Annotated in this window: 101 protein-coding genes, 2 tRNA genes and 1 pseudogene (2 of these 104 cut by a window edge); 42 read left to right on the forward strand and 62 right to left on the reverse strand. The window is 64.3% G+C overall.

Annotated features, from left to right (window positions below; all coding sequences use genetic code 11):
- From NJG22_RS05675 to glnE, 4 genes are all read right to left on the reverse strand, one after another.
- Positions 1–203 carry the beginning of a glycosyltransferase family 4 protein gene (locus tag NJG22_RS05675; protein WP_253093168.1) on the reverse strand. Its footprint begins 922 nt before the window's first position, so the window shows 203 of its 1,125 coding nt (coding positions 1–203); it begins with the start codon at positions 201–203; its stop codon lies off the left edge, out of view.
- Positions 203–1,261, reverse strand: a complete 1,059-nt coding sequence (gene waaC / locus NJG22_RS05680) for a lipopolysaccharide heptosyltransferase I (protein ID WP_253093169.1) — start codon at positions 1,259–1,261, stop codon at positions 203–205. Before waaC ends, NJG22_RS05675 begins: the two co-directional genes overlap by 1 nt.
- A complete protein-coding gene (gene waaF / locus NJG22_RS05685; RefSeq protein ID WP_253093170.1) occupies positions 1,262–2,311 on the reverse strand; it encodes a lipopolysaccharide heptosyltransferase II in 1,050 nt (349 codons plus the stop codon). It lies immediately after the preceding gene.
- A gap of 181 nt (positions 2,312–2,492) precedes the next feature.
- The gene (glnE, locus tag NJG22_RS05690; protein WP_253093171.1) at positions 2,493–5,426 is read right to left on the reverse strand and encodes a bifunctional [glutamate--ammonia ligase]-adenylyl-L-tyrosine phosphorylase/[glutamate--ammonia-ligase] adenylyltransferase; all 2,934 of its coding nucleotides are present in this window, start codon (positions 5,424–5,426) and stop codon (positions 2,493–2,495) included.
- 383 nt (positions 5,427–5,809) lie between these two features.
- Here glnE and aceE point away from each other — a divergent pair, with 383 nt between their 5' ends.
- From aceE to NJG22_RS05715, 5 genes are all read left to right on the forward strand, one after another.
- Positions 5,810–8,455 (forward strand): pyruvate dehydrogenase (acetyl-transferring), homodimeric type, encoded by a 2,646-nt coding sequence (gene aceE, locus NJG22_RS05695; protein ID WP_253093172.1) that lies wholly within the window; start codon positions 5,810–5,812, stop codon positions 8,453–8,455.
- A 13-nt stretch (positions 8,456–8,468) separates the two neighbouring features.
- Positions 8,469–10,097 (forward strand): dihydrolipoyllysine-residue acetyltransferase, encoded by a 1,629-nt coding sequence (aceF, locus tag NJG22_RS05700; RefSeq protein WP_253093173.1) that lies wholly within the window; start codon positions 8,469–8,471, stop codon positions 10,095–10,097.
- Between the two features lie 303 nt (positions 10,098–10,400).
- Complete coding sequence (locus NJG22_RS05705; protein ID WP_253093174.1) at positions 10,401–13,091, forward strand: GGDEF and EAL domain-containing protein; 2,691 nt, start codon at positions 10,401–10,403, stop codon at positions 13,089–13,091.
- Between the two features lie 179 nt (positions 13,092–13,270).
- Positions 13,271–13,939: a peptide-methionine (S)-S-oxide reductase MsrA gene (gene msrA / locus NJG22_RS05710; RefSeq protein ID WP_253093175.1), complete on the forward strand. Its 669-nt coding sequence runs from the start codon at positions 13,271–13,273 to the stop codon at positions 13,937–13,939.
- A gap of 3 nt (positions 13,940–13,942) precedes the next feature.
- Entirely contained in the window at positions 13,943–14,557 is a 615-nt protein-coding gene (locus tag NJG22_RS05715; protein WP_253093176.1) for a glutathione S-transferase, read from the forward strand.
- Between the two features lie 190 nt (positions 14,558–14,747).
- Here NJG22_RS05715 and creD read toward each other — a convergent pair whose 3' ends face one another.
- From creD to NJG22_RS05735, 4 genes are all read right to left on the reverse strand, one after another.
- Positions 14,748–16,076, reverse strand: coding sequence for a cell envelope integrity protein CreD (gene creD / locus NJG22_RS05720; protein ID WP_253093177.1), 1,329 nt, complete (start codon positions 16,074–16,076; stop codon positions 14,748–14,750).
- 120 nt (positions 16,077–16,196) lie between these two features.
- On the reverse strand, positions 16,197–17,630 hold the full coding sequence (gene creC, locus NJG22_RS05725; RefSeq protein ID WP_253093178.1) for a two-component system sensor histidine kinase CreC: 1,434 nt from the start codon (positions 17,628–17,630) through the stop codon (positions 16,197–16,199).
- Positions 17,630–18,310, reverse strand: a complete 681-nt coding sequence (gene creB / locus NJG22_RS05730; protein WP_253093179.1) for a two-component system response regulator CreB — start codon at positions 18,308–18,310, stop codon at positions 17,630–17,632. The genes creC and creB overlap by 1 nt, the downstream gene beginning before the upstream one ends.
- A gap of 108 nt (positions 18,311–18,418) precedes the next feature.
- Positions 18,419–18,919 carry an ATP-dependent zinc protease gene (locus NJG22_RS05735; RefSeq protein ID WP_253093180.1) on the reverse strand — a complete coding sequence of 167 codons (501 nt, stop codon included), beginning with the start codon at positions 18,917–18,919 and terminating at the stop codon, positions 18,419–18,421.
- Between the two features lie 182 nt (positions 18,920–19,101).
- Here NJG22_RS05735 and NJG22_RS05740 point away from each other — a divergent pair, with 182 nt between their 5' ends.
- Positions 19,102–19,989 (forward strand): acyltransferase, encoded by an 888-nt coding sequence (locus tag NJG22_RS05740; RefSeq protein WP_253093181.1) that lies wholly within the window; start codon positions 19,102–19,104, stop codon positions 19,987–19,989.
- A gap of 58 nt (positions 19,990–20,047) precedes the next feature.
- On the opposite strand, the gene NJG22_RS05745 is transcribed toward NJG22_RS05740, so the two are convergent.
- From NJG22_RS05745 to NJG22_RS05780, 8 genes are all read right to left on the reverse strand, one after another.
- Complete coding sequence (locus tag NJG22_RS05745; RefSeq protein ID WP_253093182.1) at positions 20,048–20,620, reverse strand: DUF2780 domain-containing protein; 573 nt, start codon at positions 20,618–20,620, stop codon at positions 20,048–20,050.
- Positions 20,621–20,748: 128 nt separating this feature from the next.
- Positions 20,749–21,948 (reverse strand): formaldehyde dehydrogenase, glutathione-independent, encoded by a 1,200-nt coding sequence (gene fdhA / locus NJG22_RS05750; protein ID WP_134689878.1) that lies wholly within the window; start codon positions 21,946–21,948, stop codon positions 20,749–20,751.
- A 276-nt stretch (positions 21,949–22,224) separates the two neighbouring features.
- Entirely contained in the window at positions 22,225–23,082 is an 858-nt protein-coding gene (purU, locus tag NJG22_RS05755; RefSeq protein WP_253093183.1) for a formyltetrahydrofolate deformylase, read from the reverse strand.
- A gap of 11 nt (positions 23,083–23,093) precedes the next feature.
- Positions 23,094–23,726, reverse strand: coding sequence for a sarcosine oxidase subunit gamma family protein (soxG, locus tag NJG22_RS05760; protein ID WP_253093184.1), 633 nt, complete (start codon positions 23,724–23,726; stop codon positions 23,094–23,096).
- A gap of 160 nt (positions 23,727–23,886) precedes the next feature.
- On the reverse strand, positions 23,887–26,904 hold the full coding sequence (locus NJG22_RS05765; protein ID WP_253093185.1) for a sarcosine oxidase subunit alpha: 3,018 nt from the start codon (positions 26,902–26,904) through the stop codon (positions 23,887–23,889).
- Entirely contained in the window at positions 26,901–27,236 is a 336-nt protein-coding gene (locus tag NJG22_RS05770; RefSeq protein WP_217850927.1) for a sarcosine oxidase subunit delta, read from the reverse strand. Before NJG22_RS05770 ends, NJG22_RS05765 begins: the two co-directional genes overlap by 4 nt.
- A gap of 16 nt (positions 27,237–27,252) precedes the next feature.
- Positions 27,253–28,503, reverse strand: a complete 1,251-nt coding sequence (locus tag NJG22_RS05775) for a sarcosine oxidase subunit beta family protein (protein WP_134689883.1) — start codon at positions 28,501–28,503, stop codon at positions 27,253–27,255.
- Between the two features lie 15 nt (positions 28,504–28,518).
- Positions 28,519–29,772, reverse strand: coding sequence for a serine hydroxymethyltransferase (locus NJG22_RS05780; RefSeq protein ID WP_253093186.1), 1,254 nt, complete (start codon positions 29,770–29,772; stop codon positions 28,519–28,521).
- A 292-nt stretch (positions 29,773–30,064) separates the two neighbouring features.
- Here NJG22_RS05780 and NJG22_RS05785 point away from each other — a divergent pair, with 292 nt between their 5' ends.
- The gene (locus NJG22_RS05785) at positions 30,065–31,105 is read left to right on the forward strand and encodes a low specificity L-threonine aldolase (RefSeq protein WP_253093187.1); all 1,041 of its coding nucleotides are present in this window, start codon (positions 30,065–30,067) and stop codon (positions 31,103–31,105) included.
- A gap of 119 nt (positions 31,106–31,224) precedes the next feature.
- Here the strand turns inward: NJG22_RS05785 and NJG22_RS05790 are convergent, their stop codons facing one another.
- From NJG22_RS05790 to NJG22_RS05800, 3 genes are all read right to left on the reverse strand, one after another.
- On the reverse strand, positions 31,225–33,162 hold the full coding sequence (locus NJG22_RS05790; RefSeq protein ID WP_253093188.1) for a methyl-accepting chemotaxis protein: 1,938 nt from the start codon (positions 33,160–33,162) through the stop codon (positions 31,225–31,227).
- A 224-nt stretch (positions 33,163–33,386) separates the two neighbouring features.
- The gene (locus tag NJG22_RS05795; RefSeq protein WP_134689887.1) at positions 33,387–33,689 is read right to left on the reverse strand and encodes a cell division protein ZapA; all 303 of its coding nucleotides are present in this window, start codon (positions 33,687–33,689) and stop codon (positions 33,387–33,389) included.
- Positions 33,686–33,916, reverse strand: coding sequence for a hypothetical protein (locus tag NJG22_RS05800; RefSeq protein ID WP_134689888.1), 231 nt, complete (start codon positions 33,914–33,916; stop codon positions 33,686–33,688). The genes NJG22_RS05795 and NJG22_RS05800 overlap by 4 nt, the downstream gene beginning before the upstream one ends.
- Before the next feature lie 276 nt (positions 33,917–34,192).
- Between NJG22_RS05800 and NJG22_RS05805 the strand changes: the two genes are divergently transcribed.
- Entirely contained in the window at positions 34,193–35,818 is a 1,626-nt protein-coding gene (locus NJG22_RS05805) for a methyl-accepting chemotaxis protein (RefSeq protein ID WP_253093189.1), read from the forward strand.
- Between the two features lie 122 nt (positions 35,819–35,940).
- On the opposite strand, the gene gbcB is transcribed toward NJG22_RS05805, so the two are convergent.
- Complete coding sequence (gene gbcB / locus NJG22_RS05810) at positions 35,941–37,041, reverse strand: glycine-betaine demethylase subunit GbcB (protein ID WP_253093190.1); 1,101 nt, start codon at positions 37,039–37,041, stop codon at positions 35,941–35,943.
- 298 nt (positions 37,042–37,339) lie between these two features.
- Here gbcB and gbcA point away from each other — a divergent pair, with 298 nt between their 5' ends.
- Together gbcA and NJG22_RS05820 are read left to right on the forward strand one after the other, a co-directional pair.
- A complete protein-coding gene (gene gbcA / locus NJG22_RS05815) occupies positions 37,340–38,632 on the forward strand; it encodes a glycine-betaine demethylase subunit GbcA (RefSeq protein WP_253093191.1) in 1,293 nt (430 codons plus the stop codon).
- Positions 38,633–38,851: 219 nt separating this feature from the next.
- Positions 38,852–39,307, forward strand: coding sequence for a transposase (locus tag NJG22_RS05820; protein ID WP_253093192.1), 456 nt, complete (start codon positions 38,852–38,854; stop codon positions 39,305–39,307).
- Between the two features lie 561 nt (positions 39,308–39,868).
- On the opposite strand, the gene NJG22_RS05825 is transcribed toward NJG22_RS05820, so the two are convergent.
- The 6 genes from NJG22_RS05825 to NJG22_RS05850 form a co-directional block, all read right to left on the reverse strand.
- Complete coding sequence (locus NJG22_RS05825; RefSeq protein WP_253093193.1) at positions 39,869–40,639, reverse strand: electron transfer flavoprotein subunit beta; 771 nt, start codon at positions 40,637–40,639, stop codon at positions 39,869–39,871.
- 10 nt (positions 40,640–40,649) lie between these two features.
- Positions 40,650–41,882: an electron transfer flavoprotein subunit alpha/FixB family protein gene (locus NJG22_RS05830; protein WP_253093194.1), complete on the reverse strand. Its 1,233-nt coding sequence runs from the start codon at positions 41,880–41,882 to the stop codon at positions 40,650–40,652.
- A complete protein-coding gene (gene dgcB / locus NJG22_RS05835) occupies positions 41,882–43,834 on the reverse strand; it encodes a dimethylglycine demethylation protein DgcB (RefSeq protein WP_253093195.1) in 1,953 nt (650 codons plus the stop codon). Before dgcB ends, NJG22_RS05830 begins: the two co-directional genes overlap by 1 nt.
- A 207-nt stretch (positions 43,835–44,041) precedes the next feature.
- Positions 44,042–46,102: a dimethylglycine demethylation protein DgcA gene (dgcA, locus tag NJG22_RS05840; protein WP_253093196.1), complete on the reverse strand. Its 2,061-nt coding sequence runs from the start codon at positions 46,100–46,102 to the stop codon at positions 44,042–44,044.
- 15 nt (positions 46,103–46,117) lie between these two features.
- Entirely contained in the window at positions 46,118–46,648 is a 531-nt protein-coding gene (locus NJG22_RS05845) for a DUF5943 domain-containing protein (protein WP_217850974.1), read from the reverse strand.
- A gap of 75 nt (positions 46,649–46,723) precedes the next feature.
- Positions 46,724–47,701, reverse strand: coding sequence for a dipeptidase (locus NJG22_RS05850; protein ID WP_016392223.1), 978 nt, complete (start codon positions 47,699–47,701; stop codon positions 46,724–46,726).
- A 286-nt stretch (positions 47,702–47,987) separates the two neighbouring features.
- Between NJG22_RS05850 and NJG22_RS05855 the strand changes: the two genes are divergently transcribed.
- Complete coding sequence (locus tag NJG22_RS05855; protein WP_253093197.1) at positions 47,988–48,389, forward strand: lysozyme inhibitor LprI family protein; 402 nt, start codon at positions 47,988–47,990, stop codon at positions 48,387–48,389.
- Between the two features lie 114 nt (positions 48,390–48,503).
- Here the strand turns inward: NJG22_RS05855 and NJG22_RS05860 are convergent, their stop codons facing one another.
- Positions 48,504–49,547, reverse strand: a complete 1,044-nt coding sequence (locus NJG22_RS05860) for a metallophosphoesterase (RefSeq protein ID WP_253093198.1) — start codon at positions 49,545–49,547, stop codon at positions 48,504–48,506.
- Between the two features lie 118 nt (positions 49,548–49,665).
- The gene (locus NJG22_RS05865) at positions 49,666–50,616 is read right to left on the reverse strand and encodes a GlxA family transcriptional regulator (protein WP_253093199.1); all 951 of its coding nucleotides are present in this window, start codon (positions 50,614–50,616) and stop codon (positions 49,666–49,668) included.
- Between the two features lie 157 nt (positions 50,617–50,773).
- On the opposite strand from NJG22_RS05865, the gene choX reads away from it, so the two are divergent.
- The 5 genes from choX to NJG22_RS05890 all read left to right on the forward strand — a co-directional run bounded on the left by choX (position 50,774) and on the right by NJG22_RS05890 (position 54,774).
- Positions 50,774–51,718 carry a choline ABC transporter substrate-binding protein gene (choX, locus tag NJG22_RS05870; protein ID WP_253093200.1) on the forward strand — a complete coding sequence of 315 codons (945 nt, stop codon included), beginning with the start codon at positions 50,774–50,776 and terminating at the stop codon, positions 51,716–51,718.
- Between the two features lie 89 nt (positions 51,719–51,807).
- A complete protein-coding gene (locus NJG22_RS05875) occupies positions 51,808–52,692 on the forward strand; it encodes a 3-keto-5-aminohexanoate cleavage protein (RefSeq protein ID WP_253093201.1) in 885 nt (294 codons plus the stop codon).
- A gap of 64 nt (positions 52,693–52,756) precedes the next feature.
- Complete coding sequence (locus NJG22_RS05880; RefSeq protein ID WP_253093202.1) at positions 52,757–53,722, forward strand: L-carnitine dehydrogenase; 966 nt, start codon at positions 52,757–52,759, stop codon at positions 53,720–53,722.
- Positions 53,723–53,733: 11 nt separating this feature from the next.
- A complete protein-coding gene (locus tag NJG22_RS05885) occupies positions 53,734–54,213 on the forward strand; it encodes a thioesterase family protein (protein ID WP_253093203.1) in 480 nt (159 codons plus the stop codon).
- A 303-nt stretch (positions 54,214–54,516) separates the two neighbouring features.
- On the forward strand, positions 54,517–54,774 hold the full coding sequence (locus tag NJG22_RS05890; protein ID WP_217850996.1) for a hypothetical protein: 258 nt from the start codon (positions 54,517–54,519) through the stop codon (positions 54,772–54,774).
- A 14-nt stretch (positions 54,775–54,788) separates the two neighbouring features.
- Here the strand turns inward: NJG22_RS05890 and NJG22_RS05895 are convergent, their stop codons facing one another.
- Complete coding sequence (locus tag NJG22_RS05895; protein ID WP_253093204.1) at positions 54,789–55,895, reverse strand: GlxA family transcriptional regulator; 1,107 nt, start codon at positions 55,893–55,895, stop codon at positions 54,789–54,791.
- Between the two features lie 390 nt (positions 55,896–56,285).
- Complete coding sequence (locus NJG22_RS05900) at positions 56,286–57,662, reverse strand: L-serine ammonia-lyase (protein WP_253093205.1); 1,377 nt, start codon at positions 57,660–57,662, stop codon at positions 56,286–56,288.
- 443 nt (positions 57,663–58,105) lie between these two features.
- On the opposite strand from NJG22_RS05900, the gene NJG22_RS05905 reads away from it, so the two are divergent.
- The 3 genes from NJG22_RS05905 to choV all read left to right on the forward strand — a co-directional run bounded on the left by NJG22_RS05905 (position 58,106) and on the right by choV (position 61,167).
- Positions 58,106–59,053: a choline ABC transporter substrate-binding protein gene (locus tag NJG22_RS05905; protein WP_217851001.1), complete on the forward strand. Its 948-nt coding sequence runs from the start codon at positions 58,106–58,108 to the stop codon at positions 59,051–59,053.
- A gap of 90 nt (positions 59,054–59,143) precedes the next feature.
- The gene (gene choW, locus NJG22_RS05910) at positions 59,144–59,992 is read left to right on the forward strand and encodes a choline ABC transporter permease subunit (RefSeq protein ID WP_253093267.1); all 849 of its coding nucleotides are present in this window, start codon (positions 59,144–59,146) and stop codon (positions 59,990–59,992) included.
- Positions 59,989–61,167, forward strand: coding sequence for a choline ABC transporter ATP-binding protein (choV, locus tag NJG22_RS05915; protein WP_253093206.1), 1,179 nt, complete (start codon positions 59,989–59,991; stop codon positions 61,165–61,167). Before choW ends, choV begins: the two co-directional genes overlap by 4 nt.
- Positions 61,168–61,276: 109 nt before the next feature.
- On the opposite strand, the gene hisF is transcribed toward choV, so the two are convergent.
- The 6 genes from hisF to NJG22_RS05945 form a co-directional block, all read right to left on the reverse strand.
- A complete protein-coding gene (gene hisF / locus NJG22_RS05920; RefSeq protein WP_008091498.1) occupies positions 61,277–62,047 on the reverse strand; it encodes an imidazole glycerol phosphate synthase subunit HisF in 771 nt (256 codons plus the stop codon).
- A gap of 9 nt (positions 62,048–62,056) precedes the next feature.
- On the reverse strand, positions 62,057–62,794 hold the full coding sequence (gene hisA / locus NJG22_RS05925; RefSeq protein WP_253093207.1) for a 1-(5-phosphoribosyl)-5-[(5-phosphoribosylamino)methylideneamino]imidazole-4-carboxamide isomerase: 738 nt from the start codon (positions 62,792–62,794) through the stop codon (positions 62,057–62,059).
- Between the two features lie 27 nt (positions 62,795–62,821).
- Entirely contained in the window at positions 62,822–63,082 is a 261-nt protein-coding gene (locus NJG22_RS05930) for a DUF2164 domain-containing protein (protein ID WP_253093208.1), read from the reverse strand.
- Positions 63,083–63,721, reverse strand: coding sequence for an imidazole glycerol phosphate synthase subunit HisH (gene hisH / locus NJG22_RS05935; RefSeq protein ID WP_217851012.1), 639 nt, complete (start codon positions 63,719–63,721; stop codon positions 63,083–63,085).
- Entirely contained in the window at positions 63,722–64,315 is a 594-nt protein-coding gene (gene hisB / locus NJG22_RS05940) for an imidazoleglycerol-phosphate dehydratase HisB (protein WP_084941144.1), read from the reverse strand.
- Positions 64,316–64,587: 272 nt separating this feature from the next.
- Positions 64,588–66,246, reverse strand: a complete 1,659-nt coding sequence (locus NJG22_RS05945) for an OFA family MFS transporter (RefSeq protein WP_217851014.1) — start codon at positions 66,244–66,246, stop codon at positions 64,588–64,590.
- 359 nt (positions 66,247–66,605) lie between these two features.
- On the opposite strand from NJG22_RS05945, the gene NJG22_RS05950 reads away from it, so the two are divergent.
- From NJG22_RS05950 to NJG22_RS05975, 6 genes are all read left to right on the forward strand, one after another.
- Positions 66,606–68,855 carry an AsmA family protein gene (locus NJG22_RS05950; RefSeq protein WP_253093209.1) on the forward strand — a complete coding sequence of 750 codons (2,250 nt, stop codon included), beginning with the start codon at positions 66,606–66,608 and terminating at the stop codon, positions 68,853–68,855.
- Positions 68,852–69,919 carry an A/G-specific adenine glycosylase gene (mutY, locus tag NJG22_RS05955; protein WP_253093210.1) on the forward strand — a complete coding sequence of 356 codons (1,068 nt, stop codon included), beginning with the start codon at positions 68,852–68,854 and terminating at the stop codon, positions 69,917–69,919. The genes NJG22_RS05950 and mutY overlap by 4 nt, the downstream gene beginning before the upstream one ends.
- Positions 69,916–70,188 (forward strand): oxidative damage protection protein, encoded by a 273-nt coding sequence (locus NJG22_RS05960; protein ID WP_011536185.1) that lies wholly within the window; start codon positions 69,916–69,918, stop codon positions 70,186–70,188. Before mutY ends, NJG22_RS05960 begins: the two co-directional genes overlap by 4 nt.
- Positions 70,189–70,278: 90 nt before the next feature.
- A tRNA-Phe gene (locus NJG22_RS05965) sits at positions 70,279–70,354 on the forward strand.
- Between the two features lie 187 nt (positions 70,355–70,541).
- The gene (gene ppk2 / locus NJG22_RS05970) at positions 70,542–71,552 is read left to right on the forward strand and encodes a polyphosphate kinase 2 (RefSeq protein ID WP_253093211.1); all 1,011 of its coding nucleotides are present in this window, start codon (positions 70,542–70,544) and stop codon (positions 71,550–71,552) included.
- Between the two features lie 195 nt (positions 71,553–71,747).
- On the forward strand, positions 71,748–72,191 hold the full coding sequence (locus NJG22_RS05975; protein ID WP_217851020.1) for a hypothetical protein: 444 nt from the start codon (positions 71,748–71,750) through the stop codon (positions 72,189–72,191).
- Between the two features lie 79 nt (positions 72,192–72,270).
- On the opposite strand, the gene gabP is transcribed toward NJG22_RS05975, so the two are convergent.
- Both gabP and NJG22_RS05985 read right to left on the reverse strand, forming a co-directional pair.
- Entirely contained in the window at positions 72,271–73,656 is a 1,386-nt protein-coding gene (gene gabP, locus NJG22_RS05980) for a GABA permease (protein WP_217851022.1), read from the reverse strand.
- Between the two features lie 25 nt (positions 73,657–73,681).
- The gene (locus NJG22_RS05985) at positions 73,682–74,062 is read right to left on the reverse strand and encodes a hypothetical protein (RefSeq protein ID WP_253093212.1); all 381 of its coding nucleotides are present in this window, start codon (positions 74,060–74,062) and stop codon (positions 73,682–73,684) included.
- 196 nt (positions 74,063–74,258) lie between these two features.
- On the opposite strand from NJG22_RS05985, the gene NJG22_RS05990 reads away from it, so the two are divergent.
- The 5 genes from NJG22_RS05990 to NJG22_RS06010 all read left to right on the forward strand — a co-directional run bounded on the left by NJG22_RS05990 (position 74,259) and on the right by NJG22_RS06010 (position 78,626).
- Complete coding sequence (locus NJG22_RS05990) at positions 74,259–75,032, forward strand: ABC transporter ATP-binding protein (protein WP_217851027.1); 774 nt, start codon at positions 74,259–74,261, stop codon at positions 75,030–75,032.
- A gap of 13 nt (positions 75,033–75,045) precedes the next feature.
- Positions 75,046–75,807, forward strand: coding sequence for an ABC transporter substrate-binding protein (locus NJG22_RS05995; protein WP_217851029.1), 762 nt, complete (start codon positions 75,046–75,048; stop codon positions 75,805–75,807).
- A 57-nt stretch (positions 75,808–75,864) separates the two neighbouring features.
- Entirely contained in the window at positions 75,865–76,557 is a 693-nt protein-coding gene (locus NJG22_RS06000; RefSeq protein ID WP_134689923.1) for an ABC transporter permease, read from the forward strand.
- Entirely contained in the window at positions 76,558–77,247 is a 690-nt protein-coding gene (locus NJG22_RS06005; RefSeq protein WP_134689924.1) for an ABC transporter permease, read from the forward strand.
- A gap of 143 nt (positions 77,248–77,390) precedes the next feature.
- Complete coding sequence (locus tag NJG22_RS06010; RefSeq protein WP_253093213.1) at positions 77,391–78,626, forward strand: methyltransferase; 1,236 nt, start codon at positions 77,391–77,393, stop codon at positions 78,624–78,626.
- A 213-nt stretch (positions 78,627–78,839) separates the two neighbouring features.
- Here the strand turns inward: NJG22_RS06010 and mdtI are convergent, their stop codons facing one another.
- Together mdtI and NJG22_RS06020 are read right to left on the reverse strand one after the other, a co-directional pair.
- Positions 78,840–79,157: a multidrug/spermidine efflux SMR transporter subunit MdtI gene (gene mdtI / locus NJG22_RS06015; protein WP_134689926.1), complete on the reverse strand. Its 318-nt coding sequence runs from the start codon at positions 79,155–79,157 to the stop codon at positions 78,840–78,842.
- A complete protein-coding gene (locus NJG22_RS06020; RefSeq protein WP_253093214.1) occupies positions 79,151–79,510 on the reverse strand; it encodes an SMR family transporter in 360 nt (119 codons plus the stop codon). The genes mdtI and NJG22_RS06020 overlap by 7 nt, the downstream gene beginning before the upstream one ends.
- A 523-nt stretch (positions 79,511–80,033) precedes the next feature.
- Between NJG22_RS06020 and NJG22_RS06025 the strand changes: the two genes are divergently transcribed.
- The 8 genes and pseudogenes from NJG22_RS06025 to NJG22_RS06060 all read left to right on the forward strand — a co-directional run.
- Complete coding sequence (locus NJG22_RS06025) at positions 80,034–80,612, forward strand: hypothetical protein (protein ID WP_134689928.1); 579 nt, start codon at positions 80,034–80,036, stop codon at positions 80,610–80,612.
- A gap of 9 nt (positions 80,613–80,621) precedes the next feature.
- Positions 80,622–80,828: a helix-turn-helix transcriptional regulator gene (locus NJG22_RS06030; protein ID WP_023629980.1), complete on the forward strand. Its 207-nt coding sequence runs from the start codon at positions 80,622–80,624 to the stop codon at positions 80,826–80,828.
- 18 nt (positions 80,829–80,846) lie between these two features.
- On the forward strand, positions 80,847–81,233 hold the full coding sequence (locus NJG22_RS06035; RefSeq protein ID WP_253093215.1) for a hypothetical protein: 387 nt from the start codon (positions 80,847–80,849) through the stop codon (positions 81,231–81,233).
- Between the two features lie 67 nt (positions 81,234–81,300).
- Entirely contained in the window at positions 81,301–81,507 is a 207-nt protein-coding gene (locus NJG22_RS06040) for a hypothetical protein (protein ID WP_253093268.1), read from the forward strand.
- A 98-nt stretch (positions 81,508–81,605) separates the two neighbouring features.
- A tRNA-Thr gene (locus NJG22_RS06045) sits at positions 81,606–81,681 on the forward strand.
- A gap of 163 nt (positions 81,682–81,844) precedes the next feature.
- The gene (locus tag NJG22_RS06050) at positions 81,845–83,164 is read left to right on the forward strand and encodes an integrase arm-type DNA-binding domain-containing protein (protein ID WP_253093216.1); all 1,320 of its coding nucleotides are present in this window, start codon (positions 81,845–81,847) and stop codon (positions 83,162–83,164) included.
- Positions 83,165–84,095: 931 nt separating this feature from the next.
- A complete protein-coding gene (locus tag NJG22_RS06055; RefSeq protein ID WP_253093217.1) occupies positions 84,096–85,076 on the forward strand; it encodes an integrase domain-containing protein in 981 nt (326 codons plus the stop codon).
- Positions 85,073–85,342: pseudogene (locus NJG22_RS06060) on the forward strand (hypothetical protein); the annotation flags it as partial. The gene NJG22_RS06055 and the pseudogene NJG22_RS06060, both read left to right, overlap by 4 nt.
- Positions 85,343–85,507: 165 nt before the next feature.
- On the opposite strand, the gene NJG22_RS06065 reads toward NJG22_RS06060, so the two are convergent.
- From NJG22_RS06065 to NJG22_RS24645, 5 genes are all read right to left on the reverse strand, one after another.
- The gene (locus NJG22_RS06065) at positions 85,508–86,020 is read right to left on the reverse strand and encodes an HNH endonuclease (protein WP_253093218.1); all 513 of its coding nucleotides are present in this window, start codon (positions 86,018–86,020) and stop codon (positions 85,508–85,510) included.
- A 120-nt stretch (positions 86,021–86,140) separates the two neighbouring features.
- The gene (locus tag NJG22_RS06070) at positions 86,141–86,767 is read right to left on the reverse strand and encodes a hypothetical protein (RefSeq protein ID WP_253093219.1); all 627 of its coding nucleotides are present in this window, start codon (positions 86,765–86,767) and stop codon (positions 86,141–86,143) included.
- Positions 86,764–89,007, reverse strand: coding sequence for an ATP-binding protein (locus NJG22_RS06075; protein WP_253093220.1), 2,244 nt, complete (start codon positions 89,005–89,007; stop codon positions 86,764–86,766). The genes NJG22_RS06070 and NJG22_RS06075 overlap by 4 nt, the downstream gene beginning before the upstream one ends.
- Positions 88,991–90,298, reverse strand: a complete 1,308-nt coding sequence (locus tag NJG22_RS06080) for an N-6 DNA methylase (protein ID WP_253093221.1) — start codon at positions 90,296–90,298, stop codon at positions 88,991–88,993. The genes NJG22_RS06075 and NJG22_RS06080 overlap by 17 nt, the downstream gene beginning before the upstream one ends.
- Entirely contained in the window at positions 90,295–90,534 is a 240-nt protein-coding gene (locus tag NJG22_RS24645; protein ID WP_366518787.1) for a helix-turn-helix transcriptional regulator, read from the reverse strand. The genes NJG22_RS06080 and NJG22_RS24645 overlap by 4 nt, the downstream gene beginning before the upstream one ends.
- Positions 90,535–90,963: 429 nt before the next feature.
- Between NJG22_RS24645 and nirK the strand changes: the two genes are divergently transcribed.
- Both nirK and NJG22_RS06090 read left to right on the forward strand, forming a co-directional pair.
- Positions 90,964–92,115 (forward strand): copper-containing nitrite reductase, encoded by a 1,152-nt coding sequence (gene nirK, locus NJG22_RS06085; RefSeq protein WP_253093222.1) that lies wholly within the window; start codon positions 90,964–90,966, stop codon positions 92,113–92,115.
- Positions 92,116–92,193: 78 nt separating this feature from the next.
- Entirely contained in the window at positions 92,194–92,451 is a 258-nt protein-coding gene (locus NJG22_RS06090; RefSeq protein WP_253093223.1) for a DUF3079 domain-containing protein, read from the forward strand.
- Here the strand turns inward: NJG22_RS06090 and NJG22_RS06095 are convergent.
- Positions 92,403–94,697 (reverse strand): TonB-dependent siderophore receptor, encoded by a 2,295-nt coding sequence (locus NJG22_RS06095; RefSeq protein WP_253093224.1) that lies wholly within the window; start codon positions 94,695–94,697, stop codon positions 92,403–92,405. The genes NJG22_RS06090 and NJG22_RS06095 overlap by 49 nt on opposite strands.
- A gap of 142 nt (positions 94,698–94,839) precedes the next feature.
- Between NJG22_RS06095 and NJG22_RS06100 the strand changes: the two genes are divergently transcribed.
- Positions 94,840–95,559, forward strand: coding sequence for a response regulator transcription factor (locus NJG22_RS06100; protein ID WP_217851055.1), 720 nt, complete (start codon positions 94,840–94,842; stop codon positions 95,557–95,559).
- Position 95,560: 1 nt separating this feature from the next.
- Positions 95,561–96,940, forward strand: coding sequence for an ATP-binding protein (locus NJG22_RS06105; RefSeq protein WP_253093225.1), 1,380 nt, complete (start codon positions 95,561–95,563; stop codon positions 96,938–96,940).
- On the opposite strand, the gene NJG22_RS06110 is transcribed toward NJG22_RS06105, so the two are convergent.
- From NJG22_RS06110 to tagH, 16 genes are all read right to left on the reverse strand, one after another.
- Positions 96,941–97,354 (reverse strand): type II toxin-antitoxin system HicB family antitoxin, encoded by a 414-nt coding sequence (locus tag NJG22_RS06110; protein ID WP_253093226.1) that lies wholly within the window; start codon positions 97,352–97,354, stop codon positions 96,941–96,943.
- 17 nt (positions 97,355–97,371) lie between these two features.
- Positions 97,372–97,563 (reverse strand): type II toxin-antitoxin system HicA family toxin, encoded by a 192-nt coding sequence (locus tag NJG22_RS06115; RefSeq protein WP_134693260.1) that lies wholly within the window; start codon positions 97,561–97,563, stop codon positions 97,372–97,374.
- A gap of 160 nt (positions 97,564–97,723) precedes the next feature.
- Positions 97,724–98,149 carry a hypothetical protein gene (locus NJG22_RS06120; protein WP_253093227.1) on the reverse strand — a complete coding sequence of 142 codons (426 nt, stop codon included), beginning with the start codon at positions 98,147–98,149 and terminating at the stop codon, positions 97,724–97,726.
- Positions 98,146–99,006, reverse strand: coding sequence for a type III secretion system translocon subunit SctE (gene sctE, locus NJG22_RS06125; RefSeq protein ID WP_253093269.1), 861 nt, complete (start codon positions 99,004–99,006; stop codon positions 98,146–98,148). Before sctE ends, NJG22_RS06120 begins: the two co-directional genes overlap by 4 nt.
- Positions 99,007–99,236: 230 nt before the next feature.
- Entirely contained in the window at positions 99,237–100,163 is a 927-nt protein-coding gene (tagQ, locus tag NJG22_RS06130; protein ID WP_253093228.1) for a type VI secretion system-associated lipoprotein TagQ, read from the reverse strand.
- A gap of 77 nt (positions 100,164–100,240) precedes the next feature.
- Positions 100,241–102,007, reverse strand: coding sequence for an SUMF1/EgtB/PvdO family nonheme iron enzyme (locus NJG22_RS06135; protein WP_253093229.1), 1,767 nt, complete (start codon positions 102,005–102,007; stop codon positions 100,241–100,243).
- A complete protein-coding gene (locus NJG22_RS06140) occupies positions 102,000–103,202 on the reverse strand; it encodes an FtsX-like permease family protein (RefSeq protein WP_253093230.1) in 1,203 nt (400 codons plus the stop codon). Before NJG22_RS06140 ends, NJG22_RS06135 begins: the two co-directional genes overlap by 8 nt.
- Complete coding sequence (locus tag NJG22_RS06145; protein WP_253093270.1) at positions 103,202–103,906, reverse strand: ABC transporter ATP-binding protein; 705 nt, start codon at positions 103,904–103,906, stop codon at positions 103,202–103,204. The genes NJG22_RS06140 and NJG22_RS06145 overlap by 1 nt, the downstream gene beginning before the upstream one ends.
- Positions 103,906–106,914, reverse strand: a complete 3,009-nt coding sequence (locus NJG22_RS06150) for a serine/threonine-protein kinase (protein WP_253093231.1) — start codon at positions 106,912–106,914, stop codon at positions 103,906–103,908. Before NJG22_RS06150 ends, NJG22_RS06145 begins: the two co-directional genes overlap by 1 nt.
- 7 nt (positions 106,915–106,921) lie before the next feature.
- Positions 106,922–107,641 carry a protein phosphatase 2C domain-containing protein gene (locus NJG22_RS06155; protein WP_253093232.1) on the reverse strand — a complete coding sequence of 240 codons (720 nt, stop codon included), beginning with the start codon at positions 107,639–107,641 and terminating at the stop codon, positions 106,922–106,924.
- Positions 107,638–108,294, reverse strand: coding sequence for a type VI secretion system-associated protein TagF (gene tagF / locus NJG22_RS06160; protein ID WP_253093233.1), 657 nt, complete (start codon positions 108,292–108,294; stop codon positions 107,638–107,640). The genes NJG22_RS06155 and tagF overlap by 4 nt, the downstream gene beginning before the upstream one ends.
- Positions 108,291–111,797 carry a type VI secretion system membrane subunit TssM gene (tssM, locus tag NJG22_RS06165; RefSeq protein WP_253093234.1) on the reverse strand — a complete coding sequence of 1,169 codons (3,507 nt, stop codon included), beginning with the start codon at positions 111,795–111,797 and terminating at the stop codon, positions 108,291–108,293. Before tssM ends, tagF begins: the two co-directional genes overlap by 4 nt.
- Positions 111,794–113,104: a DotU family type VI secretion system protein gene (locus tag NJG22_RS06170; protein ID WP_253093235.1), complete on the reverse strand. Its 1,311-nt coding sequence runs from the start codon at positions 113,102–113,104 to the stop codon at positions 111,794–111,796. Before NJG22_RS06170 ends, tssM begins: the two co-directional genes overlap by 4 nt.
- A 166-nt stretch (positions 113,105–113,270) precedes the next feature.
- Positions 113,271–114,605, reverse strand: a complete 1,335-nt coding sequence (tssK, locus tag NJG22_RS06175; protein ID WP_253093236.1) for a type VI secretion system baseplate subunit TssK — start codon at positions 114,603–114,605, stop codon at positions 113,271–113,273.
- A 16-nt stretch (positions 114,606–114,621) separates the two neighbouring features.
- A complete protein-coding gene (gene tssJ / locus NJG22_RS06180; RefSeq protein WP_253093237.1) occupies positions 114,622–115,119 on the reverse strand; it encodes a type VI secretion system lipoprotein TssJ in 498 nt (165 codons plus the stop codon).
- A 47-nt stretch (positions 115,120–115,166) separates the two neighbouring features.
- Positions 115,167–115,343, reverse strand: the 3' portion of a protein-coding gene (gene tagH, locus NJG22_RS06185; RefSeq protein WP_253093238.1) for a type VI secretion system-associated FHA domain protein TagH. Its footprint extends 1,194 nt past the window's final position; the window shows 177 of its 1,371 coding nt (coding positions 1,195–1,371); the start codon falls outside the window, past its right edge; the stop codon is at positions 115,167–115,169.

Below are 115,343 nucleotides of genomic sequence, written 5' to 3' on the forward strand. Positions count from 1 at the left end.
AGCTTCTCGTTACGGCGGTGGTTGAACAGCGCCTTGACCGGCGCCACCAGCACCTCGAAGCCCGGCGGGATGTCGCCTTCCCAGATCAGCGTGTACACACGGATCTGATGGCCCCGTTTCTGGCACTCGAGGGCGATGCGCATGAAATCACGCTGCAGCCCGCCAAAGGGGAAATACTTGTAGAGCACAAAAGCCAGTTGCATCAACGAACATCCTCAGCCAGCAGCAGCGCGCTCAAGCGGCCCGCCACATGCTCGGGATTCAGGCGAGTGAAGCACAGCGGCCACTCGCGTTTGAGATCGAACCGGCGCAGGTCCTCGGCGCTCGGTTTGTAGGTGCACTTCTTCTGCAGGCACGGGGCGCAGGGGAAGTCGCTCGCCTGGTGGATCTGGGCGCGTCCGTAGGCACCGGTCAAACCAGGGTTGGTGGGGCCGAACAGGGAGATGGTCGGCACATCCAGGGCGGCGGCCAGGTGGCCGAGGCCGGTGTCCACCGCCACGCAAGCCTTGGCCGCGGCGAGCACGCGGGCCACCCCTGCCAGGTTCAATTTGGGCAGCACCTGGCAGTTGCTCAAGCCCTGGGCAATACGCTCGGCACGGGCCTTCTCCGCCGGGTTGCCCCATGGCAGCAGCACCTGCAGCCGACGCCGGCCCATGCGCTCGGCCAGTTCGCGCCAGTAGGCCTCGGGCCAGTGCTTGGTGGCCCAGGTGGTGCCGTGCAGGAATACCACGTAGGGCGCCGCGGGTGGCAGCTGCAGGCGGTTCAGGTCCAGGCCGTATTGGCCCAGGCCTTCCGGCAGGTCGTAGGCCAGGGCCAGGGCGAACAGCTGGCGCACGCGCTCGACGGCATGCTGGCCGACCGCGACCGACAGCCGCCGGTCATAAAAGCGGCTGGCCAGGCCTTCACGCGCCGAATAGCGGTCCAGGCCGGCCACCGGCGCCTTCACGTAGCGGGTCAACCAGGCCGACTTGACCAGGCCCTGGGCATCGATCACCAGGTCGTACTTGCGCGCGCGCAGGCGTTGCTTGAAGGCCTTCCACTCACCGCTCTTGAGGGTCTGCCAGAGGTTCTTGCGCCAACGGCGGATCGCCACCGGGATCACCTGGTCGACCGCAGGGTGCCAGCTGGGGAGCTCGGCGAAGCCCTCTTCCACCACCCAGTCGAAACGAATGCCGGGAATGGCGTGGGCGGCGTCGGTAAGTGCCGGAAGGGTATGGATGACGTCGCCCAGCGACGATGTCTTGATGATCAGGACCCGCACTCAGTCGACCTCGGCCACGGTATCGATCAGGTTCGGCCCACCCAGGCTGTGCAGCGCGGCGATGACTTTCGCCGGCTCCAGCAGCCGCAGGCAGTTGTAGTGGCCGAACCGGCAGGTGCGCTCGAAGCACGGGCTGCACTCAATGCCGGTGCGCACCACCTCGACCTGCTCGGCCAATGGCGGGGTGAAACCCGGCGAAGTGGAGCCGTACACCGCCACCAGCGGGCGGTTGAGGGCCGCGGCCACGTGCATCAGGCCAGAGTCGTTGGAAACCACCGCGCTGGCGCAGGACATCAGGTCGATGGCCTCGGCCAGCGAGGTCTCGCCGGCCAGGTTGCTGGACTCTTCGCGCAGGCCCGGGATCAGCCGGTCGCGGATCTGCTCGCCGACCGGGTGATCGTTCTTCGAACCGAACAGCCAGACCTGCCAGCCCTGGCGGACCATGGCATCGGCCACCTCGGCGTAGTGCTCGGCGGGCCAGCGCTTGGCCTCGCCGAACTCGGCACCGGGGCACAACGCCAGCACCGGGCGGTCCAGGGCCAGGCCGAACTTGGCCAGGGCCGCGTCGCGGCTGGCGGCTTCGATGCGCAGGCTCGGCCGCGGGTATGGCTGCGCCAGCTCGGCACCCGGGGCGTAGGCCAGAGCCATGAAGCGTTCGATCATCAGCGGGTAGCGCGCCTTGTCCAGCTTGCGCACGTCGTTGAGCAGCAGGTAGCGCATCTCGCCGCGCCAGCCGGTGCGCTTGGGGATGCCGGCAAAATACGGCACCAGCGCCGACTTGAGCGAGTTGGGCAGCAGGATCGCCTGGTCGTACTGGCCGGCCAGGGACTTGCCGATGCGTCGACGGGTGGCCAGCTCCAGGGCGCCATGGCCGAGCGGGAAGCTCAAGGCCTGGCGCACTTCGGGCATGCGCTCGAGGATCGGTCGGCTCCACTCGGGGGCCAGCACATCGATCACGCAGTCGGGATGCTGTTGCTTCAGGCACTGGAACAGGGTCTGCGCCATCACCATGTCGCCGACCCAGCTGGGGCCAATGATCAGTATTCTCATGCTTTATCCAGAAACATTCGGGGAGGCTGCAGGCTGCACTACAACCTGGCCTCCCCTCTTTATATTCAGGCTATGTGGCGGACAGTGTACCACCGAGGACGGATTGCGCCCTGTTCGCCGGCAAGCCGGCTCCTACCGGGTGCGAGTGCCTCGTAGGAGCCGGCTTGCTGGCGAACGACCCTCAAGTCAGCCCTAGCTGCCCCCAGATCCGCCGCACCTCGCGACGCTCATCGACAAACTGCGCGGCATCGATCACCCCGGCCTGCTTCTGCAAGGCCTGGCGGTGGGAGGCCGAGCGGAACGCCTTGTACACCTCGCGCAGCAACACCGCGTCGGCGGCAGGCATCAGCGCGGCCTGCTCCAGCTCTTCGAGGATGCGGATGTTGTCGGTCCAGCGCAGTATCGCCGGATGCGCGTGGGACCACGCCAAAGCGGCGTATTGCACCATAAATTCGATATCGACGATACCGCCGGCATCCTGCTTGATATCGAACGGCTGGCCGGCCTCGAAGGCGTTGTCGGCGGTGCCGGCAGCGGTGCCCTTGGTCCCGAGGTTGTCGCGCATCTTGGCGCGCATCTCGCTCACTTCGGCGCGCAGCTTGTCGAGGTCGCGCGCCTGGCCCAGCACCTGCGCCCGCACGCCTTCGAAGGCCGTCGCCACCTGTGGGCAGCCCACCAGCACCCGGGCGCGCACCAGGGCCTGGTGCTCCCAGGTCCAGGCCTCGTTCTGCTGGTAGCGCGCGAAGGCGCCCAGCGAGCTGACCAGCAACCCCGAGGCCCCCGACGGACGCAGGCGCATGTCGACGTCATACAGCTGTCCGGAGTTGGTCTGGGTGGTCAGCAAATGGATGATGCGCTGGCCCAGGCGGGTGAAGAACTGCGCGCTATCGATGGGCTTGGCGCCATCGGTCTCGGCGTTCGGGTCGCCATCGTGGATGAACACCAGGTCGAGGTCGGAGCCATGGCCCAGCTCGAGGCCGCCAACCTTGCCATAACCAACGATGATGAAGCCCGGGTCGCACAGGCTGCCGTCACTGCGCTTGGGTTGGCCATGGCGCGCCACGGTCTGGCGCCAGGCCAGGGCCAGCACCTGGTCGAGAATCGCCTCGGCCAGCCAGGTCAGGTAGTCGCTGACCTTCATCAACGGCAGGTTGCCGCTGATCTCGGACGCTGCCACCCGCAGGCTGTGGGCCAGCTTGAAGTGGCGCAGGGCCTCCATTTGCTGCTCGAGGTCGTCCTCGGGGATGCGCATCAGGCGCTCGCGCAGTTCGGCGGCCAGCTCCGGGGCCAACGGCGGGCTGAACAGCCGGCCTTCGTTGAGCAGTTCGTCGAGCAGCAGCGGATAGCGGGCCATCTGTTCGGCGATCCAGGGGCTGGCGGCACACAGGGTCAGCAAGCGGCGCAAGGCCCCGGGGTTCTCGGTCAGCAGCACCAGGTAGGCCGAGCGCCGCGCCACCGCCTCGACCAGCGGCAGCACCCGCTCGAGCACCAGGTCGGGGTTGTCGTGTTCCACGGCCTGGGCCAGCAGGCGTGGAATGAAGGCATCCAGCCGCTCACGGCCGATACGCTGCATCGAGCGCAAGGTCGGGCTGAGGCGCAAGGCGTTGAGCCGGCGCAAGGCCTCGACGGGCTGGCGGAAACCGGCCTCTTCCAGCTGACGCCCGGCAGCCTCTTCATCCTGGGCCTGCTCCCACAACGGCGACCATTCGCCGCCGACCACCAGCTCGCCCTCGGCGTCGTCCTCGTCCGGGTCGGCGATCACCTGGCGGAAGTGCCAGTCGACCCGCCCGCGCCAGTGCATCAATTGCTCGTGGAAACTGTTCCAGTCGGCATAGCCCAACATGAAGGCGATGCGCGCACGGTCGCCCTCGTCGTCCGGCAGCATCTGGGTCTGGCGATCGGCGATGGCCTGGATGGCGTGCTCGGTGTAGCGCAGGAACTCATAGCCCTCGCGCAGCTCGGCCACCACCGCCGGCGGCAGGTAACCCTGCCCTTGCAGGGTGCCCAGCACCTTCAGCAGCGGCCGCTGTTGCAGGCTCAGGTCACGCCCGCCATGGATCAGCTGGAACGCCTGGGCGATGAACTCCACCTCACGGATGCCCCCGGCGCCCAGCTTGATGTTCTCGGCCATGCCCTTGCGCCGCACTTCCTGCTGGATCAGCTGCTTCATGGTGCGCAGCGCCTCGATGGCGGAGAAGTCCAGGTAACGGCGGTAGACGAACGGACGCAGCATGTCCTGCAACTGGGCACCGGCGGCCTGGTCCCCGGCCACCACCCGCGCCTTGATCATCGCGTAGCGTTCCCAGTCGCGCCCCTGGTCCTGGTAGTACTGCTCCAGGGCATTGAAGCTGAGCACCAGCGCGCCGGCCGAGCCGTAGGGGCGCAGGCGCATGTCGACGCGGAACACGAAGCCATCGACGGTGACCGGGTCGAGCGCCTTGATCAGCCGCTGGCCCAGCCGGGTGAAGAACTCCTGGTTGTCCAGCGAACGCTTCACGCCCTCGGTTTCCCCGCCTTCGGGGAAGGCGAAGATCAGGTCGATGTCCGACGACAGGTTCAGCTCCACCGCCCCCAGCTTGCCCATGCCCAGCACCACCAGCTGCTGCGGCTGGCCGCTGCGGTTGCCGATGGGCGTGCCGAACTGCTGGCAGTGGCGCGGGTACAGCCATTGATAGGCTTCGTCGATGCTGGCGTCGGCCAGGTCGGACAGGTCGCGGCAGGTCTCGGCCAGCGCCGCCTGGCGGGTCAGGTCGCGCCAGATGATGCGCACCTGCTGGCGATTGCGCTCGCGGCGCAGGTTGCGCGCCAGCTCGTCTTCACTCTGCGCGGCCTGGGCGGCGGCATGGATCCGCGCGCGCAGCTCGCCTGGGGCGAAGGCCCGGCCCATCTCGCCCGTGCCCAGCAGGTCGAACAGCATCGCCGGATCGCGCTGGGCCTGGGCCAGCACGAAATCACTGGCGGCGGCCACCTGGTCGAACTGCTGGCGCTGCTCGGCGCTCCACTGGTTGGTAGACAGGCCAGGATGGGCAGCCAGGGCGTCCGCCAGGAATTGTCGATTGCGGGCGACCAGCGGTTGGAGAGCGGCAGGCAGATCGAGCGGCAAAGGCAGGCGCATGGTCTATCCTTGATCGGCGTGAATGAGAGGGGTTGAGGGGGTCAAGCGCAGGCTGGACCACGGTTGGACTGTCGTACAAAAGTTGGAAATAGCTGAAACAGCTAAAAAATTGGCAAAAACCATCAGGATTTACCCATTAGCAACACAGCGCCAACCAACATGAACGTTTTTCCTCACAACCCAGGGTGCGACCAAACGTCGCATTTGTGTAGTTTTACTACTACCCTCGCCGTGCGAAAGCATGAAATGCGAATCCATTTGTAGTAAAACTACACCGCGCCGGATGACTGTCCGGTAATCCAAGAATTCACGACGTCTGCCCATAAGGCCAGTCGCAAACTCAGGCCATCGATTCTGGTGGCCTTTCCGCCCTGGAGCAAGCCATGCAAGACCTCGATCCAATCGAAACCCAGGAATGGCTGGATGCCCTGGAGTCGGTCCTCGACAAAGAAGGCGAAGACCGCGCTCATTACCTGATGACCCGCATGGGCGAGCTGGCCACCCGCAGTGGCTCCCAGCTGCCGTACGCAATCACCACGCCATACCGCAACACCATCCCTGTCACCCACGAAGCACGCATGCCTGGCGACCTGTTCATGGAACGCCGCATTCGCTCGATGGTGCGTTGGAACGCGCTGGCCATGGTGATGCGCACCAACCTGAAGGACTCGGACCTGGGCGGCCACATCTCCAGCTTCGCCTCCAGTGCCACCCTGTACGACATCGGCTTCAACTACTTCTTCCAGGCCCCGACCGAAGAACACGGCGGCGACCTGATCTTCTTCCAGGGCCACGCATCGCCAGGCGTCTACGCCCGCGCCTTCATGGAAGGCCGCATCAACGAAGAGCAGATGAACAACTTCCGCCAGGAAGTCGACGGCAACGGCCTGTCTTCGTACCCGCACCCATGGCTGATGCCTGACTTCTGGCAGTTCCCGACCGTGTCGATGGGCCTGGGCCCGATCCAGGCCATCTACCAGGCACGCTTCATGAAGTACCTGGAAGCGCGCGGCTTCATCCCGGCCGGCAAGCAGAAGGTCTGGTGCTTCATGGGCGACGGCGAGTGCGACGAGCCGGAATCCCTGGGCGCGATCGCCCTGGCCGGCCGCGAGAAGCTGGACAACCTGATCTTCGTCATCAACTGCAACCTGCAGCGCCTCGACGGCCCGGTTCGCGGCAACGGCAAGATCATCCAGGAACTCGAAGGCGTGTTCCGTGGCGGTGGCTGGAACGTCAACAAGGTGGTCTGGGGCCGCTTCTGGGACCCACTGCTGGCCAAGGACACCAACGGTGCCCTGCAGCGCCGCATGGACGAAGTCATCGACGGCGAGTACCAGAACTACAAGGCCAAGGACGGCGCGTACGTCCGTGAGAACTTCTTCAACACCCCAGAGCTCAAGGCCATGGTCGAAGACCTGTCCGACGACGAGATCTGGAAGCTCAACCGTGGCGGCCACGATCCGTACAAGGTCTACGCGGCCTACCACCAGGCTGTGAACCACAAGGAACAGCCGACCGTCATCCTGGCCAAGACCATCAAGGGTTACGGTACCGGTGCCGGCGAAGCCAAGAACACCGCGCACAACACCAAGAAGGTCGACGTCGAAAGCCTGCGTCACTTCCGTGACCGTTTCGACATCCCGGTCAAGGATGCCGACCTCGAGAACCTGCCGTTCTTCAAGCCCGAGGAAGGTTCCGCCGAAGCCAAGTACCTGGCCGAGCGCCGTGCCGCCCTGGGCGGTTTCGTGCCGCAGCGCCGGGCCAAGAGCTTCAGCGTGCCGACCCCGCCGCTGGAAACCCTCAAGGCGATCCTGGACGGCTCGGGCGACCGCGAAATCTCCACCACCATGGCCTTCGTGCGCATCCTGGCGCAGCTGGTCAAGGACAAGGACATCGGCCAGCGCATCGTCCCGATCATCCCGGACGAGGCCCGTACCTTCGGTATGGAAGGCATGTTCCGCCAGCTGGGCATCTACTCGTCGGTCGGCCAGCTCTACGAGCCAGTCGATAAAGACCAGGTGATGTTCTACCGCGAGGACAAGAAGGGCCAGATTCTCGAAGAGGGCATCAACGAAGCCGGCGCCATGTCGTCGTTCATCGCGGCCGGTACTTCGTACAGCTGCCACAACCAGCCGATGCTGCCGTTCTACATCTTCTACTCGATGTTCGGCTTCCAGCGCATCGGCGACCTGGCCTGGGCCGCTGGCGACAGCCGCACCCGTGGTTTCCTGATCGGCGGTACCGCCGGCCGTACCACCCTCAACGGTGAAGGCCTGCAGCACGAAGACGGTCACAGCCACATGATGGCGGGCACCATCCCGAACTGCCGCACCTACGATCCGACCTACGGCTACGAGCTGGCGGTGATCATCCAGGACGGCATGAAGAAGATGACCGAAGAGCAACAGGACATCTTCTACTACATCACCGTGATGAACGAGTCGTACCAGCAGCCAGCCATGCCGGCCGGTGTCGAGGACGGCATCATCAAGGGCATGTACCTGCTCGAGGAAGACACCCGCGAAGCCGCGCACCACGTACAGCTGATGGGCTCCGGCACCATCCTGCGCGAAGTTCGCGAAGCGGCGAAGATCCTGCGTGAAGAGTTCAACGTCGGTGCCGACGTGTGGAGCGTCACCAGCTTCAACGAACTGCGTCGCGACGGCCTGGCCGTGGAACGCGCCAACCGCCTCAAGCCTGGCCAGAAGCCTCAGAAGACCTACGTCGAAGAGTGCCTGGCCGGCCGCAAGGGCCCGGTCATCGCCTCCACCGACTACATGAAGCTGTTCGCCGAGCAGATTCGTCAGTGGGTGCCGAGCAAAGAGTTCAAGGTCCTGGGTACCGACGGTTACGGTCGCAGCGACAGCCGCAATAAGCTGCGTCACTTCTTCGAAGTCGACCGCCACTTCGTGGTGCTGGCTGCCCTGGAAGCCCTGGCTGACCGTGGCGAGATCGAACCCAAGGTTGTGGCTGACGCCATCGTCAAGTTCGGCATCGACCCGGACAAGCGCAACCCACTGGACTGCTGAGGAGTATTTTTAAGTGAGCGAACTCATTCGCGTACCTGACATCGGCAGCGGTGAAGGTGAAATCATCGAGCTGTTCGTCAAGGTCGGTGACCGTATCGAGGCTGACCAGAGCCTGCTGACCCTGGAGTCCGACAAGGCCTCCATGGAGATCCCGGCCCCCAAGGCCGGCGTGGTCAAGGAACTGAAGGTCAAGCTGGGCGACCGCCTGAAAGAAGGCGACGAGCTGCTGGTGCTGGAAGTCGAGGGCGCCGCTGCGGCGCCCGAGGCTCCGGCCGCCGCCGCTCCGGCTCCAGCTGCTGCCCCAGCGCCGGCCGCCGAAGCCGCCCCGGCGCCAGCCGCAGCCCCGGCTGCCGCCAGCGTGCAGGACATCCACGTGCCGGATATCGGCTCGTCGGGCAAGGCCAAGATCATCGAAGTGCTGGTCAAGGTCGGCGACACCGTCGAAGCCGACCAGTCGCTGATTACCCTGGAGTCCGACAAGGCCTCCATGGAAATCCCGTCGCCGGCTGCCGGCGTGGTCGAAGAAGTCCTGTGCAAGCTCGAAGACGAAGTCGGCACTGGCGACCTGATCTTCAAGCTCAAGGTTGCCGGCGCTGCGCCTGCTGCTCCGGCTCCGGCCGCTGCTGCACCGGCCAAGGCTGAGGCTGCTCCTGCCGCCGCACCTGCCGCTGCCGCCCCGGCTGCTGCCCCCGCGCCGGTCGCTACCGCCCCGGCTGCCGGCAGCAACGCCAAGGTTCACGCAGGCCCAGCCGTTCGCCAGTTGGCCCGTGAGTTCGGTGTCGACCTGGGCGCGGTTGCCGCGACCGGCCCGCACGGCCGCATCCTCAAGGAAGACGTGCAGGTCTACGTCAAGGCCATGATGCAAAAGGCCAAGGAAGCCCCGGCCGCCGGTGCTACCGGTGGCGCTGGCATCCCGCCGATCCCGGCCGTGGACTTCAGCAAGTTCGGTGAAGTGGAAGAAGTGGCCCTGACCCGCCTGATGCAGGTCGGTGCCGCCAACCTGCACCGCAGCTGGCTGAACGTGCCGCACGTGACCCAGTTCGACTCCGCCGACATCACCGAGCTGGAAGCCTTCCGCGTGGCGCAGAAGGCCGTCGCTGAAAAGGCTGGGGTCAAGCTGACCGTGCTGCCACTGCTGCTCAAGGCCTGCGCCTTCCTGCTCAAGGAACTGCCGGACTTCAACAGCTCGCTGGCGCCAAGCGGCAAGGCGATCATCCGCAAGAAGTACGTGCACATCGGCTTCGCCGTGGATACCCCGGATGGCCTGCTGGTCCCGGTAATCAAGAACGTCGACCAGAAGAGCCTGCTGCAACTGGCTGCCGAAGCCGCCGCACTGGCCGAGAAGGCACGCACCAAGAAGCTGTCGGCCGACGACATGCAGGGCGCCTGCTTCACCATCTCCAGCCTCGGCCACATTGGCGGCACCGGCTTCACGCCGATCGTCAACGCGCCTGAGGTGGCGATCCTCGGCGTGTCCAAGGCGACCATGCAACCGGTCTGGGATGGCAAGGCCTTCCAGCCCAAGCTGATGCTGCCGCTGTCGCTGTCCTACGATCACCGTGTGATCAACGGCGCCGCCGCCGCGCGCTTCACCAAGCGCCTGGGCGACGTGCTGGGCGATATCCGCACCATGCTGCTGTAAACCGCTGTTTGCCTGCCCCTCTGTCGAGGGGCAGGTACCCTTTCGAGCTGCCACGCTCGTACCTCAACCCCGTCACTTTGGCGGGGCTTTTTTTGCCCGCATCAATGCCACGACCCTGTAGGAAGCCAGCTTGCTGGCGAACAGGTGCATGATTCGCCAGCAAGCTGGCTCCTACAGATTTCATGCAACTGGCCGACAACCTGTTCACAGCATCCCCAAGGCCGCTTGCCAGCCCACGGGACATGATGCAACCTTGCCCGATAAGCCGGTTTCACGCCGCGCCCCAGTTCAAGCGAGTCTTCGATGAAAAGCCAACCCGATGCCGCCAGCCGTGTGGCGGCCGAGGTCGTCACGCAGCTCCCCGTGCCCTCGCGGCTCGGCATGCTGCGTTTCGAACGGCTCAACGAAGCCAGCTGGGCCATGCTTTACCTCGACCCTGCCTGCGAACGCCAATTCGGCCTGCCCGCCGCCGAGCTATGTGCCTTGATCGGCTCTCCCTATGCCAGCCTGATGGAGCCCGAGGCACGCTACAAGCTGCACGACGAGATCCAGCTGCAACTGAGCCAGCGCGGCTACTACCGGGTGCGCTACACCTTGCACGCCCACCCGGCACCGCTGCGCCTGCTGGAGGTCGGCGAAAGCTACAAGCAGCACAACCGCCAGTTGCTGCGCGGCTACCTGACCGTGTTCGACCAGCAGGTCGATACCCCGGACCTCGACACCCACGACCTGGAGTCGCGCAACAACCGCCTGCAACTGGCCCTGCAACTGAACCAGCGGGCCCAGCAGGAACAGCTCGAGCACCTGGAGCGGGTGCGCGCCCAGCAAGACCTGATCCTGCGCCTGGCCCGCCAGCGCTACAGCATCGGCAACTCGCTGATCGAGGCCGCCGAACTGATCACCCAGAGCGCCTGCGAGATCTACAACGTCGACTGCGCCAGCATCTGGTACCTGCACGAGCAGCGTCTGCAGCCGATCATCGCCTGGTACCGCCGCGACCAGCAGCACCGCATGCCCGAGGCGATCGACGCCAGCCAGTTCCCCGACTACCTCGAGGCGCTGCACGCCAGCCGTGCCATCGACGCCCACAACGCCAGCCACGACCCGCGCACCCGCGAGATGGCCGAATCGCTGTACGCCAGCGACGACAATGCCATGCTCGACGCCAGCATCCGCATCGACGGCCAGGTGGTCGGCGTGCTGTGCCTGGAGCAGACCGGCCGCGCCCGGGCTTGGCAGTCGGATGAGATCGCCTTCGCCGGCGAGCTGGCCGACCAGTTCGCCCAGGTGATCAACAATCACAACCGGCGCACTGCCGCCAGCGCCCTGCACCTGTTCCAACGCGCCGTGGAACAGAGCGCCAGCGCCTTCCTGCTGGTCAATCGCGACGGCGTGGTGGAGTACGTCAACCCAAGCTTCACCGCCATCACCCAGTACAGCACCGAAGAGGTCCAGGGCCACCACCTGGGCGAGCTGCCGGCGCTGGAAAACCTCAGCGAGCTGCTGTTCGATTCGCCCTCGAGCCTGGCCATGGGCAACAGCTGGCAGGGCGAGTTCAAGAGCCGGCGCAAGAACCTCGAACCCTACTGGGGCCAGCTGTCGATCTCCAAGGTGTACGGCGACAACCGCGAGCTGACCCACTACATCGGCATCTACGAGGACGTCACCCAGAGCAAGCTGGCCCAGCAGCGCATCGAGCGCCTGGCCTACACCGACAACCTGACCAACCTGGGCAATCGCCCGGCGTTCATTCGCAACCTCGACGAGCGCTTCGCCCGCGACAGCGACAGCCCGATCTGCCTGCTGCTGGTGGACATCGACAACTTCAAGCGGATCAACGACAGCCTCGGCCACCAGACCGGCGACAAGCTGCTGGTCAGCCTCGCCCGGCGCCTGCGCAACAGCCTGAGCAATGGCGGCAGCCTGGCGCGCTTTGCCAGCAACGAGTTCGCCGTGCTGCTCGACGACACCCACCTGGAGGATGGCCAGGGCGTCGCCCACCAGCTGCTGCGTACCCTCGACAAGCCGATGTTCGTCGACAACCAGCTGATCAACGTCACCGCCTCGGTAGGCCTGGCCTGCGCGCCGCTGCACGGCGCCGACCCGGCGACCCTGATGAAGAACGCCGGCCTGGCCCTGCACAAGGCCAAGGCCAACGGCAAGCACCAGGTCCAGGTGTTCACCGAGGTGCTCAACGCCGAGGCCAGCTACAAGCTGTTCGTCGAGAACAACCTGCGCCGCGCGCTGACCCAGAACGAACTGGAAGTGTTCTACCAGCCCAAGCTGTGCCTGCGCAGCGGCCGCCTGCTCGGGCTGGAGGCACTGCTGCGCTGGAACCACCCCGAGCGCGGCATGATTCGCCCCGACCAGTTCATCAGCGTGGCCGAGGAAACCGGCCTGATCATCCCCATCGGCAAGTGGGTGGTGCGCCAGGCCTGCCGCATGAGCCAGCAGCTGCGCGAGGCGGGCCTGGGCAACCTGCACGTGGCCATCAACCTGTCGCCCAAGCAGTTCTCCGACCCGGAGCTGGTCGCCTCGATCGGCACCATCCTCAAGGAGGAGGCGCTGCCGCCGCACCTGCTCGAGCTGGAGCTGACCGAAGGCCTGCTGCTGGAAGCCACCGAAGACACCCACCGCCAGCTCGACGAACTCAAGGCCCTGGGCCTGACCCTGGCCATGGACGATTTCGGCACCGGCTATTCGTCGCTGAGCTACCTGAAGAAATTCCCGATCGACATCATCAAGATCGACCGCAGCTTCATCAACGAGATCCCCGACAACCAGGACGACATGGAGATCACCTCGGCGGTGGTGGCCATGGCCCACAACCTCAAGCTCAAGGTGGTGGCCGAAGGGATCGAGACGCCCGAGCAGCTGGCGTTCCTGCGCCGCCACCGCTGCGACGTCGGCCAGGGCTACCTGTTCGACCGGCCGATTCCGGGGCGTGAGCTGAGCGAGAAACTGCGCCGCTATCCGCGCGGGCCGATGGACTGACAGCGGCACAAACCTCGGGCACTATAGACACCATCACTTGCCTTCTGGGGCTGCTGCGCAGCCCATCGCGACGCAAGGCCGCTCCCACAGTGGAATGCGCCTACCTGTGGGAGCGGCCTTGTGTCGCGATGGGCCGCAACGCGGCCCCAGGTTGTTGAATACCTAAGAGAGGAACGGCCATGGTCCTGCGTTCGGAAATCCTGGTGAACAAAAATGTGCTGCCCACCGCGGAACAGGCCCTGCCTGGCCGCGAAACCCCGATGGCCCTGCCCGAGTTCCACTACGTGTTCGAAGGCACCCCGCTGCTCGGCCCGTTCTTCGAAGGCGACATCGACTTCGCCATCTTCGGCCTGGGTTGCTTCTGGGGCGCCGAGCGCCGCTTCTGGCAGCGCGAAGGCGTGGTCAGCACCGTGGTCGGCTACGCCGGCGGCTTCACCCCCAACCCGACCTACGAGGAAGTCTGCTCGGGCCTGACCGGCCACACCGAGGTGGTGCTGGTGGTGTTCGACAAGAACAAGGTCAGTTACCGCGAGCTGCTGGCGATGTTCTGGGAGCTGCACAACCCGACCCAGGGCATGCGCCAGGGCAACGACGTCGGCACCCAGTACCGCTCGGCGATCTACTGCACCTCGCCGCAACAACTCGAGGAGGCCAAGGCCAGCCGCGACGTCTTCCAGGCAGAGCTGAGCAAAGCCGGCTTCGGCCAGATCACCACCGAAATCGCCCAGGCACCGACCGTTTACTTCGCCGAGGCCTACCACCAGCAGTACCTGGCCAAGAACCCCGACGGCTACTGCGGCATCGGCGGCACCGGCGTGTGCCTGCCGCCCAGCCTGCAAGGTAATTGAGCCATGATCCTGTTCCATTCACCGCTGTCGCCGTTCGTGCGCAAGGTCATGATCGTGCTGCACGAGACCGGCCAACTGGAGCGCGTCAGCCTGCAGGGCGTGAACATCAGCCCGGTGAATGGTGACGCGCAGCTCAACCAGGGCAACCCGATCGGCAAGATCCCGGCCCTGCGCCTGGACGATGGCAGCGTGCTGCACGACAGCCGGGTGATCTGCGAGTACCTCGACACCCAGCATGTCGGCCTGCCGCTGGTACCCCGCGAGGGTTCGATGCGCTGGCGGCGCCTGACCCTGGCGTCCCAGGCCGACGCGATCATGGATGCGGCGGTGGCTTCGCGCTACGAGACCTTCCTGCGCCCGGCGGACAAACAGTGGGACGGTTGGGTCGAGGCGCAGGGCGAGAAGATTCGCCGCGGGCTGGCGAACCTGGAACAGGAGCACCTGGCAGAGATCATCTCCGGGTTCGATATCGCCTCGATCGGCGTGGCCTGCGCCCTGGGCTACCTGGATCTGCGCCAGCCAGCGTTCGCTTGGCGGGCGCTGTACCCAGGGCTGGCCACCTGGTTCGCCCAGGTCAGCCAGCGGCCGTCGATGCTGGCTACCGCTCCGGTAGCCTGAACCACCGCTGGCGAGGGCTTCGCCCTCGTTTCGCGCCACAAGGCCGCTCCCACAAGGTTTCGCGAGCGTCTGTGGGAGCGGCCTTGCGTCGCGAAAGGGCTGCAAAGCAGCCCCAGAGTTCACCTCGCTATCACAGGAAATAGCTGGCCAATCCTCACAGCCAACCAATGCCCAAGCTCTCTATCCTCCCTCATGCCATCCTCCCCACCCGCGACCAGTCCAGCCGCCGGGTCAGCACCATAAACACCCCGAGCAGGCCAAAGCACAGCAGCGAACCCATCAGTAGCGCGTAGTCCTCGGCGCTCAGCAGCCCATAAAGCATCGCGTACAACGCCGCCAGCCCCGCCGCGAAGCCGACTCCACGGCCCAGGCTGCGCAGCACATGCGCCAGGTAGAAGCCGATCAGCAGCACGCAGGCCGACGCCGACAACCCATAGGCCAGGGCGAAGCCCAGGTGCTCGGACAGCGACAGCAACAGCAAGTAGAAAAACGCCAGCGCCACGCCCACCAGGATGTACTGCACCGGATGCACGCTCAGGTGCTTCAACACCTCGAACAGGAAGAAGCCGGCAAAGGTCAGGGCGATGAACAGCAACGCGTACTTGATCGCCCGTTCGCTCTTGAGGTACTGGTCCACCGGGTCGACGAAGCTCACACCGAAGGTCGGGCCGGTGAAGTCCGCGCACTGCTGGGCGCCGACGCACTGGCGCAGGGCATCTTCCAGGTTGGTGGCGAAGAACGAGGTCTGCCAGTGGGCGCTGAAGCCCTGGTCATCGATGGCCCGGCGGCTGGGCAGGTAGCTGCCGATAAAGCTTGGATGCGGCCAGTTGGCGCGCATGTCCACGCTGCTGCTGCGGCCCACCGGCAGCACATGCAACTGGCCGGTGCCCTGCAAGGCCAGGTCGAAGCCGTAGGCGAATTCGCGGGCCTGCTGGCCATCGACCTGCGGCAGGCCGACATGCACGCCGCCACGCAGCCAGTCCAGGCCGGTGCCGGCCTCGAACGGCAGGCGCTGCTCGTCGAAGGTCAGCTCCAGGCCATTCTCGATGCCACGGATATCGCTGATGCCGACCGCCAGGTACGGCTTGTCGAAGCGGTAGTCCTGGTAATCCTTGTCGATGCCCCAGCGCTCAGGCAGCTTGAAGCGCCCGCTGATCCGGCTCTTGGCGTGGAACAGGCGCGCCTGGTAGATGCCGCGGGCGCGCAGTTCGGTGTCGACGCCGACATCGGCCTCGAAGGTTTCCGGCAGAAAATACAGGTTGCCCGTGACCGTGCTGGTTTCCTGCACGCTCTGGCCGTCCTTGTCGATCCAGCGCCGCTCGTACTTGCGGTACGGCACCACCAGCAAGGGACCGGTGATCTGCTGGTCGAAGCTGGAGCTCTGGGCGATATCGCGCAACACGCCGTCGCGCAGCGCCTGGCGCTCATCGATCAGGCCGCCGATCATCAGCAGGGGGATCAGCAACAGCAGGATCAGCACGGCAATCAGGCCGAGCTTGAAACCGAGGGTCTTGTTCATGGGTAGGGCTCCGTTTGCGATGGCGACAGTGTCTGCCTGGCACATGGAGCCTTCAGGGAGGGAATGTGCAGATTGTGTGGAGAATCGGGCCGGCAAGCCGGCGCCTGGCTTGGGCGTGGGTCAAGCGAGCCGCCGCGCCGGCAGCCAGAGCCGCACCCGTACCCCGTCATCGACGTTGTCCACGGCCAATGCCCCACCATGCAGCTGCATCACCTCGGCCACGAAGTTCAGCCCCAGCCCGGTGCTCTTGCGCCCGGTCGCGGGCCTTGGCAGCGAATAGAATCGCTCGCTCACCCGCTCCAGCGCATAGTCGGGAATGGCCGGCCCCTGGTTGAACAGGCTCAGCGCCACCCGCTCGCCTGCAGGCTCCAGGGCAAAGGCCAACACGCCTTGCCGCGGGGTGAAGTCCAAGGCGTTGTCCAGCAGGTTGGCCAGGGCCTGGCGCATCAGGAACGGGTCGCACAGCAGCCTGGCGCTGGCCGGTATGGCCTGGCGCACCCGTACCCCTGCCGCCTCGATACGCGCGCCCTGGGCCAGCAGCAGCTCCTCCACCAGCCCCGCCAGCGGCACCTGCTGCTGGTCCTCCAACGCCTGCATCTGTTCGACCCGGGCCAGGTTGAGCAGGCGCTCGATCATCTGCTGCAAGCGCTCGCTTTCGCGTTCGATATTGCCGGCGAAACGCGCCCGCTGCGCATCCGTCATCTCGCCCTGCAACAGCTCGGAGGCCCCGCGTATCGCCGCCAGCGGGCTTTTCAGCTCATGGGTGAGGGTGTGCACATAGCGCTCGACATAGGCCTTGCCCTCCAGCTGCGTGCGCATGCGTTCCACCGCCGTGGCCAGTTGCAGCAGCTCGCCGCCCTTGTAGTGCGGCAAGGCGGCGCGCTCGCCGGCGCTGACCGCCTGGGCGTAGTGGGTGAGCCGGCGCAGCGAGCGGGTCAGCCACCATGACAGCGCCGCGCCGACCAGCAAGCCGAGCACGATCAGGCCCAGGCCCAGGCTCAGCAGGCGCTGCTCGGAACGGTCGATGTAGGGTTGCAGCGAACTGTTGGGCTTGGCCACGGTGACCACGCCGATGACCCGGCCCTGATCGAGTATCGGCGCCGCCACATGCATCACCGAGGTGCTCTCGTCGTCCGGGTCGCTGCGGGTCGAGCGCGCGCCGTACTGGCCGCGCAGGGTCAGGTAGACATCGTTCCAGCGCGAGTAGTCCTTGCCCAGGTCCTGGCCGGTGGAGTCGAGCAGTACCCTGCCATTGGCGTCGGTCACATAGATGCGGTGGCTGACCTGGTTCTTCGCCAGCCCCCAGATCTGCGCGCTGGGGCGGCGTTCGCCATAGGCCTTGAGCACCTGGGCCAGGCGGCTCTGGCCCAGGGTGCCGCGCTTGACGTCGTCGCGCAGGATCTCCGCCAGCAGGTTGGCGGTGTCCACCAGGGTCTCCTCGGACGACTGGCGCACCACCGGGCGAATCTGCTCGCGCACGGTGTTGAGCAGGAAATAGCCCGCCAGCCCGACGAACAAGAAGTACACCAGGAAGATCCGGATCCCCAGGCGCATCAGGCCTGTTCCGGGCTGTAGCTGTAGCCCAGGCCGCGGTGGGTCTGGATCGGCTCGGCGTCGGCGGCCACCTGGCGCAGCTTGGCGCGCAGGCTCTTGATATGGCTGTCGATGGTGCGCTCGTAGCCCACGTCCGAGGCCACGCCCAGGCCATCGAGCAACTGTTCGCGGCTGAACACCCGCCGCGGCTGTTCGAGCAGGCTTTGCAGCAGGCGGAACTCATGGCGGGTCAGGGCCAGCGGCTGGTTGCGATAGACGATGCGCATGGCCAGGGTGTCGAGCTGGAAAGGCGCCGCCGGTTCGAGCGGCTCGGGCCGCGGTGCCATGCGCTTGAGGATCGCCCGCACCCGCGCGGCCACCTCGCGGGGGCTGAACGGCTTGACCACGTAGTCGTCGGCGCCGATTTCCAGGCCCAGCACCCGGTCGATCTCGGCATCGCGGGCGCTGAGGAACATCACCGGCACTTCGCTGAAGCGGCGCAACTGGCGGCAGGTTTCGAAGCCACTGATATCGGGCAGGCCGATGTCGAGGATCACCAGGTCGGCCGGGCGCAGGCGCTGCTGCTCGACGGCGGCGCTGCCCAGGTTCACCCACTCGGTGCTGTGGCCATCGGCCTGCAGGGCAAAGATCAGGGTGTCGGCGATGGCGGATTCGTCTTCGACGATGAGGATATGGGGCATCTGAGCGGCAAGCCTCGAGCTACAAGCTGCAAGTGAAAGCGGATCGCGGCAACTTACACCGATCCGCCGTTTCTTGCAGCTTGTCGCTCGATGCTTGCAGCTACTGCATCAGCAGCCGGGGTTGCCCGCCGTGAACTTCTCGCGCGGATCCACCGCCGCCTTGAACTTGCGCAGGGCCTTGGAGCCGATCAACAGCGGGTAGCGGAAGTTGCTGCGGTCGACCAGGTTGACCTCCACGGTGCGCTTTACATCGCCCAGGCACATTTCCAGGTCGATCACCGGGCGATGCGAGAGCGCTGGCGCCTCTTCCTCGTCTTCTTCATCGGCGCGGTTCTTGATTTTGCTGATGCGCGACACTTCGTGCTCGTAGACCTTGTCGCTGGCACCCTCGGTGGCCAGGCGGAAGCGCACCCATTCGTTGCCGTCGCGGTTGAACATCTCGATGTCCTTGGCCGACAACGAGGCCGTCCAGGCGCCTGTGTCCATCTTGGCTTTGAGGGTTTGGCCGATTTCCGGCAGCTTGATGTTCTCGTATCGACCGTAGATCGTCGGTTCGGCGGCCATGACCGGCAGCGCCACAAGGGACAGCAGGGCAAGCAGGGATTTCACAGGCGTGGCTTCCTTGAGAGGGGTCAGTGCTTAGACTGCATGAGCAGGATAGGTTCGTTGCCACAGGGTAAACAACACAATGTGAAACATTTGTTCCAGTTAATGGGCCTACGACGTTTGGCGTAGGCCGCTGCCCTGCTTATCATTGCCAACCGTTCACCTCACACAACAAGAGTTTCCTTATGCGTCGCCTGCTGACCGGCATCCTCACCCTCACCCTGCTGCTGCTCAACACCCTGGTGCTGATCGGCCCGCTGCTGGTCTTCGCCCTGCTCAAGCTGGTCTTGCCCGGCCGGGGCCGCGACTACGCCTCGGCGGCGGTGATGTGGATCGCCGAAACCTGGTCGGAAATCGACAAGGCCATCTTCGCCCTGTGCATCCCCACCCAGTGGGACATCCGCGGCGTCGACAAACTGCGCCAGGACACCTCCTACCTGTGCGTCAGCAACCACCAGACCTGGGTCGACATCCCCGCGCTGATCGAAAGCCTCAACCGCCGGGTGCCGTTCTTCAAGTTCTTCCTCAAGAAGGAACTGATCTGGGTGCCGCTGCTGGGCCTGGCCTGGTGGGCGCTGGACTACCCGTTCATGAAGCGCTACAGCAAGGCCTTCCTCGACAAGCACCCCGAGCTCAAGGGCACCGACCTGGAAATCACCAAGGCTGCCTGCGAGCTGTTCAAGCGCCAGCCGGTGACCGTGGTCAACTACCTCGAAGGCACCCGCTTCACCGAGGCCAAGCGCGCGCAGCAGCAATCGCCCTACCGCCACCTGCTCAAGCCCAAGGCCGGCGGCGTGGCCTTCGTCTTGGCGGCGCTGGGCGAGCAACTGGACGCGCTGCTGGACGTGACCATCGTCTATCCCGGCGAGCAGGCGCCGGGGTTCTGGGCGCTGCTCAACGGCAGCATCAGCCGGGTGATCATCGACATCCGCGTGCGCGAGCTGGACCCGGCGCTGTGCGCGGGCGATTACGAGAACGACCCGGCGTTCCGCCAGGCCGTGCAGGCGTGGGTCAACCAGCTGTGGCTGGACAAGGACCAGCGTATCGAGCAACTGCGCGCCGAGATGCGCTGAAGCCACACGCGGCCCTTTCGCGACACAAGGCCGCTCCTACAATGTCGGCGTCAGGCATTTATACCGAAGGCTGGCTCAACGGCGCAGGGGTGTTCCACAAGCTCCCCAGGTTCTGCAGCAACGACCCGGCAATCCCCTGCTGCCCCAGGTATTGCAGGATCAGCGGCGCAAACTGGCCAATCATGCCGGTGTCCATGCCCAGCGCCTTGAACGCATTGTCCAGGTCGCCGCGGTTCTCCACCTGATTGCCCAGGGCGTTGCTCAACGCCGGGGCGGTCTTGTCGTTACCCAGCAACTGCCCCAGGCCACTCAGGCCGCCCAGGCCATTGGCCCCGGACAAGAGGTCCAGGCCCGGCACGGCCTTGCTCAGCTGGCCATAGTCGTCGCTGCTCAGGTTGTTGCGCGCCAGCCCCAGCATCGCCCCGGCACCGCCCACGGCCTGCTCGGGGGTGATCTTCAACTCGCTGCCCAAGGTATTGAGCAGGTTGGCCTGGGCCGCGGGGGCCTGGACCTGGCCGCCGTGCTGCGGGGTCTGCGCGGCGGACACCGCATTGGCGACATCGCTCAGGTTAAAGGCGAACACCGGGCTTGCGGCCAGGGTCATCAGGGTTGCCAGGGTGAGTGCTTTCATCGGGAGGGACCTCGGTCGGCCGGAATGGCCGGGAAACGAGGCATATGACTGGCGCGCCGAAGCTTTGTTCCGGGCCGGCCATCGCCCGGCAAGCCCCCCGCCAGGAGGAGGCTTGCCGGCGAACGCGCTTAGGCGGCGCTGAAGGTCCTGTGCGGGTCGATGACGAATTTCTTCGGCACGCCGGCATCGAACTCACCATAGCCTTCCGGCGCCTGGTCGAGGCTGATCACCTGCACCCCCACCACTTCGGCGATGTTGATGCGGTCCCACATGATCGCCTGCATCAGCTGGCGGTTGTACTTCATGGTCGGGGTCTGGCCGGTGTGGAAGCTGTGCGACTTGGCCCAGCCCAGGCCGAAGCGGATGCTCAGCGCGCCGATCTTGGCGGCAGCGTCCACCGCGCCCGGGTCTTCGGTCACGTACAGGCCTGGGATGCCGATCTTGCCGGCGACACGGGTCACCTGCATCAGCGAGTTGAGCACGGTGGCCGGGGCCTCGTGCTTGGCGCCTTCATGGCCATGGCCACGGGCCTCGAAACCGACCGCGTCAACGGCGCAGTCCACTTCCGGCTCGCCGAGGATGTCGACGATCTGCTCGTGCAGCGGCGTGTCCTTGGACAGGTCGACCACTTCGAAGCCCTGGGCCTTGGCGTGGGCCAGGCGGGCCGGGTTGAGGTCGCCGACGATCACGCAGGCGGCGCCCAGCAGGCGGGCGGACGCGGCGGCGGCCAGGCCGACCGGGCCGGCACCGGCGACATACACGGTGCTGCCTGGGCCAACGCCCGCGGTGACGGCGCCGTGGTAGCCGGTGGGCAGGATATCCGACAGGCAGGTCAGGTCGCGGATCTTGGCCATGGCCTTGTCGCGGTCGGGCAGTTTCAGCAGGTTGAAGTCGGCATAGGGCACCAGCACGTACTCGGCCTGGCCGCCCGTCCAGTCGCCCATGTCGACGTAGCCATAGGCGCCACCGGCGCGGGCCGGGTTGACGGTAAGGCACACGCCGGTGTGCATCTCCTTGCACGAACGGCAGCGGCCGCAGGCCACGTTGAACGGCACCGAGACCAGGTCGCCGATTTTCAGGCGCTCGACGTCACGCCCCATTTCGACGATTTCACCGGTGATCTCGTGGCCCAGCACCAGGCCGACCTGGGCGGTGGTGCGGCCGCGGACCATGTGCTGGTCGGAGCCGCAGATGTTGGTGGAGACCACCTTGAGGATGACACCGTGCTCGATCTTCTTGCCGCGCGGGTCTTGCATCTTGGGGTAGTCGATCTTCTGCACCTCGACCTTGCCCGCGCCGAGATACACCACTCCACGGTTACCAGACATGCTCTTACCTCGCTTGATTTGTATTTATGCAGCGGTGGTGGAAAGCGCCGCCGATTCCGTGGGCGGCCTGTGTTACTGGATTGAGGGGGATTGTGGGCTGGATGGGCGGTGGGGCGGTGACTGGATGCGACAGGGGGATGTCTTTTTGCGGCAGGCAAAAACTGGGGCCGCTTTGCGGCCCTTTCGCGACACAAGGCCGCTCCTACAGGACTGTGCGATCCCCTGTAGGAGCGGCCTTGTGTCGCGAAAGGGCTGCGCAGCAGCCCCGGCACTCGATCAGAGAACGACAGTGCGATTGGCGTTGAGGAACACCCGCCGCTCGATGTGGTACCCCACCGCCCGCGCCAAGGTCAGGCACTCGATATCCCGCCCCTTGGCAATCAGGTCCTCGGGGTAGTGGCTATGGTCCACCACCTCGACGCCCTGGGCGATGATCGGCCCTTCGTCCAGGTCGTTGTTGATGTAGTGCGCCGTGGCGCCGACCATCTTCACGCCCTTGTTGTAGGCCTGGTGATACGGCTTGGCGCCCTTGAACCCCGGCAGCAACGAGTGGTGGATGTTGATCGCCCAGCCATCCAGGCGCCGGCACAGCTCCGGCGACAGCACCTGCATGTAGCGGGCAAGAATGACCAGCTCGGCACCACTCTGCTCGATCACCTGCAACACCTTGCGCTCCTGGGCCGGCTTGTCGTTGGGGTCGAGGGCGAAGTGGTAGTAGGGAATCTTGTGCCAGTGCGCCAGGGGCTCGAGGTCGGGGTGGTTGGAGACCACCGCGACCACCTCCATGGCCAGCTGGCCGATACGCTGGCGGTACAGCAGGTCGTTCAGGCAGTGGTCGGCCTTGGACACCATGATCACCACCTTGGGCCGGTGGTTGGGCGCGGTGAGCTCGAAGGCCATGCCGAAGGCTTCGCTGCGCTCGGCCAGGCCTGTGCGAAAACCGTCTTCGTCGAAAGCGTCCGGGGCACGGAACTCCACGCGAATGAAGAATCGCCCCGACAGCCGGTCGTCGAAGGAATGGTGCTCGGTGACATAGCAGCGCTGCTCGTACAGGTGACGCGTCACCACATCGACCGTGCCGAGCATGCTCGGGCAGTCGGCGGTGAGAATCCAGGTGTCCGGTGCCCGACTCATGGTGCTGCTCCTTAGGCTTCGATGGCCAGACCGTACTCGGCCGACGCGTCCTGCAGCCACAGCCACCAGTAGTCGGAGAAGCTGCGGCGAATCATCAGTTCCCAGGTGTCCTCGGCGGTGCGGCGGATCACCAGTTGCGACTTGGCGAACACCGTGCCGACGGCCTTGCCCACCGGGAAGTTGTTCGGGTGCACATCATAGCTGGTGGATTTCATCAGCACATCGCGCACGTTGGGGCCGCGCAGTTCGAGCAGGGTCTGCCCGCCACTGACGTTGACCACCTGGACATGCTGGCCGTCGAGGGCGTCGCGCAGCTTCTGCTCGACGGCGAACTCCTGGCCGCCGGGGACGATCAGCAGGTACTCGTCAGGGCCCATCCACTGCAGCGACATCTCGCCGTTGGCGACCACGGTCAGGGCCACCGGCAGTTCCAGGCCCAGGGCCTTGTGCACGGCGCCAGCGAAGGCCGGATCATGGCCATCGCCACGCAGGGTCAGGTGGCCGAGGAATTTCTTTTCGCGCAGGGTCACGCCTGCGTTCTTGCGGCCCTTGCCGACCAGGCTGGCCAGGTCGGCGTGGTGCAGCGGCGACTGGGCCTTGGCGTTGGAGCCGGGGTTTTGCTGGAAGACGTTGATAGCGCTCATGTGGTACCTGCCTTGAATTCTTGTTCGTCGATACGACGCAGCGTGGTGGTGGCTCAGGGCCTTGTTCGCCGGCAAGCCGGCTCCTACAAGAACAGCGTTGAACCTGTAGGAGCCGGCTTGCCGGCGAACAGGGCCTGGCTTGCCTCCACAGCCCCCGGAATCAAACGTTCTGCCGCTCACCCTTCGGATCGAAGAACACCGAAGACACGATCTCGGCCTCGATCACGCTGCCGTCGGCCTGCGGCGAATACACCCGCTCGCCCAGGCGCTTGAGGCCACCCTTGACCACGCCCATGGCGAACGAATAGCCCAGGGAGTTGGCCGCATAGCTGGAGGTGACATGGCCGACCATGTCCATCGGGATCGGCTGCTTGGGGTCGAACACCAGCTGGGCGCCCTCGGGCAGCCAGACGTTCGGGTCCACGGGCTTCAGGCCCACCAGCTGCTTGCGGTTCTCGCGGGTGGTGTCCTCGCGGTTCATGCCGCGCAGGCCGATCCACGAGAAGGCCTTGTTGCGGCCCACGCACCAGCTCATGTTGAGGTCGTCCGGGGTCATCGAGCCGTCGGTGTCCTGGCCGACGATGATGAAGCCCTTCTCGGCGCGCAGCACGTGCATGGTCTCGGTGCCGTAGGGGGTCAGGTTGTATTTTTTACCCGCCTCGACGATCTGTTCCAGCACGCCCATGGCGTAGTTGGCCTGCACGTTGATCTCGTACGACAGCTCGCCGGTGAACGAGATACGGAACACCCGCGCCGGCACGCCGCCGACCAGGCCTTCCTTCCAGCTCATGAACGGGAAGCCGTCCTTGTCCAGGTCGATATCGCTGACCTCGGCCAGCAGCTTGCGGCTGTTGGGGCCGGACAGGGTCATGGTCGCCCAATGGTCGGTGACCGAGGTGAAGTACACCTTCATTTCTGGCCACTCGGTCTGGTGGTACAGCTCCAGCCATTGCAGCACGCGGGCCGCACCGCCGGTGGTGGTGGTCATGATGAAGTGGTTGTCGCCGACGCAGGCGGTGACGCCGTCGTCGAAGACCATGCCGTCTTCCTTGCACATCAGGCCGTAGCGGGCCTTGCCCACGTCGAGCTTGGTCCAGGCGTTGGTGTAGATGCGGTTGAGGAACTCTCGGGCATCCGGGCCCTGGATGTCGATCTTGCCCAGGGTCGAGGCGTCCAGCAGGCCGACGCTGTCACGCACCGCCTTGCATTCGCGGGCCACGGCGCTGTGGATATCTTCGCCCGGCTTGGGGAAGTACCACGGGCGCTTCCACTGGCCGACGTCCTCGAACTCGGCGCCGTTCTTGACATGCCAGGCATGCAGCGCGGTGAAGCGCACCGGCTCGAACAGGTGGCCGCAGTGCCGGCCCGCCACCGCGCCGAAGGTCACCGGCGTGTAGTTGGGGCGGAACATGGTGGTGCCCATTTCCGGGATGCCTATTCCCAGCGAACGGGCGGCGATGGCCAGGCCGTTGATGTTGCCCAGCTTGCCCTGGTCGGTGCCGAAGCCCAGCGCGGTGTAGCGCTTGACGTGCTCGACCGACTCGAAGCCTTCGCGGGTGGCCAGTTCGATGGCGGCGGCGGTGACGTCGTTCTGCTGGTCGACGAACTGCTTGGGCGCACGGGCAGTGCCTTTGTCGTGGGGCACCTGGAACAAGGCCACGGTGGCCTCTTCCTTGCGCGCCAGGGTTTTCGGCAGCGTACCGACGCTGGCCTTGAAGCCGGCCTCGGTGGCGGCGCGCACACCGCCTTCGAAGCCGTCGGCGATCACATCGCCCAGGGCATAGACGCCATTCACGCCACCGACGCACACGCGCTTCTGCGGCGCATCGCCGGGCACGAAGCCAAGGATGTCTTCACGCCACACCGGGCGGCCGCCCAGGTGCGAAGCCAGGTGCACCACCGGGCTGTAGCCGCCGGAGGTGGCGATCAGGTCGCACTCGAGGGTTTCACCGGGGCTGGTGACCTTGTGCGCCTGCACATCGATGGCCGCCACCCGGGCGCCAGTCACGTGCTTGCTGCCCTTGGCCTCGATCACCGCGCTGGAGGTGAGGATGCGGATGCCCTTGGCGCGCGCTTCTTCGACCAGCGAGCCACGCGGGTTGTGACGGGCATCGGCGATGGCCACCACTTGCAGGCCGGCGTCGTGCCAGTCCAGCGCGGCGCGGTAGGCGTGGTCGTTGTTGGTCGACAGCACCAGCTTGCGGCCCGGGGCCACGCCATAGCGGCGCACATAGGTGGACACGGCGCCGGCCAGCATGTTGCCCGGCAGGTCGTTGTTGCCATACACCAGCGGCCGCTCGTGGGCGCCCGCGGCCAGCACCACCCGGTTGGCACGCACGCGGTGCACGCGCTGGCGTACCTGGCCGATGGGCGCGCGGTCGCCCAGGTGGTCGGTGAGGCGCTCGTGGATGGTCAGGAAGTTGTGGTCGTGGTAGCCGTTGACCGTGCTGCGCGGCAGCAAGGTGACTTCCGGCAGGGTCTCCAGCTCGGCCACCACGGCATTGACCCAATCGGCGGCCGGCTTGCCGTCGAGGGTCTCGCGGCTGTCGAGCAAGGTACCGCCGAATTCTTCCTGCTCATCGGCGAGGATCACCCGCGCACCGCTGCGCGCCGCAGCCAGCGCCGCCGCCAGGCCGGCAGGGCCGGCGCCGACGATCAGCACGTCGCAGTGCTGGTTCATGTAGTCGTAGCTGTCCGGGTCGTTCTGCAGCGGCGCGCGACCGAGGCCTGCGGCCTTGCGGATGTACTTCTCGTAGGTCATCCAGAACGACTTGGGATACATGAAGGTCTTGTAGTAGAACCCGGGCGGCATCATGCTGCCGCCGACCTTGCCGATGATGCCCATCATGTCGTTGTTGACGTTCGGCCAGCCGTTGGTGCTGGTGGCGACCAGGCCGGCATACAGCGCCTGCTGGGTGGCGCGCACGTTGGGGATCTGGGTGGCTTCGCTGGCGCCGATCTGCAGGATCGCGTTCGGCTCCTCGGTGCCGGCGGCGATGATCCCGCGCGGGCGCGAATACTTGAAGCTGCGCCCGACGATATCCACGCCGTTGGCCAGCAGCGCGGCGGCCAGGGTATCGCCGGCATAGCCCTGATAGGTCTTGCCGTTGAAGGTGAAGTTCAGCACCTTGCTGCGGTCGATGCGGCCGCCACTGGCGAGGCGATAGGTCTGGCTCATACTTTTTCCCCTTGGCCCTTGGCGGTCGCTGGCGCGGTGCTCTGTTTCGAGGCGGCGGTCACCTGCGGCTTTTCGCCGATCTTGTAGGTTTCCAGCACCTCGTAGGTCACCGTGTCACGGGTGACGTTGAAGTACTGGCGGCAGCCGGCAACGTGGTCCCACAGCTCGTGGTGGATACCGCGCGGGTTGTCGCGGAAGAACATGTAGGTGCCCCACTCCTCGTCGGAGCAGGCGTTCGGGTCCAGCGGGCGGGCGATGTGGGCCTGGCCAGACGCGTGGAACTCTTCCTCGGAGCGCAGCTCGCCGCAGTGGGGACAGAAGATTTGCAACATGACGGTTGTCTCCGGGTCAGTGGGCGACGGCAGCGGCGCCGTGTTCGTCGATCAGCGCACCGTTGTAGAAACGGTCGATGGAGAAAGGCGCGGCCAGCGGGTGCATCTCGCCCTTGGCCAGGCTCGCGGCGAACACGTTGCCCGAGCCCGGGGTGGCCTTGAAGCCGCCGGTACCCCAGCCGCAGTTGAAGAACATGTTCTTCACCGGGGTCTTGGAAATGATCGGGCAGGCGTCGGGGGTGGTGTCGACGATGCCGCCCCATTGGCGGTTCATGCGCACCCGGGAGAGGATCGGGAACATCTCGACGATCGCCTGCAAGGTGTGTTCGATGATCGGGTAGGAGCCGCGCTGGCCGTAGCCGACCCAGCCGTCGATACCGGCACCGATCACCAGGTCGCCCTTGTCGGACTGGCTGATGTAGCCGTGCACGGCGTTGGACATGATCACGCTGTCGATGATCGGCTTGATCGGCTCCGACACCAGGGCTTGCAGAGGGTGCGACTCCAGCGGCAGGCGGAAACCGGCCAGCTTGGCCATGTGTCCGGAATTACCGGCGGTGACCACGCCGACGCGCTTGGCGCCGATGAAGCCCTTGTTGGTCTCGACGCCGATCACCGCGCCGTTCTCTTTGCGGAAACCGATCACCTCGGTCTGCTGGATCAGGTCCACGCCCAGGGCGTCGGCGGCGCGGGCGAAGCCCCAGGCCACGGCATCGTGGCGGGCCACGCCGCCACGGCGCTGCACGGTGGCGCCAAGGATCGGGTAGCGGGTGTTCTTCGAGCAATCCAGGTACGGGATCTCGGCCGCCACCTGCTCGGTGCGAATCAGCTCGCCGTCCACGCCGTTGAGGCGGTTGGCATTGACCCGGCGCTCGGAGTCGCGGATGTCCTGCAGGGTGTGGCACAGGTTGTAGACGCCGCGCTGGGAGAACATCACGTTGTAGTTGATGTCCTGCGAGAGCCCTTCCCACAGCTTCATGGCGTGTTCGTACAGGTGCGCCGACTCGTCCCACAGGTAGTTGGAACGCACGATGGTGGTGTTGCGCGCGGTGTTGCCGCCGCCCAGGTAGCCTTTCTCGATCACCGCCACGTTGGTGATGCCGTGTTCCTTGGCCAGGTAGTAGGCAGTGGCCAGGCCATGGCCGCCACCGCCGACGATGACCACGTCGTAGACCTTCTTCGGCGTTGGCGTGCGCCACATGCGCTGCCAGTTCTCGTGGTGGCTGAGGGAGTGCTTGAAGAGGCCGAAGCCTGAATAACGTTGCATGGTGTTCTGCTCCACTCAGCGGTAGACCGGGAAGTCGGCGCACAGCGCGGCGACGTTCTTGGCCACATCGGCCTCGACATCGGCGTCGCCCAGGTTGTCCAGTACATCGCAGATCCAGCCGGCCAGCGCCACGCATTGGGCGACCTTGAAGCCACGGGTGGTGACGGCTGGGGTGCCGATGCGCAGGCCCGAGGTGACGAACGGCGACTGCGGGTCGTTGGGCACGGCGTTCTTGTTGACGGTGATATGGGCGCGGCCCAGGGCGGCGTCGGCGTCCTTGCCGGTCAGGCCCTGGCGGATCAGGCTGACCAGGAACAGGTGGTTGTCGGTGCCGCCGGAAACCACGTCGTAACCGCGTTCGATGAACACCTGGGCCATGGCCTGGGCGTTTTCGATGACTTGTTTCTGGTAGCTCTTGAACTCAGGCTCCAGCGCTTCCTTGAAGCACACCGCCTTGGCAGCGATCACGTGCATCAACGGGCCGCCCTGGGCGCCAGGGAACACCGCGGCGTTGAGCTTCTTCTCGATCTCTTCGTTGGCCTTGGCCAGGATCAGGCCGCCACGTGGACCGCGCAGGGTCTTGTGGGTGGTGGTGGTGACCACGTCGGCGAATGGAATCGGATTGGGGTACAGGCCAGCGGCAACCAGGCCGGCAACGTGGGCCATGTCGACGAACAGCAGCGCACCGACCTTGTCGGCGATCTGGCGAAAACGTGGGAAATCGAGGGTTTTCGAGTAGGCCGAGAAACCGGCGACGATCATCTTCGGCTTGTGCTCGACGGCCAGGCGCTCGACTTCGTCGTAGTCGATCAGGCCGGTATTGGTGTCGATACCGTATTGAACGGCGTTGTACAGCTTGCCCGAGGACGACACCTTGGCGCCGTGGGTCAGGTGGCCGCCGTGGGCCAGGCTCATGCCCAGGATGGTGTCGCCGGCTTGCAGCAAGGCCAGGTACACGGCGCCGTTGGCCGAGGAGCCGGAGTGCGGCTGGACGTTGGCATAGTCGGCGCCGAACAGCTGCTTGGCGCGCTCGATGGCCAGCGCCTCGACCTTGTCGACGTGCTCGCAGCCGCCGTAGTAGCGCTTGCCCGGGTAGCCCTCGGCGTACTTGTTGGTCAGGCCGCTGCCTTGGGCCTGCATCACGCGCTTGCTGGTGTAGTTCTCCGAAGCGATCAGCTCGATGTGATCTTCCTGACGTTGTTCTTCGGCATTCATCGCCGCCAGCAGTGCGTCGTCGTAACCCTGGATCTGGTCTTGCTTGCTGAACATCGTGTATCTCCCGGCAGCGATCGTTTCTTGTCTAGTGAGGGTCTTCTCACCCTTTGCGCCGATGGTATGACCGGGCCGGGGGGCACAGATGCCTGCGCGCGCCTTGCAATGGCGCGTTTACGACATTGGCCTGCAAGCGTCGCATAGACCTGCAGGCGCCAGCCTTGCTGGCGCACCGATGTGCCTGCCAGAGCAAGGCTGGCGCCTACCGGTAAGCGTCGTGACCTGTATAGGCAACCGCTGAATCGATGGTTTAGAGTGCGTGCCTGCGTCGTACAAAAGGACAGGCGTCATGACCGACAACAATCAACAATTCGCCAGCGACAACTACTCCGGCATCTGCCCCGAAGCCTGGGCCGCCATGGAAAAGGCCAACCAGGGCCACGAACGCGCCTACGGCGACGACCAGTGGACCGAGCGCGCCGCCGAGTACTTCCGCAAGCTGTTCGAGACCGACTGCGAGGTGTTCTTCGCCTTCAACGGCACCGCCGCCAACTCCCTGGCCCTGGCCTCGCTGTGCCAGAGCTACCATAGCGTGATCTGCTCCGAGACCGCCCACGTCGAGACCGACGAATGCGGCGCGCCGGAGTTCTTCTCCAACGGCTCCAAACTGCTCACCGCGCCCAGCGTCAACGGCAAGCTGACGCCGCAATCGATCCGCGAAGTGGCGCTCAAGCGCCAGGACATCCACTACCCCAAGCCACGCGTGGTCACCCTCACCCAAGCCACTGAAGTGGGCAGCGTGTATCGCCCCGACGAGCTCAAGGCGATCAGCGCCACCTGCAAGGAACTGGGCCTGAACCTGCACATGGACGGCGCGCGCTTCAGCAACGCCTGCGCGTTCCTCGGCTGTTCGCCGGCCGAGCTGACCTGGAAGGCCGGCGTCGACGTGCTGTGCTTCGGCGGCACCAAGAACGGCATGGCGGTGGGCGAGGCGATCCTGTTCTTCAACCGCGACCTGGCCGAGGACTTCGACTACCGCTGCAAGCAGGCCGGGCAACTGGCGTCGAAGATGCGCTTTTTGTCGGCACCATGGGTCGGGCTGCTGGAAGACGGCGCCTGGCTGCGCCATGGCCAGCACGCCAACCACTGCGCGCAGTTGCTGGCGTCGCTGGTGAGTGATTTACCGGAGGTGGAGCTGATGTTCCCGGTCGAGGCCAACGGGGTGTTCCTGCAGATGCCGGAGCATGCGCTGGAAGTACTGCGCAACAAGGGGTGGCGTTTCTACACCTTCATTGGCAGCGGTGGGGCGCGGTTCATGTGTTCGTGGGATACCCAGGAAGCCCGGGTGCGTGAGCTGGCGGCGGATATCCGCACCATCTTCGGCGCCTGATCCAATGCCGGGAGGGCTTCGCCCTCCTTTCGCGACACAAGGCTGCTCCTACACAAACACACCGCGCCCTGCAGGAGCGGCCTTGTGTCGCGAAAGGGCCGCAACGCGGCCCCAGCGGCCTAAAGCCTGAACCCACCCATCTGCCGCGCCAGGTCATCGGCCAGGCCACGCAATGCCTGGCATTGCTCTCGACACCCCTGCACTTCGCTGGCCGTCAGCCGCGCCAGGTCGGAAATCCCTTGCACGTTGCGGTTGATCTCCTCGGTCACCGCCGACTGCTCCTCGGTCGCCGTGGCCACCTGCTCGTTCATGCCGCTGATGCGCTCGACCTGGTCGGTGATCGCCCCCAGCGAAGCCCCGGTGCGCTGGCTCGACTCGACCCCGTTGCCAGTCGCCTCGCGCCCGGCCTGCATCGATGCCACCGCTGTGCCTGCACCGTGCTTGAGGCGCTGGATCATCTGCTGCACTTCGTCGGTGGAAAGCTGGGTACGCCGCGCCAGGGTGCGCACCTCATCGGCGACCACGGCGAAACCACGCCCCATCTCGCCGGCCCGAGCGGCCTCGATGGCGGCATTGAGCGCCAGCAGGTTGGTTTGTTCGGAAATGCTGCGGATCACCGCCAGCACCTCATCGATCGAGGCGACTTCGTCGGCCAGTTGCGCGACTGCCTCGGCGGCGCGGCCGATTTCCCCGGACATGCCTTCGATATTGTCGACCGAGCGCCGCACCACCTCCCGCGCCTGCAACGCCTCGTCGCGCGCCGCCTGCGAAGCGTGGGCGGCGGAGCCGGCGTTGCGGGCGATGTCCTGCACGGTCAGACCCATTTCATGCACGGCGGTGGCGACCATCTCGGTCATTTCCTGCTGGCGGCCCGAGCGCTCGGCGGTGTTGTCCACCACCTGGGTCACCTGTTCCACCGCCAGGTGCAGGCGCTCGGTGGTGCGCAGCACCTCGCCGATCAGCGCGCGCTGGCTGTCGAGGAAGCGGTTGAAGCCACGCGCCAGGTCACCCAGCTCGTCCTGGCGCGCATCGTCCAGGCGATGGCTGAGGTCGCCCGCGCCACTGCCGATCTGCACCAGCGCCGCGGTGACCTGGCGGATCGGCCGCACCAGGCCACGGGCCAGCAGCACCACCAGCAACAGCGAAAGCAGCGCCACCGCGCCGCCGATCAGGCAGGTCTGCCAGATCGCCTGGCGCGCCTGGGCATAGATTTCGGCCTCGGGGACCTCAGCCACCAGGGTCCAGTTGAGGTCGCGCAAGGGCAAGCCCAGGGCCAGGTAGTCCTCGCCATCACGCTGGAAACGGCTGCTGCGCAGGCCTTCACCTGCGGTCAGCACGGCCTTTGCCGCCGCGGCGTCCAACTGTTCGGCCAGTTGCCGCTTGCCGCTGTACTGCTGGTCGGGATGGACCTGGATCAAGCCATCGTTGCGTACCAGGAACACCTTGCCGTGCGCGCCGAAACTGAAGTCGTGGATCAGTTTCGACAGCTCGGTCATGCGCAGGCCCATGCCGGCCACGCCCACCAACTGGCCGGCCTTTTCCACGCGATAGTCGATGAACAGCGCCAGCTCACCGGTAGCGCCGTCGATATCGATGTTGATCAGGCGCTCGGCGCCGCTGTCGATGTAGCCGTAGAACCACTGGTCCTTGGGGTTGGCGCGGCTGAGGGTGCGATCCAGGCCTTTCTCGTTGTAGTAGTGGCCGCTGCCGGTGGAGACGAACAGGGTGGTGAAGGCGCCATTACGCTGCTTGGCGGTGTCGAGGTATTCGATGAAGCGCGGCAGTTCGGCGGGGGCTTCGCCTGCGGCCAGCCAGTCGCGCAACAGGGTGTTGCCGGCGATGTCCGCCGCAGCCACCAAGGGTTGCCCGAGCATGCGTTCGATATCGTTGCGTATGGCTTCGATGCTGGCCGGTAGCGCCGTGTCGAGCAGGTAGCGCTCGGTGAGGCGGTTGAGCGCCACCGTATAGATCACCACCACCACCAGGATGCTCGCCAGCAGGGCGGCGCCCATGCTCGCGATCAATTGCCACTGGATGCTTCGCCGCCAGATACGCATGCCCTTGCTCCCCGATAATTATTGTTTTTCGGGAAGTGTATACACTTAAGTATCCAGTTATTCCAGTGACCCGCGACAAGGCTTGGCGCGCCCAACGCTCCAGCAGGCAGGCCGAAAACAGCGTAGGAGCCGGCTTGCCGGCGAACACCGGCACAGCCGGTGCCATCCACCGCGGCGCCTGGTTCGCCAGCAAGGCTCCTACGGTTTAGCCGCGCGCAGGCGCGTCAGACGTCGGAGACGGCCTTGCTGATGGCATCGACCGTGGCGTCGATCTGCGCCTGGGTGCGCTCGAGGGTCTGGGCGTGCTCGCGTTGCAGCTCGATCTGCTTGGAGCACAGGTTCAGGGCCGCCAGCACCAGCAGCTTGTCGCCGATCAGGGTCGGGTAGTTGCGCTTGGTTTCGGCCAGGGCGACGTTGAGCATACGCACGGCCTGGGAGAGGGTTTCCTCCTGGCCTTCAGGCGCCTTGAGCGAATAGTCGTTGCCCAGGATCGACACGACGTTGACCGGCTGCGCTTGCAGTCTCATGCGTTCACGACACCCGCGCTGGCGCGCTCGACCAGGGCCTGGATGCGGGCGGCGGTGGCGCCGTGCTTCTCTTCCTGTTCCATCAGGGACAACTGCAGGCTGTCGTTCTCTTCCTTGGCTTGGGCCAATTCCTGGCTGAGGCTGGTGTTCTGTTCGCTCAGCTGGGCGTTTTTATGCATCAGGTCGCTGACCAGTTGCTCGAGTTGATTCAGGGAAGTTTCCAACATGCGTCTATCTCGGGTTGTTGCAGAGGGCGCACACGATAAGGAAAAACCTGCGCCCCCGCCATTAAATATAGGATTCAGGAAGTGTTTACCCGGTCAGGTTGACAGGCCAACCCCCACCTTGTTCCGACCTGGATCAACCGCTGGTCAGGAAAATAGATAGCTGGCTCACAGTTTCATCATTTCGGCCTCAAGACTCGGCGGTCACGACCGATAGCTCGGCAGGTCACTCTTAGTCGCATGGATCGCGGCACCTCATCTGCCTTGGAAACCGCCTCCATGTCCCTACGCAATATGAATATCGCGCCCCGCGCGTTGCTCGGTTTCGCCGTGATCGGCGTGCTGATGCTCGGCCTGGGTATCTTCTCGCTGATCCAGATGGGCAACATCCGCCAGGCTGGCGTGACCATCGAGCAAGTCAGCGTGCCCAGCATCAAGACCCTCGACGAACTGACCGCGCTGAACCTGCGCCTGCGCACCCTCTCCTACCGCCTGCTGCTCAACCGCGAGCCGGCCACCCAGCAGGAGACCCTGCGCCTGCTCGACGAGCGCAACGCGCAGATCGACAAGGCCCGTCGGGTCTACGAGCCGCTGGTCACCGCCGCCGACGAGAAGGCCGCGTTCGACCAGTACGGCCAGTTGCTCAATCAATACCGCCAGCTCGAGGCACGCATGCGCAGCCTGAGCCAGGCCGGCGACCTGGACGCCCTGCGTGACCTGCTCAACAGCGACCTGCTGGCCAACTCCGAGCAGATCAACAAGGTGATGGACACCCTGGTGCGCATCAACACCGACCAGACCGCCGACACCAACGCCGCCGCCGCCAGCCAGTACGCCGGCGCCTTCGCCCTGGTGATCGGCCTGCTGATCGCCGCCACCGTGCTGACCCTGCTGTTCGCCTTCCTGCTGACCCGCAGCATCGTCAAGCCCATCGAGGAAGCGCTCAAGGCCGCCGAGCAGATCGCCGAAGGCGACCTCACCCATACCATTCGCCCCGATGGCACCGACGAAGCCGCGCGCCTGCTGCAGGCCATGGCCAAGATGCAGGACAAGCTGCGCGACACCCTGCAGTTGATCGCCGGCTCCGCCACCCAGCTGGCCTCCGCCGCCGAGGAGCTGAACAGCGTCACCGACGAAAGCGCCCGTGGCCTGCAGCAGCAGAACAACGAGATCGAGCAGGCCGCCACCGCCGTCACCGAGATGACCAGTGCCGTGGAAGAAGTGGCGCGCAATGCCGTGAGCACCTCCGAGGCCTCCGGCGAGGCCAGCCGCTCGGCCGGCGATGGCCGCGACCTGGTGATGGAGACCGTGGGCGCCATCGAGCGCATGAGCGGCGACGTGCAGGCCACCGCCAAGCTGATCAGCCAGTTGGCCGAGCAGTCCCGTGACATTGGCAAGGTGCTCGATGTGATCCGTGGCCTGGCCGACCAGACCAACCTGCTGGCGCTCAACGCCGCGATCGAGGCCGCCCGCGCCGGTGAAGCCGGCCGTGGCTTCGCCGTGGTCGCCGACGAGGTGCGCGCCCTGGCCCACCGCACCCAGCAGTCCACCAGCGAGATCGAGCGGATGATCGGCAGCATCCAGGGTGGCACCGAGCAGGCCGTGGATTCGATGCGTACCAGCACCGAACGCGCCGAATCGACCCTGAACATCGCCCGGGGCGCGGGCCTGGCGCTGGACACCATCGCCGGCGCGGTAGCGCAGATCAACGAGCGCAACCTGGTGATCGCCAGCGCCGCCGAGGAGCAGGCCCAGGTGGCCCGCGAGGTGGACCGCAACCTGGTGAACATCAACGACCTGTCGGTGCAGAGCGCCACCGGTGCGCACCAGACCAGCGCCGCGAGCGCCGAGCTGTCGCGCCTGGCGGTTGACCTCAGCGGCCTGGTGTCGCGCTTTCGCACCTGAAAATGCTGGGGCCGCCTTGCGGCCCACCGCGGCTAAAGGCCGCTCCTACAAGGGAACGCGTATCCCGGTAGGAGCGGCCTTGTGTCGCGATGGGCCGCAAAGCGGCCCCCGACACGCTCGGATCAATACTCGATCCGCACATCCCCCTTCGGCACGCTGCAGCACGACAGGATGTAGCCCTCGGCCTCATCCTCCTCGGTAATCCCGCCGTTGTGCTCCATCGCCACCTCGCCGCCGAGCTTGAGCACCTTGCAGGTGCCGCAGATGCCCATGCCGCAGGCCTTGGGGATCATCAGCCCGACCTTGGCCGCCGCCGCATGCACGGTCTCGCCCGGGCCCACGCGAATGCTCTTGTCGCTGCCGACGAACTCCACCAGGTTGAGGTCGGCCACGTCCAGTTCCGGCGCATCGGCCGCCGCTTCGGCGTGCTCCACCGCATCGGCCTTGGCCTCCGGCGGCGTCGCGCCGAACGACTCCTCGTGGTAGTTCTTCATGTCGAAGCCGACCGCCTCGAGCATGCGCTTGACCGCGTTCATGTAGGGCGTCGGGCCACAGCAGAAGATCACCCGCTCCATGTAGTCTGGTGCGATCAGCTCCATCAGGCGCTGGTTGAGGTAACCGCGATAGCCCGCCCAAGGCTCGCCCAGGCCGTGCTTCTCGCAGACGATGTGCAGGCTGAAGTTGGGGATGCGCGAGGCCATCTGCTCCAGCTCGCGGTGGAAGATGATGTCTTTCGGCGAGCGCGCGCTGTGCACGAACACCATGTCGACATTGGCGTTGGTGTCGTAGAACCAGCGCGCCATGGACATCACCGGGGTGATGCCGACGCCACCGGACAGGTACAGCACCTTGCCCGCCGGGAAATCGATGGCGTTGAACAGCCCCACCGGCCCGTGCACCGGCAGCTCGGCGCCTTCGTGCATGGTGTCGTGGAGGAAGTTCGACACCAGCCCGCCCGGCACCCGCTTGACCGTGATCGAGAAGCTGTAGGGCACCGACGGCGAACTGGAGATGGTGTACGAACGCATTACCGGCTTGCCTTCGATCTCCAGCTCCAGGGTGACGAACTGCCCGGGCTTGAAGAAGAACATGATCGGCTGGTCGGCCATGAAGCAGAAGGTGCGCACGTCCCAGGTCTCCTGGATGACCTTGACGCAGCGCACGATATGGCGGCCATTGGCCCAGGTCTGGGTGGTGACCGGATTGAGGAAGGTATCGGACATGTTCATCTCCAGCAGCCGACTGTCGGCCTTTCTTATGGCTCCGATAATGCGCATCCCGCCGCCGCCGTACATTCCCATCCGCGACATCGGCGTGCTTATCGCGACCAGCCCCGCGCTACAGGGGCTGGCGCGTCGGAATTCGATTCGGCCATGTCGCCCATGGACATGGTCGTTTCAGTGCCCGAACGCACACTCCTCGGCAAAACCAACTGCTGTTTTCCACAGCAGGTAGCCTTGCGGCACAACAACAACGATTAGCCACCTTTTGCTGGCCGCACGCGGCCCCGAGGACCACACGATGGACGTCACCGCAACCCTGAGCCTGGGCGATCCACTGGAACCTGCACGCAAGGCCACCGCCGAGATGCTGCAGACCCGCGAGCGCACCTACTCGCTGCCGCAGCCGTTCTATTGCGACGAGCGCCTGTTCCAGATCGACATGCAGGAGATCTTCCATAAAGAGTGGCTGATCGCTGGCCTGGTGAGCGAGATCCCGGCCAAGGGCAACTACATCACCCTGCAGATCGGCAAGAACCCGGTCATCGTCATTCGCGGCGCCGAAGGCAAGGTGCACGCCTTCCACAACGTCTGCCGCCACCGCGGTTCGCGGTTGTGCGTCAGCGAGAAAGGCAAGGTGGCCAAGCTGGTCTGCCCTTACCACCAGTGGACCTACGAGCTCGACGGCCGCCTGCTGTTCGCCGGCACCGAGATGGGCGTCGACTTCGACATGAACCAGTACGGCTTGAAGCCGGTGAACGTGAAGGTGGCCGGTGGCTACATCTTCATCAGCCTGGCCGAGAACCCGCCGGCCATCGACGAGTTCCTCGCCACCCTGGACCACTACATGGAGCCGTACGACATGGAGAACACCAAGGTGGCGGTGCAGACCACCTTGATGGAAAAGGCCAACTGGAAACTGGTACTGGAAAACAACCGCGAGTGCTACCACTGCAACGGCTCGCACCCGGAATTGCTCAAGACCTTGCTGGAATGGGACGACACCAACGACCCGCGCGCCAGCCAGGAATTCAAGGACCACGTCGCCGCCTCGGCCGCAGCCTGGGAAGCCGAGAAGATTCCCTACCTGCACAAGAGCCATGGCCTGCGTAACCGCATCGTGCGCATGCCGCTGCTCAAGGGCACCGTGTCGATGACCATGGACGGCAAGGTGGCGTGCAAGAAGCTGATGGGCCGGATCAAGAACCCGGACCTGGGCTCGATGCGCATCCTGCACCTGCCGCATTCGTGGAACCACTGCATGGGTGACCATATGATCGTGTTCACCGTGTGGCCGATCAGTGCGCAGGAGACCATGGTCACCACCAAGTGGCTGGTGCACAAGGACGCGGTGGAGGGGGTGGACTACAACCCTGAGGACATGCGCAAGGTGTGGGACGCCACCAACGACCAGGACCGTCGCCTGGCCGAGGAGAACCAGCGCGGGATCAACTCCACGGCGTACCAGCCTGGGCCCTATTCGAAGACCTACGAGTTCGGCGTGGTGAATTTCATCGATTGGTACAGCCAGCGGTTGCTGAACAACCTCGGCGCGGAGCCAGCAGCTTATCTCAAGGAGATCAAGGCGCAGTAATCTGCGAACACTCCCAATCCCTTAGGAGCCAGCTTGCTGGCGAACCTCCTGCCTCCTGTTGGATTGGTTCGCCGGCAAGCCGGCTCCTACGGATTTGCGCATTGCCCGTAGGAGCCGGCTTGCCGGCGAACGTTCGCTGTTGTTACATCCTGCCTCGATAGCACCCACGCCTAAATGTGCTCGCCACCTAGACTTGCCCTGGTACCAGGGAGGTCCACCATGCGCATCGCACATGCTCACCGGCTGCGTACCGGACGCTACTCCGAAACCGGACGTCGCTACATCGTCACCAGCGTGGTACTGCACAGACAACCCATTTTTCTGGAGCTGCGCCTCGCCCGCGCACTCATCACCGAACTGCGCCTCGCCCACGAGCAACAATGGGCGCATAGCCTTTGCTGGGTTGTGATGCCTGATCACTTCCACTGGTTGATCGAACTGCGAGACACCGACCTTTCCGAGCTTATGCGCAAGGTCAAATCCAGAAGCACGCAGCGAATAAACCGCATAGCCTCCCGCCAAGGCCGCCTGTGGCAAAAGAACTTCCACGACCATGCCCTGCGCAAGGAACAAGACCTGCGCGCCACCGCCCGCTACATCGTCGCCAACCCACTACGCACCGGGCTCGTCACCACCCTGCGCCAATACCCCCACTGGGATGCCATGTGGCTTTGATCAAAAAACGATCAAACCCGTGTAGCCCGCAAGCCGCAAGGCCGCGCGCCATGCACAAACACTTTATCCACAGGTCCGCCAACAGCAATTGTGGAAACTGTCGCCCAGGGTGATTGATCAAATATTGATCAAAATGGTACAGCCCTCTGATTTAAAGGCCTGCAGGGGTAGCCGAACACCTTTTCCACAGGGTCGCCAACAGACTTTGTGAACGAATAGCCTGGACTCGCCAAAAATCTGTGGATAAGCCCTTAACCACCCGTAAACCTTTAACTTTCGGCAAAACGAAGAGCGATTGATCGTTTTTTGATCAATACGACACAGCCCAGTAAAATCGCGGCATACAGAACTAACCCAACATATTATCCACAGAGCGACCAACAGCGATTGTGAGTAATGTCAGCCCCCAGTCACCAGGCCAAATAAAAAAGCCACGGAGAGTGCCGTGGCTAGTATTGAACAAAAATTGGTCAACCCTTTGCAGGCCGCGAAAATAAAGGCCTACAGCAACAGGCAAACACTTTATCCACAGATCGGCCAACAGTTTATGGGCAAAACCGCTCAGCGCAGCACCCCCTCCTCCACCAGCAGCTTGAGGATCGCCTCGGCACCTTCCTGTGGCGAAACATCCTTGAGCACCTTGCCACCGCCGCCACTGGCCTTAGCCGTCGCCGCCTTCATGCGGTCGGCGCCACTCTTGGCCTTGATCACCTTCAGCCGCTTGGGCCGGGGCCGCGCCGGCTGCAAGGCCTGCGCGCCCATTACCGGGTCGTCCACCACCACCACGTTGCGCGCCGCCAGCACACCCCGGCGCGCCGGCCCGAACGCGCTTTGCCGAGGCTTGGGCGCAGCGTTATCCACAGTCGCCAACAACGGCAAGCGCACTTTCAGGCGGCGACGCTGACCCCGTGGCAAGGCCTGCAAGACCTGGGCAGTGCCATTGTCGATGGATTCCACCTCAGCCAGGCCCACCACCAGCGGCCAGCCAAGCTTCTCGGCGAGCAGGAACGGCAGCATGCCCGAGCCCTCGCCCGTTTCGGCCTGGCTGCCGGCCAGTACCAGCTGGGCCCCGGCATCGCGCAGGTAGTCGCCGAGCACGCCCAGCACGTCGGCGCCAGCGGGCTGCTCGAGCACATCCAGGTGCGCCAGGCCCATCCCCAGGTAACCCCGCAGCGCCTCCTCACGCGGATCGCCGGCATGCACCACCTGCAAGTTATCCCCAGCCAGCTGCAAGCCCAGCTCCACCGCCCGGGCATCCTGCTCGGCGCGACGCGCGCGGCCGGAGCTGGGGTGGGCGCCTATGGACACCAGGCTGATGACTTTCGTACTCATGCTCACGCCCCTATGCCGCGTCGCGCTGGCCGCCGCTGCGGAAGTTGTCCACAGCCTCGATCAGTGCCTGGAGAATCGCCGAGCTGTCGCCAATCACCGACAGGTCGGCCCGTTTGATCATGTCGCAGCCTGGGTCCAGGTTGATCGCCACCACCTTGTCGCAGGCGCCGATGCCTTGCAGGTGCTGGATGGCGCCGGAGATACCCACAGCCACATAGACCCGCGCCGTGACCCAGGTGCCGGTGGCACCCACCTGGCGGTTGCGCGGCATGAAGCCATCGTCCACCGCCACCCGCGAGGCCCCTTCGGTGGCACCGAGGGCCGCAGTGGCCTTGTGATACAGGTCCCAGTCCTTGACGCCGTTGCCGCCGGAGACGATGAACTCGGCCTCGGCCATGGCGATGGTCGCCGGGTCCACGGCCACCGCGCCGAGGTCTTCGATGCGCGACAGGCTGCGCGCGACGCCTGTGAACAACTCCACCGGCAGCGCTTCGTGACGGGTTTCGCTGACCGGCTCGGCGCATTCCGCCGCGCCCAGGATCACGCGTGGCACGGCGCGTTGCAGGTCCTGCTGGCCGGCACCGGCGCGGCCGATGCACTGGCCGTCCTTGATCTGCCACACCCGCGTCGCCGGGCGTTCGCCCAAGGCCGCGCCGAGGCGCCGGCCCAGCTCGCCGCCACCGGCGCGGCTGTCGGGCAGCAGCCAGTGGCGTGGGGTGAACTGGTTATCCACAGCACGCAAGCCCTGCACCAGCTGCTCCGGTGCATAACCCTCGAAGGCCTCGCCCTCGATGACCAGCAGGCGGTCGACACCGGCTGTGGAAAAGTTGTTTTCCTTGTGCTCGCCGAACACCACTGCCAGCACCGCGCCGTCGCTGCCGGCCAGGCCATGGGCCAGGCCGAGCAAGTCGCGGTCGTGGCTGCTCAGGCGGCCGCCGACCATGTCCGGCACCACGGCGATGTAGAACGCCGGGGCTGGCACCTGGTGCAACGGCAACTGCACTTCGACCGCCACCGTGCGCCGCCCGCCGACACCGGTGCCCTGCTGGGCGCCGCTGCGGTCGATGCGCTTGAGGCCGGCCGGGCCGATGAAGCCGGCGGCGAGCGCATGGGGGTTCTTGCGGATCAGGCCATTGGGGCCCATCCAGCGGGTCTGTTGCGTCTGCATCGCCGCATGCAACGGATGCAGGCGGTTACGGGCGATCCACTCGGCGCGTGGGTCGCGGCGGATGATGTCGCTCATCAATGCACCTCCGCAGGTTCACGTTTGACCGTTGGCGACTTTGCGGCCGACGGGGTTTGCTCTTCGATCAGCACATCGGCCACCAGCTCGGCCAGATCCTTGATCTGCGGGCGCGGTTCGACCACGCCTTCGAGCATCGCGGTGCACTGCGGGCAACCCACGGCCACCAGTTCGGCCTCGGTCTCGCGGATGTCGTCCATGCGCATGTCCGGGATCCGCTGCTTGCCCGGGATATCGGTGATCGGCGCGCCGCCGCCACCGCCGCAGCAGCGGGAACGGAATCCCGAGCGCTGCATCTCGCGCACTTCGATGCCCAGCGCCTTGAGCACGGCGCGCGGGGCTTCGTACTCGCCGTTGTAACGGCCCAGGTAGCATGGGTCGTGGTAGGTGACGCTGCCACCCTTGTGCTGGCCGAGGTTGAGTTTCTTCGCCTCGATCAGTTCGGCGATGTAGGTGCTGTGGTGCTGCACCTGGTACTCGCCGCCGAGCGCGCCGTACTCGTTCTTCAATACATGGAAACTGTGCGGGTCGCAGGTGACGATGCGTTGGAACTTGTACTGGGCCAGGGTCTGGATATTGCGCTTGGCCAGGTGCTGGAAGGTCGCTTCGTCGCCCAGGCGCCGGGCCACGTCGCCGCAGTCGCGCTCTTCCAGGCCGAGCACGGCAAAGTCGACGCCGGAGGCCTTGAGCACTTTGACGAACGAACGCAGGGTGCGCTGGTTGCGCATGTCGAAGGCGCCGTCACCAACCCAGAACAGCACCTCGGTGGTTTTCACCTGCGCCAGCAGTTGCAGGTTGAGGTCCGCCGCCCAGTTCATCCGCCCGCCGGGAGCGAAGCCACCGGGGTTGTCGGTGGCGATCAGGTTGTCCAGCACCTCGGCGCCCTTGTTCGGCGTCGCGCCCTTCTCCAAGGTCAGGTGACGGCGCATGTCGACGATGGCATCGACGTGCTCGATCATCATCGGGCACTCCTCGACGCAGGCCCGGCAGGTGGTGCACGACCACAGGGTTTCGGCATCGACCAGGCCATTGACGATCGGCTGGTGCGGGTGACCGCCATGTTCGCCGAGCGGCTTGCCAGGGTAGGGGCTGCCGGCGAACTGCGCATCGGTGCCACCCGCCAGGCCGATGACCATGTCCTGGATGAGCTTTTTCGGGTTCAGCGGCTGGCCGGCGGCGAAGGCCGGGCACATGGCCTCGCACTTGCCGCACTGCACGCAGGCATCGAAGCCGAGCAATTGGTTCCAGGTGAAGTCCACTGGTTTTTCCACGCCCAGCGGAGCGTTCGGGTCTTCCAGGTCCAGCGGCTTGAGGCCGGTGGAGCGCCCCCCGCCGAAACGCTCGGCGCGGCGGTGCCAGGCCAGGTGCAGGGCGCCGGCAAAGGCGTGTTTCATCGGCCCACCCCAGGTCATGCCGAAGAACAGCTCGGACACGCCCCACAGCACGCCGACGCCCAGCACGGCCACCAATACCCAACCGCCGGTGCCTGCCGGCAGGATGCCCGCCACCGGCAGCGTGGCGATGAAGAAGCTCGCCGCGAACATCAGCAGGCTTTTCGGCAAGCGCATCCACGGGCCCTTGGACAGGCGCGCAGGAGGGTCGAGCCGCCGTTTGAAGACGAACAACGCGCCAGTGAACATGATCAGCGTGGCGACCAGCAAGGCATAGCCAAGGATCTTGCTGTGCAGGCCCAGGCCGTGCACCACGATCGCCAGCACGGCTGACAACACGAAGCCGCCAGCGGTGGCCACGTGGGTCTTGGACATGTACTTGTCGCGCTCGACCACATGGTGCAGGTCCACCAGGTAGCGCCGCGGCATGGCCAGCAGGCCGCCGAGCAGGTCGACCTTGCTTGGCCGCCCACGCCGCCACATGCGCACCCGGCGCAGGGCGCCAAGCACCGCCAGCGCAAGGGCGGTGAACAGCAGGATGGGTAGAAGGGTGTTCAACATGGGAAGCTCCCACAACAGCTGGATTCTTGCGCCACTCCCAAGAGCGGCGCGGACCCCTGTAGGAGCGGCCTTGTGTCGCGAAAGGGTCGCCGAAGCGGCCCCAGCATTCTCAGCGCTTATGAATTGCTGGGGCCGCTGCGCAGCCCTTTCGCGACACAAGGCCGCTCCTACAGGGGGGCCAGTCCCGCCTCTAGCGAGGCGGTGCGATCAGAAATCCTTGCACAGGCGCAAGGCGTCGTAGATCGCCGCATGCACGTTGCGCTGGGCCACGCAGTCGCCGATGCGGTACAGCAGGTAGCCTTCGCCCGGCTGGCTGAGGATCGGCTGCGCCTTGATGGCGAACAGCGCCTCCACGTCGATCTGGCCCTTGTTGCGCGAACCTTCCTTCAGCGCGTAGTACAGCTGCTCGTCAGGGCGCACGCCGTTCTCCACCACCACCTGGTCGACCACCCGCTCTTCCTTGGCGCCGGTGTACTCGTTCTCGAGCACCGCCACCAGCTTGTCACCCTCGCGGTAGACCTTCTCCAGCATCATGTCGCCGGTCATGATCACTTCCTTGGGGTACATGCTGCGGTAGTAGGTCGGGAAGGTGGTGCCGCCCATGGCCACGCCCGGCTTGATGTCGTCGGTGACGATCTCGACCTGGCTGCCCTTGTCGGCGATGAAGTCGGCCACCGACATGCCGGTGAACTCGCAGATGGTGTCGTACACCAGCACGTTCTTGCCCGGCGCGACCTTGCCGTCGAGCACGTCCCAGCTGCTGACCACCAGCCCTTCGGCGGCGCCCCAGTGCTCGTTCTGCTCGAGGAACGAATGCCCGCCCACGGCCAGCACGATGATGTCCGGGCGCAGGTCCTGGATGGTCGCCACGTCGGCGGCGGTGCCCAGGCGCAGGTCGACCTTCAGCCGCGCCAGCTCCAGCTGGTACCAACGGGTGATACCGGCAATCTGGTCACGCTGCGGCGCCTTGGCGGCGATGGTGATCTGCCCGCCGATCTGCTCTTTCTTCTCGAACAGGGTCACCTCGTGGCCACGCTCGGCCGCCACCCGGGCCGCTTCCATGCCGGCCGGGCCGGCGCCAACCACCACCACCTTGCGCTTGGCACCGGTGCTCTTCTCGATGATGTGCGGCACGCCCATGTATTCACGGGAAGTCGCGGCGTTCTGGATGCACAGCACATCCAGGCCCTGGTACTGGCGGTCGATGCAGTAGTTGGCACCGACGCACTGCTTGATCTGGTCGATCTGGCCCATCTTGATCTTGGCGATCAGGTGCGGGTCGGCCATGTGCGCGCGGGTCATGCCGACCATGTCGACATAGCCGCCTTCGAGGATGCGCGTGGCCTGGTTCGGGTCCTTGATGTTCTGCGCGTGCAGCACCGGGACCTTGACCACTTCCTTGATGCCGGCCGCCAGGTGCAGGAACGGCTCCGGCGGGTAGCTCATGTTGGGGATGACGTTGGCCAGGGTGTTGTGGGTATCGCATCCCGAGCCGACCACGCCGATGAAGTCGATCATGCCAGTGGCGTCGTAGTAGGCGGCGATCTGCTTCATGTCCTCGTGACTGAGGCCGTCGGGATGGAATTCGTCGCCGCAGATGCGCATGCCCACGCAGAAGTCGTCACCGACCTCGGCGCGCACGGCCTTCAGTACTTCCAGGCCGAACTTCATGCGGCCTTCGAAGGTGCCGCCCCATTCGTCGGTCCGCTTGTTGACCCGCGGGCTCCAGAACTGGTCGATCATGTGCTGGTGCACCGCCGACAGCTCGACGCCGTCCAGGCCGCCTTCCTTGGCACGCCGCGCCGCTTGCGCGTAATTGCCGATCACCCGCCAGATCTCTTCCACCTCGATGGTCTTGCAGGTGGCGCGATGCACCGGTTCGCGAATGCCCGACGGCGACATCAAGGTCGGCCAGTTGAAACCGTCCCAGCGCGAGCGGCGGCCCATGTGGGTAATCTGGATCATGATCTTGGCGCCATGCTTGTGCATGGCGTCGGCCAGGTTCTGGAAGTGCGGGATGATGCGGTCGGTGGCCAGGTTGACCGACGACCACCACTCCTGCGGGCTGTCGATGGCCACCACCGACGAGCCGCCGCAGATGGCCAGGCCGATGCCGCCCTTGGCCTTCTCTTCGTAGTACTTCACGTAGCGGTCGGTGGTCATGCCGCCGTCGGTGGCATAGACCTCGGCGTGCGCGGTACTGAGCACGCGGTTGCGGATGGTCAGCTTGCCGATCTGGATCGGCTGGAACATTGCTTCGAAGGCCATGACGCTATCTCCGGCTTACAACGGCTTTGTAACGAACAGGCCATCTTCGTGGCCTTCTTCCGACCCGCCGTAGACCTGTTCGGCCACGGTGCGGATCTTGCTGCCGCGGGCAGCGAGAATCTGGTCCATGGCACCGGCGAACCAGCCGGTGAACATGTAGTCGACCTTGCGCCCGCACTTGCCATAGACGTACACGAACGCCGAGTGCTTGAGCTTGACGCTGCAGGTGCCTTTATCCAGGTCGATGTCCTGGATCTGGAACAGGCCCCAGCCACGCTGGCTCAGGCGCTTCATGTAGTGCTCGAACACCGCCACGCCCTCCAGGCCATGGCACTCGGCCTCTTTCTCGCACCAGTGCCAGGCAGACTTGTAGCCGGCCTTGTAGAGGATCTCGGCGTACTTGTCAGCGCCCAGCACTTCCTCGATGCCCATGTGGTTGTTGACGAAGAAATGCCGTGGCACATACAGCATCGGCAAGGCATCGCTGGTCCAGACACCGGTCTCGCTGTCGACTTCGATTGGCAATTGCGGGGCGATCTTGGCCATGGAAACTCAACTCCATAAAATTTTTGTTTGGGTGCCCCGGCGTTGCTGGCAGGGGCTTCAGGCTTGGAGAGCGGCTTACTCGCCCCAGACGTCTTTCAGTACGTTGACCCAGTTTTCGCCCATGATCTTGCGCACCACGCGCTCGGAATGGCCGCGCTTGAGCAGCGTCTCGGTGAGGTTGGGGAACTCGCCGACGGTGCGGATGCCCAGCGGGTTGATGATCTTGCCGAAGTTGGTCAGGCGCCGGGCGTAGCCCTTGTCGTGGGTCAGGTACTCGAAGAAGTCCTGGCCGTGGCCCTGGGTGAAGTCGGTTCCGATACCGATGGCGTCTTCACCGACGATGTTCATGGTGTACTCGATGGCCTCGGCGTAGTCGTCGATGGTCGAGTCGATGCCCTTGGCCAAAAACGGCGCGAACATGGTCACGCCGACGAAGCCGCCGTGGTCGGCGATGAACTTAAGCTCTGCATCGGACTTGTTGCGCGGGTGTTCTTTCAGGCCGGAAGGCAGGCAGTGGGAATAGCAGACCGGCTTCTTCGACTCGAGGATGACTTCCTCGGAAGTCTTGGAGCCGACGTGGGACAGGTCGCACATGATGCCGACGCGGTTCATCTCGGCGACGATCTCGCGGCCGAAGCCCGACAGCCCGCCGTCACGCTCGTAGCAACCGGTGCCGACCAGGTTCTGGGTGTTGTAGCACATCTGCACGATGCCCACGCCGAGCTGCTTGAACACGTCGACGTAGGCGATCTGGTCTTCGAACGCGTGGGCGTTCTGGAAGCCGAAGAGGATGCCGGTCTTGCCCAGCTCCTTGGCCTTGCGGATGTCGGCAGTGGTACGCACCGGCATCACCAGGTCGCTGTTGTCGCGGATCAGCTTCTGGCTGGCGGCGATGTTGTCGACAGTGGCCTTGAAGCCCTCCCACACCGAGACCGTGCAGTTGGCCGCGGTCAGCCCGCCCTTGCGCATGTCCTCGAACAGCTCGCGGTTCCATTTGGCAATGATCAGGCCATCGATGACGATGCTGTCGGCGTGAAGTTCGGCTGGGCTCATCAGGCTGTCCCCTTTTATTGAAGTTTGCCCGCGCCGAACCTTGTGCCGGCGCTTTGGGGCCAGCATATGCCTGCCGCCCGCGGCGCCCCGACGCAAAAACGACAGGGGGTTTGCCGAAAGCGTCAAGGGCCGCCACGGCAGGCTCTGGCCCGCCCCAGGCAGATGAGAGTAAGTCTCGTCTGCTGGTGCTGTAAGGCTTTGATGAACTTTTCGCCGGGGAGCTATCGCCAGGGCCGAGGCTGAGCGAGAATCCCAGCGGTTCGTCAGCCTGATCAGGAGAAAACGGATGAAAGCAATGGCATGGCTGGTCTTGTTGGCCGTGGCCGGCGGCGCCCACGCCGCCGAGGAAGACAGCACGCCCTGCGACAACGTCGAGACCGACCAGCAGGGCTACGCGTGCGCCGCCTACAACAAGCAGACCGCCGAGCGCGAGCTGAAGTCGGCCTACGACGACCTGATCCAGCGCATCCGCGACCAGTACGCCGATGACAGCGACCAGGCCGCGGCGCTGAGCGCCAAGATGGACGCCGCGGAAAAACTCTGGGTGCAATTGCGCGATGCCGACTGCAAGGTCGAGACCTATGCCGAGAAACCCGGCAGCAAGGCCTACGAAGCGGCCTGGAACACCTGTGTGGCGCAGCGTAGCGATGAGCGCTCGGAGTACTTGCAGTCGATCGGGCAGCAGTAAGGCGTCACGCCAAACTCCCGTAGGAACCAGCCGTGCTGGCGAACCACGCGCGCGATGGATGGCATCGGCCATGCCGGTGTTCGCCGGCAAGCCGGCTCCTACAAGGGCGTGCAATCAGGCCTCTGCCGCTTTCAGCTCGACCACATGGGTCTTGCCGAAATGCCCGTCCATGCTCACCTCGTCCACCAGCAACTGCTGCGCCGGCCAATCGAAGGTCAAACGCAGGTAGGTGCCCGCATTCAGCGCACCGGCCTTGAAATGGGGGACATTGCCAAAGGCATGGTACTTGCCGAGGTTCCAGTGCTTGTGCCCGGAGAACACTGCGGTCACACCATAGGTCTCGAACAACTTGGGTACCTTGCTGTGGCGCAGATACGGGTCCGCCCAATGTTCGGAAATATGCATGTTGACGAGCATGATCTCGCCGTTGGCCGAGGCCTCCTTCAATTGCTGCTCCAGCCAATCCAGCGAGCGCGTGATGTTGAAGTGGCGCTTGGGCTTGAATGACCAGCCGCCGCCGGTGCTCCATTGCCGCTCATAGGTCGGTTCGTTGTTCAGCTGGATGATACGCACGCGCCCCACGGTCACCGAGTAGGACAGCGAACCCTCATGGGTGTCGTTTTCATAACGGTAATCGAAAGCGTTGACCGGCCCCATGGCCTGGACCCAGGCAATCTGGTCGCAAACAGCATCGCGGGCGCAGCCGTTGTTGGCGCAGTCATTCACATTGTTGTCGTAGTCATGGTTGCCCAACCCAGGCAGCATCAGCGGCCCGCCCACGCCAACCGCCATCTTGCGGAACATCTTCTGCACGGCGCTGCGCTCGCCGCCATGGCCGAACTCGGTGATGTCGCCATTGATCACCACCGGCACGTGGTACGGCTCGGCACGCTCGCGGGCGATCGCCTCGTAGACCGACGCGGTCTTGTGCCAGCCGGAGGAATCGATTTCCTCCTGGTATTCGTCGAAACGCTGGCTCATGTAGCGAAACGCCTGCGGGTCGGAGGCGATGATCATTTTCTGCCGGCCTTGAGGGTAATCCGCCAGTCGGTTCCAGCCGGGCTGGTAATAATCCCCGTAGGTGTCGGTCCTGGTGTCTTCGCAGCCCTGCACCGCCGCATTGGCGTGCCCGGCGGCGAGCAGCGAAGCGAGTGCCAAGGCCAAGCACCAGGTCTTTGGGGTATGTGTTGCAGGAAACATCTCGGTAATCCTTGTTCGTTCAATGGACTACCTACGCTAAAGATGAATGCCTCCGACAATAATCGGGAAACAGATCCTACTCACGAGCAGCGCGCGCCTGACGATCCTGGCGCGGACAGCGCGCGAACCGTGCCCGATAGCAGCGAGTGAAGTACGACGCCGACTCGAAGCCACAGGCCAACGACACCTCGAGCACGCTCATGTCGGTCTGGTGCAGCAACTGCCGCGCCTTGTCCAGGCGCAGGCGCAGGTAGAAACCTGTGGGGGTGTCGTCCAAGTGCAGGCGAAACAGCCGCTCCAACTGGCGCCGGGTCACCTGCACCGCATCGGCCAGCACCTGGGTGTTGAGTGGCTGCTCGGTGTTGCGCTCCATCTCGCCGATCACCTTCACCAGCTTCTTGTTGCTGATCCGGTAACGGCTGGCGATCTGCATGCGCTGATGGTCCTGGCGCGGGCGAATGCGGCCCAGTACGAACTGCTCGGACACCTGCACCGCCAGCTCGCTGCCATGGGCCTGGGCGATCAGGTCGAGCATCAGGTCGATCGAGGCGGTGCCGCCGGCGCAGGTGATGCGCCGGCGATCGATCTCGAACAGCTCCTGGGTCACCTGCAGCCGTGGATAGCGCTCCTTGAACGCATCCAGCGCCTCCCAGTGCAAGGTCGCGCGGTAACCGTCGAGCAGGCCGGCCTCGGCCAGCACGACCGGGCCGGTATCGATACCGCCCAATATCACCCCTTCATGGTCGAGCCGGCGCAGCACCTGCTGCAAGCGCGGGCCATAGCAGGCCAGCGGCTCGAAACCGGCGACGATCAGCAGCACCGCGCCCGACTCGCCGCTGCCCAGCGCAGCGTCGGCGTTCACCGACATGCCGTTGCTGGCCAATACCGCGCCGCCATCCAGGCTCAATACCCGCCAGCGATACGACGGGCCCTGGAACCGGTTGGCCACCCGCAGCGGCTCCAGGGCGCTGATGAAACCCATTGCCGAAAAGCCGGGCAACAGCAGGAAATGAATCAATTGCGCCATTGCATGCTCGGGGTTGAAGGGGGTCGCCTGCGTGCAAGTGTTGGTCGCCAGGGTGCGATTTTCCACCCTGGCAGCAGGGTAGCGTGTTCACACGGTGCAACGGTTCGAAAAACGCACCGACCCACAATAAAAAACGCCCTGCCGATGGAGAGCCACCATGCATCGCTTGATCCGCCGCAGCCTGACCACCCTTGCCCTGAGCAGCATCGCTGCAACCCCGCTTTTCGCCGCCGAGCCTGCGGCCTGCAAAAATGTGCGCCTGGGCGTGGTCAACTGGACCGACGTCATTGCCACCAGTGCCATGGCCCAGGTACTGCTCGATGGCCTGGGCTACCAGACCAAGCAGACCAGCGCCTCGCAACAGATCATCTTCGCCGGTATCCGCGACAGGCGCCTGGACCTGTTCCTGGGTTACTGGAACCCGATCATGACCCAGACCATCACCCCGTTCGTCGAGGCCAAGCAGGTCAAGGTCCTCGACCAGCCCAGCCTGGAAGACGCCCGTGCCACCTTGGCGGTGCCCAAGTACCTGGCCGACAAGGGCTTGAAGAACTTCGCCGATATCCACAGGTTCGAGAAGGAACTGGGCGGCAAGATCTATGGCATCGAACCCGGCTCCGGCGCCAACACCCAGATCAAGGCGATGATCGCCAAGAACCAGTTCGGCCTGGGCAAGTTCCAGCTGGTCGAATCCAGCGAGGCCGGCATGCTCGCCGCGGTAGACCGCGCGGTACGGCGCCAGGAAGCGGTGGTGTTCTTCGGCTGGGCGCCGCACCCGATGAACGTGAACATCGACATGGTCTACCTCGGCGACAGCCAGGGCGCCCTGGGCCCGGACGAGGGCCGTGCCACGGTGTGGACGGTGACCGCGCCGGACTATGCCCAGCGCTGCCCCAATGCCAGTCGGCTGCTGGCCAACCTGAGCTTCAGCGCCGAGGACGAGAGCCGGATGATGCAGCCGCTGCTCGATCACAAGGATGCCCTGGAGTCCGCCCGCCAGTGGCTCAAGGACCACCCCGAGGACCAGGCCCGCTGGCTAGAGGGCGTGACCACCTTCGACGGCAAGCCGGCCGCGAACAACCTCAAGCTCAGCGCCAACTGACAGGTCCTCATCGCCTGCCCCCCCACTGACAGGTCCGCCTGCTCGGTGTAGGAGCGGCCTTGCCAACCAGATATCACAAGGAACCCAGCATGAACCACGACGTCATCATCACCTGCGCCCTCACCGGCGCCGGCGACACGGTCGCCAAGAGCCACCTGGTCCCGGTCACTCCCAAGCAGATCGCCGAATCCGCCGTCGAGGCCGCCAAGGCCGGCGCCACCGTGGTCCATTGCCACGTCCGCGACCCCGAAACCGGCCGCTTCAGCCGCGACGTCAACCTTTACCGCGAGGTCATGGAGCGCATCCGCGAAGCCGACGTCGACATCATCGTCAACCTCACCGCCGGCATGGGCGGCGACCTGGAGATCGGCCCGGGCGAGTCGCCGATGGCATTCGGCCCAGGCACCGACCTGATCGGGCCGCTGGAGCGCCTGGCCCATGTCGAGGCACTGCTGCCGGAGATCTGCACCCTGGACTGCGGCACCCTCAACTTTGGCGATGGCAACGCCATCTATGTCTCCACCCCGGCGCAATTGCGGGCCGGCGCCAAGCGCATCACCGAGCTGGGGGTGAAGGCCGAGTTGGAAATCTTCGACACCGGCCACCTGTGGTTCGCCAAGCAGATGATCAAGGAAGGCCTGCTCGAAGATCCGCTGTTCCAGCTGTGCCTGGGCATCCCGTGGGGCGCCCCGGCCGACACCACCACCATGAAGGCCATGGTCGACAACCTGCCAGCCAACGTCACCTGGGCCGGCTTCGGCATCGGCCGCATGCAGATGCCAATGGCCGCGCAGGCCGTGCTGCTCGGCGGCAACGTGCGGGTGGGCCTGGAAGACAACCTGTACCTGGACCGTGGGGTGTTGGCCAGCAACGGCCAGCTGGTGGAACGCGCCGCCGAAATCATCACCCGCATGGGCGCTCGCGTGCTGACCCCGGCCGAAGGCCGGGAAAAGATGAACCTCAAGCGCCGCTAACCCCTGTAGGAGCCGGCAAAGCCGGTGCCAGCCACCGCCCCATCAGATGCCCCTGGAGTTCGACATGCCTTTCATCACCGACATCAAGACCTTCGCCGCCCTGGGTAGCGGCGTGATCGGCAGCGGCTGGGTCGCGCGCGCCCTGGCCCACGGCCTGGACGTGATCGCCTGGGACCCGGCGCCCGGCGCCGAAGCCGCCCTGCGCAAACGCATCGCCAACGCCTGGCCAGCCCTGCACAAACAGGGCCTGGCGCCCGGCGCCGCGCAGGAGCGGCTGACCTTCGTCGCCACCCTCGAGGCGTGCGTGCGCGACGCCGACTTCATCCAGGAAAGCGCCCCCGAACGCCTGGACCTCAAGCTCGACCTGCACGCGAAGATCAGCGCCGCGGCCAAGCCCAACGCGATCATCGGCTCCAGCACCTCGGGTTTGTTGCCCAGCGAGTTCTACGAGTCGGCCAGCCACCCCGAGCGTTGCCTGGTCGGCCACCCGTTCAACCCGGTTTACCTGCTGCCACTGGTGGAGATCGTCGGCGGCAATCGTACCACCCCAGAGGCCATCGAAGCGGCGAAAACCATCTACAGCGCCCTGGGCATGCGCCCGCTGCATGTGCGCAAGGAAGTCCCCGGCTTCATTGCCGACCGCCTGCTCGAAGCGCTCTGGCGCGAGGCCCTGCACCTGGTCAACGACGGGGTCGCCAGCACCGGCGAGATCGACGATGCGATCCGCTTCGGCGCCGGCTTGCGCTGGTCGTTCATGGGCACCTTCCTCACCTATACCCTGGCCGGTGGCGACGCCGGCATGCGCCACTTCATGGCCCAGTTCGGCCCGGCGCTGAAGCTGCCCTGGACCTACCTGCCGGCACCCGAGCTGACCGACAAGCTGATCGACGATGTGGTCGAAGGGACTGCCGAGCAACTGGGCGAGCGCAGCATCGCCGCGCTGGAGCGCTATCGTGACGATACCCTGCTGGCGGTGCTGGAGGCGGTACGCGCCAGCAAGGCCAGCCATGGCATGGCCTTCGGCGAATAAAGGAGACGACGATGCCCGCACTGACCACCTACCACACCCGGATATTGCCGGACTGGGTCGACTACAACGGCCACCTGCGTGACGCCTACTACCTGCTGATCTTCAGCTACGCCACCGATGCGCTGATGGAGCGCATCGGCCTGGATGCCGATGCACGGGGCCAGAGCGGGCATTCGCTGTTCACCCTGGAGGCGCACATCAACTACCTGCACGAGGTGAAGCTCGATACCGAGGTGTGGGTGCAGACGCAGATCATCGGCTTCGACCGCAAGCGCCTGCACCTGTACCACAGCCTGCACCGGGCGGGGTTCGACGAAGCATTGGCGGCCAGTGAGCAGATGCTGCTGCATGTGGATCTGGCCGGGCCGCGCTCGGCGCCGTTCGGGGAAAGCAGTGGGCAATTGCTGCAGGCATTGGCGAGCGATCAGGGTGATCTGCCAGCCCCTCGATTCGTCGGGCGCACCTTGCAGCTGCCGGAACGCTCCAGGTAAGTGCAGCGGAGGATGACACCGGCCATGCCGGTGTTCGCCAGCAAGGCTGGCGCCACAAAAAATAACCCCGGAAAGCCGTGAGCATCCGGGGCCAAGAGCGAGCAACATCCACTGGGCGCGCGGGAGGGTGACCAAACCCTCGGTGCCGTGAATGACCTCAGTGTGCGGCCTTCCCCGCCTCTCGATTTAGCCGTAAACGACCTGTTCTTAGCCAAAGCGGCCATCGTGACAATCTGCGCTTGCCGGGCTCTCCCTGGCGGTCACAGAATCGGTCGCAAACAACACAAGCGAAGGACAACAGCCATGATGCATGCAGATCTGATCGACCAGGACGACCTGCTGGGCCAATTGCGCTCGCGGGGTTTCGATATTCCGGCCGGCGCCAGTGCCGAGCAGGCCTGCGAGGTGGTGGTGCGGGGCCTGACCGAGCCCAACGCGCGGGCACTCAAGGGCATGGTGGAGCAGATGTACACCGGCAGCGCGACGATCCTGCCGGCGGTGCGCCAGGCCATCGACAAGCAGTTGCTGCCGGCGCTGGCGCAGTTCAACAGGCGCGGCTGAAGGGCCAGTTTCAGCTACAGGCGCACGCTGGCAAAGGTCGACTCGTTGCGCGCCTGGCTCAGCGCCGCCATCGGCCCGCTGTGGGGCGACAGGGCCATGGCCTGGGGAATCGGCATCATCGCCACCTGCTGGGTGGTGTTCGAGCCCACCCGCTCGTCACGTGGCGGAATGCCGAAATACTCGCGGTAGCACTTGGAGAAGTGCGGCGTGGAGACGAACCCGCACACCGAGGCCACCTCGATGATCGACATCGGCGTCTGCTTGAGCAACTGCCGCGCGCGGATCAGGCGCAGTTTCAGGTAATAGCGCGATGGCGAGCAGTGCAGGTACTTCTGGAACAGGCGCTCGAGCTGGCGCCGCGATACCGACACGTACACCGCCAGTTCGTCGAGGTCGATCGGCTCTTCGAGGTTGGCCTCCATCAGCGCGACGATTTCCTGCAGCTTCGGCTGGTTGGTGCCAAGCATGTGCTTGAGCGGCACGCGCTGGTGGTCCTGCTCGTTGCGGATGCGTTCGTAGACGAACATCTCGGAGATCGCCGCCGACAGCTCGCGGCCATGATCGCGGCTGATCAGGTGCAGCATCATGTCCAGCGGCGCGGTGCCACCGGAGCTGGTGAAGCGGTTGCGGTCGAGGGTGAACAGACGGGTGCTCATGTTCACCCGCGGATAAGCCTCCTGCATCGCCGCCAGGCATTCCCAGTGCACGCTGCAATCGAAGCCATCGAGCAGGCCGGCGCAGGCCAGCGCCCAGCTGCCGGTGCACACCGCGCCCAGGCGGCGCGACTGGCGAGCCTGGGCTTGCAGCCAGGTGACATGCTCGCGGGTGACGGTGCGCTGGATGCCTACGCCGCCACAGACGATCACAGTGTCGATCGGCGGGGCGCTGTGCATGGCGGCGTCAGGGGTGATCTGCAAGCCGTCGCTGGCCCACACCTGGCCACCGTCGACGGTCAAGGTATGCCAGCGGTACAGCTCGCGGCCGGACAGCTGGTTGGCCATGCGCAGCGGCTCGACCGCCGAGGCCAGGGAAATCAGGGTGAAGTTGTCCAGCAGGAGAAAGCCGATGGACTGGGGTGCTGTGCGGTTCTGGGTTGGGTTCCCGGAGGTGTACGACGTCATCGCGATTTCTCCTCACACAATGCAGGGTGTGCTTCAGGCGAGCACGGGTTTCTTGTTAGCGCCCCCGTTCGCATGCAAGGGCTTTGTCAATCTCGACGCAAACGCCGTGCCTGAAATTGAACGGCCATCCAAAAAAACCCAAAAACGACGTCATCCTGTTGCCGCAAGAGCCTTTTTCATCGAGTCGGTGTTGCCACGCAAAACGGCGCGCCAGCGCCTTTGCGTTTTACTGCTGAGCAGTTCGGTAGCACTTGTGGGAAGGTTGCCCAGAAGCGACAGACTTGAGTGTCACCGACAACGACGCTACTGGTAACGACAGCCGACGGTCGGTCGTTGGCACCGCTGCGCCAGAATGTGGCGCAACGGTCATGGATGGGCCAGGACAGCGCATCAGCATTCGATGACGCTGACCGCCAGGCCGCCCCGGGAGGTCTCTTTGTACTTGTCGTGCATGTCGGCGCCGGTGTCGCGCATGGTGCGGATCACCTGGTCGAGGGAGATGAAGTGCTCGCCGTCGCCGCGCAAGGCCATCTGCACGGCGTTGATCGCCTTCACCGCGGCGATGGCATTGCGCTCGATGCAGGGCACCTGGACCAGCCCGCCAACCGGGTCGCAGGTGAGCCCGAGGTTGTGCTCCAGGGCGATCTCGGCGGCGTTCTCCAGTTGCGCGGGGGTGGCCCCGAGCACCTGGGCCAGGCCCGCGGCGGCCATGGCGCAGGCCGAGCCGACCTCGCCCTGGCAGCCAACCTCGGCGCCGGAGATCGACGCGTTCTTCTTGCACAGGATGCCCACCGCCGCCGCGCCCAGGAAGAAGTCCACCACGTTGGACTCGTCCACCGCATCGGAGAAGCGCATGTAGTAGTGCAGCACCGCCGGGATGATCCCCGCCGCGCCATTGGTGGGCGCGGTGACCATGCGCCCGCCGGCGGCATTCTCTTCGTTGACCGCCAGGGCGAACAGGTTGACCCACTCCATGGCGCTCATGGTCGAGCCGATCACGTTGGGCTTGCCCAGCTCCTGCAGGCTGCGGTGCAGGCGGGCGGCGCGGCGCCGCACATTGAGCCCACCGGGCAGGATGCCCTCGTGCTTGAGGCCGTTGTTCACGCATTCCTGCATGGCCTGCCAGAGCTTGAGCAGGCCGGCGCGGATCTCGTCTTCGCTGCGCCAGACCTTCTCATTGGCCAGCATCAATTGCGACACGCTCAGGTCGTTTTGCCGGCACAGGCGCAGCAGTTCGGCGGCGCTGTTGAAATCATAGGGCAGCACGGTCTGGTCGGCATCCAGCACGCCGCTGGCGGCCTGCGCGGCATCGACCACGAAACCGCCGCCCACCGAGTAGTAAGTGTCGCGGTGCAGCTCGCCGCCCTGGCCTTGGGCAATCAGGGTCATGGCATTGGGGTGATACGGCAGGTTCTCGTCCAGCAGCAGCATGTCGCGGGCCCAGACAAACTCGATGGGCAGGCGGTTGTCGAGCTTGAGCACGTTGGTTTCGCGCAGGTCGGCGATACGTGGGGTGATCTGGCTGGGGTCGATGGCGTCCGGCCATTCGCCCATCAGGCCCATGATCGTGGCGCTGTCGGTGCCGTGGCCGACGCCGGTGGCCGACAGCGAGCCATACAGGCGCACTTCGATGCGCCGCACCTGCTCCAGCTCGCCGCGTTGGCGCAGCCCCTGGACGAACAGCGCGCCGGCGCGCATGGGGCCGACGGTGTGCGAGCTGGAAGGCCCGACACCGATCTTGAACAGGTCGAACACGCTGATGGCCATTGTCGGATCACCTCTTGCTGGGCTTGTCTGGACCGCCATACGACACCTTGCGCAACTGCTAGGCTGAATCGTCGAGCCGCCTTGGAATGCTCGCATCATCGGGCTTTTGCCCAGCCCCTCGCCGTCTGCAACCGACGTACTTTTGTCCACCAGCGCCGCTGCTGATCCGCTGCTGCGCGCGCCGTTTTCCAATGGCCGGATGCCGCAAAAACCCGGGGGTGGCGGTGGAAAAACCCAGTTGCGACATCGTCCGTACTGGATGCGACCCGTCCTGTACTGGATACGACGCCACCAGTAGGCGATTGCCCGACGCTGGAGGATTATCGAAAGCGACTCGTATTGCACGGCCTCGCATCCTGCCCTCTGCAGGCCTGGCCGATCGGCGCCCCAGAACGCACCGACGGCCCCCGCGAACCCGAAGATAAAATCACAGGAGTCCACCTATGAAAGCTTCACCCTCGCTGTTGCTGGCCGCGTTGCTGTCCACCCCACTGCTGGCCCAGGCCGCAGAACCGGAGCAGTGCCAGACGGTGCGCTTCTCCGACGTCGGCTGGACCGACATCACCGTCACCACGGCCATGACCAGCGTCGTGCTCGAGGCCCTGGGCTACAAGACCCACACCAACATGATCTCGGTGCCGGTGACCTACAAGTCGCTGGCGGGCGGCAAGGACCTCGACGTGTTCCTCGGCAACTGGATGCCGACCATGGAGAACGACATCAAGCAGTACCGCGACGCCGGTACCGTCGAGACCGTGCGCGCCAACCTGGAAAACGCCAAGTACACCCTGGCGGTGCCCCAGGCGCTCTACGACCAGGGCCTCAAGGACTTTGCCGACATCGTCAAGTTCAAGGACAAGCTCGGCGGCAAGATCTACGGCATCGAGCCGGGCAACGACGGCAACCGCACCATCCAGAGCATGATCGACAAGGACGCCTTCGGCCTGAAGAGCGCCGGCTTCAAGCTGGTGCAGTCCAGCGAGGCGGGCATGCTGTCGCAGGTCGACCGGGCGCAGAAGCGTGGCGAGGCGGTGGTGTTCCTGGGCTGGGAACCGCACCCGATGAACAAGCGCTTCAAGATGCAGTACCTGTCCGGCGGCGATGACTTCTTCGGCCCCGAGTTCGGCAAGGCGACCGTGCTGACCAACACCCGCAAGGGCTACGTGCAGGAGTGCAGCAACGTTGGCCAGTTGCTGAAGAACCTGTCGTTCACCCTCGACATGGAAAGCACGCTGATGGGCAATGTCCTGGACGACAAGATCAAAGCCGACGCGGCCGCCAAGGCGTGGCTGAAGAACAACCCGCAAGTGCTCGACACCTGGCTGGCCGGGGTGACGACCGTGGATGGCAAACCGGGGCTGGAGGCGGTCAAGGCCAAGCTTTCGCAATAACAACGAAATTCGCAGTAGCAACAAGCACTACCGCGGGGCGGGACCGTACCGCCCCGAACTGATTTCAATCTTTGCAGGTGGAAGCTCGCTATCATGCTTATCGATCAAAAAATACCCCTGGGGCAGTACATCGCCTCGTTCGTCGAATGGTTGACCCAGAACGGCGCCAGCTATTTCGACGCCATCGCCCAAGGCCTGGAATTCATGATCCATGGCGTCACCAGTGCCCTGACCTGGTTCAACCCGTTCGTGCTCGTCGCCCTGTTCGCCGCCCTGGCCCACCTGATCCAGCGCAAGTGGGCGCTCACCCTGTTCGTCGCCCTGTCGTTCCTGCTGATCCTCAACCTGGGCTACTGGCAGGAAACCATGGAAACCCTGGCGCAGGTGACCTTCGCCACGGTGGTATGCGTGGTCATCGGCGTGCCGCTGGGCATCGCCGCCGCGCACAAGCCGATGTTCTATACCGCCATGCGCCCGGTGCTGGACCTGATGCAGACCGTGCCCACCTTCGTCTACCTGATCCCCACCCTGACCCTGTTCGGCCTGGGCGTGGTACCGGGGCTGATCTCAACCGTGGTGTTCGCCATCGCCGCGCCCATCCGCCTCACCTACCTGGGTATCTGCGACGTGCCTCAGGAACTGCTGGACGCCGGCAAGGCCTTTGGCTGCTCGCGCCGCCAGTTGCTGACCCGCATCGAACTGCCCCACGCCATGCCGAGCATCGCCGCCGGGGTCACCCAGTGCATCATGCTGTCGCTGTCGATGGTGGTGATCGCCGCCCTGGTTGGCGCCGACGGCCTCGGCAAGCCGGTGGTCAACGCGCTGAACACCGCGGATATCTCCCTGGGCTTCGAAGCGGGCCTGGCCATCGTGCTGCTGGCGATCATGCTCGACCGTATCTGCAAGCAACCGGAGCTGCCGGTAAGGGGTGAGGCATGAGCATCATTCGTTTCGAAGACGTCGACGTCATTTTCTCCAGCAAGCCGCGCGAAGCGCTGGCGCTGCTCGACCAGGGCAGGACTCGCGAAGAGATCCTCAAGCAGACCGGCCTGGTGGTCGGCGTCGAGAAGGCCAACCTGGATATCAAGAAAGGCGAGATCTGCGTGCTGATGGGCCTGTCCGGCTCGGGCAAGTCGAGCCTGCTGCGCTGCATCAACGGCCTCAACACCGTGAGCCGCGGCAAGCTGTTCGTCGAGCATGAAGGCAAGCACATCGACATCGCCCACTGCACCCCGGCGGAGCTGAAGATGATGCGCACCCAGCGCATCGCCATGGTGTTCCAGAAGTTCGCCCTGATGCCCTGGCTGACGGTGCGCGAGAACATCAGCTTCGGCCTGGAAATGCAGGGCCGCCCGGAAAAGGAACGGCGCAAGCTGGTCGACGAGAAGCTCGAACTGGTGGGCCTGACCCAGTGGCGCAATAAAAAGCCGGATGAGCTGTCCGGCGGCATGCAGCAGCGTGTTGGCCTGGCCCGGGCACTGGCGATGGATGCCGACATCCTGTTGATGGACGAGCCGTTCTCGGCCCTCGACCCGCTGATTCGCCAGGGCCTGCAAGATGAGCTGCTTGGCCTGCAGGCCAAGCTCAGCAAGACCATCGTGTTCGTCAGCCATGACCTGGACGAAGCCCTCAAGCTGGGCAGCCGCATCGCCATCATGAAAGACGGGCGGATCATCCAGTACAGCAAGCCGGAAGAGATCGTGCTCAACCCGGCCGACGAGTACGTGCGCACCTTCGTCGCCCATACCAACCCGCTCAACGTGCTGTGTGGGCGCAGCCTGATGCGCAGCCTGGACAACTGCAAGCGGGTCAACGGCTCGGTGTGCATCGACCCGGGCATCGATTCCTGGCTGGACTTGGGCGAAGGCGGTTCGATCAAGCGCGCGCGTCAGGGCCAGAACGGCCTGGACCTGCAAAACTGGGCACCGGGGCAGGATGTGGAATTGCTCGATCGGCGGCCAACCCTGGTCAACGCCAATATCGGCATGCGCGAAGCGCTGCAGATTCGTTATCACACGGGCAACAAGCTGGTGCTGCAGGATAACGACAAGGTGGTGGGGATTCTTGGGGATACCGAGCTGTATCACGCGTTGCTTGGCAAGAACCACGGCTGATGCCTCTGGGGCCGCTTCGCGACACAAGGCCGCTCCTACAGGGGAACGCGTATTCCTGTAGGAGCGGCCTTGTGTCGCGATAGGAGGGCGAAGCCCTCCCGGCGATCTGTCAGCGCACGACGATCCCGCGCGAAGCCATGTAGGCCTTGGCCTCAGGCACCGTGTACTCGCCAAAGTGGAAGATACTGGCCGCCAGCACCGCGCTGGCATGCCCTTCCAGGATGCCATCGGCCAGGTGCTGCAGGTTACCCACGCCACCCGAGGCGATCACCGGGATCCCCAGCGCATCGCTGATGGCCCGGGTCACCCCCAGGTCGAAGCCATTCTTCATGCCGTCCTGGTCCATGCTGGTCAGCAGGATCTCACCGGCACCCAGGCCTTCCATTTTCTTCGCCCATTCGACGGCATCCAGCCCGGTCGGCTTGCGCCCACCGTGGGTGAAGATCTCCCAGCGCGGCGTTTCGCCGGGGCCGGACACCTTCTTGGCATCGATGGCCACCACGATGCACTGCGAACCGAAACGGTCCGCTGCCTCGCCGACGAACTCCGGGTTGAACACCGCGGCGGTGTTGATCGACACCTTGTCGGCACCGGCGTTGAGCAGGTTGCGGATGTCCTGCACGGTGCGCACGCCACCGCCCACGGTCAGCGGGATGAACACCTGGCTGGCCATGCGCTCGACGGTATGCAGGGTGGTGTCGCGGCCATCGACGCTGGCGGTGATGTCGAGGAAGGTGATCTCGTCGGCACCTTGCTCGTTATAACGCCGGGCGATTTCCACCGGGTCGCCGGCATCGCGGATATTCTCGAACTTGACGCCCTTGACCACCCGGCCGTTGTCCACGTCCAGGCAAGGGATGATGCGCTTGGCCAGTGCCATGGTCGCTCCTCAGCCTTGGTAGTTGTCGCAGAAGGCCTGGGCCTCGGCGACGTCGAGGGTGCCTTCGTAGATGGCACGGCCGGTGATGGCGCCGATGATGCCCGGGGCCTTGGCGTCCAGCAGGGCCTTGATGTCACCCAGGTTGTGGATGCCGCCCGAGGCGATCACCGGGATGCGCGTGGCTTCGGCCAGGGCTTTGGTGAAGGGCACGTTGCAGCCTTGCATCATGCCGTCCTTGGCGATGTCGGTGTAGACGATCGACGACACGCCATCAGCCTCGAAACGCTTGGCCAGGTCGATGACCTGCACCGAGCTGACTTCGGCCCAGCCGTCGGTGGCGACGAAGCCGTCCTTGGCGTCCAGGCCGACGATGATCTTGCCTGGGAAGGCCTTGCACGCCTCGGCGACGAACGCTGGCTGCTTGACCGCCTTGGTGCCGATGATCACGTGGCTGACGCCGGCCTTGACGTAGTGCTCGATGGTTTCCAGCGAGCGGATGCCGCCGCCGATCTGGATCGGCAGGTTCGGGTAGCGCCTGGCGATGGCGGTGACCACCTCGCCGTTGACCGGCTGGCCTTCGAAGGCGCCGTTGAGGTCGACCAGGTGCAGGCGGCGGCAGCCACCCTCGACCCATTTGGCGGCCATGCTCACCGGGTCGTCGGAAAATACGGTGGAGTCTTCCATGCGGCCTTGGCGCAGACGTACGCAGGCACCGTCCTTGAGATCGATAGCGGGGATAATCAGCATGTGAGGAACCTGTCTAATCGTTGGAATTCAGGGCTTCTCGAGCGCCCACAGGTCGCTTTCGATGCTCTCGAACCGCTCCTTGAGGTGCAGCTGAACATCGCTAATCGCCCTGTTGTAGTAGTGAGGTGCAATCTCTTTGCTGAACAGCTCGAGGACCTCGGCCACCTCGAACGACCCCAGTTGCAGCTCGAAGCGCTCTTCGAGGAAGCGCTTGAGGGTGTCGAGCGCCTCGCGCTCCTGCTCGGGGGCCAGGGTGATGCCGGCGGCCTTGTTCCGCGATCTGCTCATTTACCAGCGCCCGTCCCAGGCCACGAAGTTCTGCAGCAGCTGCAGGCCATGGGTGTGGCTCTTCTCTGGGTGGAACTGCACGGCGAAGCGCGAGCCCTCGGCCAGCGCGGCGGCGAAATCGACGCCATAGTGGCCGCGACCGACCACCTGGCTCGGCTTGCCGGCATTGATGTAGTAGCTGTGCACGAAGTAGAAACGCGCGCGATCCGGAATGTCGTGCCACAGCGGGTGGTCGTTGGTCTGGCTGACTTCGTTCCAACCCATGTGCGGCACTTTCAGGTGCTCGCCGTCTTCCTTCAGGCTTTTGCCGAAGAAGCGCACCTGGCCGGGGAACAGGCCGATGCAGTCGACGCCGTCGTTTTCCTCGCTGTGCTCGAGCAGCGCCTGCATGCCCACGCAGATACCCAGGAACGGACGGTCCTGGCTGACTTCGCGGACCAGGCTGTCGAAGCCCAGGCGGCGGATCTCGGCCATGCAGTCGCGAATCGCGCCAACGCCGGGGAACACCACGCGGTCGGCCTCGCGAATCACCGCGGCGTCACTGGTCACCAGCACCTTGCCGGCGCCCACGTGCTCCAGGGCCTTGGCCACCGAGTGCAAATTGCCCATGCCATAGTCGATTACGGCTACCGTCTGCATTTACAGGCATCCCTTGGTGGAAGGCATCTGCCCGGCCATGCGCTCGTCGAGGGTGATGGCCATGCGCAGGGCACGGCCGAACGCCTTGAACACGGTCTCGATCTGGTGGTGGGTGTTGTGGCCACGCAGGTTGTCGATGTGCAGGGTCACCAGGGCGTGGTTGACGAAGCCCTGGAAGAACTCCTGGAACAGGTCGACATCGAAGCCGCCCACGGTGGCGCGGGTGTAGGGCACGTGCATCTGCAAGCCCGGGCGGCCGGAGAAGTCGATGACCACCCGCGACAGCGCTTCGTCCAGCGGCACGTAGGCGTGGCCGTAGCGGAAGATGCCTTTCTTGTCGCCGATGGCCTGGGCGAATGCCATGCCCAGGGTGATGCCGACGTCCTCGACGGTATGGTGATCGTCGATATGCAGGTCGCCCTTGCACTCGATGTCCAGATCGATCAGCCCATGTCGGGCGATCTGGTCCAGCATGTGTTCAAGGAAAGGCACGCCGATTTCGAATCGGGCCTTGCCGCTGCCATCGAGGTTGATCGAGCACTTGACCTGGGTTTCCAGGGTATTGCGCTCGACGGAAGCCTTACGTTCGACCATCACCAGCTCCGCTAAATCATTGGGCGAAAAGGGCTCCATTATAGGCCCAGAACGCGCCGGCTTGAAACGCGGATGACATATGGCAGGGCTAGTGATTACAGGGGTGGGACAGGCCTACAGGTCTATACAACTGCGCCTTGGGGCTGCTGCGCAGCCCATCGCGACGCAAGGCCGCTCCTACAGAAACCTCGTAACCCCTGAAGGTACGTAATGCCTGTGGGAGCGGCCTTGCGTCGCGAAAGGGGCGCAAAGCGCCCCCAGGGCCAGCTAACTCACTGGAACAGCACCGCCGTTTTCTGCAAGGTCACCCACACCCCCCAGGCCAGCGGAATCACCACCACCGCCCAGGCCAGCAGCACCAGCGGCAGGCTGCCCGGCGCCGCGTGCCATTCCAGCGCGCGCGCCGAATCGACGCCCTTGTCGTGGCTCAGCGCACGCTCGGCGGCAAGCTCGGCGTCGGTCATGAAGTACTTGTCCGCCACCGGCCGCACCAGCAGGTTGCAGACAAAGCCCAGCACCAGCAGGCCGGCGAGGATGTACAAGGTCATGTCATAGGCTGCGGCCCGCTCCACCCCCGCGGCCAGCTGCGCCTCGCGCAGGTAGGTGATCAGCACCGGGCCGAGCACGCCGGCGGCGGCCCAGGCCGTCAGCAGGCGGCCATGGATCGCGCCGACCATCTGCGTGCCGAACAGGTCCGCCAGGTAGGCCGGCACCGTCGAGAAGCCGCCGCCGTACATCGACAGGATGATGCAGAACGCCGCGACGAACAGCGCCACGTTGCCCAGGTGCCCCAGGTTCGGAATCAGGCCGTAGAGCCCCACGCCCAGGGCGAAGAACACGAAGTAGGTGTTCTTGCGGCCGATGTAGTCCGAGCACGACGCCCAGAAGAAGCGCCCGCCGATGTTGAACAGGCTGAGCAGGCCGGTGAAGCCGGCGGCGATGGCGGCGATCTGCGCCAGTTGCGCGGCGTTCAGCTCGCCGAAGGTCAACCCGTTGCCCAGCAGCTTGCCGGCGAACACTTCCTGCAACAGCGGCGAGGCCATGCCGAGGATGCCGATGCCGGCCGAGACGTTCAGGCACAGCACCAGCCATACCAGGGCGAACTGCGGGGTCTTCCAGGCCACGCTGACGTGCACGTGACGGTCGGTGACCATGGCGTTGGCCTTCTTCGCCGGCGGCGTCCAGCCTTCAGGCTTCCAGCCGGTCGGCGGCACGCGGTAGGCCAGGGCGCCGGCGGTCATGAACACGAAGTAGATCGCGGCCATGGCGACGAAGCTCTGCCATACCCCCACCTCGGTGCTGCTGCCAAAGTGGCCCATGAGCGCGGTGGCCAACGGAGCGCCCACCATGGCACCGCCACCAAAGCCCATGATCGCCATGCCAGTGGCCATGCCGCGCTTGTCCGGGAACCACTTGATCAAGGTCGATACCGGCGAGATGTAGCCCAGGCCCAGGCCGATCCCCCCGATCACCCCCGAGCCCAGCCACATCAGCCACAGCTGATGGGTCTTCACGCCGATCGCCGAGATCAGCAGGCCACCGCACCAGCACAGCGCCGAGACCAGCCCGGCCTTGCGCGGGCCGGCGTGCTCCAGCCAGCCACCGAGCACCGCGGCCGAGCAGCCGAGGAACACGAAGAACAGGGTGTAGATCCAGCTGAGCATGGAGATCGGCCAGTCGCATTCGGCGCTGAACAGGCGGGCGACGAAGCCCATGTCGGCGGCGCAGGCCACTGGTGCGCTGACGCCCAGGGCCTGGGACAACGGCAGCCAGAACACCGAGAAGCCATAGGCCATGCCGATGCACAGGTGGATGGCCAGGGCTGCCGGCGGCACCAGCCAGCGGTTGAAGCCCGGACGGGCGATGATGCGCTCCTTCGACAGGAAGCCCGGGGCGCTGGCCACCGCTCCTGCCGTGATACTGCTGTTCATGGATTGTTCCTTTTGTAGGTGGGCTGTGCGCGTGGACGGCTCTGTCATTGGCTGCACGCAAGGCAGCCCGGCCGTTTGCGGCATCGCCCGCGACAATGGGTCGCGGGGTTCCACGGGCGGGCGCAAGATTACCAGCAGCCGGTGACATGAAAGCAATCTGATATCGTGTTTTTTTCGACAACTGAAACGGTATTGCCACCGGGTTCGCCGGCAAGCCGGCGCCTACGGGCTTCGGCAGGAGCCGGCTTGCCGGCGAACCGGTCCACCCACGCACGGTCGAAACGTCGAATGCGCAGAGCCAGGCGCCACGGCGCTATACTCGCCGCTGAATTTCACTTTCGGACTACAAGGACTCGCCCATGAAAGCGTTCGGCAAAATCCTGGGGCTGGGGCTTCTCGGGTTGTTGCTGATCATCGTGGCGCTGGGCTTCGCCCTGAGCCACCTCTTCGATCCCAACGACTACAAAGACGAAATCCGCCAGTTGGCCCGTGACAAGGCCCACGTCGAGCTGACCCTCAACGGCGACATCGGCTGGAGCCTGTTCCCCTGGCTGGGCCTGGAGCTGCACGAGGCGAGCATCGCCACGTTGAACAACCCCAAGGTGCCATTCGCCGACCTGCAGATGCTCGGCCTTTCCGTGCGCGTGCTGCCCCTGCTGCGCCGCGAAGTGCAGATGAGCGACGTGCGCGTCGAGGGCCTGAACCTGACCCTCACCCGCGACGCCAACGGCCATGGCAACTGGGAGGACATCGGCAAGCCGCTGCCCGACCCGGCCGTGGCCAGCGCGCCAGCCGCCACGCCAGGTGAAGCGCCAGCCAGCGCAGCGGCCAAGCCTGCTGCCAGCGAGCGCGCGGTCAAGCTCGACATCGACAGCCTGACCGTGAACAACGCCCGGGTGCAGTACACCGACGAGAAGGCCGGCCAGAGCTACAGCGCCGAAAGCATCCAGCTGAGCACCGGGCCGGTGCACGAAGGCGCCAACATCCCGCTCAAGGCCAGCGCCTTCCTCAGCGCCAGCCAGCCGAACCTCAAGGCACGCACCGAGCTGACCGGCGAGCTGCGCTTCGATCGCAAGCTCAAGCGCTACAACCTCGAGGACATGCGCCTGTCCGGCGAGACTTCGGGCGAGCCGCTGGCCGGCAAGACCATGACCTTTGCGGCGCAAGGCCAGGTGCTGGTCGACCTGGCCGCCAACGTCGCCTCGTGGAGCGGCCTGAAGGTCTCGGCCAACCAGCTGCGCGCCCTTGGCGAGCTGAACCTGCGCGACCTGGACAAGGCGCCGCAGGTCAGCGGTGGCCTGTCCATCGCCCAGTTCGACCTGCGCACCTTCCTCGATGGCATCGGCCACCCGCTGCCGGCCACCGCCGACCCTGCCGCGTTCAAGAAGCTTGAGCTGGTCACCCGCCTGGAAGGCACGCCGAACAGCCTGGCCCTGGAAGACCTGGCGGTGAAACTGGACGACAGCACCTTCAGCGGCCGCGTGGCCGTGGAAGACTTCGCCAAGCAGGCCCTGCGCCTGCGCCTGAAGGGCGATACCTTCGACGCCGACCGCTACCTGCCGGCCAAGAGCGAACAGGCCAAGGGCGCCAGCGCCGCGCGCCAGGCCGAGGTCAAGCAACAGGAGGCCACGGCGGTGGCCGGCGCCGGCTCCACGCCGCTGCCCAACGCCCCGACCCAGATTGCCTGGAGCACCGACAAGCTGCTGCCAGTCGACCGCCTGCGCGTCCTCGACCTGCAAGCCGAGCTGTCGTTCGGCGCCCTTACCCTGGACAAGCTGCCGATCAGCGATGCCCAGCTCAGCGCCAGCGGCCAGGGCGGCCTGCTGACCCTGCAGACCCTGCGCGGCGGCCTGTACAACGGCACCTTCGAGGCCAAGGGCAACGTCGATGTGCGCCCGGCCGTGCCGCAGATCGGCATCAACACCAAGATCAACCGCGTGCCGGTGGAGCATTTCATCAAGCGCGAAGGCCCGGACCAGGCCCCGCCGGTCAAGGGCCTGCTGACCTTGAACAGCGACCTCACCGCCACCGGCAACAGCCAGAAGGCCCTGGTCGACACCCTCAACGGCAACGCCAGCTTCACCATCAACGATGGCGTGCTGGTCAACGCCAACCTGGAGCAGCAACTGTGCCAGGCCATCGCCACCCTCAACCGCAAGCAACTGAGCGGTGAGCCGCGCGGCAAGGACACGCCGTTCCAGGAACTGCGCGGCAGCCTGGTGATCCGCAACGGCGTGGCCAGCAACCCGGACCTCAAGGCGCGCATCCCAGGCCTGACCGTCAACGGCCACGGCGACCTCGACCTGCGCGTGCTGGGCATGGACTACAACGTCGGCGTGGTCGTCGAAGGCGACCAGCGCGCCATGCCCGACCCGGCCTGCCAGGTCAACGAACGCTATGTCGGCGTCGAAGTGCCGCTGCGCTGCCGCGGCCCGCTGGAGCTCGGTGCCAAGGCCTGCCGCCTGGACCAGGACGGCCTGGGCAAGGTGGCCGCCAAGCTGGCTGGCAACCGCCTGAAAGACAAGCTCGACCAGAAGCTTGAAGAAAAACTCGGCGACAAGGTCAGCCCGGAACTCAAGGACGCGCTCAAGGGGCTGTTCAAACGATGAGCCCACAGCAGTTCTCCAGCGCCGTGCTGGACTGGTACGACCAGCACGGCCGGCATGACCTGCCCTGGCAACAGGGCATCACCCCGTATCGGGTGTGGGTCTCCGAAATCATGCTGCAGCAGACGCAAGTCAGCACCGTGCTCAACTACTTCGACCGCTTCATGCAGGCCCTGCCCACCGTGCAGGCACTGGCCGAGGCGCCCGAGGACGAGGTGCTGCACCTGTGGACGGGCCTGGGCTACTACACCCGCGCGCGCAACCTGCAGAAGGCCGCGAAGATCGTCGTCGAGCAGCATGGCGGCGAGTTCCCGCGCAGCGTCGAGCAGCTCACCGAGCTGCCCGGCATCGGCCGCTCCACCGCCGGGGCCATCGCCAGCATCAGCATGGGCATTCGCGCGCCGATCCTCGACGGCAACGTCAAGCGCGTGCTGGCCCGTTTCACCGCCCAGGCCGGCTACCCCGGTGAGCCGAAGGTGGCCAACCAGTTGTGGGCAACCGCCGAGCGCTTCACGCCGATGACCCGGGTCAACCACTTCACCCAGGCAATGATGGACATGGGCGCCACGCTGTGCACCCGCAGCAAGCCCAGTTGCCTGATCTGCCCGTTGCAGCGCGGCTGCGAAGCCCACCTGCACGGCGAGGAAACCCGCTACCCCGAGCCCAAGCCGCGCAAGGCCCTGCCCCAGCGCAAGGCCCTGATGCCGCTGCTGAGCAACCACGAAGGCGCGATCCTGCTCTACCGCCGGCCCTCCACCGGCCTGTGGGGCGGGCTGTGGAGCCTGCCGGAGCTGGATAACCTGGAACAGCTCGACGACCTCGCCTACCAGCACGGCCTGCGCCTGGCCGGCCGCCAGCCACTCGAGGGCCTGACCCACACCTTCAGCCATTTCCAGCTGGCCATCGAGCCGTGGCTGGTGCGTGTCGAGCCCGTCGGCACGCACGTGGCCGAGCCCGACTGGCTCTGGTATAACCTCGCCACCCCGCCGCGCCTGGGCCTCGCCGCCCCGGTCAAGAAGCTGCTGCAACGCGCGGCCGACGAACTGATTGCAGGAGAGAAGCCATGACCCGCACCGTGAAGTGCCGCAAGTACAACGAAGAACTCCCAGGCCTGGACCGCCCACCCTACCCAGGCGCCAAGGGCCAGGACATCTTCGAGCACATCTCGCAGAAGGCCTGGAAGGAGTGGCAGGACCACCAGACCATGCTGATCAACGAGAAGCGCCTGAACATGATGAATGCCGAGGACCGCAAGTTCATCCAGGCCGAGATGGACAAGTTCTTCGCCGGCGAGGACTACGCCCAGGCCGAAGGCTACGTTCCGCCTTCGAATTGAGGCCGAAAGCCGTAAGCGACGGAATTAATTTAAATTTTTTCGAAAAAGTCGTTGACGACCCGTTCGGAAATCTATTTAATGCACCTCGTCGCCCAGATAGCTCAGTCGGTAGAGCAGAGGATTGAAAATCCTCGTGTCGGCGGTTCGACTCCGTCTCTGGGCACCACCTTCAGCTTCTGGTGGTTGCAAAGTTACCCGAAGCGACACAAGAAACCCGCCTAGTGCGGGTTTTTTGTTGCCTGCGATTTCTTGTCTCACGTTCCTTCACGCCCGGTTGATCGACATCAAAAAGCCACCCGCCCTGTGCTCCTAGGATGACAGGTGGACATTCGAACGACCCCGCAAGGACCTCCATGAGCGAAGAATCCGCCACCCTCCTCCTGCCCTCGCCTGTCGAGACCGGCAACGCCCCCAAGCCTGCGCCGCGAACCCGCCGCCCGCGCCAGCGCAAACCTGCTAGCAGCGCCGCCGCGCCAGAGACCATCACCCAGGTCAGCCAGCAGCCCGCCGCCCTGGAAGTGGCCAACGCGCGCAAGGGCAGCAGCGAGGACAGCACCTCGGCGCGCCTGCCGGCCAGCTACCCGTACCGCACGCGCATGCGCCGCCAGGACTACGAGAAGGCCAAGCACGAGCTGCAGATCGAGCTGCTCAAGGTGCAGAACTGGGTGAAGGAGACCGGCCAGCGCATCGTGGTGCTGTTCGAGGGCCGCGATGCCGCGGGCAAGGGCGGCACCATCAAGCGCTTCATGGAACACCTGAACCCGCGCGGCGCGCGGATCGTCGCGCTGGAGAAACCTTCCGAGCAGGAAAAGGGCCAGTGGTACTTCCAGCGCTACATCCAGCACCTGCCCACCGCCGGTGAAATGGTGTTCTTCGACCGCTCCTGGTACAACCGCGCCGGGGTCGAGAAGGTGATGGACTTCTGCTCGCCGCTGCAATACCTGGAGTTCATGCGCCAGGCGCCGGACCTCGAGCGCATGCTGTGCAACAGCGGCATCCTGCTGTTCAAGTTCTGGTTCTCGGTGAACCGCGAGGAGCAGCTGCGCCGCTTCATCTCGCGGCGCGACGACCCGCTCAAGCACTGGAAGCTCTCGCCCATCGACATCAAGTCGCTGGACAAGTGGGAGGACTACACCGCCGCCAAGGAAGCCATGTTCTTCCACACCGACACCGCCGATGCGCCGTGGACGGTGATCAAGTCGGACGACAAGAAGCGCGCGCGGATCAACTGCATCCGTTACTTCCTGCATTCGCTGGACTATCCGGGCAAGGACCACAGCGTGGCGCATGCGCCGGATGCGTTGCTGGTTGGCCGGGCCTCGCGGGGGTTCGAGGAGGATGAGCCGGCGGTGCTGGTCAGTTAAGCCCCTGGGGCTGCTGCGCAGCCCTTTCGCGACACAAGGCCGCTCCTACAGAGGTTACGCGATCGCCTGTAGGAGCGGCCTTGTGTCGCGAAATGGGCGCAAGGCGCCCCCGGCGATCTCGAATACCCCCTTGGGTTTCCCGGGCAACTACGCTTCAATACGCGCCTTTACCGCCACCCCAAGGACCTGCCGCCCATGGCCACCAACAGCAAACAACAGAAACGCGCCAAGCGCGCCGCCACCAAGGCCAAGCAGAACCGCATGGTGCGCAGCGGCCAGGCGGTCAAGAGCAGCGCCGGTGACAGCGCCAGCGTCGAGCAGGTGTTCAACAAGGCCATGGAGTCGGGCAGCTACAACAGCCTGTTCGACAAGATGAAGGAGGCCCAGGAAAATGGCCTGGTGCCGATGATTTCGGTGTTCCTGGTCGACCCGCTGCTGGCCTTGGTGCTCAAGGGTCACAAGGAAGAACACGCCACCGACTACATCGTCATGGTGTTCACCGCCTACCGCAAATGGCTCGACGGTACCGACGAGGACGCGACCATGGCCTGGCTGGAGAGCGACGAGTTCCAGGACGCCTACGTTACCGCCTCGGAAGTCGTGGCCAAGCAGCAGCAACAGCAGAAGCAGTTCGGCTGACCTTCCGGGCCCTGTTCGCCCAGGCAAACAAAAAGGCCGCGCCCCTCACAGGGCGCGGCCTTTTCATTCAACCAGCAGTTCAGCTATCCAGCGCCACTCGCGCGGCAACGCCACGCTTGCGATGCACCAGCAGGCCGGCAGCGACCACGCCGATGCTGAGAATGGCCGTGGCGATGATCTCGGCACGGTGATCCTCACGCAGGGCCATCACCACCAGCACGGCGACGATGAAGGCGATGGTCGCCCAGGTCAGGCCTGGGAACATCCACATCTTGAACGAGATCTTCTCGCCCTTGGCTTCACGCTGGGCGCGCATGCGCAGTTGCGACACGGCGATCACCAGGTACACCAGCAGGGCAATGGCGCCAGAGCTGGCCAGCAGGAACTCGAACACCTCGGCCGGGGCCAGGAAGTTGGCGAACACGCACAGGAAGGCCGCGGCGGTGGACAACAACACCGCCCAGTGCGGGGTGCCCGCCTTGGTGGTGCGCTGGGCAATGGCCGGGGCGTCGCCACGCTTGCTCAGGGAGAACAGCATGCGCGAGGAAGTGTACAGCGCCGAGTTCAGGCAGCTGGTCACGGCGATCAGCACGACGATGTCGACGATCAGCTTGGCATTCGGCACGCCGATCAGGCTGAGCACAGTCTGGTAGGAGCCTTTTTCCGCCAGGGTCGGGTCGTTCCACGGCACCATGGCCACCACCAGGAAGATCGACACCAGGTAGAACAGGCAGATACGCCAGATCACCGAGTTGGTGGCACGGCTGATCTGCTTGCCCGGGTCCTTCGATTCGGCGGCGGCGATGGTGACGATCTCGGTGCCCATGAACGAGAACATGGTGGTCAGCATGGCGGCCAGCACGGCGCCCAAACCGTTGGGCATGAAGCCCTGGGTGTCGAACAGGTGGCTGATGCCGCTGACCTGGCTGCTCGGCACCATGCCGAACATGGCCGCGCAACCGACGACGATGAAGCCGATGATCGCCAGCACCTTGAGCAGGGCGAACCAGAACTCGAACTCACCGTAGTTCTTCACGCTGAACAGATTGGTGATGGTCAGCGCCAAGGTAATGACCAGGGAGAAGGCCCACAGGTCCACCGACGGGAACCAGGCATGCAGAATGGCCGCGGCGGCGTTGGCTTCGAGCGGGATCACCAGGACCCAGAACCACCAGTACAGCCAGCCGATGGTGAAACCGGCCCAGCGCCCGATGGCGCGGTCGGCGTAGGTGGAGAACGAGCCGGTGTCCGGCGAGGCGACGGCCATTTCACCGAGCATGCGCATGACCAGCACCACCAGGGTACCGGCGGCGGCGTAGGCCAGCAGCACGGCAGGGCCGGCGGCAGCGATGGCGTGGCCGGAGCCGACGAACAGACCGGCACCGATCACACCGGCAATGGACAGCATGGTCACATGCCGTTGCTTGAGCCCCTGAGCGAGGTCATTGGAATTGTTACCGCTCATAAAACTACCTTTGTAAGGAGGTGGACTACACGAATGACTGCCAGCACGCCCGGGGTGAGAATGGCAGCGCTGCATTCAGGGTTTTGAGACGGCAATAACCGGGCCAGGCGACAATCGCTTTCGTCTGAAATGCTTCAGCGGCCAATAACGGCGCGGCTTGCAGGGCATAGTGCCAAGGCCTGGCCGAAAGGCCATCAAAACAGCGTGCCAAGTGCAGATTACTGAAATACTCACTTACAAACGCACCAAAGGTGCTCCCCGGTAACACCTTTGCCCAAACGGTGAGCAGAAAAAGAGCAACCCAACGGCGCAACCCCGCCCAAGGATAACGGGCAAAGCAGTACCACCCGGCCAAAAACGGCTTCCCAGAGCGGGCCAAAACTGGCACCATCGCGCCTTTTTTCATCAAGGCTCCGGTGCTGGGCAAACGCCCCTGCGGACATCCTGGCGACAGTCCACTGCAGCGATGCGACAAACTGTCCCACCAGCGACCAGAGCCCCTCGCGACCCCGTTGGCCGTCGTTGCGCCGCTATGCTAGCTTGGCGCTCGCCAGGAAGGCCGCCAACAGCTGGGAACGCACCCGTATACATGAGGACCGCACATGGCCCAGGCCACGCCCGCGCTGGAAATCCGCAACCTGCACAAACGCTATGGCGAGCAGGAAATTCTCAAGGGCATTTCGCTGACCGCGCGCGACGGTGACGTGATTTCCATCCTGGGGTCGTCCGGCTCCGGCAAGTCCACCCTGCTGCGCTGCATCAACCTGCTGGAGAACCCGCACCAGGGCGAGATCCTCGTCGCCGGCGAGGCGCTCAAGCTCAAGGCGCAGAAAAACGGCGACCTGATCGCCGCCGACAACCGCCAGATCAACCGCCTGCGCAGCGAGATCGGCTTCGTCTTCCAGAACTTCAACCTGTGGCCGCACATGTCGATCCTCGACAACATCATCGAGGCGCCACGCCGCGTGCTCGGCCAGAGCAAGGCCGAGGCCATCGAGCAGGCCGAGGCCCTGCTGAACAAGGTCGGCATCTTCGACAAGCGCCACAGCTACCCCGCCCAGCTTTCCGGTGGCCAGCAACAGCGCGCCGCCATCGCCCGTACCCTGGCCATGAAGCCCAAGGTCATCCTGTTCGACGAGCCGACCTCGGCGCTCGATCCGGAAATGGTCCAGGAAGTGCTTAACGTCATCCGCGCACTGGCCGAAGAAGGCCGTACCATGCTGCTGGTGACGCACGAGATGAACTTTGCCCGCCAGGTGTCCAGCGAAGTGGTCTTCCTGCACCAGGGCCTGGTCGAAGAGCAGGGATCGCCGCAACAGGTCTTCGAAAACCCGACCTCGGCGCGTTGCAAGCAATTCATGTCCAGCCACCGCTAACGGAGCAACACGAATGCAGACCTACAAGAAATTCCTCCTGGCCGCTGCCGCCACCCTGGTGTTCTCGGCCAATGCCATGGCAGCCGAAAAGCTGAAAATGGGCATCGAGGCGGCTTACCCGCCGTTCAACAACAAAGATGCCAGCGGCCAGGTGGTCGGCTTCGACAAGGACATCGGCGACGCCCTGTGCGCCAAGATGAAGGTCGAATGCGAAGTGGCCGTCTCCGACTGGGACGGCATCATCCCGGCACTGAACGCCAAGAAGTCCGATTTCATCATTTCCTCGCTGTCGATCACCGACGAGCGCAAGCAGGCCGTTGACTTCACCGACCCCTACTACTCGAACAAGCAGCAGTTCATCGCGCCGAAAAACGTCGACTTCAAGACCGACCGCGCCTCGCTCAAGGGCAAGACCATCGGCACCCAGCGCGCCACCCAGGCCGCGACCTGGCTGGACGACAACGGCGGCATGGACGGCGAGTTCAAGGTCAACCTGTATGACGGCCAGGAAAATGCCTACCTCGACCTCACCTCCGGCCGCGTCGATGCCATCCTCGCCGACAAGTACGCCAACTACGACTGGCTGAAATCCGAAGCCGGCAAGAACTACGAGTTCAAAGGCGAGCCGGTGAACGAGAGCGACAAGGTCGGCATCGCGGTACGCAAGGGCGACAACGAGCTGCGCAACAAGCTCAATGCTGCGCTGAAGGAAATCGTCGCTGACGGTACCTACAAGAAGATCAACGACAAGTATTTCCCGTTCAGCATCTATTGATTCGCCCCGACAGGCATCGCCGCCCTGGCGATGCCTGTCCCTTGAACAAACTTACCCATGAATATCGACCTGCACGGATTCGGCCCGGCCATGATGGCCGGCACCCTGATGACCGTAAAACTGGCGCTCTGCGCCTTGCTGCTGGGGCTGGTCCTGGGCCTGCTCGGCGCCCTGGCCAAGACCTCGTCGGTCAAGCCGCTGCAATGGCTTGGCGGCTTCTATTCCACGCTGGTGCGCGGCGTACCTGAACTGCTCTGGGTGCTGCTCATCTATTTCGGCACCGTCGGGCTGATGAACAGCCTGGGCGAAGCCCTGAACATGCCAGGCCTGGAGCTCAGCGCCTTCGCCGCCGGCGTGATCGCCCTGGGCCTGTGCTTCGGCGCCTACGCCACGGAAGTGTTCCGTGGCGCGATCCTGGCCATCCCCAAGGGCCACCGCGAAGCGGGGCTGGCCCTGGGCCTGTCCAAGGGCCGCATCCTGTCGCGGATCATCCTGCCGCAGATGTGGCGCGTGGCCCTGCCGGGCCTGGGCAACCTGTTCATGATCCTGATGAAGGACACCGCCCTGGTGTCGGTGATCGGCCTGGAAGAAATCATGCGCCACGCGCAGATCGGCGTGACCGTGACCAAGGAACCGTTCACCTTCTACGCCGTGGCCGCCTGTATCTACCTGGGCCTGACGGTGATTGCCATGACCGGCATGCATTTCCTGGAAAAGCGCGCCGCTCGCGGCTTCGTGAGGGCTGAGTAAATGAACTGGGAAGTCATCATCAAGTGGCTGCCACGCCTGGCCCAGGGCGCGACCCTGACCCTGGAACTGGTGGCCATCGCCGTCATCGCCGGGCTGATCCTGGCCATCCCGCTGGGCATCGCCCGCTCCTCGCGGCACTGGTACGTGCGCGCCCTGCCCTACGGCTATATCTTCTTCTTCCGCGGCACGCCGCTGCTGGTGCAGCTGTTTTTGGTGTACTACGGCCTGGCACAGTTCGACCTGGTCCGCGACAGCTCGCTGTGGCCGTACCTGCGCGACCCGTTCTGGTGCACGGTGCTGACCATGACCCTGCACACCGCCGCCTACATCGCCGAGATCCTGCGTGGCGCGCTGCAGGCGATCCCCAAGGGTGAGATCGAGGCGGCCCGGGCACTGGGCATGTCGCGCGCCAAGACGCTGTTCTACATCATGCTGCCGCGCGCCGCGCGCATCGGCCTGCCGGCCTACAGCAACGAAGTGATCCTGATGCTCAAGGCCAGCGCCCTGGCCAGTACCGTGACGCTGCTGGAGCTGACCGGCATGGCGCGGACCATCATCGCGCGGACCTACCTGCCGGTGGAGATCTTCTTCGCCGCGGGCGTGTTCTACCTGGTGATCTCGTTTGGCCTGGTCCAGGGCTTCAAGCTGCTGGAGCGCTGGTTGCGCGTGGATGCCTGCCAGGGGCGATAAGTAAGACAGTGAACCCGGGGCCGCTGCGCGCCCCATCGCGACACAAGGCCGCTCCTGCAGGCAGAACGCAATGCCCTGTAGGAGCGGCCTTGTGTCGCGATGGAGCGCGCAGCGCTCCCTCTCGATAGCGCCGCGGTGCTCCCATGCAAACCACCCCCCATCTCCAAGGCCAGCAGCTCATCGAGCGCTTCCAAGCCCTCGACCACTTCCTGACCCAGCACCAACACCTGTGGCGCCCGCGCCCCTTCACCCAGCCACGCCTGGACTGGGAAGCCCAGCACCCCGAGCTCGCCACCTGGCTACGCCAGCGTACCCTGGAGCAGGCCGAAGCCGCCCAGCAACACCTTGAGCAACTGCCGGCCCCGGCCCCCTTTCCGCATCTGGCCGCCCAGGCCTTGCAGTTGTCCAGCGTCGGCGAACTGCCCGACGCCGGCCTGCACCCGGCCGGCCACCGCCTGGACGTCAACGTCCCTGGCCGCAAGTGGCAACAGATCGAAGCCTTCACCCGGCGCCTAGCCTTCAGCCAGCCGAGCAGCCACTGGCTCGACTGGTGCTCGGGCAAAGGCCACCTGGGCCGCCGCCTGCTGCAACCCGGCCAGCAACTGACCTGCCTGGAGTACGACGGCAAACTGGTCGCCGCCGGCCAGGCCCTGAGCGACCACCACCACCTGCCCGCCCGCCATCTGCGCCAGGACGTGCTGGCAGCCGACAGCGCGCAGCACCTGGATCACGACAAGAGCGCGGTGGCCCTGCATGCCTGCGGCGACTTGCATGTACGCCTGCTGCAACTGGCCAGCCAGCAAGGCTGCCGGCAAGTGGCGATCGCCCCGTGCTGCTACAACCGCATCCAGGGCAGCAGCTACCAGGCGCTGTCCACCGCCGCCCGGCAATCGTCGCTGCACTTGTCGCAAGCCGACCTGGGGCTACCGTTGACCGAAGCGGTCACCTCCAGCGCCCGGGTGCGCCGCCAGCGCGATGCCTCCATGGCCCGTCGCCTGGGCTTCGACCTGTTGCAACGCGAGCAGCGCGGGGTGGACGACTACCTGTCGACCCCCTCCCTGGCCATCAGCTGGCTGGAAAAACCCTTCGCCCAGTACTGCCGTGACCTGGCAGGCCTGCGCCAGGTGGCCATCAGCGGCGAACCCGACTGGACGGCCCTGGAAGCCGCCGGCTGGCAGCGCCTGACCGCCGTGCGCAACCTGGAGCTGGTGCGCAACCTGTTCCGCCGCCCGCTGGAAATGTGGCTGGTGCTGGACCGTGCCCTGTATCTCCAGGAGCAAGGCTACGCAGTGCGCCTCGGGACCTTCTGCGACTACCCGCTGACCCCGCGCAACCTGCTGCTGCTGGGCGAGCGCGACGGATCGCCGCAGAACCCGTGAAAACCTGTGGATAAGTCTGTGAACAAGCTTGTGATGAAAATCGCGCCATCTTGGATCCAAGGGCTATTTGCGCCGCTTTGCTTATTCCGATGGAATCGCGAAAACCAGTAAAAACAGGCCTTTGCGCAAAGACCGGTGGTTACACCGGTCGGCATGCCTTTCGCGCAACGGGCAAATGCCTCTTGTGCATAAGCCTTTGCGCGAGGGCTGTTTTCACGCCAGTTTCAGCAGGCTCATGCCCACCAGCAACAGCACCAGGCCAAGCCAGCCACGCCCGGCCAGACGCTGGCCAAACAGGGCCCAACCCATGGCCACGGTGGCGAGGATGCCGAAGCCACCCCAGATGGCATAGGCCAGCGACAGCTCGATGTCCTGCACGGCCTGGGCCAGGGCGGTAAAGGCCGCCAGCACGGCGATGATCGAGGCCACGCCCAGCCCTTTGCGGCGAAAACCGTCGGAATACTTGAGCAGCAGGTTGGCCAGCACTTCCAGCACGATGGCCAGGGCCAGCCAGGCGAATGGCATCAGCATGGCAGCGCCTCCCCTTCAGCCACGGTCGGCTTGCTGCGGGTACCGGCTTTTACCAACAGGATGCCGGCGATCATCACCGCCAGCCCCAGGGCCTTGGCCCAGCCCAGGCTCTCGCCCAGCCACAGCACGCTGACCAGGGTGATCAGGACGATACCGATACCCTCCCACAACGCGTAGGCCACACCCACCGGCACACGTTTGACCGCCAGGGCGAGGAAGAAATACGACAGACAGATCATGCCGTACATGACGACATAACCCATCATGGGGAAATGCGTGGCGGCGAATTTCATCGACGCCGTGCCGATCACCTCGGCGGTGATGGCGACGCTCAGATAGATCCAGGAACGCATGGTGCCCTCCCATGGGCGACAGCGACCGGGCGCACAGGCACCGGCAGAAAGAAATGTTTACGGCTGCAGAGGGAGGGTGGCGCTAGAGGTCGCCGGTCCAGTGACGTTCACGGGAAACCAGGCGGGAGGAAGAGAGGAGCTTGAAAGCTTTACTGTTCAACATAATGAACACAAGATTAGCTCAGGCGATCGATTAAGTCAAAACGATAGCTAGAGACTAATAATTTCTCGCGCGTACATTGCGTCTTTCAGAGCATCTCCCTTAAAGCTTGCTGAAAGCTTCGTAAATTATATTCCCCGCCCGTTTTTGTCGGCAGCCAGCGCTTGCGCAGCCGCAGGTGGCGCCAACCTGGGCCAGGCCCGCGCCCACGCTCGCGCGACACCCTCATGCCCTAGGCGTCCAGCGCCACGGCCCGGGCCTGCGACAAAGCGTCGCCATTGTCACAGATCAAGAATTAATTATTGTTTTACGATAATTTATCAAGAATAATCCGCCCCGTTCATCACTGTACGGAGGCACCCCATGAACAGTAGATCCGTGGCCTATGCGCGTTCGCGCCTACGGGCCATCGGCGTATTCGCCGCTTATATGGCCTGGACCACCGCCGCCCTCGAACTGCTCGCCACACCACTGCTGTGCATTTTCGACTACCCCGACATGCAGGCGGCCTATCTGCAAATCCACGGCGAGCACATGCCCTTGCTGCTGGAGCCCGGCTATCAGGCATCGACCCTGGCGATCAGCCTGGTGCTGGCAGTCGAGATGATCCCCACATTCATCTCGGTCACCGCCCTGGGCTTGACCGGCCTGTTCTTCCACCGTCTCTCCCGTGGCCAGACCTGGACCTCGGCCAACATCAAGATGCTGTGGTGGGTCGGCCTGCTGTGCATTGGCACACCGTTGCTGTGGCCGGTGACCTACACCCTGCAAGGCCTGGCACTGGCCATCGACCTGCCGGCCGGCGAGAGAAGCTTCAACGTCTCGATCGGTGTATCATCGCAGGCTGTCTACGAGATCATGAAAGGCATCCTGCTGTGTGCCTTCTCGCTGCTCATGCGTGACGCCAAGACCATCAGCGATGAACACAACTGTTATGTCTAACCGCCTCCTATGCCGATAATCATCCGCCTCGACGTCGTCATGGCCCGGAACAAGATGCGTTCCAAGGACCTGGCGGAAATCATCGGCATCACGGAAGCAAACCTGTCGCTGCTGAAGAACGGCAAGATCAAGGGTTTCAAGATCGAAACCCTGGAGAAGCTGTGTCGCGCCCTGAACTGCCAGCCTGGCGATCTGCTGGAGTTCAGCGACGAATGATCAAGGACTGCAACACCCATGGCACTTTTCCACAATGGCCTGGCCGCCCTCGTGCTGGCCTGCCTGGCCTTGGCCCTTACCGGCTGCGGCCCGAGCTACACCTATAGATACTCGCCACCGCCCAGCGCGCATGGCATGAACTGCATCAACAGCTGCTCGATGGAGCGCAACCACTGCAAGCAGATGGCCCGCTTGCAGGAAAACAGCGAACGCGCGCTGTACCAGGCCGAGATGCGCACCTACGAGTACTGCCAGAAAGGCAAGAGCAAAAAAGAAGCGCGTCACAGTTGCCACTACCCGAGCTACCCGTTCAACACGGGCAGCAGCTACAGTTGCGGGTCTGATTATGACTCTTGCTACATGGCCTGCGGCGGCACCATCCAGCGCATTTTGATCAAAGACTGAACCCGGAACGGACTCGAACATCGTGAAACACGTGAAATCCCTCGCCCTGCTGACCGCCCTCCTGGCCATGACCGGCTGCGCCAACGATGTGCCGCCCAGCAAGCCAGCCCCACTGGACTGGAACATGCCCGGCATGCAACTGGGCGGCGACCGCGGCCTGCCGCTGCACAACCTCGACGGACGCTGCCGCAAGCGCGGTTGCGACAACAGCAAGCTGTTTTTCAACCCCGGCAAAATGGAGCCAGGCGTCAACTCCATGCACCGCGGCTGGTAGGAAAAATCTCCTTTCTGCCCGGTGACTTAGGGGATTGTGCGATGGATGCGATGAAGTGGTTTACAGCCGCGAATCCATCGCTATAATGACGCCCCTGTGCCGGTATAGCTCAGATGGTAGAGCAACTGACTTGTAATCAGTAGGTCCCGGGTTCGATTCCTGGTGCCGGCACCATTCAAGGTTCCATAGAAAGCTTTCAAAATCTCTGGAACCCCCGAAAAACCCGCCTTCTGGCGGGTTTTTTCGTTTTGGCGTTCCGTCGGATTCCGAGGGTAGCCAGCGCTAATAAGGGTAGTTTTAAGGATAGAGGTCCGTTTCGATATCGGAGACTACCCTTATGGCCCGCACCACTGCCCCACTTACAGACACCGCCTGTCGCACGGCAAAGCCCAGAGAGCGCGAGTACAAGCTTTTCGACGGCGACGGTCTTTACCTGCTTGTGCAACCCAACGGCCGCAAAGGCTGGCGGCTCAGGTACGTGAAACCCGATGGCCGCGAAGGCCTGACCGCTCTCGGCAGCTATCCGGTGGTCGGATTGGGCGACGCACGCCGTAAGCGCTTCGAGATCAAGCAGCAGCTCGCCAACGGCATAGATCCCATCCAGTACAAGCAACAAACCAAGACCCAGGCCGTAATCAACGGCCGCACCTTCGAAAGCGTTGCGCTCGACTGGCACGCGAGCATGGTGCCGAAGTGGGCGCCCGGCCACGCCAAGACTGTGCTCAGCCGATTGAAGACCCACGTCTTCCCTTTAATCGGTGCCAGAGCAATCGTTGAGCTGGACACCCACGACCTCATGCAGCCACTGGAAGCCGTGACGAAGCGCGGCACCATCGACGTGGCGCTCAGGATCAAGAACTACCTGCAAAGCATCATGCGTGAAGCCAAACGGCTGCGACTGATCACGGCGAACCCGGCTCACGACCTCGATGGCTCGATCAAGACACCACGGGTCACTCACCGACCCGCACTACCCCTATCGCGACTTCCAGAGCTATTGGCATGCATCGAGGACTACAGAGGTCGCCCGCTCACGCGCCTCACGGTGATGCTGTCGTTGCATGTATTCGTACGTTCCAGCGAACTGCGCTTCGCCCGTTGGAACGAGTTCGACCTCAAGCGCGGCATCTGGGAGATCCCCGACACCCGCCCGGCGCTGGACGGTGTGCCGTTTTCCACAAGGGGTACAAAGATGGCCGGGGATATCCACGTTGTACCCTTATCGCCGCAGGCAGTGGCCTTGCTTGAGCAGATCTACGCGATCACCGGCAAGTTCGAGCTGGTGTTCGCGGGGGATGCCAAGCCGTGGAAACCGATGTCCGAGAACACGGTGAATGCCGCGCTCAGGACGATGGGCTACGACACCAAGGTGGATATCTGCGGCCATGGGTTCCGAGCCATGGCGTGCAGTGCATTGGTCGAGTCCGGCCTATGGTCGGAGACGGCTATAGAACGACAGATGAGCCACAAGGAACGCAACAACGTGCGGGCCGCCTATACCCACAAGGCCGAGTTCCTCGAAGAGCGCCGGATGATCATGACCTGGTGGAGCCGGTTTCTGGAGGCGAACCGCGAGGACCATGTGACGCCGCATGAGTTTGCCAAGCAGACGGGCGAGAACGTCACGCGGCTTCGCAGTGCCAAGAGGACCGAGTAACCCGCCGCACCACCACCTCAACTCGCTGTGAAGTTACCCACAGCACCCCGTGAAGCTCCTCCGCGCGGGTCCTTTCAAACGGGGCTGCAAAGCCGCCCCGTTTGAAAGGACCATACCTAAGAAAAAAACTGCTGGCACAGCTTACGTCTGTGGAAAACCACTGATGTCCACCGGGGGATAGTTTTATCCACAGGCGCTAAATCCCTGATATCGCACTGCTTGACGAATATTGTCCACAGGCGTAGACCGGGAGTTGCAAACGCTGTCGATGACAGCACCCCAGGTGACCCGAACCTTAAAGGTCACGCCGCTCTGGCGGTGGTTCTCCCCAAGGGCGATTCGCATCCGGCAGCTCGCCCGGTCACTACCCATGTGATGGATGCTCTTACACACATAGCGCTCGTGCGCCAGATACACCGTACCTCGCTGCCCTGCAGCAACCTATCCGCTTGGCCGAAATATTGCGCCAACCTGTGCCCGTCTCTTTCTTCTGGAAAGAGACGGGCACTTCTACCACTGCTGCAGCCCTGATCGCACAAGGCTTTGCGGCATTCCCCCTCGTGACAATCGGCGTGACAAACGGCGATGTCACCAGCAACAGCGCTGTAGATGATGGTGCCGCAGACCAAGGAATGGACTGCACCTGACTGACAGTCAGGCATGCCCCGGTCATCGCATTGCTGCGTTCACCCGGCTCAGGATCTTCAGGCGCTGGTCTCGTCAGCCAGTGCTGCCTCCACCCGCCCGCCGGTAACGGTGCTCAGGGGGCCAGATCATGAGATGCCCTTGCTCCCGGACGTAAGGAGCCGCCAGTCCCGCGCTAGAGGACATCCCCACAGGTCGCAGGGGCCTTGATCCCTGATAACACTCAACATTCTTGGCGGGATGACGTGGGGCGAGGATCGGAGACCAGGCGATGAGGTGATTCGACATGGCATTGGTGGGTAGACGCGATGGCCGTAATTTCGGCTACGGCAGACAGTTGAGCTACGCGGGGCCGCAAGCGCTGAAAGACACGTTTGGCCGCGGCCACTACGGCACGGTGAAGGCACACAGTGATCGGTGGCAGGCATTCGTGAAATGGTGCCGCTCCGAACAGGGGCCCAGTATCAATGATGCGCGGCAGATTGATCGCAAAGTGTTGGCAGACTACGCGGCGTATCTGCGCGACCTGGTTCGGCGCAGTGACCTCGCCGTCAGCACCGCACAAAACCGGCTATCCAGCGTTAACAGGACCATGGCGGCGCTTCGCGGTGATCAGTGCGTGAAGGTGCCAAGTCCGAGCAAGGCGTTGGGTATGCAGCGCAGCGGGATTCGCCACTCGCTACCGCAGGGCCAAGTCCGCGAACAGGTTAAAGAGATCGTCAATGCGCTTTGCCGCAATCATCAGCAACGGGCCCCCGCGATCGTTCTGCTAGCGCGAGCCGCCGGCATGCGTTTGCGTGAGGCCATCCTAGCTGACCTGCCACGGCTGAGCCGTGAGGCTAAAGAGCTAGGCAGGATTAACATTCAGGATGGCACCAAAGGCGACCGTGCCGGGGCAACGGCTCCCCGTTGGATATCAGTGGACAACCATGTTCGAGGTGCTATTGAGTTTGCACGGCAAGTGTCGCCTGCAGGTAGTCGCAACCTGATTGCGCCACACGAAAGCTACCTGAGTCTTCTGCAAGAAATCATCCGCCCGGCGCGGAAAATCCTGCATGCACACAACCTTAAAGGCTTCCATGAGCTACGAGCAGCGTACGCATGCGAACGCTATGAGCAACTCACCCAGCACCGCGCGCCAATCAACGGCGGTAAATGCTGCCAGTTAGATCAGCACCTTGACCGCGAGGCCCGGAGGCAAATCAGCTATGAGCTGGGGCACGGTCGGATCGACGTGGTCGCTGCCTACGTAGGAGGTCGCAGATGAATCAGGTATTCGATATGGAGTTGTTCTTAGCTGCGGTGCTGACTGGCTCGCACGCCACTCGGCAACGCCATGTGCGGCAGGCTAGATTCATCCAAGCGGAAATCTCAGAGCGTTGGCAGCGACAGACGCCTTGGGCTTGGCAGAAAAAGCATGTGGATTGGTTTCTTGAGCATCGCCTACATCCACGTAGCGACGCGACGCGCTATTACTACCTACTGACGGTACGACTCATAGCAATTAGACTACAAAAGCAATGGGTTTTCGAACTACAATCAAGTTTAACCACGAAATTTATTTTCAATAAACGCACGCAACGGCATACAAGAGCTTCATCAACCAAAAATAATAGTTAGCGGCAACTGAAATACCAAATCCACTGCAAAACCATCTCAGCTGCCACTACTCGCTACCGGCAAACCTATTAACCATAACTATTTGATAGTGAGTATTTCTTCTCGTAACTGCCTAACACTACCAACAATATCCTTAGCAAATTTAAGCTTCTCAAAAGCACCCTCATTAATATCACCCGCATCAATTATCTCGGCGAGAGTTTTTTCAGCCAAAGACAAAAGATCATCAATTCTTAAATTAAGCATCCTATTTCTTCGTATTGATATTCGACTTGGACGATTCAGCGAAAGCAGCTTAATTATATATTCAGACGGGCCTCGCAGAGCGATGAACTCACCAGTACTGGACACAGAAAAAAAACTTAGCCTATCGTCTAAAAAAGGATCTACGAACCCAATCACGTCATTATGGGCTTCAGCTAAATCTATAGAGATCGGCCAGTGCGATGACTTGCTGCGGTTACACTTAGCACAAGAAATGACTAAATTACCCGGAACATTCTTCAAATGTGGGAATTTTTCTTGAGGTCTGAAATGATCTAGAGCAAACCCTTCATTTCCATTTTCGTCAAGTCGGACATCACAGTACACACACCGATTCTGACAGTCGATTGAGATCTGATCACGATAGTGGGCGTAACCATAAAACCCACCACATTCCTTTACATCGTATGTCTCACACCGAGAAAGCTTAGGAAAAAATGACATATCTCATTTCTTATGAAGGTTGTTTTCAATTTCAAGTATTTTCGCCTCTAAGGCGTCTAATTTTTTTAAGCTTTCTGCACTATAAATTTCATCAATTTCAAATGGAGCAGATCGGAGATAACCCAGCTCTTCGAACTCTGAAGCCTCATTACCATCTAGCTCCTCCGAAAAAGATTTTCGTAATAAAAGTTCAAACCTTGCTTCCCGCCCTGTCGTAATATCTAAATAATTATCAATTCTTCGCAAAATTCTAGCGCCAACCACTTCCTTACGGGCTGGTAGATCTTGCTTACTGAGAATGTCCTCTACCTTCATCTCCCCCTCTACGAGTTCCTCTGACTCCGGGTAGCTCGTCAACATATAAATTGGAATTTTCTTGTTTAACCCTCGCAAGTACTCCGCCAATTCAATACCGAAATACTTGGCAACACCTGAATCCTTAAGTTGTTCATCCAACACAATCGTTACAACATCTTTATCCTCAACCAAAAATCTCATGTCACCTACTTCTGGTCTTGGTTCGACACCAAAAACTTTAGGCGATTGAGCATTATCTGGAAAGCACTCCTGCAACATTAGACTGAATGTCTCACGCTGATCATCATCTTCGTCGACAAAATAAATTTTCAATTTATTACTCCAGTGTTGATTGCTGGAACCTTGATCATAAAGTTTGCCCCTCCAAGGCTTCCTTTAGCCCCAAGAGCTATCGTCCCCTTGGAGTGATCCTCAACAAAGGTCTTCACAATCGAGAGCCCCATACCTGTTCCAACAGTATCCCCTTTACGGTTTCTTTTTGTTGAAAATGTGGCTTTAAATATATGCCCCTCTACGCCAGCTTCAATACCGCAGCCACTATCTTCAAACTCGACAACTGCCACTCCGTCTTGCGCATATAGTTTTATTCTAATATGCCGACTCTCTGCTGGGGTGTCCGACATTGCCCAGCAGGAGTTAGTTATCAAATTAGCAAATATACTTTCCCAATCAATTTCATAGCCTTTTATCTTTAAGCTGCCTTTGGATAAATCCGCAAATTTAACTTTTATCTTTCTCTTCGAAAGCATTTCGTCAAAACTGCTTAGCACGTTATTAATAATTGCAGCCAAATCTAGTGCCCGTCTAGTCCTTTTATCACGACGAACATTTCCAAGCGAAAAGTTCCCGAACACTTTTATGTAGTTTAGGGACTTCTCGATAGAATCGAATCTCTTTTCCGCGTAAGCAACCGTTTCATCAGGAAGCATGAAAAAGTCCTGAACAACCTTAGTACGAAGCAAAGCGCTATTCGAAACTGCGGTGGATATGGCAGCTAAAGTCTCATGTCCAAATGAAACTGATAGAATACCCAATGACGCAAGGTTCGCTAATGTATCCTTTTCAGCTTCTAACTGGTCCACTCTGTCTTTAACAATAGCTGACCGCTCACTTTCTTGACTCAAAGTAGCCTGAATCACGTCAAGCTGCTTTTTCACCTCTACATCTTTGGAGAATGACTTCAGCGTCTTAATTTTTTCGATAACTTCATTATAAGCACTGTTGCCCTCATCAATTATTTTAGACAAGGGCACCTCTAGAGGCTTTAATTTCTTCTCAGCCAGAGCGTGTGTTTGAATATGTTTTTCGAAAAGCTCAATGCATTTTAGGGAAAACTTCCTCAACTGGAAGTAAGCAGGAGTTTCAGTCAACCCCTCCCTGTTTGTCTGGTCTACAAGGTTGGGATTTTTATCCCTACCTATAAACACGGCACCGACAATTTGGTTATAACCAATCCTCCAGTTTTCCATCGTGATACTTTCAGGATTGACTACACGCCGCATTGCTAAGCCCAACCAGTCTCCATCGCCGCTTGGATCGCCGTAAGGCTTGACCCTAAAATTGTCTCTGTAGACTCGAACCCCTTGATTACTTTTGAGAAATGCACGTATTTCTTTTGGCTTAAACTTATTGGCGTCAACATCCCTTCCTGGGCTATTGCGCATGAAATACACGCTAAAGCTCAGCGGACCGCAACTAGGGGTAGTATCGGATTGCTTCATCCATTCACTCCAAGGCACCGGAGCAGCAGGCAAGCTTATATTTCCATTCCTGTCGAGAATTTCAAAAGATACTCTAAAATCGTCTAGGATAGATGCCTCTAATCGCCACTCGGCCGCTTCCAAAAAGTGATCAGAAGCAATATAACCTTCGAGATCCGACCTAAACCCACCAGTATCGAACTTGACATTGAATCCTAGCGTTTTTGAAAAAGGCGACACCAGCAGTGACAGCTCTTTCCTCAACTCCTCTAAAAATTCTCCGTCCCAAACATCTTTAAGCCCGGCCAGAACGTACTGAGAGCCGCTCTTTCGTCCTAATAAAGGAAAAGAATCGTCAGACAAACGAGAGTTTTTTATTTCAAAAACTTCATGCTTGATACTATCGAGCTCAACACTTTTAACTAGATTGTATTTATTCCAATCTATGTCAACCTCAAAAATACTTTGGCTGACCTTGGTTTTTGTAAAGAGATTAAGCTTGGTGCAAAGTCTATCAAGCCCTAATCGGCCAAGCCCCTTTGCACCTGTATAAACTCTCTGTTTTGAGCTTCTGCCGACTTCATATTTGTGAGTCGTTCCTATCCGCATCCACCTAGTCAGGAGATGCTCTTTGTCCATCCCATCGCCGTCATCAGTGATAGTCAGCTTGGGTGAATCAGTATGTAGATCGCTGAAAGCGATGACCACCTCGCTGGCATCAGCGTCGTAAGCATTCTTTACTAGCTCACTAACTGCCACCAGGGAGCTAGATATACTCTCTCGACCAAGCTGAATAGCAACTCGAGCCTCAACAGTAAATGGATGCCCGCCTAGACTATCCCTCATGCTCATCAATAGCCTCCAATGGAATTCCTTTTACTACACCGACGGTCAAATGTCTGCACCGAATCTTCGAATTAATATAATTATTTACCGCTTGCGACCTTAAAAGACTTAGCAAATTCACACAAGATTCAATTCTCCCGTCCATAGGAGATATAGCAATTATATGATTCTCAACTGCAACATCTTCATAACAGTTAACGATAGTCCCCACCGCTCTGTATTTGTCTTTTGGACTAGATGTTCGTCGCACAGCCACAAAAGGAGTTTTAATTTTCCTTCCAGAGTGACAAATACGCTCTTCCAGTTCATTTACAGTTCCCCAAGCGGGTAGAATTTTCGCATGTGCATAAGGTGTTTCAACACCAACAAAAATATCTCTATGCGGAACTACCGGGCCGACCGAAACATTATACCTATCGGAAAGCACTACTCCGACATCTTCTACTTTTTTAACATCCTGCGGAACCAATGACTTAACTGCGCTGATGACGAATACATCTATCTGAACCCCTGGTTCAAAAGCTCCGAAACCAAAAATATCAGTCACAACTTGACTGTGGATATGCTTTCTCCAAGACGCATAACGGCTACCGCTTTTGAGGACGTCAGGCAGAATACCTAAGAGCTTTCCACCCTCTGGAAGAACATCTACAGCATAGCTAGCGAACAAAGCAGCAGCATTCGACCTTCCTGAAGTCCAACTTACATCGTCTGGAGTATTTATCGGGCAGAACGGGGGGTTCATAACTATGCAATTCACCTTCCCCTTATAAAGACTGTGCTCTACTAAAAAATCCCCTACGCGAATATTGTCCAAGAGTGACATTGCGCTTTCAAGGCAAAGATCTAAATCTGCAATCGCGCCCTTAGACACAGCAAGGCGAATAATTTTTTTCTTCGCTAGACTGATAAAAACTGGATTAATATCTAGCCCATGTAACTTCTCGTTCCAGCTCAACAAACAACCACGAAGAGACTTTTCGACCTGTAATCTATCGGCAATCTCTAACAACAAATTACCTGAGCCACATGCCGGATCTAATGTAATATCTTCATCTACACAGATATCAATCTTTGACAAAGATAGTTTCGCTAGTTCAGAAGGTGTGAAAAACACGCCCTGTTTCTTACGCAAGCTTGCACCCATGGAGTTTAGTGCATCAAGCTCTTCAATTTCTATATCTTCAAAAACTCCGTGATGCAGGGTTGAGTTAAGACCAGCATCAAGTACGCATCTGCTATATGTTTTTTGTGCGCTAGTCCCTACAAGCACGAAAGCTTCTTTATTCGAACTCAATCTTCGCGCTCCATGGAGTGAGTGCGCGGACGCCTCTCGGAAAAGCTGATTTCCATACCTAGAACAGCAAGCACTGCGAGTAATTTTCTTGCCCCAAACTCAGGCATGCGTCCACGCTCAAAGCGAGACAGCGACTCCTGAGTGATGCCTGCGAGGCCAGCCACGTACCCTTGCTTGATGCCAAGCACTTGGCGGCGCTTGGCTACGGCCTCTCCAAGCTCATTCAGACTCTCCACAAACCACCTTCACCTGCAAAAAAATTTGACGTATTTGTCAAAATTACTCTAACCGAAGGAATAATGCGAGCTTTTTATTTCGCTGTGTGCTTCTAAGAAATTTAAAACTAAAAAACAAAATATCTCTCAATTAAAAACCACTACTTCTTCACTCTAAATTTTAGATAATTTCAAAAAAGGATACTTATTGAGATAGATTTATAGCGACAAAATTTATTACTTCAAATTAATCAAGCATTTACCTCAAACTTCGACTCCTGGTGCCACCATCTCCCCAAAGCCTCGACCTCTGTCGAAGCTTTTTCGTTTCCACCTCCCCCTGCGACACATCGCCCACCCCACCCACTTCTTGTTTTCGCTCAATAAACCTTACGTTTAAAGCGGCTATTCCTGTGCCCGACGATTCCCGTCGACTTAAGGAGAAGTCCCATGAGTGAGCAAGAAGGCGTTGCCCTGACCCGGCGTGGCATGCTCGCCGGCAGTGTGTTGCTGGGCGTCGGCACCACGGTGCTCGGCACTGGCCTGGCCCGGGCCGCAACCGCTGCGCCCGCTGCCAGCACCGGCCCCGCCGTGGACCTGGCAAAGCTTGAGCGGGTCAGCGTCGAGCTGGTGCCGCCGCCGCAGGTGCATGCCCACAGCCAGCGGGCGCCGGGCAAGCCGCGGATCGTCGAGTTCCGCATGGTCATCGAGGAAAAGGAACTGGCCATCGACACGGCCGGGGCCTACATCCATGCCATGACCTTCAACGGCTCGGTGCCGGGGCCGTTGATGGTGGTCCACGAAGGCGACTATGTGGAGCTCACCCTGGTCAACCCGGCCAGCAACAGCATGATGCACAACATCGACTTCCACGCCGCCACCGGCGCCCTGGGGGGCGGCGAGCTGACCCATGTGAAGCCCGGCGAGCAGGTGAAGCTGCGCTTCAAGGCCGACCGCGCCGGGGTGTTCGTGTACCACTGCGCGCCGGGTGGGGCGATGATCCCCTGGCATGTGGTGTGCGGCATGAACGGCGCGATCATGGTGCTGCCGCGCGATGGCCTGAAGGACGCCGAGGGCGGGGGGCTGAAATACGACAAGGTGTGGTACATCGGCGAGCAGGACTACTACATCCCCCGCGACAAGGACGGCAAGTACAAGCGCTACGCCAACCCCATGGCCAGCTTCGGCGACATGAGCCAGCTGATGAAGGGGCTGGTGCCCAGCCATGTGGTGTTCAACGGCAGCGTCGGCGCGCTGACCGGCAAGCAGGCGCTGACCGCCAAGGTCGGCGAGACGGTGCTGATCGTCCATTCCCAGGCCAACCGCGACACCCGCCCGCACTTGATCGGCGGCCATGGCGACTATGTGTGGGCGGCGGGCAAGTTCGCCAACCCGCCGCAACGCAACCTGGAAACCTGGTTCATCCCGGGTGGTGCGGCGGGGGCGGCGTTGTACACCTTCCGCCAGCCGGGGCTGTACACCTACCTCAACCACAACCTGATCGAGGCGGTGATGCTCGGCGCGGCGGCGCATGTGCAGGTCGAGGGCCAGTGGAACGACGACCTGATGAGCCAGCTGCAAGCACCGGGGCCGATCCGCTAGCGGCATTGACCTCGGTCAAGCCACTTGGCCATGCGCGGCATAGCCTGAGCGCAGGCACTCACTTCATGGAGGGAGACCATGGCCAAGAAATTTCCCAACAACCCCAGCCATCCGGAACGGATCTGCTGGGGCTGCGACCTGTACTGCCCGGCCAAGGCGCTGGCCTGCGGCAATGGGGCGGAGCGGACCATGCATCCGGCGGAGCTGTTTGGCGAGGATTGGGACCAGCTTGATGCGCGGCTGGACCAGCCGATAGCCCTAGCGCAGGATCTCCCAGCCAACAGCCCTCAAAACGCCGTACTCACCGTCAACGCCAGGTTGCGCGGGTCGCCGTAGATCGCCCCGGCGTAGAACCCGTAGCGGGTGTAGTAGTGCTTGTCGAACAGATTGTTGGCGTTGAGGCTGACGCTGGTGTCGTCGGTCAGTTGGTACTTGGCCATGGCATTCCAGATGGCATAGCCCGACCAGTTCACATCGCTGGCGCTGCGGCTCACGCCGTTGCTCGGCTGGCCGGCTGGCGAGGAGATCGCGCGGATGTTGCTCTGCGCGGTGACCCCAGCGCCGAGGGTCAGGCGCTCCAGTGGGCCGGACAGGCGATAGGTGGTCGAGGCCTTGAACAGGTGCGACGGGTCGCTGCGCCCGTCGCTGTCCAGGCGCCGAAAATGCAGGTAGGTATAGCCGGCGTAGACATTCCAGTTGGGGCTCAGGGCGCCGGCGACTTCCAGGTCGATACCGTCGGTTTCCTGGCCGGAGCCCGCCTTGTAGGCGGTGGCGCCGGTCGGGGTCAGCAGGTCGCCGTCCATGACCGCCTTGTTTTCCTGCTTGGTGCGAAAGTAGGCGGCGGAGGCGTTCAGGCGGCCATCGAACCATTCCCCCTTGATCCCGCTCTCGTAGCTCTGGCCACGGATTGGCTCGACCTTGGTGCCGCTGGCGGTCTCCTCGGTCTGTGGGTTGAAGATATCGGTGTAGCTGGCGTACAGCGAGTAGCTGTCGTTCAGGTCGTAGACCACGCCCAGGTAGGGGGTGACGATGCCATTGTTCTGCTGGTTGCTGCGCACGCCGCTGACGTTGCGGGTGGTGGTCGAGTAGTCGGTGGCGCGCACGCCGAGGATCACCGCCAGCGGGTCGCTGAGGCTCAGGCGCGTGGCGGCATACATCCCTTGCAGGCGGGTGGTGGTCTTGCTGTGCAGGCCGGTTTTCGACGCCAGCATGGCGTAGTCGTCGTCCACGCCGTCGAGCCAGTTGCTCAGGCCCAGGCCGTTGTTGGCGCGGAACTGGCAGCCGACGCCGCTGTTCACCGTCTTGCCGCCGCCGACCATGCTGCAGCTGTACTGCGGCGACCAGGCCACGGTGCGGCTGTCGTTGTAGCCGACCATCGCCTGGTGGGTGCGGCCGAGCAATTGGAACGGGCCGGACAGGTCGATCTGCGCCGATTGCTGGGTGGTGTCGGTGGAGCTGTGCAGGCCATTGAGCACCGCGCCGCTGCCATCCTGGTCCCAGTAGCCCCCGTAGACGCCACGGCCGGATGAGTTGACCTTGGCCAGCCCGCGGTGGTTGAGGGCCTCGCCGCTGCTCTGGGCGACCTTGAGGTCCAGGCTCCAGTCGTTGTCGAACTGGTGCGACAGCGAGCCGAAGGTGGTGCGGGTGATGTATTCGCCGAAGCTCCAGCTGGGCACCACGTTGGTGCTGCGCGGCAGGTCGGTCTTGCTGCCGTCGCCGTACCAGATCGGGATGTTGGCGCCCCAGCCGCCACCGACCACCTTGTTGTATTCGTACTGGTAGCCGGCGCCGAGGGTGGTGGCGTCGTCCAGGTCGAATTCGAAGTTGGCCAGCGCGGCGCGTGAGCGCTCGGACTGGTTGTCGCGGAACGAGTTGGCGTCCTGCTGGGTCATGACCAAGCGCGAGCGTAGGCGGCCGTCCTCGCTCAGCGGCAGGTTCAGGTCGGCCCCCAGGCGGCGCTTGTCCCAGCTGCCATAGGTGGCGTAGGCACTGCCGCCGAAGGTCTTGCCCGGCGCCTTGCGAATCAGGTTGACGGTGGCCGACGGGTCGCCGGTACCGCCGAGCAGGCCGTTGGCGCCGCGCACGATGTCGATGCGCTCGTACAGGTCCATGTTCAGGGCATTGCCGCCGCCACTGAAGTCCGAGCCGCCGGGGAACTGCAAGCCGTCGATCTTCCAGTTGCTGATCGAATAGCCACGGGCGCGGAAGTCGGTGCGCCCGCCCACTTCCATCTTGCTCATGCTCACCCCGGGCGTGGTGTCCAGCGCCTGCTCGATAGTGTGGATATCGCGGTCGTCCATCTGCTGGCGGGTGATACTGGTGACCGACTGCGGGGTCTGCCGCGGCGTCAGCTTCAGCCCGGTCGAGCTGCGGGTGCTTTCGACGGTGTAGCCGATCTGGCCGCTGTCGTCGGCCACCGGCAAGGCGCTGCTGTCGATGGTGGTGGCATCCAGCTCCACGGCCTGGTTGCCGGCCGTGGCGGTGGCTGACAGCCCAAGGGCAACGAAGAAGGCAAGCGGGGTGAGGCGACTGCCGCCTCGGAGAACGGGGTATGCGTCGGTCATGATGCTCTGTCGTACCATTTGGGAAGGCTTCGTATTCGCAGATGATTTTTTGTTACGATTCTAGGCATCCGCCCCTTCGGCGCCATGGACGGCATGTACGGGGATGTAATCGAACGTAATGCGCAGCCAGGCTGCTGCCTCGCACAGGTATCCCCGCACCATGAGCACGACCCTGCTGGTCGTCGACGATGACGACGAAATTCGCGAACTTCTCTGCGATTACCTGGCCGATGCCGGTTACCAGGCCCTGGCCGCCGGCAACGGCGAGCAGATGCGCGAGCAGTTGGCGCGCCATGCCGTGGACCTGGTGGTGCTCGACCTGATGCTGCCCGGCGAGGACGGCCTGAGCCTGTGCCGGCAATTGCAGGCGCAACCTGGCCTGGCGGTGATCATGCTGTCGGCCAAGGGCAGCACCCTGGACCGCATCATCGGCCTTGAGGTGGGTGCCGACGATTACCTGGCCAAGCCTTTCGAGCCCCGTGAGCTGGTGGCGCGGATCAAGGCCGTGCTGCGCCGGCCACAACGCCTGGAAACCGCGGCGCAGGACGCCACCGTAGAGCCCCAGCGGTTCGCCGGCTTTCGCCTCGATCACGTCAAGCGCCTGCTCACCCTCCCCGACGGCCAGGCACTGACCCTGCCCCGCTCCGATTACCGGGTCTTGCGCGAACTGCTCGAGGCCAACAACCGCGTGGTCTCGCGCGATCAGCTGACGCGCAGCGCATTCGGCCGCGACCACCTGCCCGACGACCGTTCGGTGGACATGTGCATCAGCCGCCTGCGCCAGCAGCTGCGCCGCGCCGCGAGCCAGGGCGCGCAGATTCTCACCATCCGCAACGAAGGCTACCTGCTGAGCCTGGCCCGCGAAGCCCTGGGCGCCTGAGGTGCGTTGGCTTCGCCGGCTGTGGCCGCGCACGCTGTTCGGCCAACTGCTGCTGATCATGATCAGCGGCACCCTGCTGATCCAGTTGCTGTCCAGCAGCATCTGGTTCGACGTGCGCTTCGCCCAGGTGCTGGAGGCGCCGGTGCGGTTGATCGCGGCGCGCAGCGCGCCGTTGATCGCCCTGGCCGACTGCCACGGCGCGGCGCTCGCGGTGCCCCGCCACTACCAGGTGCGCTGCGCCGAAACCCTGCCCGAGGGCGAGCACGACGAACGCCGCGGCCGGCGGCGGATCGAGCTGCTGCTGCACCAGGCGCTGGCCTACGAACTGGGCCGCGAGCCACAGGCGCGCTTGCTCAAGGTGCGGCTCACCGACGAACAGGGCCAGCCAATCGTCTGGCGCAGCCTGTTCGGCCTGCGCACCGCCCAGGCCCACCTGGAATTCGCCGTGCCCCTGGCCGACGGCCATTGGCTGACCATCGATGGCCAGGAGCTGCAAGGCTGGAGCGGCGAGTCGGCCTGGGTGCTGATCAGCGACTACCTGCTGCGGGTCTATGCCTTGCGCATCGTCGCCGTGCTGCTGGTGTGCCTAGTGGCGGTGCGCCTGTGCCTGCGCCCGTTGCGCCGCCTGGCCGATGCGGCCCGGGGCCTGGGGCACAACCTCGAACAACCGCCGCTGCCGCTGGATGGCCCGGAGGAAGTGCGCCAAGCCGCCCAGGCCTTCAATGCCATGCAGCAACGGCTGATCGGCATGGTCAACGACAAGGCCTACTTCCTCGCCGCCGTGTCCCACGACCTGCGCACCCCGCTGACGCGCATGCGCCTGCGCCTGGAGCGGCTGGAAGATGGCGAACACAAGGAGCGCCTGCGCCACAACATCGCGCAAATGGACGGCATGATCGGCCAGGTGCTCGACTACCTGCGCGCCGGTGAACAGCAGAACCTGCAACAGGTCGACCTCGACCGCCTGGTGGCCCGGCTGTGCGCCGACCTGGCCAGCGCCGAGGAACCCTTGCCCATTCATGGCCAGGCGGGCCAGGCGCGGGTCGACGCCCTGCTATTGCAGCGCTGCCTGCAGAACCTGCTGGTCAATGCCCTGCGTTATGCCCAAGCCGTGTCGGTCACCCTGGAAAGCACCCGCCATGGGCTGTGCATCCATGTCGACGACTGCGGCCCCGGTATCGCGCCGGGCTTGCTGGCGACCGTCACCGACCCGTTCGTGCGTGGCGAAGGCTCGCGCAACCAGGCCTCGGGGGGGTATGGCCTGGGGCTGAGCATCGCCCAGCGCATCGCCGCCAGCCACGGCGGTGAACTGCTGCTGCGCAACCGCGCAGACGGTGGGCTGCGGGTCAGCGTGCGCCTGCCCGCAGGTGGCCCGGCCTGACTACTTGCACTCGCCCTGGAGGATCTTCAGCGCCGCCTCGGCCAGAAAGCCCGAGCGGCTCTTGTGCTCGGGGTGGTTCTGCACGTAGCTGTCGATGCGGGTGAGCAGGTAGGCCGGCAGGGTGATGTTGAGCTTCTCGGCCTTGCCCAGGTAGCGGGTGATATCGATGTCGATCAGCGCCCAGGTGCAACCGGCGTAGGCTGGGTTGGCGGCATGCGCGGCGACCTTGCTGGCCTTGGGGATCTCCTGCTGGTCCTGGGCGAGCAGCTCGAGATGGCCCTCGATCGCCTCGCGGGCCATGGCGATGGCGTTGTCGAGGTCTTCACCCGCCGAAAAGCAGCCAGGGATGTCCGGTACTTCCACGCCCCAGGCGTGCTGGTCGTCACCGGGAAGGATGGCGATGGGAAACAACATGGGGTAAAGCCTCCTCGTCAGCTGGCGTAGACGATCCGCGCCTGACGCAGGATGCTGGCCGCGGTGGCGGGCAGCAGGTCCTTCTTCGGGTGCGGGATGGTTACCAGCCCAGGTTTGTCGGGGTGCTTGAAGTGATGGTGGCTGCCTTTGCAACGCACCAGGTACCAACCATCGGCCTCGATCACCGAAATCATTTCACGGCTGTTCATGGACCCATTCCTTGGGCTGGCCGATTGGTGGTTAGTATAACCACCACTCCAGCATTATCAACACCATACCCACTGCGGCGACGAGTGGGCGATCCGAGGGCAGGTATGGTGAGGGGAAGCAGGGGCGGGCGCAGAGAAGTGATGCGGGATCTTGCCGCCCCTAGCGACGCGCTTGGCGCCGCTGCTGGCGATACTCCACCAGCCGCTTGCGCATCTCTCGATAGCGCTGGCTGTTGAGCAGCAGCAAGGCCACCAATGCCGACAGCAGGCTGCCGGTGTAGATGAACATGTTCGGTCCATGCCCATAGGTAGGCAGGGTGATCAGCATGCACGCCACGCACATCCCGGCTATCAGCCAGCAACCCCAGGCCCGACCACGCACCACGGCGCCATGGCCCAGGGCGAACAGCGCAAACAGGCCATACAGGCCCAAGGGGAACAGGCCATCCTGCGCACAATGACGGCAGTAGGTGCTCCAGGCCAGGGCGAAGGTCCAGGCAACGGCGATGATCGAGGCGAAAAACGCAGCGATGAACACGCCGAAGTAGCGTTGGAGAAAATCCTTGAGCGGGGCATGGCGCGTCATTCGCTGAGTTCCTCGTAAAGCCCGACAGCCAATCCTTGCACCGTGCCGCTACCAGCAAGGCCGATAAAGCCACCCACAGAGTCCTTGATCAGTGTCTGCGTGGAGTGGCTGATCTGGGTTGGGGTAAAGCGCTTGACCAGTTCACCCGCGCTCTGCCTGAGCTTCAGTTGCTTGGCGGTCAAGGCAGGATGCTTGATGGTCAGCAACTCGGTAGTCAAAGCCTTGCGTTGCTGGCGGCTCAGCGAACGCGTCAGTTGATACCAGCTGTTGCCGGTAGCAGCCTTGCGCACCTGGAGAAACTTCAAGGTGGTCAGGCCCGACGCCCCCACGCCCATCAGCGACACCGCATCGAGTACAGGCGTGGCCGCCTGGTACCAGGCTTCCTGGTCCATGGCGTCATTAAGCGACGGATCGGTGGCCTCGAAGGCCGTGCGCACCAGGCCGATGCCGCACTGCGCGGTACTGGCCGTGGCGGCTGCGTAGCCGACGGCGGTCAGGGCCAGGCTCGCACCACCGGAAAACGGCACCGCGATGGTGCCGCTGAACATGACGATCCACCCCAGCACGGCGCCGGCGCATGACAGGGTGGTGTTGACCGCCTCCTTCACCACTCGCGCTTCTCGCGGGTTGGTTTGCAGTTGGTTCATGAACTGCTCTGGCGAGGTGTAGCGCGGTGCCTCGCGCAGGATGATGCGCTTGGGCTTGATACTGCAGATCGGTTGAAACTCGCGCAGCGTCATGACGTTGTAGTCGGCGTCGATATACACGACGCCCGCGCCGACGATGCCGGGGTCGGCGTCAATCGCCTTGAACAGCTTCTGCTGATCGATACGCCCCTGCATGCGCTGACGCGCCATGAATTGCGAGGTGTTGCCCAGGGGATTGGCAAGCAGGTCTGTCACGAATCGGTTTCCTTACACATGCATCAGAGCCTTGGGGGCAGACCTTTGAAGGTCTTGGCGATTTTTTTGCGACATGCCCGCTTCAATTCAAGATTGTCGGGGCTGCTTTGCAGCCCTTTCGCGACACAAGGCCGCTCCTACAGGACGGCGTCGCGAAAGGGGCGCAAAGCGCCCCAGGCGCGGTATCAGACGTTCGGGCAAGGCACCGGCGCCCAGTCACCCATGTCCGGGTTGCGGCACATGGCGTTGACCTGGTCGGCGCCCGCCTTGGCCACCTGCTGGGCCTCGGTCTTCTTGCCGTTGGCGTTCTGCAGGGTCTTCTCGGTGGCTACCGCTTCCTGCGGCACCTTGGTGTTGGTCTTGGCCGGCTGAACCTTCTTGACGTCCTTTTTCTTGCCGGTGCTGGCCACCTTCGGCGGCTCGGCCACGGCGACCACCTCGGTGCGCTGCACGCCCACCTGCTTGAGGTCCTGCTCGTAGGCCTGGGTGTAGTTGTTGAGGTTCTCACCAAGACGGCCGTTGACGGTGGTCAGCAGGTTGTTCGACTCCTGCAGGCCAGCGACGATCTCGGCCAGGCGCTTGCGGCCTTCGGTGTCGTTGATGCGGCCCGACTTGCGGTTCTGGATCAGGCTGGCGAACTCGCGCTGGTAGCAGCTCTGCGACGACTTGGCGTAGGCGGTGGTGCGGTCCAGGTCGGCGGCGCTCTTGTCGATGTCGGCCGCGTACGAGGCAATGCGCTGCTTGTCGTCGCTGATCTGCTTCTGGCGCTCGGTGTAGTAGCCAGCCGCGCCGCCGACCAGGGCACCACCGGCGGCGCCGATGGCGGCGTTGCGGCCGCGGTTTTCCTTGTCGACCAGAGCGCCGGTCAGGGCACCGCCCACCGCGCCGAGCAGCGCGCCGGTGGTGACCGAGCGGGTCATGTCGCCATCGGTGGAACGCAGGTGCTGCACCGGCTCGTAGCAGTTGGGGTAGTACTCGACCTTGGTCGTGGCGCCGACCTTGGACGCCGGCGAACTGGCGCAACCGCTCAGCAGCACGGTGCTGAAACCGGCGGCCAGCAGCAGCGCGGTACGGGCCTGGGATGCGGTGATCAGGGGTTTGCGGGTGGACATGGTCTGGTTTCTCTTCTTGGGTTTCTCGGTAACCGGGGGCCTCGTGCCCCCGGGAGTCCTTTCTACGGAAGCTGTCCTTAGGCTCGCGGGGCGGCCGATGCCAGCAGCTCCTTGAGGATCGTCGCCGGATCGGCCCGCCGGTTCTGGCGGTACTCCCCGACGTGGCGGACGAACAGGGTGGCGCGGGTCACCAGGCTGTTGCCCAGGACCGGCTTGCGATTGAGTTCTTCCTTGACCCGCTGGAACTGCGCCTGGATCACCGCATCGGTGTAGCGCGTGCCACTGGCCAGGTTGTCGATGTAGATCGCCACGGCGCCGTCGAGGGCGGCGCGGCCGTTGGCGATGGCCGCGCCGTACATGCGCGCGCTGGTCTGGTCGCCCGAGGCCTGGGCCTTGGCCTGGGTGTTCTGCAAGTTGGTCAGGCGGATGTTGTAGTTGTTGATGGTCTCGGCCACCAGCGCGGCGGACTGGATCAGGTTGCCGGCGGCTTCCTCGCGCTGGCGGGCGATCAGCGAGACGTTGCGCTTGAGCTCTTCGTTGACCAGCCCCAACTCGGCCTGCTGGCGTGGGTCGCTGGCGGCGGCGATGATGCTGTCCAGGCGCTTGGTCGGGTCCTGGGCGGCGTCGATGTCATCGGTCAGGCTGGCCAGGCGGCCTTCCTTCTGCCACTGCTCGAACAGCTCCTGGTAGCGCGAGCGCGGCGCCGACAAGGCGCCGATGGCAACCCGAAAACCGGTGGTCTCGTTGCGCTGCTCGGTGCCATCGGCGCCGAACAGCGGGTACTCGCGGCGCATGCCGGTGAACAGCGTGCCCTCGCCTTCGAGGTAGTTGCCACCCTTGACCACGAAGCCGCCGTAGGCGCCTTGCAGGCGGCCGGCGTGCACCAGCTGGAACGACTCCTGGACCATCTCGGCGGCGTTGCCGATCACATCGAACAGGCCCAGCGGGTTAGGTTGCTTGCTGCCGATCGGCATCAGCCGCGCCGCCTGCCCGGTGCCGCCGGCCACCTGGTTGAACACCGCAAAGTCGCCCAGCGGCCCTTCGCTGTCGGCGCCCTCGACCTTGCGCGGGAACAACCGCCCTTCCAGCTCCTGGCGGCTGACCGCCGAACCGCCACGGGCGGCGAATTCCCATTCCACCTCGGTGGGCAGGCGCACGAAGCCCAGGCCACCGTCCTCGGCCTTGCTGCCACGGCCACTGACCGGCAGCAGGTCGCGGTGGTGTTTCAGCAGCCAGGCGCTGTACACGGCGGCGAAACGCTCGGCCTCGAAGCGCGACAGCTTGACCTTGGGCAGGCGCCCCGCGGCATCGTTGCTCGCCTCGCAGGCCGGAGCCGCCTCGCCGCTGGCCAGCGACTGCGCCTGGGCCATCACCTGGGCGTACTGGCGGGCGGTCACTTCGTACTTGCCGATGAAGTACATCATCGGTGCCAGCGGGCTGCCTTTTTCCACCTTCGGCAGCGTCGGGCCAACGGCCTTCTGCCACTGCGGCGCCAGGTCCTGGAGGCTGAACTGGCCGTTGATGAAGTCACGCCGATAGCCGGAAATGAACGACTGCTTGTAGCCGGCCTCGCCTTCGCTGAACGGGTAGCCGAGGTTGACCTCGCGGTCGTCGAGGCTGCCCTGGGCCAGCACATAGACACTGCGCAGCACCAGCTCGCCGCCACAGGGCAGCGGCAGGCTGACATCGCCCGGCAGCGGCTTGGGGTTGTCGAGCTTGCTTTGAGCCCCTGGCTCGGGCTGCGCGGCCGGCTTGGCCTTGTCGTCGCCATCGGCCTGGGAGCAGGCGCCCAGGCTCAGCGCGGTGAAAATCAGGGCAGCGGCCCCGAGGCGGCGATCAGACATCACGGATTCCTTGGCAAGCCTCGATGCGCGCCACCCGCCAGCCGCCGAGGGCGGCGGCGGCAGTGCTGGCCAACAGCACGGCACACAGCGCAACGAGGTAGTGCATGGGCAGCAGGTGGCTGGCGAATTCGCCGGGCACCTGCATGAAAAGTCGGTTCAGGCCGTGCTCGGCGAACAGGTACAGCAGGCCCGCCAGGGCGGCGGCGAACAGCCCGCTGTACAGCGCCTGGAGCATCACGAACAGCAGCAGCGCGGCGGTGCCGAAGCCCAGCAGGCGCAGCACCGCCAGTTCGCGTTGCTTGCGCTCCACCGCTGCCACCGCGCCCGCGGCGATGGCCGCCACCGCCCCGGCCACGGCCAGGCTGGCGATGATCCAGAACACCAGGTCGAGGTTGCGGCTGAGCGACTGCACCTGGGCGATCTGCGCGGCCTGGGTCGACACCAGCAACTTGCGCTGGGCGAAGAACTGGCGCAGCGGCTCGACATCGCCCAGCTCGCGGGCGTACAGGCGAAACGCCGGGTACACGCGCTGGCGCGCGTCACCCGCCTCGCTGCCCTGCCAACCCAGCGCGGGTACCGCGCGGCCGTCGCGGTAGTCTTCCACCGCCTCCAACAGCGCCAGCGGCGCGAACAGGCCATCGCGCTCGAAGGCTGCCAACGGCAGCACCGCGCTCACCTGCAGCCGGGTCTGGCGCCACTGCACCTGCCCGGCCTGCTGGCGGCTGAAGCTGGCCTGCAATTGGTCACCGGCCCCGGCGCCGAGCTTTTCCGCGGCGGTGAAGCTCAACACCACCTGTTGCAGGCCGGTGGGCGGCGTCACCTGTTGCAGCAGCGGGTCACCGGCGGCGGTGGGCAGCATCTCGACCGTCACCCCGCGCCCCTGCGCCGGCAGCAGCAGTTCGGCGGTGGCGGCGATCTGCCGGGTACGCGGGATAGCGAAGGCCACCCCCGGTTGCTGGGCCAGCTCGGTGATGAACGCCTCACGGAAACGCCCGCCCCCCAGCGGGATGATCTCGCGCACGCCGGGGTCGCGTTGCAGGCGCTCGGTCAGGCTACCGACCAGGCCGAACTTCAGGCCGAACAGCACCAGCAACGGCGCGATCACCGCCACCAGCGCCAGCACGCCACAGGCCGACAGCCGCGCATCGTTGCGATAGTCCTGCCAGGCCAGCCCGGCGATCAGCAACGGGCGCATCAGGCGGCCCTCGCCAGGGTCGCGGTGACGCCACCGTCGGCATCGCGCCGGCAGCTCATGCGCAGCAGGCGCAAGCCCGCCGCGCGGGCCAGGGCTTCGTCATGGGTGGCGACCACGCAGGTCACCTGGCGCGCATCGGCTTCACGCAGCAGCAACTGCATGACCCGCTCGGCGTTCACCGGGTCCAGCGCGGCGGTCGGCTCATCGGCCAACAGCAGCGCCGGACCATGGGCCAGGGCACGGGCGCAGCTGACCCGTTGGCGCTGGCCGAGAGACAGCGTGGCGGGTCTTTTCGCCAACTGGTCGTGCACATCCAGGGCCTCGGCCAGGCGCTCGACGCTGCCGTCGTCGCCCAGCCCGAGCAATTGCCGTGGCAGGCGGATATTGCCGCGCACATCGAGAAAACCCAGCAACCCGCCGGCCTGCAACACATAACCCAGCTGGCGGCTACGCAGCGCCGCCAGGCGGTCGAGCTGGCGTTCGCGCCACAGCCCGGCCACGTCCGTGCCGCCGACGCAAAAGCCTGCCGCCGTATCCGGCGCCAGCACCAGTGCCAGCAGGTCGAGCAAGGTGCTCTTGCCGCAACCGCTGGGGCCGACCAACGCTACCCGTTCGCCCGCGCCCAGGTGCAGCTGGTCAACCTGCAGGCTGTAACGCTGGGCGCCCTGCCCGCGCGTCTTGCGCACCCCGTCCAGGCGAATCATCACGGCAGCGTCGACAGCGGCACACGGTACAAGGCGTCGCCCGGCTCGGCCTTGCCGAAGCGCACCCAGTTGGCCATGTCGTTGTGGAAGGTTTCGTACAGGCGGATCTTCGAGTCCAGCTCGTCGATGAAGTCCTCCTGCTCGGCCACCGACAGCGACAGCCACAGGTCCTGGGTCATCGCCAGGGACTTGCTGCGGTAGGGCAGGCCGTCGAGGTATTCGCCGAGCACGCCGCCCTGGGCCAGGTTGGCGCCCTTGCGCAACGCGCCGGGGTCGCGGCTCATGTAGGCGCTGGCGCTGGCGATCTCGTTGAAGAAATCGCCCGGCGAGCTGCGGGTCTTGCGCGCGGCGTCGACGATCAGCTTGAGCGACTGCTGCAGGTCGTTGAGCTGCAGCTTGGTCAGCATCACGCACACCTGCAGGGTCGGCAGCGCCGGGTTGGTCAGGTCGCGATCGGCGGTCCAGGCGCTGACCAGCTGCGGCGCCTGGCTGGCGCCGTGGCGGCCGAGGAAGTCCATGTGCATGGCATAGCCGATGGCCTGGGACTTGGCCGCCAGGCCCGAGGCCGAGGTCAGCAACGGCACCGCCTGCGGCTGCTGGTTACGCACCTGGTGCACCAGTTCGGCGAAGGTCGAGCCGATCTCGCGCACGCGCTCGCCGAACACACCGACTTCGCCGCCCGGCACGCCTACATAAAGGTCGCCGATCTGCGGGTTGCTGTCGGCGGTGAGCACCCGGTACTGGGCTTGCGCGGCACCGTGGTTCTTCAGGCCGGCCGGGGTCAGCAGGTGCAGGGCGTAGATCTTGATCTGCTTGCTCAACGCCGCCTGGCGCACTTCGGCTTCGTTCATCTGGGTACTGCTGAACGGGTCGTTCTTGCGCAGCGCGCCGGCATCGCTGACCAGCAGGATGATGCGCCCGCCATAGCCGGACCAGTCCATGCCTTCGACGGCCTGCATCACCCCGGCGAAGGCGTCCTCGTTGAACGAGTGGCTGGAGACGCTGGTGGCCTTGACCTGGGCCGCCGCCTTGAGGAAGCGCGCCGGGTCGCGGCCCTCGTCCAGGTTGACCAGGGTCTTGCTCAGGTAGTCCAGCCCCGGGGTGCGCTTGACGCTGTTGCGAAAGCCCACCAGGCCGAAGCTGACGCTGTCCAGCTCGCCACGGGCGGCCAACTGCTGCTGCAGCTCGCTGACTACCTGGCGCACGCGGTCGATGTAGGGCTGCATGGACACCGAGGTATCCACCACCAGCACGATACCGGTGCGAAAACCCTTCTCGCCCAGCGCGGCCACGCCAGCCGCCTTGGGCGCGCTGTCGCGGGCACTGGCGCCAGGGTCGATGGAGGCGATGTTGAGCAACTGCACCGGCTGGCCATCGGCATCGAAGCTCTCGCGGTAGTCGAAGATCGGCATCAGGTAGAACTGGTTCTGCGGCACCGCACTGGCCGTCGGCTCCAGGGCCATCACCTGCGGCACCTGGTCGGGGTTGTTCTGCGCCTTGAGCAAGCTGTCGCGGGCCTTGGCGGTGTCGTCGAGCAGGTGCTGCACATCGTCCACCTGGCGCATGAACATCACCGGCGCGCGGCCCGAGCGCTCGGTGAACTTGAGCACCAGGCTCTGCTTCCAGTCGCTGGTCTGCTCGGCCGGCAACCAGCCGTCGCGCTGGCCATCGCTGGCGGCGCCCACCTGCAACCAGGCTTTGCCCGCCACGTCCTCGCGCTGATACACGTACAACACGGAAAACGCCGGCAGCTTCTCGCCCGAGGCATCGCCGGGCTGGGCCTGCAGTTGTGCGTCGGGCTTGGTCAGCACCCGCTGGAACAGGGTCTTCTTGCCGGGCATCAGCAGCGGGCGGCCATCGTCGTGGGGCGCTAGCGCTTGCAGGGTTGGCTGGGCGGGGGCGGCGGTGTCCGCCGGGGCCTGCGCCAGCGGGGGCTCGACCGGCGGCTCGTCGCTGCCGCCGAGCAACCAGAAGAACGCGCCACCCAGGCCCAGGGCCGCCGCGATGGCCACGGCCAGTACTGCCTTGGCGGGTTTGTTCGAGGCGGATCTCACCACCGGCGCGGGCTCTGGCATGGGCTTTGGCTTGGGCTCGGGACGCGGCACAGGCGTGGCCACGGCGCTGGGGATTTCGATGGATACAGGCTCCGGCGCCAGCGCTGGCGTTACCAGCAGCGGGCGAACCACCGTGCTGTCGCGCTCGTCCACCGCTGCCGGCAGCGCCAGGCGATCCAGCGCGGCGAGCAAGGCCGCGGCATCGGCAAAGCGCTGGTTGGGGTCCTTGGCCAGCAGGCCACGCAGGATGTCCTGGTAGCGACCGTGCTCGATCGGCAGCTCCGGCAACGGCTCGGTCAGGTGCGCCAGCGCCGTGGACAGCGCATCGGTGCCGTTGTACGGCAGCTTGCCGACCAGGATCTCGTACAGCACCACGCCCAGCGCGTACAGGTCGGCGCGCCCATCGATCTCCAGGCCACGGGCCTGCTCGGGGCTCATGTAGCTCGGCGTGCCGACGGCGAAACCGGCCTGGGTGAACTGGGTGCGGTCGTCCAGCGACTTGGCGATGCCGAAGTCCGACAGCACCGCGGTGCCATCGGCGCGGAACAAAATGTTGGCCGGCTTGACGTCACGGTGCACCAGGCCCTGGGCATGGGCGTAGCCCAGCGCCTGGGCGATCTGGCGCACGTACGCCAGGCCCTGCTCGGGCGCAAGCCCTTCGGCGATGCGCTCTTTCAGCGTGCCGCTGGGCAGGTACTCCATGGCCATGTAGTACAGCTCGCCGACATTGCCGATGTCGTGGATGGTGGCGATGTTCGGGTGCGCCAGCCGCGCCAGGGTACGGCCCTCGCGCAGGAAGCGCTCGCAGAAGGTCGGGTCGGCGGCCAGGCTCGCCGCCATGATCTTCAGCGCCACCTTGCGCTCGAGCGAGCGCTGGGTGGCCAGGTACACACTGGCCATGGCGCCCTGGCCAAGCTCGTGATCGATGTCGAATCCGGGGATCTGCATATTCATGGTGTCTTCAATTCGCCTTCACCACCACGGCGGTGATGTTGTCCGGGGCGCCCCGGGTCAGGCCCAGGTGCACCAGGCTGCGCACCACTTCGTAGGGGTCGGCGTGACCGAGCACCTCGGCGATCTCGTGGTCCTCGGCGGTCTTGTTCAGGCCGTCGCTGCACAGCAGGTAGGTGTCGCCGGGTTGCACCTGCAAGGCGACGGCCTGCAGTTCGATATGGTCCTCGACGCCGAGGGCGCGGGTGACGATGTTGCCGCGCGGATGCACCCGCGCCTCGGCTTCGTTGAGCAGGCCGCTGTCCTGCAGCTCCTGGACGTAGCTGTGGTCATGGGACAGGCGCTGCATGCTGCCTTCGCGCAGGCGATACAGGCGGCTGTCGCCGGCCCACAGGCCAATGGCCTGGTCGCCCCGCGCCGCCAGCACCACCACGGTGCTGCCCATCATCGCCACGCCGCGGCGCGCGGTTTCCTCGCGCACCGTGCGGTTGACCCACGACAGTCCGTCACGCACTTCGCCGGCAAACTCCTCCAGTGACTCGAGCATCGGCAGGCTGCGCAGGCTGTCCACCGCCAGGCTGCTGACGTAGTCGCCGGCGGCATGGCCGCCCATGCCGTCGGCCACCGCCCACAGGCCGGCCCAGGTCAGTTCCAGGCAGGCATCCTCGTTGATCTTGCGCACCATGCCGACATGGCTGTAGCTGGCCGCGGTGTATTGCAGGTCGGTCATGCGTGCGCTGCCTCGCTACCCAGAAGAAACCCGGCGAAATCCTCGCTGCGCGGCAAGCCCGCGCAGCGCATCAAGCCCGGAGCGATACGTTCGGAGCCCCTGCCCCACCACAGGCTCATGCCCTCGCAGGCGCATTCGGCCAAGGCCAGTGCCCGTCCCTGCGGCGTGGTCGCATCCAACCGCTGCACCCCACCGACAGTCACACGCGGTGCCTGCAGGAGCGGCCTCGCGTCGCGAAAAGGCGGCAAAGCCGCCTCAAAACCCTCAAAGGCCGCCCCAGGCTCAAGCGTCGCCAGCAACGCCTGCTCGACCGCCTCGAACCATTCCTCGGCCCCAGCCACCACAGGCGCCAACGGCTCACCCGGCGCCAGCACCTGGGCCACGGTCAGCGGAAAATACCGCCCGACCCGGTCGATGCTCGGCATCAGCACGCCGACCACCGCGTCCGGCCCACACACACCCGGCGCCAAGGCAAAGCGCCACAACGGGCTTACCAGGTAGGCCTCGAGCCAACGCTCGCCCAGCGCCTGCTGGCTGGCCTGCACCCCCGCCGCCAGCCACTGGTCCCAGGGCTGGATGAAACGCTGTGGCAGGCCCCGGCTGACGAAGTCGCCGCGGCTGGCCAGCTTTCCGTAGAAACCCAGGTCGCTCACAGATGCTCCGGCAGGCTGAAACCGCTGAGCACTCGGCTGCGGAACGGGTTGAAGGCGCTGCTGGCACGCAGCTCGTAGGACACGCTGGCGCCATCGACGCGCAGGCGCAGGTTGAAGCGCTCCGGCGAGCTGCCGGCCACCAGGTCGGACTGGTCGAGCAGGCGGAACCAGGCCCAGGGCCCTTCCACGGTCAGCCCGGAGCGGCCAGCGGCCGAAGGTGGCGAGATCGACAGGCGCACCACGCCGATGCTGTTGGGGTTGGGCCACTGCAACGCCACCGGTCGGCTCGGGCCGTGGTCGTAGCTGACCTGCTGGCCGTCGAGGTCGAGCAGGAACTGGGTGATGGTGGCATCCATCGCCACCGGCTTGAGCTCGAAGCGCACCCCCGGCTGCACGCCGTTGCTGGTGCGGAAGAACGCATCGCGGATGCTCGCCGCGCGCTGGAAGGTGTACAGCACGTTGCTGTTGATCCCCAGCTTCTGCGCCGCGCCCGGCTGCCAGCTCCAGGGCGTGCTGGAGGTGTTGACGTAGGGTTGCAGGTACTTGCGGAAGTAGTTGTCCATCACCCCGCCAACGCCAAAGAACTGGCCGAAATCTTCCAGGGTGGCGTCACGTGCGCTGCCCGCCACCAGCGGGTAGCGCCCGCTGAGGGACTGGCGGTAGACGCTGACCACTTCGCTGGCCCAGGCGGCGTTGAGCTGGTTGCGCACACCGCCCATGACCAGGTTATGGGTCGAGCCGAGCACCGAGCCCACCAGGTTCTGCACCACCTTGGGCTGGCGTGCCGCGCCCAGGGCGACGCGCTGCGCCGCGGCCTGGGCCTGGTTCTTGGCCTCGCCCAGCAGCGCATCGCCGCTGGCGCCGACCATGGCGCTGACCTGCACGTACAGGGCGTTGAGGTCGGTGAGCAGGCCATCGATGGCCGCCGGCTGGCCTTCGCCGGTGTCCACCAGGGCGGCCAGTTCGGCAAAGTGCGCGGTCACCGGGTCGACCTCACGGGCCGCCGGGTTGTCGCTGGGCAGCGGTGCATCGCCGAGCAGGCCGCCGAGGCGCTGGCGCAGCTGGTCGACGCCGGCCTGTTCGGCCTTGGCCTGGACCTTGTCGAGGGTGGTCGGCTGGGCCAGGTTGGTCTCCTTGGCCACGGCCTGCAGCAGCTTCTTCATCGGCGAAGTTGGCCCGGACAGCACCCGCAGCACGTCGGCCGCCTGGCCGACGCTGGTGATGGGCACGAAATCCAGGTCCGCCAGCAGCGCGTCCCAGTTGCGAATGTAGTCCTGGTAATACAGCTGCAGCACATCGTCGGCCAGGCGCTTGGCATCGCCTGCCTCGCTGGCCTCGCGGCCGAGCACCCAGCGCTCTTCGGCCAGGGTTTCGCTGTGGGCCAGGCTGGCGGCGAGGAAGGCCTTGCGGTAGCCCTCGACGGTGAAGATGCCCGGCAACGGCTCGCCGAGCGGCTTGCCGTTCTTGAAGCGGAACACCAGCGCGGCGTCGCGACCGGCGGCCTCGCTGACCCGGAAGTCGCTGACCCCAGCCGGCAGCTTCTGCCGCTTGACCCGGTCGTAGACGCGCTGGGCCACCGGCAACTGCTGCAACTGGCGACGGGTGTCGTCGATCAGGCGCTGGTCGAGGCGGGCATTGGGTGGGCGCTTGTCGAACAGCGCCGCCAGGTGCTGCGACAGGGCCTGGCGCAGGTCCGGGGCCAGGTCGCGGGGCAGGCTGCGCTCCCAGTCGAGGGTGATCCAGGCCTTGATGAACTCAGGGTCGTAGTGCTCGCCGTCGGCCAGCATCAGGTAGGCCTTGAGCCCTTCGTACAGGTAGTCGGAGGGGCCACCGGCGTACAGCTGTTCCTCGATGCGGGTGACCAGGCGCGGGGCGAAGATGGCGATCAGCAACTTGCGGTAGACGCTGTCGGACTCGCCTTCGAGCATGTCGCCCTGGTACAGGCCCAGGCCCTCGGCCCAGCCCGGTGGATCGTCGGCCAGGCGGCGCACGGCATTGAGCAGCGGCAGCACCTCGACCACGTTGCGCTGCGCCGGGCTCAGCTCCTGCACGCTCTTGCCCAACGGCTTGAGGCGGCTGTCGACCTCGGCGATGTATTGCTGGTTGGCGCGGTAGCTCAGGGTCCACAGGGTGCCGACCACCAGCACCAGGGCCACGCTCAGGGCCAGGGCGCCACGGGCGATCCACTTGCGCCGCTGCTCGACCTTGGGGTTGCTGCCGACCAGGCCGCGCTCGGCGAAGGCCACCGCGCTGAACAGCTTCTCGATGAAGTAGCTGCGCCCGCTGCCGCTCTGGCGCGCCAGGTGCGCGCGGTCCAGGCCCATGCTCTGGGCCATGCTGCCGATCAGCCGGTCGATCGGGCTGCCCTCCTGGGTGCCGCTGGTGAAGTACACACCGCGCAGCAGCGCGCGCTCTTCGAAGGCATTGGGCTTGAAGATGCCGTCCAGGAAACTGCCGAGGTTGCCGCGCAGGGCGGCGAACTGCTGGACGAAACCGTACACCAGGTCGCGCCGCGCCGGGTCGCGCTCCTGCTGCAGGCGCTCGACCAGGCGCTGGTTCAAGCGCTGCTCCAGCAGGGCGAACTCGCTGCCGAACTGGGCCAGCGGGCCATCGCCCTGCTGGCCGTCATCCAGGGCGAAGGTCATGCCCCACACCTGGGCGCGCTCTTCCTTACTCAGGTTGTCGAAGAACTCCATGAAGCCCGGCACCAGGTCGAGCTTGGTCAGCATCAGGTAGATCGGGAAGCGCACGCCAAGCTGGCTGTACAGCTCCTGGATGCGCTTGCGGATGGCCGCCGCGTGGGCGGCGCGCTCGGCCTCGCTGCCCAGCAGCAGGTCGGACAGGCTGATGGCGATGAACGCGCCGTCGATCGGGCGGCGCGAACGCTGGCTCTTGAGCAGGTCGAGGAAGCCCAGCCAGGCGGCCTTGTCCACCTGGGCATGGCTGTCCTGGGTGGTATAGCGCCCGGCGGTGTCGAGCAGCACGGCCTGGTCGGTGAACCACCAGTCGCAGTTGCGCGTGCCGCCCACGCCGCGAATGGCGCCCTCGCCCATCTGCGCCGCCAGCGGGAAGTGCAGGCCGGAGTTGACCAGCGCGGTGGTCTTGCCCGAACCGGGTGGGCCGATGATCACGTACCACGGCAGCTCGTACAGGTTGCGCCGCTCGTCACCGCCCAGGCGGGCCTTTTTCAGCAGCACCAGGGCCTCGTCCATGCGCTGGCGCAGGGTCGCCAGTTCCTCGGCGGTGGCGGCGCTGGCAGGGTCCGGCGCGGTTTCGGCGGCCAGGCTGGCCATCACCTTGGCGGCCTGGCGACGGGCCTGGACGATGCGCCAGGCGCGGTAGGCGACCCAGACCGCGAACAGCAGGACGATCAGCACCAGCCGCGGCGCGACCGGCGCCAGCACATCCAGCAACGGGCCGACGAACCAGATGATCAGGCTCAGGGCCAGCAGGCCCAGCACCGGGATCACCCAGCGAATGACAAAACTGAAAAACGCCTTCACTCGACGCCCTCCGCCAGAACGGTGATTTCGACCCGGCGATTCTTCGCCCGGCCCTGGGCGCTGTCGTTCGACGCCAGCGGCTCGGTGTCGCTCAGGCCCTGCGCGGTGAAGCGCCCAGGCTGGCCGGTACGGGCCGCGAGGATATCCTTGACCTCCTCGGCGCGGGCCTGGGACAGCGCCCAGTTGGACGGGAAGCGCAGCGTGGCGATGCGCTGGTTGTCGCTGTGGCCGGTGACCTTGACGTTGCCCTTGACCTTGGCCACGGCCTCGGCGATGCGCAGCATCAGTGGCTGGAAATCACCCTTGATGCTGGCGCTGGCCGAGGCGAACAATTCGTCGCCACGGATGGTCACCACCGAACGGTCCACCGCGTCTTGCACGGCGACCCGGCCAGCCTTGATGTCTTCGGCGAGGAAACCCGCCAGGCGCGGGCGCTCGATCGGCTTTGGCTGCACCACCGGGCGGTCCATGGCCTGCACCGGGATTTCGCCCAGGGCATGGATGCCGCGGAACACCGGCTCGGCATCGGCGGCCAGCTTCAGGCGCAGGCCGAACAGCACCAGCAACAGCAGCGCCAGGGCCACCGCCAGGCCAACCCAGGGCGGCACGAACTGCGCCAGGCGGTCGCGCGCCACGCTGACGCCGCGCCAGTGCGGCGACAGCTCGCGCTCGATCTCGCCACGGGCGCTGCGGATGGTCGCCGCAGTGCGCTCGCGCAGGGCCTCGAGCTGGGCGCGGCCACCGTTCATTACCCGGTAGCGGCCTTCGAAGCCGAGGCTGGTGCACAGGTACAGCAGCTCCAGCAGATGCAGGCGCTCACGTGGGCTTTGCAGGCAGTGCTCCATCAGCTGGAACACTTTCTCGCCGCCCCAGGCCTCGTTGTGCACGGTGATCAGCAGGCTCTGCTTGCCCCAGTCGCTGGCGCTGCCCCAGGGGGTGCTGAGCACGGCTTCGTCGAGGGCGGTGCATAACGCATAGCGTGCCAGCAGCACCTCGTTGCGCGGCACCCCGGCGGCCTCGGCGCGCTCCTCGAACTGGCGCAGGTAGGCCAGCAGTTGCGCGCGCAGGCTGGCCGGCGCCGGGTGGGCGATGGTGTTGCGCAGGCGGGTAAGCAGCGCCAGCAGCGGGCCGGCGGCCTGCTCCAGCGGGTTGAGGCCCTCGGCCTGGCCGGCGGCCAGCGGCTCGGCGGGCACGTTCAGTGGCGGCGGTGGCGCAGCGGGCGTTGGCGTGGCCGATTGCGCGCCACGGCCACCGGGGCGTGGCATGAACTGGGTGCGGTCGAAGGCCTGCGGATCGTCTGGTTGCATCGCGGCTTAGTCTCCGTTCCTTGGATAGGGGGTGGCATCGGGGGCCGCGTTGCGGCCCTTTCGCGACACAAGGCCGCTCCTACAGGCGTTCGCGCTCCCCTGTAGGAGCGGCCTTGTGTCGCGAAAGGACCGCAACGCGGTCCCAGCATCTTCAAACATCACGCCATCATCCCCGAATCGCCCAGAAGGCCAGGTTCAGGCCGGGGAATTCGCCGGCGACGTAGAAGGCGAAACCACCGGAATGCTGCAGCTGCTTCCAGTGCTCGCTGCCGCGGTCGAGCTCGAAGTAGGTGGAACCGGCGTGGAAAGGAATCTGCCGTGGCGCCACCGGCAGCGGCAGCAGGCCGATGCCCGGCAGCTGCAGGTTGACCAGGTCGCGAATGTGCTCCACCGAACCGATCTTGCTCTGCTGGCCGAAGCGGCTGCGCAGGGTCTCGCTGGGCACGTCGGCGCGTACCACCAAGATGAAGCTGGCGCTGTCCAGCAGGCTGCGGTCGGCAAGCATGCCGACGTGGATGCCGTAGGCTTTCTCCACCAACGGGATGGCCACCGCCTTGCTGTCGATCAGCATCGACAGCGCCTCGCGCAGGGCCGCCATGACCGGCGCGAAGGTCGCCGCCAGGTCGTCGTGCTGGTACACCGGGAACGCCTCGGGCCGCCGCCCGTCGCGGGTGAAGGTGGCGAACTCGCCGGCCAGTGCCACCAGCTCGCTGTACAGGCGCTCGGGGTGCAGCGGGGTCAGCTGGTTGAGGTGCTCGACCAGCGGCTGGGCGCGGTTGACCAGTTGCAGCAGCATGAAGTCGGCAATTTCCGAGGCGCCGCCGTTGGCCGAGGCCACCACGCGCCCGGCCAAGGCCTCGCCGCGCTGGTGCAGCAAGCCCAGCAACTCGCCGCGAAAACCCGACAGCGCGTTGTTGGCGGTGACGTCCAGCAGCGGCGGGATGTAGCTGTCGTCCAGCACCAGGGCGCGGTCGGCGCGTTTCTCGCGCACCCGCACCACGCCGAGCGCGGCGTAGTCGCTCAAGCCATCCTCGCCGCGCAGCAGGCGCAGGGCACGGCTGCCCAGGGCCAGGGGCGCGCGGTTCTCGAACGGCGCGTTGTCGTCGCGCACCTCGCTGACCCGGCTGATGTAGCGCGCACCGTCCAGCGCCTCGCCGTCGTCGACGGTGTCGCGGGCGCCGGCGCGCTTGAGCGGCAGGCCCAGGTAGATCACGCCATCGCGCAGCTCGTCGGCAATCTCCAGCGGCGGCGGCGGCAGGTCGTCACGGGGGATATCGAACGGCGTGCCGTCGGGCAGCAGGCCGCGCGCACTGAGGATCGCCAGCTTGCCCTGGGCCAGCAGGCCCTGGTCGACGAGCAGCTCCGAGAAGCCCCAGGCAGCGGCGCTCAACGGCCGGCTGCGGGCATCGACGAAGTGCTCCAGGTAGCGGTCGTGCTGCTGGAAGTGCTGGGTCGTGATGAACATCCCTTCCGACCAGACCACGCGATTGTTCCAGGACATCAAGTACTCCGACTGCCTAGCGGGCAGGCTCAGGTTGTGGGGTGGCCACGGCACTGCGCACGGCGCGCACATCGAGGCTGATCTGATAATCGCGGGGCGGCACCGGTAGCACGCTGCGCCATTGGGCCTGGTCGATCTCGCGGTAGCCGACCACCAGGCCGACCTGGCGGGTGGCCGGGTCGAGCGGGCGTTCCAGGCGCAGTTGCTCGCCGGGTTGCAGCAGCACTTCGTCCTGGTCGATCAGGTCGGCGGCCAGGGTCGCCGGGGCGCGCTCGGCCAGGGCGAAATAGTCGGCGCGGCTGAACGCGGCGCTGTTCTTCAGCTCGAAGATGCGCACCCGTACCGGCGCAGGGGTGCCACCGGCCCCGGGGTTGAGCCCGGCGGCGGCGCTGAAGTACAGGGTGATGCCCGTGGCTGGCGCCGCGGCGGGGGCGGCAGCTTCGACCGGCGTGTCCTTGCTGCAGGCACTGAGCAGCACGATGGCCAGGGCTGCGATCAGTCTTGTTGCACTCATCCTCGTCCTCATGACGTGTTGTGTTCTTCCTGGCCCCGGCGTTGGCCTCAGGGGCGTTGCATGCGTTGGCTGTGGGCCTGGTAGGCGCGGCTGAACTCGCGGCCGAACAGGTCCTGGAAATCGTCCTCGGCCTCGCGGGAAATCTGCTGGTACAGCGTGGTGAACTGCTGCCAGCAATGGGCCTGGCGCGAACCGCCGAACAGCTTCGACAAGCCGGCGGCAGG

The sequence above is a fragment of the Pseudomonas sp. VA159-2 genome (assembly GCF_024126635.1).
In the GTDB taxonomy this organism is placed as follows: Bacteria; Pseudomonadota; Gammaproteobacteria; order Pseudomonadales; family Pseudomonadaceae; genus Aquipseudomonas; species Aquipseudomonas muyukensis.

Coding starts and splice junctions, on each gene's coding strand:
- NJG22_RS06120 (WP_253093227.1), bottom strand. CDS start 98,149: ATGACGCGCCATGCCCCGCTCAAGGATTTTCTCCAACGCTACTTCGGC.
- nirK (WP_253093222.1), top strand. CDS start 90,964: ATGAGTGAGCAAGAAGGCGTTGCCCTGACCCGGCGTGGCATGCTCGCC.
- NJG22_RS06155 (WP_253093232.1), bottom strand. CDS start 107,641: ATGACCGACCTGCAATACACCGCGGCCAGCTACAGCCATGTCGGCATG.
- NJG22_RS05885 (WP_253093203.1), top strand. CDS start 53,734: ATGCCCGCACTGACCACCTACCACACCCGGATATTGCCGGACTGGGTC.
- glnE (WP_253093171.1), bottom strand. CDS start 5,426: ATGCGCCTGCCTTTGCCGCTCGATCTGCCTGCCGCTCTCCAACCGCTG.
- NJG22_RS05825 (WP_253093193.1), bottom strand. CDS start 40,639: ATGAGTACGAAAGTCATCAGCCTGGTGTCCATAGGCGCCCACCCCAGC.
- mutY (WP_253093210.1), top strand. CDS start 68,852: ATGAGCCCACAGCAGTTCTCCAGCGCCGTGCTGGACTGGTACGACCAG.
- soxG (WP_253093184.1), bottom strand. CDS start 23,726: ATGAGCGCTATCAACGTCTTCCAGCAAAACCCCGGCTCCAACGCCAAG.
- tagQ (WP_253093228.1), bottom strand. CDS start 100,163: ATGTCCACCCGCAAACCCCTGATCACCGCATCCCAGGCCCGTACCGCG.
- hisH (WP_217851012.1), bottom strand. CDS start 63,721: ATGCAGACGGTAGCCGTAATCGACTATGGCATGGGCAATTTGCACTCG.
- NJG22_RS06095 (WP_253093224.1), bottom strand. CDS start 94,697: ATGGTACGACAGAGCATCATGACCGACGCATACCCCGTTCTCCGAGGC.
- dgcA (WP_253093196.1), bottom strand. CDS start 46,102: ATGGCCTTCGAAGCAATGTTCCAGCCGATCCAGATCGGCAAGCTGACC.
- sctE (WP_253093269.1), bottom strand. CDS start 99,006: ATGGCGCGTCAGCGCATGCAGGGGCGTATCGATCAGCAGAAGCTGTTC.
- NJG22_RS05950 (WP_253093209.1), top strand. CDS start 66,606: ATGAAAGCGTTCGGCAAAATCCTGGGGCTGGGGCTTCTCGGGTTGTTG.
- NJG22_RS06010 (WP_253093213.1), top strand. CDS start 77,391: ATGCAAACCACCCCCCATCTCCAAGGCCAGCAGCTCATCGAGCGCTTC.
- creB (WP_253093179.1), bottom strand. CDS start 18,310: ATGCCCCATATCCTCATCGTCGAAGACGAATCCGCCATCGCCGACACC.
- NJG22_RS05960 (WP_011536185.1), top strand. CDS start 69,916: ATGACCCGCACCGTGAAGTGCCGCAAGTACAACGAAGAACTCCCAGGC.
- aceE (WP_253093172.1), top strand. CDS start 5,810: ATGCAAGACCTCGATCCAATCGAAACCCAGGAATGGCTGGATGCCCTG.
- tssJ (WP_253093237.1), bottom strand. CDS start 115,119: ATGAGTGCAACAAGACTGATCGCAGCCCTGGCCATCGTGCTGCTCAGT.
- NJG22_RS05820 (WP_253093192.1), top strand. CDS start 38,852: ATGCGCATCGCACATGCTCACCGGCTGCGTACCGGACGCTACTCCGAA.
- NJG22_RS05785 (WP_253093187.1), top strand. CDS start 30,065: ATGACCGACAACAATCAACAATTCGCCAGCGACAACTACTCCGGCATC.
- NJG22_RS05740 (WP_253093181.1), top strand. CDS start 19,102: ATGCGTCGCCTGCTGACCGGCATCCTCACCCTCACCCTGCTGCTGCTC.
- NJG22_RS06075 (WP_253093220.1), bottom strand. CDS start 89,007: ATGAGCATGAGGGATAGTCTAGGCGGGCATCCATTTACTGTTGAGGCT.
- NJG22_RS05880 (WP_253093202.1), top strand. CDS start 52,757: ATGCCTTTCATCACCGACATCAAGACCTTCGCCGCCCTGGGTAGCGGC.
- gbcA (WP_253093191.1), top strand. CDS start 37,340: ATGGACGTCACCGCAACCCTGAGCCTGGGCGATCCACTGGAACCTGCA.
- gabP (WP_217851022.1), bottom strand. CDS start 73,656: ATGAGCGGTAACAATTCCAATGACCTCGCTCAGGGGCTCAAGCAACGG.
- NJG22_RS05805 (WP_253093189.1), top strand. CDS start 34,193: ATGTCCCTACGCAATATGAATATCGCGCCCCGCGCGTTGCTCGGTTTC.
- NJG22_RS05850 (WP_016392223.1), bottom strand. CDS start 47,701: ATGAGCCCAGCCGAACTTCACGCCGACAGCATCGTCATCGATGGCCTG.
- NJG22_RS06170 (WP_253093235.1), bottom strand. CDS start 113,104: ATGCAACCAGACGATCCGCAGGCCTTCGACCGCACCCAGTTCATGCCA.
- choV (WP_253093206.1), top strand. CDS start 59,989: ATGAGCATCATTCGTTTCGAAGACGTCGACGTCATTTTCTCCAGCAAG.
- NJG22_RS05790 (WP_253093188.1), bottom strand. CDS start 33,162: ATGCGTATCTGGCGGCGAAGCATCCAGTGGCAATTGATCGCGAGCATG.
- creD (WP_253093177.1), bottom strand. CDS start 16,076: ATGAACAAGACCCTCGGTTTCAAGCTCGGCCTGATTGCCGTGCTGATC.
- NJG22_RS06000 (WP_134689923.1), top strand. CDS start 75,865: ATGAATATCGACCTGCACGGATTCGGCCCGGCCATGATGGCCGGCACC.
- msrA (WP_253093175.1), top strand. CDS start 13,271: ATGGTCCTGCGTTCGGAAATCCTGGTGAACAAAAATGTGCTGCCCACC.
- NJG22_RS05845 (WP_217850974.1), bottom strand. CDS start 46,648: ATGGCCAAGATCGCCCCGCAATTGCCAATCGAAGTCGACAGCGAGACC.
- NJG22_RS06090 (WP_253093223.1), top strand. CDS start 92,194: ATGGCCAAGAAATTTCCCAACAACCCCAGCCATCCGGAACGGATCTGC.
- NJG22_RS05745 (WP_253093182.1), bottom strand. CDS start 20,620: ATGAAAGCACTCACCCTGGCAACCCTGATGACCCTGGCCGCAAGCCCG.
- NJG22_RS05975 (WP_217851020.1), top strand. CDS start 71,748: ATGGCCACCAACAGCAAACAACAGAAACGCGCCAAGCGCGCCGCCACC.
- hisA (WP_253093207.1), bottom strand. CDS start 62,794: ATGCTGATTATCCCCGCTATCGATCTCAAGGACGGTGCCTGCGTACGT.
- NJG22_RS05990 (WP_217851027.1), top strand. CDS start 74,259: ATGGCCCAGGCCACGCCCGCGCTGGAAATCCGCAACCTGCACAAACGC.
- NJG22_RS06040 (WP_253093268.1), top strand. CDS start 81,301: ATGACCGGCTGCGCCAACGATGTGCCGCCCAGCAAGCCAGCCCCACTG.
- NJG22_RS06100 (WP_217851055.1), top strand. CDS start 94,840: ATGAGCACGACCCTGCTGGTCGTCGACGATGACGACGAAATTCGCGAA.
- NJG22_RS05705 (WP_253093174.1), top strand. CDS start 10,401: ATGAAAAGCCAACCCGATGCCGCCAGCCGTGTGGCGGCCGAGGTCGTC.
- NJG22_RS06135 (WP_253093229.1), bottom strand. CDS start 102,007: ATGTCTGATCGCCGCCTCGGGGCCGCTGCCCTGATTTTCACCGCGCTG.
- NJG22_RS06055 (WP_253093217.1), top strand. CDS start 84,096: ATGGCATTGGTGGGTAGACGCGATGGCCGTAATTTCGGCTACGGCAGA.
- creC (WP_253093178.1), bottom strand. CDS start 17,630: ATGCGCCTGGGGATCCGGATCTTCCTGGTGTACTTCTTGTTCGTCGGG.
- mdtI (WP_134689926.1), bottom strand. CDS start 79,157: ATGCTGATGCCATTCGCCTGGCTGGCCCTGGCCATCGTGCTGGAAGTG.
- NJG22_RS05895 (WP_253093204.1), bottom strand. CDS start 55,895: ATGACGTCGTACACCTCCGGGAACCCAACCCAGAACCGCACAGCACCC.
- NJG22_RS05795 (WP_134689887.1), bottom strand. CDS start 33,689: ATGAGACTGCAAGCGCAGCCGGTCAACGTCGTGTCGATCCTGGGCAAC.
- tssK (WP_253093236.1), bottom strand. CDS start 114,605: ATGTCCTGGAACAATCGCGTGGTCTGGTCGGAAGGGATGTTCATCACG.
- NJG22_RS06115 (WP_134693260.1), bottom strand. CDS start 97,563: ATGAACAGCCGTGAAATGATTTCGGTGATCGAGGCCGATGGTTGGTAC.
- hisB (WP_084941144.1), bottom strand. CDS start 64,315: ATGGTCGAACGTAAGGCTTCCGTCGAGCGCAATACCCTGGAAACCCAG.
- NJG22_RS05995 (WP_217851029.1), top strand. CDS start 75,046: ATGCAGACCTACAAGAAATTCCTCCTGGCCGCTGCCGCCACCCTGGTG.
- NJG22_RS06005 (WP_134689924.1), top strand. CDS start 76,558: ATGAACTGGGAAGTCATCATCAAGTGGCTGCCACGCCTGGCCCAGGGC.
- NJG22_RS06145 (WP_253093270.1), bottom strand. CDS start 103,906: ATGATTCGCCTGGACGGGGTGCGCAAGACGCGCGGGCAGGGCGCCCAG.
- fdhA (WP_134689878.1), bottom strand. CDS start 21,948: ATGTCTGGTAACCGTGGAGTGGTGTATCTCGGCGCGGGCAAGGTCGAG.
- NJG22_RS05945 (WP_217851014.1), bottom strand. CDS start 66,246: ATGAACAGCAGTATCACGGCAGGAGCGGTGGCCAGCGCCCCGGGCTTC.
- NJG22_RS05770 (WP_217850927.1), bottom strand. CDS start 27,236: ATGTTGCAAATCTTCTGTCCCCACTGCGGCGAGCTGCGCTCCGAGGAA.
- NJG22_RS06140 (WP_253093230.1), bottom strand. CDS start 103,202: ATGCGCCCGTTGCTGATCGCCGGGCTGGCCTGGCAGGACTATCGCAAC.
- NJG22_RS06050 (WP_253093216.1), top strand. CDS start 81,845: ATGGCCCGCACCACTGCCCCACTTACAGACACCGCCTGTCGCACGGCA.
- gbcB (WP_253093190.1), bottom strand. CDS start 37,041: ATGTCCGATACCTTCCTCAATCCGGTCACCACCCAGACCTGGGCCAAT.
- NJG22_RS05875 (WP_253093201.1), top strand. CDS start 51,808: ATGAACCACGACGTCATCATCACCTGCGCCCTCACCGGCGCCGGCGAC.
- choX (WP_253093200.1), top strand. CDS start 50,774: ATGCATCGCTTGATCCGCCGCAGCCTGACCACCCTTGCCCTGAGCAGC.
- NJG22_RS06020 (WP_253093214.1), bottom strand. CDS start 79,510: ATGCGTTCCTGGATCTATCTGAGCGTCGCCATCACCGCCGAGGTGATC.
- waaF (WP_253093170.1), bottom strand. CDS start 2,311: ATGAGAATACTGATCATTGGCCCCAGCTGGGTCGGCGACATGGTGATG.
- NJG22_RS05830 (WP_253093194.1), bottom strand. CDS start 41,882: ATGAGCGACATCATCCGCCGCGACCCACGCGCCGAGTGGATCGCCCGT.
- NJG22_RS05865 (WP_253093199.1), bottom strand. CDS start 50,616: ATGGCGCAATTGATTCATTTCCTGCTGTTGCCCGGCTTTTCGGCAATG.
- NJG22_RS05900 (WP_253093205.1), bottom strand. CDS start 57,662: ATGGCCATCAGCGTGTTCGACCTGTTCAAGATCGGTGTCGGGCCTTCC.
- NJG22_RS05985 (WP_253093212.1), bottom strand. CDS start 74,062: ATGAAAAAAGGCGCGATGGTGCCAGTTTTGGCCCGCTCTGGGAAGCCG.
- dgcB (WP_253093195.1), bottom strand. CDS start 43,834: ATGTTGAACACCCTTCTACCCATCCTGCTGTTCACCGCCCTTGCGCTG.
- NJG22_RS05715 (WP_253093176.1), top strand. CDS start 13,943: ATGATCCTGTTCCATTCACCGCTGTCGCCGTTCGTGCGCAAGGTCATG.
- NJG22_RS05905 (WP_217851001.1), top strand. CDS start 58,106: ATGAAAGCTTCACCCTCGCTGTTGCTGGCCGCGTTGCTGTCCACCCCA.
- NJG22_RS05800 (WP_134689888.1), bottom strand. CDS start 33,916: ATGTTGGAAACTTCCCTGAATCAACTCGAGCAACTGGTCAGCGACCTG.
- NJG22_RS05765 (WP_253093185.1), bottom strand. CDS start 26,904: ATGAGCCAGACCTATCGCCTCGCCAGTGGCGGCCGCATCGACCGCAGC.
- NJG22_RS06030 (WP_023629980.1), top strand. CDS start 80,622: ATGCCGATAATCATCCGCCTCGACGTCGTCATGGCCCGGAACAAGATG.
- NJG22_RS06150 (WP_253093231.1), bottom strand. CDS start 106,914: ATGAATATGCAGATCCCCGGATTCGACATCGATCACGAGCTTGGCCAG.
- NJG22_RS06025 (WP_134689928.1), top strand. CDS start 80,034: ATGAACAGTAGATCCGTGGCCTATGCGCGTTCGCGCCTACGGGCCATC.
- NJG22_RS06110 (WP_253093226.1), bottom strand. CDS start 97,354: ATGTTGTTTCCCATCGCCATCCTTCCCGGTGACGACCAGCACGCCTGG.
- NJG22_RS05890 (WP_217850996.1), top strand. CDS start 54,517: ATGATGCATGCAGATCTGATCGACCAGGACGACCTGCTGGGCCAATTG.
- NJG22_RS05780 (WP_253093186.1), bottom strand. CDS start 29,772: ATGTTCAGCAAGCAAGACCAGATCCAGGGTTACGACGACGCACTGCTG.
- hisF (WP_008091498.1), bottom strand. CDS start 62,047: ATGGCACTGGCCAAGCGCATCATCCCTTGCCTGGACGTGGACAACGGC.
- NJG22_RS05855 (WP_253093197.1), top strand. CDS start 47,988: ATGAAAGCAATGGCATGGCTGGTCTTGTTGGCCGTGGCCGGCGGCGCC.
- NJG22_RS06035 (WP_253093215.1), top strand. CDS start 80,847: ATGGCACTTTTCCACAATGGCCTGGCCGCCCTCGTGCTGGCCTGCCTG.
- NJG22_RS05930 (WP_253093208.1), bottom strand. CDS start 63,082: ATGAGCAGATCGCGGAACAAGGCCGCCGGCATCACCCTGGCCCCCGAG.
- ppk2 (WP_253093211.1), top strand. CDS start 70,542: ATGAGCGAAGAATCCGCCACCCTCCTCCTGCCCTCGCCTGTCGAGACC.
- purU (WP_253093183.1), bottom strand. CDS start 23,082: ATGAGTCGGGCACCGGACACCTGGATTCTCACCGCCGACTGCCCGAGC.
- NJG22_RS05775 (WP_134689883.1), bottom strand. CDS start 28,503: ATGCAACGTTATTCAGGCTTCGGCCTCTTCAAGCACTCCCTCAGCCAC.